We start from the raw sequence: 103,362 nt of genomic DNA on the forward strand, positions 1-103,362 counted from the left end.
AAATCAACTCTGAGTCTGTAGCCACAAATACATCATCAAAAAGCCCTGTTGCTAATGTTGCTTCATAAGTACGACGGATAATAGTTTTCCCTGCTAAATCTTCCATTAACTTTGCAGGAAAACGGGTAGATGCATATCGAGCTGGTATTACTGCTATAACTTTCATTTTAATCTTTTTTAGTATTCAAATATACTATCTTGTTATTAATAATAATTGGGTAATGTTAAACTATTTTATCTATCAGTCTTGAAGAAAATATTCATCTTGAAAACCGATTAGATACAATTTATCTTTAGCACGAGTCATTGCTGTATATAACCATTTTACGTAATCTTCTGTTATTCCATCAGGTAAATAAGGTTGTTCAATAAATACCGTCTCCCACTGACCACCTTGTGACTTATGACACGTAATGGCGTATGCAAACTTAACCTGCAAAGCATTAAAATATTCATTCTCTTTTAATTTCTGCATTTTTCGATATTTGGTTATCTCATCTTCATAATCTAACAACACTTCATTATACAGTTTGTTCATCTGATCATACGTAAGAGCAGGCGACTCACTAGTCAGAGTATCCAAAAATATCATAGTATCAAAAGGAGTCATATCAGGATAATCAATCATTCTAATTCGTACAGAAGCAAATCTAAACCCATACAGCTCTACTGTTCTATAGATCTGAAGTACCTCTATGATATCTCCATTTGCTATAAAGTCAGTTACAGTTGAGTCTTTAAGCCAAAAGTAATTATTCTTCACAACCATCAATAAATCACCTGCTGATATCTCGCTATCCTTATCTAGAATACGAGCTCTGATCTGCTGATTATATGCATTCGCACGTTTATTAGAACGCACAATGAAAGTAGTCTCTTCTGGCCCACTGTTTGAATATGATGAATAAATAGCATCCTGAATATCATAACCATCTATTAGGCGAATAATATCTTTAAATCCTTGTAATTGAAACTGAAAAGTATCTGCAAAATAAGACCCGATTGCCAGACGTAGTTCTGTTGCATTATATAGAATTCCTGAATCAACTTCTTGTCGCATTACTTCATCTAATTCTATATGCTGAATATCCATATCATAATTAAATCGAAGCTGGTCTATATCTAATGCTGGACTAATATTCATGCCTACTGGAGGTAACTGAGCTGTATCCCCTATTAAAATCAACTTACAATTAAAACCAGAATACACATAATAAACTAAGTCGTCCAATAAAGATCCATGTGGATACATAGAGGTATCTCCTGCACTAGCATCTCCAATCATAGAAGCCTCATCTACTATAAATATCGTATTTCGATTTCTATTATGACGCATGGTATATTGAAAAGTACCTCCTGTCTTACTAGGCTTAGGATAATAAATATTCTTATGAATGGTAAAAGCAGATCGATTAGAATAATTACTGATCACCTTAGCTGCGCGTCCTGTAGGAGCAAGCATCACAGAGAACTTATTAACGCTTCTCAATTCATTAACTACTGTAGATAACAATGTAGTTTTACCAGTACCCGCATATCCTTTTAATACAAACAATTCATCTTGTGTATCATTTGTAACAAAATCAGCAATCTTCTGAAGAAAAATGTCTTGCTTTAAAGTTAAATCATAAGGAAATTTCTGACGGAGTAGTTTATAAAACTGTTGACCTATCATAGTTGTATATTCTTTTTTATCTATTGTATGCCAAAGATACTAAGCTTTTTATCCCTTGACTAGAAGATTGCAATAAAAAAGTGTAATTTTGCCTATATTCGAAATTCATATTTTAAACTCACGATGTCAAAGAATTACCATAAACTTTTAATACAAGTTTCTTTAAATAAATTCTCTTTTGCTATTAAAGACAAATTAGCACATGAGATTATTCACTTTGCATCTGAAGCTATTTCTCAAACTAAATCTATAGAGGAACAATTAGACAAAATTTTTCAAAAGCATATAGAATTAACAGAAAGATACGATGAAGTAATTGTACTACATGATAATACACTTAATACATTTATCCCAAGAAAACTATTCAATGAAGATTCTATGGGGTATTATCTACAGTATTCAACAAAAGTGTTTTCTACAGACTTCTTTGCTTTTGATGAATTAGAAAGTAGTGCTATTAATAATGTTTATATTCCTTATGTCAATATCAATAATTATTTAATTGATAAATTTGGAAGCTTTACTTACCACAACATTAATACATTACTAGTAGAGATTTTACTAAAAAAGTCAAGTAAAAATACTGAAAAAGAAGTTTATGCTTTTTTACAAAAAGATCACTTTGAATTAGTAGTAGTCAGTAATGGAGAATTACTTTTTTTTAATTCATTTCAATGCCAGACTGCACAAGACTTTATTTATTACATCTTGTTTACTTATGAACAATTAGAATTAAATACAGAGTCAAACCCACTTTACTTGATTGGAAGAGTAGATACGGACGACTCTTATTATGAACAAGCATATACCTACATTCGAGAAGTCAGTGTAGTAGATAATAATTTTTTTATTAGCGATGATCTTTTATTACATCATCAAGTACCTAAACAATATTACATTTTATTCCATTCATGAGAATTATATCAGGAAAACTAAAAGGAAGACGTATTTCGCCCCCTAAAAACCTACCTGTCCGTCCTACAACGGATATGAGTAAAGAATCTCTATTTAATATTCTAAATAATCACTTTAATTTTAGTGAACTAACCATATTAGACTTGTTCGCAGGTACAGGAAACATCAGTTACGAATTTGCTTCTAGAGGAGCAGAATCTATCGTTAGTGTAGATGGTGATATGGGGTGCATTAACTTTATAAAGAAAACAGCAAAAGAACTAGACCTTAATATTATTCCACTAAAGTCTGACGTATTTAAATTTATAGAGAAGCATCAGGCTTCTTATGATATCGTTTTTGCTGATCCTCCTTATGATTTTACCCAAGAACAATTTGAAAAAATACTAAAGGATATTTTTGAGAAAGGACTTGTTGATGAGCAAGGTATGGTTGTTATAGAACACTCTAAGTTTACTAAAATGGATCATTTAGAACATTTCTCTTTCGAAAAAAACTATGGTGGTTCTGTATTTACCTTCTTTGAATACGAGCTAGAAGATGAGGAAGATGATGATGATGATGAATAAATATCATACTAACATATAAAAAAAGGACTATTATCTTAGATAATAGTCCTTTTTTAGTACCTAATAGATACTAAAAATAAAGAGTAAACCTATAAGCCGGATTCTGTAAGTACCGAAGTACCCCCTTATCATTTATCCCGGCTATCAATTACTCGATAGCTCTATCTGCCTACCCCTAAAGCATCGGGCGGGCACCCTCAAACGCTAAATATACATGACATTTCACCGCATAGAGTTTACCTGGTTTCACTACAGCATTACCTGTACATACTTTCTGTTGCACTTGTCCTCTTGGCAAGCCAAGGATGGGCGTTACCCATTATGCCTCCCTATGGTGTCCAGACTTTCCTCTATTTTCATTACTGAAAGTAGCGATAAGGCAGTTTACTCTCTGCAAAAGTAATTCATTTCTCACAACACAAAAAATTATTTACTAGTATTATTTTACCATTTTAGAACTAATGACATTAAATAACTCCTTATTCTTTAGTAAAGAAATACTTACCTAGCTTAATAAAAGAATAAATATAATTTTAAAGAAAATTTCTCTTCTTAATAATCTGCTTTTTTGGCATAAAATTATATCGTTCCTCTACTACATAAATAAGGGTTAGTAAACTATTTTGCTTACTTTTGTGTTCATACTTTTTTAAAAACTATTCAAAAGTGAGTTTTATAAAAATTACAGAACAATCTTCTAATTATGATAATCTAGACAAGATGTCTATCCAAGAATTATTGTCTAATATCAATCAAGAAGATCTTTCTGTTCCCTTAGCTGTAGAAAAAGCAATTCCTCAAATAGAAAGGACAGTAACACAAGTTGTTTCTAAATTAAACAATGGAGGAAGACTATTCTACATTGGAGCAGGTACTTCAGGACGATTAGGAATCCTAGATGCTTCAGAATGCCCTCCTACTTATGGAGTATCACCTGATTTAGTTATTGGGATCATTGCCGGAGGAGATCACGCCATTAGACATGCTGTAGAAAATGCAGAAGACAATCCTTTACAAGGTTGGTTAGATTTACAACAGTATAATGTCAATTCAAAAGATATTGTCATTGGTATCGCTGCATCTGGTACTACTCCCTATGTTATTAAAGCATTAGAACAATGCCAAAAAAATAAAATCACAACAAGTTGTATAACTTGTAATCCTCAAAGTCCTCTTGCTGAAGTAGCTGATTATCCTATAGAGGTGGTCGTAGGACCTGAGTTTGTAACAGGTAGCTCTCGTATGAAAGCTGGTACTGCGCAGAAACTCGTTCTTAATATGATCTCAACTAGTAGTATGATACAAATTGGTCGAGTAAAAGGCAATAAAATGGTCGATATGAAAATGACTAATGCTAAACTACAAGAAAGAGGAATACAAATGATTATAAATGAATTAAATATAGACTACACTATCGCTAAAGGGCTTTTAGACCAATATCAGAATGTCCGCTTAGCAATAGAAAGTTTTAAATCAACTAAATAATGGAAGAACCACAAACTGATCGAAAACTGTTGAGCAAAGGTGTAAAATACTTAATGATTACTTTACCCCTTATGTTTTTAGGCCCTATCGTTATCCATAGTTCTTTAAAAAATCAAGCTCACCCTTTTTTCTATCCTATACTTATTTTAGGATGTTTAATATGCTTAACTTCTATGCTATTATTTTTTAAAGGATTACAAACTATTATAAAATCACTTTTTGGAAATTAAAAACATGAAAACTAAACTACTTTACTTTTTACCTTTTTTATTTTTATTAGTCTCTTGTTATAATCAAGAAAGAAATTGTGCTAAATTTAAAACAGGTAAATTCGAATTTACTGCCGAAATTAATGGAGAAAAGAAAGTTTCTACTTTCATTAGAACTGAAGAATTAGAAATAGAAACATTCGAAGGTAAAACAGATAGTGCTGCTATACGTTGGGTAAACGATTGCGAGTTTATCTTAGAGAAACTTAATCCTAAAACTATGGCTGATAAAAAGCCTGTTAGCATTAAGATAATTACTACAGACGGAGATCTATGTACTTTCGAATATGGGTATGTAGGAGATGCAAGAAGAGAAAGAGGAACTATTAAAAAAATAGCTGATTTATAATCTAATCCACAACTAAATACTATGGAAGTATTTTTAACTGCAGATGCTATAGTAGCATTTATTACATTGACATTCTTAGAAATTGTATTAGGAATAGACAATGTTATCTTCATCTCAATCGTCACAGGTAAACTACCTGAAGAACAACGCAAAAAAGCAACAAAAATAGGGCTGTTTTTAGCCATGTTTATGCGTATTGCATTATTATTTGGTGTTACATGGCTTATCGCTATGAAAAAACCTTTATTTAGTATCAATTGGAGTTGGTTTAGCGCAGACTTCAATGGACAAGCATTAATCTTATTAGGTGGAGGTATCTTCTTGATTTATAAATCGACCAAAGAGATACATGAAAAAGTAGCTCATGTGCATGATCATCACCCTATAGATGAAGCTCCTAATGCAAAAAAAATAGCTACTAAATCATTTAGCAACATTATCATGCAGATTTTAATGATTGATATTATATTCTCTGTTGATAGTATTCTAACAGCTGTAGGTATGACTAATGGCTTACAAGGAGCTCTATATATTATGATTGCTGCAGTTATTGTTTCTGTTGGAGTGATGATGTTGTTTGCTATACCTGTAGGTAACTTTGTGAATAAGAACCCTTCTATTCAAATTCTTGCACTTTCCTTCTTAATATTGATTGGATTTATGCTTACTACAGAAAGTATGCACATCTCACATGCTGTATTAGCTGGACAAGAAATAGGAGCTGTACCGAAAGGTTATTTATATTTCGCTATTGCATTCTCGTTAGCTGTAGAGTTTATCAATATGAAACTACGCAAAAAGAGCAATCCTAGTACTTAAATAACATCACTTATATAAAACAAAAAACTCCTTCAATTGAAGGAGTTTTTTGTTTTATATTATTGCTTAGATTCTAAATAACGTTCAGTTACAAAATCAATATCTTTAATAGACTTTCTAGCCCAATCAATTCTTTTTGCAAGTATTTCTTCTTCCTTTAACCTCCACTCAACATCTGAGTTCCTTACTCTTGTAGTTAGATTCTGAATAATAATCGCAGCTGACACTGATATATTCAAACTTTCTGTAAAACCAACCATTGGTATTTTAATATAAGCATCTGCCTGTTCTATAATTTCAGGAGACAGTCCATTTTTTTCTGTACCAAAGAATATAGCAGAAGGCTTACTAATATCAAAGTCTTCTAAATGATTTGCTTCTACATGAGGAGTAGTTGCCACAATCTGATAGCCCTTCTTCCTGATATCTTCAATGGCTGTAGGTATAGATGCATAACGGTGAATATCTACCCACTTCTCAGCACCTAAAGCTATTTCTTTATCTATACGCTTTCCAAATTTTTGTTCTATAACATGTAAGTCTTGTACACCAAAAACCTCACAACTACGCATTACAGCACTCGTATTATGCAATTGATATACATCTTCAGCTACAACAGTAAAATGATTTGTACGATCCTTTAAAACTTCTTTAAAACGCTCTACTCTATTTTCAGTCAAGAAAGTCTCTAAGTATTCTAAATAATCAACGTCCTGAAATAGCTTATTTGAAATATTCATTATATATTTATTTTTAAGACAATTGCAAAGGTAAGAATATTATGGAAAAAAAATTAGTCGTCCTTTCAGGCGCAGGAATGAGTGCTGAAAGTGGTATTAAAACATTCCGAGATGCTGATGGATTATGGGAAGGTCATGACGTTATGCAGGTAGCTTCACCTGAAGGGTGGCAACAAAACAAAGAACTAGTCTTGCAATTTTATAATGATCGCAGACGCCAACTATTAAGTTGTCAACCGAATAAAGCTCACAACATTCTAGCTCAATTAGAACAACACTACAATGTAAGTATCATCACTCAGAATGTAGATGATCTTCACGAGCGTGCAGGATCTAATAATATTATTCATTTACATGGAGAACTATTGAAAGTGCGTAGTGAACAGAATGAAAAACTAATATACCCTTGGACAAAAGATCTCTTAGCAAATGACTCTAATGAACTCGGTCATTCACTTAGACCACATATAGTTTGGTTTGGAGAAATGGTTCCTGAACTAGAGAAAGCTATTCCATTAGTAGAAGAAGCAGATATCATCATCATCATAGGAACCTCTATGCAAGTATATCCTGCAGCCTCACTAATATCTTATGCTAGATCAGATGCTCAAGCCTATTATATAGACACGAACCCAGCGTTAGTTCAGCATACACCTTGCTCACTAACCGTTATTAAAAATACTGCTTCAGAAGGGCTAAATTCGATACTAAATGAACTAATAAAAAAGACACAATAATTTGTTAGAATTAAAAAAGGTACTACTTTAGAGTTCTAAACAATTAACTAATCAATTTTATGAAAAAACTTTTTTTATTCCTTATTACCTCAATCTCTTTGAGCGTTGTAAGCTGTTCTAGTGATGACAATAGTAAGAATGACCCAAAACCTACAGGATACCCTGAGCAAATAAACAATGTTGATTTCTCAAATAAACAACCTGGGGATACAGCTATTTTAAAAGGAAAAGGTTTTGATGAAAGTAAAGCTGGAGAATACACAATCAATTTTACTAAAAAATTACCAAGTAAAAAAACAAATGCTGAAAAAGGAACTCGTGCATTACAACCTGGAGCATCAGACACACCAACTCCTGCATATATTTTCAAAGTAACACCAACAGAAGTACACTTTGAAATCCCTAAAGATGCAGGTAATGGAAGAGTAGACTTCATCTATAAAAACTACATAACACCGATAGGTACTTACCAAGTTAAATAACATAAAAAAGGTCTCAAAAAATATTTTTGAGACCTTTTTTATTTAAAAGAGAAAGCCTTTAGACAATGTCTAGAGGCTTTTTACTACTCTTTGTTATAAGTTTTACTTTGTAAACTGAACAACTACCTTGTATGAACCAGCAGTAATTGGTGTATATAACCCTCCACTACCTAAAGAAAAATCTAGTAACCCTCTATCATACTTAATATCTGTAATACCTACAGTTATCAATTTTCCTTCTAAACTATACAATTTGATATCAAAAATGTTAAGTGCTTTAATACCTACTTCATCAGGAAATTCTACACCAACAACCTCAGCGTCTAGAGAGTTAACAGTTGCTGTGCTTGAAAACACATTAACTACTTTACCTTCATACTTAATATTTGTTTGTGTAATGGCACTACTAATATTATAACTAACAGCTTCTTTAAGTTCTTTTATAAAGTTTTCATTCTTTAATATTTCACGAAGCGTTTCTGTTATATTAATAATCTTTTTTTCTCTCTTACCTGTCGTATTATTGATTACATAAGAATATAAAACATCTTCAGTAACAGCATTTCCATCTTCATCATGATCACCATAAAATACATTACCTCCTTCTGTCAAAAACTTATTTACTGTTTCTTCAAAAATTTGTTGTACCTCTTGATTATTAGTAATGGTTTTCTTAACATCTCCAGTTATATCAAGATAAAAAGGAATTTGCTTTCCATCTTTATCTCTCTCTTCTCCTAAATACTCATAAAAAATCTGACCTTTCTTCAACTTTGTCTGGTCATAATTTAAAGATTTAACTAATTCTGGTTTTTGCCCATCAGCAATAACTTCTCCTCTATTAATTAAAGATTTTGTTTCTGCCTTTTGGATTACATTCGTTAAGTCAACAACCTCAGAACTAACAACGTTATCTTTATCATCTTTAACTAATGTATAAAATTGCTCTTTATCAAAATCATACAACACGACAGAAGTTCCTTTCAAAGATTCTCGAGGTTTAGTTTGATTAATAAGTTGATTAATGACCGCCCAAATTTCTTCTAGAGATTGATTACTATTGTTATCTCCAATTAGCTTTAAAATTTCACTTCGTGTTGTTAATCTATCCCAAGATGTACCAGACCACACATAAAACCCTTCAGATTTTCCAGCAAGATCTTTATCTTGTAAATTAGGATTAATATTAAATACAACTAATCCTTTAATCTTTAAGTCTCCTTTTTTTCCAATAACAGGATCTAATTCATTCAAATCTTTTAAATGAACTCTTGGAAAAAGCACCCCTCTATCCTTAGCGTGTATGTCTAAGACAGTGCTCTCAGAAGGACTTAGTGTACCAACCCCTACTTGGGCATGTCCTATATAGGACATACCAAATAGAGCAGCACATGCTATTAAATACTTTCTCATAGTGCTTAACTTTTTTTATTATTGTTTTGTTGCCCCAAGATATTCAAAAACAACCTCATATTTATCATTAGGTAATGGATAATAACTGTTTCCAACACCAAAAGCAAATCTAAATTGATTATCACCAGGTGAAGTTACATCTGTAACTGTAGTGAATAATACTTGTCCATTTTTATCTAATACTGATGCTTTAAGTAATCTACCAAATTTATCAGCTTTATTCTCAACCCAAGAACCTTTCTTAGTTGCGTCATCTACTACAAATTTCATTGGTTTAGTAACTACATAAGTATTAGCAGCTAATTCAGAATCATAACCATCCGCATGGTTAACAAGTATCTCTGCAGTACCTTTATATACAGTATATCCATTGATAACTTCCCCAGTAGGTACATTAGTTTCTGTAGTCACTACAACTTTTGTTTTCTCATTGATTAATTCTGTTACTTTATCATTAGTTTTAATCGTTTCGATTATGTTTTCACTAATATCAATTGGTTTTTTTGTAAATGTTCCATCACCATTATCAATTAAATGATATAACACGAATTTACCATCACCTGTAGTGATTTCACCATAGTAAACATTACCTCCTTGAGTCAAATATCTATTTAACTCGTCTTTGATATCTTGATGATTAAATGAATTTTTAACCTCTTCTGTAATATTTAAATAATAATTTACAGGCTGCTGATTAGCATCTAATTCTTCAGATTTGTATTTAAATAGTATTTGACCTTCTTTAAGAGTTCCTAATGTAGCATCTGTATAAGTTCCCTCTTTTCCAGAAGCGTCAACAATCGTTTTCTGAATATTAGTTTTTGTTTCAAAAGTATTGAAATTCACTTCAGTTTTACCATTAGTTTTGTTAATATAGTATAACTTAACTTCATTATTAACTACTTCAGCAAAAACATTCCCTTCAGATTTAGTAATAAATTTATTAATAAACTTACGATTATCATTAAATACTTGTTCTAAGTTAGAACTTACAGTACCTACTACGTCGATTTTAAATCCTGAAGTAAAAGGAATCCCCTTAACTGGGTCATTAATATCTTTAATATCATTTCCAGCAATTAACCAGGCGTTAACTGCATCTTCATTGAAATAGTAATAAGCTTTTACTACTTCAACTTCAGTTTTACCAGTTTCATCATTTGGATCTTTTATTTTATGCATCTCTGCTTTCATAAAAGTTTTAGTCTCAGATAAGGCGATTAACTCAGCAAATGTAATTGCTTTTTGAGTATACCCTCCGCTACCATCAGGAACTAAATAAGAAAACTCTCCTTTACCATTTGCTCCTCCAGTAGGATTAAAAGCAACTAAATAACTTAGGTTAGCACCATCTACTATATTAGTTATCTTTTTTATTTCTGTATCAACATAATTCTTAAGTTCATCTATTTTTTGATTTAATACAGATTCAGAAGTAATAAGTTCCCATTTACTTTCTGCAGGAGTCGTAGTATTATTAGTCCAATAATAGAATCCTTTTGCAGCAGTACCTTTATCATTAAAGACCAACATACTTTCAGTTTTAGAATCCCCTTCTAAACCAAATACTTTAACATCATTTAAAGCAACTCTAGGAATCAAGACCCCTTTCTTACTCGCAGCAATATCTAATATTGCACTTTTATTAGGTACTAATGCAGTACCAACCCCCATACCAATAGGATCAGGAGTCTGTGCATACATACCAGCTCCTAGAGCTAACAAAAACAGAGTAGTAATTTTCTTTTTCATGTTTAAAAAAATTTATTTAAAATATTTTACTAATTAATCTGAAGTGATCACATTTTCCCCAAATCGTTAATCAAATCATAACATCCTATATAGACAATAAGCTTTAACCTAAAATCTTAAACAGTTTGTACTACAAAGTTATAAAAAAAACGACTTAACAAACATAAAATGTTAAAATTTAATTATTACCCATACAATTTAACCTTATTTAAAAAATATACTATAACAAGAGCAGTTTTTGTACATATATTTAAATTTTACTCAAAAAAGATGTATATAAAACACAAAACAAAATTAAAGATTTCAAAGATTTCACCTTTAAAAACTATATTAAACAGAAAATTATATTTTTTAAGAAAATTAAAACACTAATTTTTCTAAAATAAAGAAACTAATCATAATATAGTTAATTATACCTATATAATATGTAATACATATCGTAGTTTCTCCTTCTATATCACAATTCTATTCTTGAATCAGATATAAAAACAAAAAAAGCCCAGCTTCTAAAAGAAGCTGGGCTTTAGATTATATTCTACTTAGAGAATACTATTTCTTCAAGTACTTTTTATATTTAATATAAGAGAAGACACTTAATACTATCACAAATCCTAATGACCACCATACAGCAGTAGGTGTGATCACTTTATCTCCTGATGCATAAGAGTGTAATCCACTTAAGTAGAAGTTAACACCGAAGTAAGTCATCATAATCGAGTAATACGCTACTACACTGAATACATTATATAACCATGTACCTCGCATAGCAGGCACTAATCTGGCATGGATCACAAAAGCATAAATCATAATACTAATTAATGCCCATGTCTCTTTAGGATCCCATCCCCAGTAGCGTCCCCAGCTCTCATTAGCCCATTGACCTCCTAAGAAGTTACCAATAGTTAATAGAACTAGACCTACCGTTAATGTCATCTCATTAATATAAGTCAACTCCTTAATATTAAGATCCATTTTCTTCTTATTCTTATCATTGGTAAGAATCATTAAGAATAGAGTCACTATTCCTAATATCATACCTAATGTGAATGGACCATAACTACCTACGATAACTGCTACGTGGATAATCAGCCAATATGAATTCAATACTGGTTGTAAATTACCAATCGCAGGATCCATAAAGTTTAGATGTGCTCCCCATAATACTATAGCGGCCACGAATGCTGTTGAAGCAATTGTTAACTCAGACTTACGCCCAAAAATCAACCCAAATAATGTAGTTGCCCATGCCACGTAGATAACTGACTCATACGCATCACTCCATGGAGCGTGCCCTGATACATACCATCTCACAGCTAATCCTAATGTATGGATACCGAATAATAAGACTGTAGCCCAGCTACCAATTTTTATCATCGTCTTATTAATACGTCTTGGTTTTAATATCTCTGATATAATGAAGATGAATAAGAACACAGCAGCTAACATATAGTAACTATATAGTGTCTTAAATATATCGTACTTATTATATTGGATTTCGAAATGAATCTTTTTCTCAGAAGGTATTACAGTTTTACCATAAGCATTCTGATACGTTTTAATACTCTGTAAGAACTCATCTGCCTTCGCATAGTCCCCTGATTGTTTTGCCTCAAATAAAGCTGGAACATACATTCTAGGCAATATGCTCTTCGTGAATGTAGAATCCATTCCTTTAAGACCAGCCTCGTTTAATTCTAATGGAGATACCCATTTATCATTATCGTGACCAGGTATAGGGAATATCGTAAGGCTACGTGTAGTGAATGCTGCATTCAATAAAGCCATCTTAGAATCTAAGTCTAAATAGTCTTTCTCAAACTGATTTTTAACAGCAGAGTGATTAGCATCTTCTACTACTTTTGCTAATCTATAATTACCATCTTCATCAAAGAAATCAATAAACGCAGCATACTTTGCGTTTTTAGGTAACTTTAATGCCTCTAATATCTTATCATTCCCTCTAGGTAGTTTTATCAATTCTGCATAATACCAGTAGTTAGGTGCTCCTTGTAATTGTTGAGCTACTGTGAACTGAGTCATCGATAGAAACACCTGATCAGGATTTAATCCTTTATAGTTTTCTCCTTTATATACTTTACGCAATAATTCTGAAGCAAAAGTATTCACTGGTTTCATACGACCACCAAAGTCCTGAATAACCAATTCTCCGAATCTTGCTGCATGTTCTTTATCTACAGCAGTACTCTTAATCAGCGAGTCTATCACTACCTGATTAGGACGTGTAGGTGTCTCATGATTATGTTGTGCGAATGCTCCTACTGATAAGAACAAGAACAACATCGTAAGTATAGAAGCTTTCTTCTCTCTAACTTTATCTAATTTTCGTTTCAAATCACCAAATCTTGTATTCTTATTGAATAAGATTACTATTAATCCTACATATAGTAAGAAGTACCCTATATAAGTAATCCACGTTCCCCAGAAGTCATGGTTCACAGATAGGATAGTTCCTTTCTCATCTCTATCGAACTCTGCCTGGAAGAATCGGTATCCTTTATAATCTAGAATATTGTTCATATAGATACGTGCATCGAAGTTCTCTGCTCCGTCTAATACAGTCACCTGACTTTCGAATGAAGCATAGCTACTCTCTGTACCAGGATATTTCTCAGCGATGAATTTATTTAACTTGATTTGGAACGGTGTAGTATACACTTTACTACCATACATCATCGTAAACTCTAAGTCACCTAGTTTAAATGACTGAGGTTCTCCCATTCTTCCTGCTTTACCCATTAGCGTTACTTCCTCCTCTTTTCCTTGAGAACGAACAGTAAGAACTAAAGCATCCGTATTTCTTTTATTCTTAAAGTCACCATCAGACTCTAGAACCATCTTTCCTTTAATAGGCATTTCTGGAATAACGAACTGTGTTCCTGCCATATTATATAATGATCTAAAGTTCAGAGGAGCTTTTGTACCAGCTACTACATCACCTGTCGCCTGTGTTGCCATCACCATATACGTTCCTCCAAAAGGTGTATCTAAAAAGAACTCATCCCCTTCTTTTGTGATATTGATTGCTCCATCAGTAGGCTTATTCAATGAGAATAATACATTGTGGATACTCACAACTTTTCCTTCTTCTAAGAAATGTTCATGACGATCTCCATCACCAGACTCTACTAATTTTAAGAACATTTTTCCATTAGGATCTTCTGCTATTGCCTCAGTAGCTCCCATGATAAAATCTTTATACTCTATCTCGTAATCGATACCATTAAAGTCTTCTCTTACTTTAAAGTGATTATTCGTCACAGGAGAGAATAATATTGGTCTCTCATACGTACGTCTACGTTGTTCCCCTTCATACTCACCATCTGTCATAACAGTAAGGAAAGTTTTATCAGAAAAAATACTATCTGCCGTCTCCCCTTCTCTAATAGGCATCATTCCCTCGAAACTAATATAACGAGTAATGAAAGCTCCTAATAAAATCAAAATAAAAGCCGCATGCAGTAGTAATGTCGCCCACTTCTCCTTGCTCAGTAGTCTGTATTTCTTAATATTTCCTATAAAGTTAATCAAGAAAACAAACATAATAAACTCGAACCATTTAGTATTATATATTAAAATACGGGCAGTAGTTGTGTTATAACGATCTTCGATGAAGGTTCCTAGAGCTAATGCTACAGCATAAACTATAAAAAGAACCGCCATTAACCGTGTCGAAGAAAAAAAAGATATTATTTTTTTATCCATGAGTTGTTAATATGTTGTTTTAATAGTGCAACAAAAATAACCAAAAAGCCCAGTAATTCAGTATATTTAACTTAATATTTAGTAATCAATTTGTTGCAAATTTTTGCATAAAATAAGTTACATTTGCGATAGTAATATTCTAGAGGATTATTGATTTCTAATCCAATATTGATTTAGAGAGTTACTATGTTTATTTAAATTTCAAAACTATGCCAAAGATTTCAAACAAAGGGCTTCAAATGCCTGAATCACCTATCAGAAAATTAGTCCCTTTTGCAGAGGTAGCAAAGCAAAAAGGACACCATGTATACCACTTAAATATAGGACAACCTGATATTAAAACACCTGAAGGAGCTCTTAAAGCTGTAAAAGAAGCTAACTTCGAAGTATTAGAATATAGCCACTCTGCAGGAATCGAAAGTTATAGAATAAAGTTAGCTAAACACTATCAAGACCAAAATCTTAATGTAGATGTAGCAGATATTATCGTTACTACTGGTGGATCTGAAGCATTATTATTCGCTTTGGGAAGTACAATGGACCAAGGTGATGAAATCATCATCCCTGAGCCATTCTATGCTAACTATAATGGATTCTCTACTTCTAATGGAGTAAACATCGTACCTGTAATGTCTTCTATCAATGACGGATTTGCATTACCTGCTATCTCTGAATTCGAAAAACTAATCACTCCTAAGACGAAAGCGATCTTAATCTGTAATCCTGGTAATCCTACTGGTTATTTATATTCAGAACAAGAGATGAAACAGTTAACAGATCTAGTGGTTAAACACGACCTATTCTTAATCGCCGATGAAGTATATAGAGAATTCGCTTATGATGGATATAAACATATCTCTGTGATGAGCATTCCAGAATTAGCGAATCACGCGATCATGATTGACTCTGTATCTAAGCGTTACAGCATGTGTGGTGCTCGTATAGGATGTATCGTTTCTAAAAACAAAGAGCTTATGGCTGCAGCAATGAAGTTTGCTCAGGCGCGTCTATCTCCTCCTACTTTTGAACAAATCGCTGCTGAGGCTGCTCTAGATACTCCTAAATCTTACTTCGATGAAGTAATCACGGAGTACAAAGAGAGAAGAGATGTATTCATCACTGCGCTTCAACAGATAGAAGGTGTACAAGTGACTATGCCACATGGTTCTTTCTACTGTGTAGCTAAGTTCCCTATTAAGAATGCTGATAACTTCGCTAAATGGTTATTAGAAGAGTATGACCTAAATGGAGAGACTGTAATGATCGCTCCTGCTGCAGGATTCTACTCTACACCAGGTGTAGGATTAAACGAAGCTCGTATGGCTTATGTTCTTAAAAAAGAAGACTTAATCCGCTCAGCTGAGATCTTAAAACAAGCTCTTAAAATATACCAAACAATAGAAAAGTAATCAATCTATTATCTATATGAAAACCACCTCTAAACAGGTGGTTTTTTTGTTGAAATAGTATATGAGATAATCATCACCCTATCTTCGAATCCTATTTCATTCTGTTGTGAATAATTCTTATCTCTTTTTTTCATTTTATGAGTTAATGACGTATTTACCTACTGTAAAATACGTTTTATAACCTATTTTATTGATATTTATCCTTCATATCATCCATTTACACTTCTTTTTGAAAAAAAGTATAGTGTTTTTTTCCTATAAAAAAAGCCTTAAATAAACATAAACACTTTATTACAAACACATTAACCCAAAAATACTTCAAAAAACAGAAAATACACGAATACCTCTCCAGCTTAGCCTATATATATTTTTGTCTTAATTCCTTCAACACTTCTTCAACAATACTCCAAGATTGCTCTAGTTCAAGCCCATTTTCTTGAAGAAGTCTTGAAGAGATCTTGTAGCGGTATTGAAGGGAGAGTACTGAAGAATGGAATTACAAAACAACCTCACTCTAATAGGGCTATAGAATCATTCCTTTCTGTCCGTTCTATGACATTTGACTAAAAAAGTAAAAAGCCAGTCTGTCATCACAAACTGGCTTTTTTAAAATTACTAACCGAAACAGTGTTATTCTATATTCAGAATAATAAACTCACTTCTTCTATTTTCTTGATGCTCTTTAATAGTACATGGTACTTTATTAGCACATTTATTAACTAACTGTGATTCTCCATACCCTTTACCCTTGATACGATCTTCTTCTATTCCTTGTTTTACCATCCAAGCTATCGTTGATTTAGCTCTTCGGTCAGACAACTTCATATTATAAGCATCATTACCTCTACTATCTGTATGCGAACGCACATCTATCTTCAGTTTAGGATACATATTAAGCACTTCTACTACCTTCGCTAGCTCTACTGCTGCATCAGGACGAATAGTCGCTTTATCAAAGTCAAAATAGATAGGATCTAACTTCAATTTCTTAAATAAATCATCGTCTTTCTCTATTTTTTCAACTATAGGATCTAGTCCTATATCTACCGTCTTAGATACATTAAACTCTCTTCCTAATACCGTAGATACCTCTGCTGTCAAAAATTTATCTGCACTAGCCTTTAATCTAAACTTATAATTACAGTCTAAAGCTTCTGTGATATAATACCCCTGTGCATCTGTAGTGATCGTAGCTAGTTCTTTATACGCATTATCATATAATACTACTGTGGCATTCGCTATAGGTTCTTTTGTACTCGTATTGAACACCTTTCCTTCTATCTGCTGCTTACAGTCTACTACTTGAAAGAAATAAATATCATCACTTCCTACTCCTCCCTCACGATTAGAACTGATAAATCCTTTTCTGTTTTTATCATTGATATAGAATGCAAAGTCATCTGAAGGACTGTTAATAGGAGCTCCTACGCTCACTACCTTACCGAAGGTATTATCCACATTTAGCTTAGCCATATATACGTCTAACCCTCCTAGACCTGGACGTCCATCTGATGAGAAATATAGATAGTTATCCTTAGAGATAAAAGGGAATGTCTCACGCCCTTCTGTATTAATTCTAGCCCCTAAGTTCTCAGGTGTACCATAGCTTCCGTCTTCTTCTATAAAGACTCTATAGATATCAGACTCTCCTAGAGTACCACTTCTATCAGAAGCAAAGTATAACCATCTCTCGTCTGGGGATAAAGCAGGATGAGCAGTATTAAAATTATCTGAGTTAAATGGTAACTCTACAGCTTCTGTCCATACACCATCTTCGTCTAGAGTAGATTTATATAACTTCAGTAAGATGTAATAGTCTTCATTGTGAACTTTCTTTTTCTTCTTAAAGTTATTACTCGTGAAGTACATCGTCTTACCATCTTTAGTAAAGATAGCTGATGCTACATTGACCTTTGCATTTCCAAACTTATCCAAAGGTTCAGGCTCGCTAAAACTACCGTCTTTACTAATCACCGTACTGTATAGAGTAGTGAATGCTTCATTAGTCCACTTATGTACTCTACCTCCATGTTCTGTTTCTCTAGCAGAAGCAAAGACTAATTGGTCTCCTAGGATACTCGATCCATAGTCAGAATACACACTATTAATAGGCAATACTTTCAGATCATAACGCTGTATCATCGCGTTAATCTCCTTTAAGTAAGTATCCTTCTTTTCTTCGAATAATATACCTCTACTGTCGCTCTTCTCTAATTCAGCAAAGCGACTTACATACTCATCTGCCTTTTTATAATCCTCTATAGAACGCAGCGTCTGCGCATATCTATAGTAGTACTCTGATGGTAGTTTATGTCCTTCTTGTTCTGCAAAAATAAATAACTCTTCGTACCACTTATGAGCAGTCTTTAGCTCTCCTTTAAAGTAATAAGCATCTGCTAACTTAGTAAGTGTATTAACACTTTTGTACCCTTTATTTATAATTTTCTCATAGATTTCGATTGCATTGACATACTCATAGTAGTCAAAGCTCTTATCCGCTTTTTTCTCCTTACTAGTCTGAGCTACTGCCCCTACCGTTATTAAGAAAAAAGAGGCTATTGAGAAAAACTTAATAACCTTCTTTTTCATACTTTATAGTTTTCGTTAAAAGAATCTTGGTGTATTCATACGAGTGCGATTATTAAACAAATCGAATCTTAGGAATATCTCATGAGATCCAGAGTTATAATTCGCTAACTTAGTCGTATCAGCATCATAAGAATATCCTACGAATAAGTTATCATTCACTTGGAATCCTGCTAATGCACTAACTGATGCATCCCAACGATATGCTGCTCCTACAGTAAACTTGTCTATAATTAAGAAGTTAGCTGTCAGATCCATCTGTAATGGTGCCCCTGAAACTGCCTTCGCTAAGAAAGCTGGTTTAAACTTCAAACTAGGGTTTAGTTCAAACACATATCCTCCCATTAAGTAGAAGTGCGCTTTCTGACGCATCGTCGTCACCTCGTTATCATCGTAGCGATCTGTAGTCAAAAAGTTAGGTACAGACAATCCTAAATATGACTTCTCAGAATATAGATACAGACCTGCCCCTATATTAGGTGAGAATTGATTATCTATATTCGTCATCGCTACAGGGTCTTTTCCACTATAGATATTAAGACGAGTATAATCTACATTCAGTAAGTTAGCCGTAGCTTTTAAACCAAATGCTAATTTATAGTCTTGATTAACATCGATAGCATACGATAGGTCTACAGAGATATTATTCTCATCCATCGCTCCTATACGATCATTCATATAGTTCACCCCTAATCCTAATCCTGAATCTCCTAGAGGTGTACTCACCGACAGATTAGCTGTCTTAGGCGCTCCATCTAAACCAACCCACTGTGTACGGTAGTTACCGAAAATACTTAGGTTACCTCTAGTACCTGCATAAGCAGGGTTAATATTAGAGGTATTATACATATACTGTGTGTACTGTGGGTCTTGTTGTGCTTGCATTTGTTGTGCTCCTAACAAGGTTAACATACACACACTTATATTTCTTATTGTTCTATTAATTGTCATTCGTAAAATCTTAGTTGTTGTCTAAATGTAGATACCCTGATTTTCTAATTGTATGTGCTTCGCTAGCATTTCTGTATTCATAGCTAATCACATAATAATAAGTTCCTGTAGGTAGTTTCTCTCCAGAGTTAACTGTAACACGTCCATCAGAATACCCTCTGAATACGTTATTATTACTGTCATAATTAGAAGTCTCATAAACCTTCACTCCCCAACGGTTATAGATCTCAACTTTATTATTAGGGAAACGATTAATATTATCAATTAAGAAGAAATCATTCTCTCCATCTCCATTAGGCGTTACTAGATTATAGATCACTACGTCTCCATCTAATATCAAATCTGTATTCACAGTACCTAATGTAAAGAATCCGTATCCACGTACAGATGTAGGTGTAGTCACTGTCTTATTATCGACATCTACGATACCTCCCTCATCTACCCAAAGCTGATCCTTAGCATCCCAACGAAGAATGCGTAAGTTCTTCTCTGGAGTCTTTAATAACTCTGCTGGAGTAGTATCTGCATGCCAACCTAATGTCAAGATAACATCGCTCTTCGCATTAGAGTTACGGTCTACTAGCCAATACTCTCTTTCGTTTACTAACTCTACTATACCAGACTTATGCTTATGAGAAGTAAAGAAGTTCTTATCATCTAAATTATACCTCCCTACGAAAATGTCTTTTTCTTCTTTAGGCGCTGTAATCGTAGCGTTTCGATAATACTTCTTATCTCCAATAGGGAACACAAACTCGTTGTTTCCTTCCTTGTCTACAGTTCCTTGGATATAGCTATTATCACTTGCATTAACTGCCGTTGCGTCTTTTAAGAATGTAAATGACCCGTCTTTCTCATCTACATTGACAATACCGTCTTGGAAGTCTACTTTACCCTGTACTACCACATCATTAATAACATTAAATGCAATATTATCCGCTGTGTTATTTAGTACTACATTGTTAAACTTACTGATACTGTTACCTGATACAGTCTGTTGTTTATCACTTTTAAAAATAGTAGTTCCTTGTGCTAGTTTCCCTTTATAATCAAAGAAAGCACCGTTGTTTATAATATCATTATAGACATATAGCGTACCGTTATTTTTAAAGTCCGCCTCATCTGTATTCTCTAAGGCATAATGTGTAGACATTATCCCTTCTGGGCTTACATATAGCCCTCCCTTGTTTACTGTCTGTGCCATAGTAGCTATAGAGCACAAGCCAGAAACTACTAAGAGTGTTCTTTTCTTAACCATAGTGAATCACTTTTACTAGTTAGTTATTTTACCACGAATACGATATTCATGATAGAAGTAGGAGTACCATTACCAATAATCTTGTAAGTCATTACTCCATTATCATCTATAACGATATCTGAAAACACAGCAGAATCAAAGTCTGTAACATAGTAGTATAAATCACTAGCTGCTGGAAAATGAGGAATAACAGCAGGTGCGCTAGTACTCTTTACTGCATTTCCGCTCTGCATAGTGAACTGCTTTTTATACTCTTCGTATAGTTCTTTTGTACCATCTCCAAGAACACTCGTATCAAAAGTGATCGTAGGCATATAGAAGAACTTCACAGCTTTATTGTCTGTTGTTACCATCTGTTGCCATTTCGAACCATCGTTATAATAAAACCCCGGCACAACATCCGCTACAGTAGCTGTATTATACACCGTCATCCCGCTTACGTGAGCACTTAGAGGATTTGCTTTCGTAGTTTCAGTTAACGCAACACGAGGTAAAAGAAGACCTTTATTCTCTGCTTCTAATTCTAAGATAGCATTCGTGTTTACATCTGGGTTAGATTTACCAACAACACCGATCTTAGTCTGAGCAAAACCAGCTGTTGCAAGAAATGATATGGCTATACTTAAATATATTTTTTTCATAATGTGAGTTTGATTTAATAAAAGGGAGAGGCCGTTATTGTGAGTTGGCTTTAGCCTCTCCCTTTCTGAAAAGAATTAATTGTTGTTTGTTGTTTTTTAAATTATGGTTGAGTTGTAGGCTTTACCTCTTTACCTAGGTACTCTACTACAACTTCGTAAGTATCTTTTGGTAAAGCTGTATAGATATTTCCTACACCGATATTAAAGTCGATCTTAGTACCTGATACCACAACATCTTTTGTTGATTCTGTAACTACTACACCTGCTTTTAGTACTTTGATAGATAACACACCATTGATAGCGTTATCACCTGTAGCATTCTCTAATGTTACTCCTTCAGTTCTAGCAGATTCTCCATTTGCTTTAGTACTTCCTTTAGCTAATAATACTTGACGTCCATTATAGATATTCCCTGTGAATACGATATCTCCTTCGTTTGTGATATTATCTCCTAAAGCTTGTTTAATTACCTCTTTATAATCGTTGATAATCTTTAATAAAAATGAAGCTGGTAATTCAATAGGAGTCTTCACTTCTTTACCATTTACAATTTTCATTGTATAGAATACATTATCTGTAGCTGCATCATTATCATGATCACCGAAGTACACGTTACCACCTTGGTTTAAGATATTAGTCAATGCATTCTTCACTTCTTCATTGTTGTTAATAGAAGAGATAATATCTGCCGTCATATTGATGAATTGCTCCCCTTTATCTTCATTATTATACTTATAGAAGATTTCTCCTTTCTTAACATTATCTTGTACTGGTGCTACTACAGCTTCATAGATAGATAATGTCTTATCTGCTGTAGCTTCTGCTCTAAGGATATTAGTCTTAGTTTCTACTGAAGCAACAAGATCTGTTAGGTTGATAGTTTTGTACTCATTTGCAGTATTGTCCCAGTACTGTAGTACCCAATTTGGTTTTGTTGAATCAGTACTGATATTCTTATAGATAACATTACCTTCTGAGAACTGAGTGATGTACTGCAAGTACTCTTCTACAGATGTAAAGTTCATATCTTTTCCTCCTACTTGGATAGTGATATTTCCTTTAGTCGTTAAGATCTCTTCGATATTATTAATCACTCCACCTACTACATCTACAGGAATAGCTCCAGCTGGAACTGCAGTCCATTTAGTCACATCTAATTCTCCTCCTCCTACAATATATGCTTCTGATAAATAGTATTGTTTATTTTTATAAGTAACAATAGTAGTTTTAGACTCCGTTTCTGCTACTAAATCACGTAAAACAATAGTCTCATATTTTCCTGTAGCTTTATCATAGTATTGGAATACCCAGTTAGGGTTAGTAGTATCTCCTAAATTTTTATAGATTACATTACCATCAGCAGACTGAGAGATATACTGTAAATACTCTTCTACAGTTGTGAAAGTTTTATCTCCATCTTTTGTAGTTACAGTGATTGTAGTAGGTGCTTCTAAGATTTCTTTGAAGTTGTTTACTACAGTTCCTTTAACGTCAATCTTGATAGCTCCTTTTGTATTTCCATCTAACTTATCAAGTATATCTTTAATCTTAGCTGGATCGGTTTCTTTATCAATAGCTTCTACAATCGTTTTTTCGTTGAAATATACATAGCCAGTTGTTTTACCATTTGCGTCTTTGATGTCTTTAAAGAAAGTATTAGTTTCTACTCCTTGTACCATCTTAGTAATGTCAATCTGCTTAGTCGTATACTTTCCATTATCATAAGTCACATAGAACATTTCTTTAGTCTCAGGATTATAAACAATCGTAGTATGCTTTTCAGTAACTACTGGATTTCCTTTATCATCCTTATTATCAGGGTTAGACGGTAATATGTAGTTCACTACTGCTTGAAGATTCTTAACGTCACTTTCTAATTTAGTAGTGATATTCGTAATATTATCACCTAAATTCTTAATTACAGTATCTAACTCTTCTTTCCCTACTATTCTATTCCATTTAGCACCATCCCAGTAGTAAAAACCTGTAGGTACTTGATTCTTTACTTCTGTTTTATTAAATACTAATAAGCTAGTACTCTCAGCAACCTTACCAGCCATTTGGAATTCTGTTGTATTTTTTAATGCAACACGAGGAATCAAAATACCTTTATTTCCTGCCTTAGCTACGATGTCTAATTCTGCAGAAGTAGCAGGGTCCGGCGTACCGATCCCTACTTGTGCGTTTGCGAAATATGTTGTTCCTAATAATACCGCTAATAATGTGATTTTTTTCATATCTTTTTATATATAAATATTGTTGTTTCTAATTATTTGATTTTGTGTGTGATATTCAAGTTTGTCTTGACAGAACAATTCTTCACATTCACTTTAACTGGGATACGTGGCCCTAATGGACAACCACTTCTAACATTCTGAATCCAGATGGTTTGTTCACCTTGTGACAATCCTTTTAAGTAGAATTCGAACGGAGTTACTTCTGTTAATTGGTCTGATCCTGTTTCTGAAGTATATATCTCATATGTAGTACAAGCATCTATCATAGATAACTTTAACATCCCATAATTACATACATCAATGACTTCATCTTCTTTTACTCCTGTACCAATCGTAGGTACAATATTCACATCATAGATACGTGTAAAATCTCCTAATACTCCTACAACACTACCATAAGAGATTTTTACTCTGTCATATGGTTGTTCATCATATGGAGCAACAATAACTTTATGCTTATTACCATATCCTAAACCTAATAACTTAAGTCCTAATACGTCCAATCCTCCTTCTAATTTAGGCCCTACTTTTTTATCACCCAAATAACGTTGGATACTATATCCCTTAATCAATTCTAAACTTAAAATAGGGTTACCTGGAATCTCTGTAATGATATGTAATTCATCACCAGGCATAGCTTGTTGCTTAAATACAACAGTCAATGAAGCTTCATTTAATACTGCTACTCCACGAGATATTAATGCATAAGTATCAGGTTTATTATCAACCGCATTCCAAGGGTTAGTAACTGAGGCAGTAGCACTTGCTACACCTAAACCAAGATCTTGTACCCCATGAAGTACATCTAATACACCTGAGTTTATGTTAGTCGCTACAGGTGCACAACTAATATTACCTGATTTAGAATAATATACTCCATATACTTTTGAGATTTGAGCAAGACCTAATAAAGAACCTTGAGAAACTCTAACTCCCTTAAATGCTTTTGGTTTACCAGAAGAAGTAGGAACAAATGTATACTCGATCACATTATCTGCTGCTAATAAATCAAGTAGTCCACCTTGTACCGATTTTAACGTTCCAATAGGTTTGTCATTTTCATCTAATCCCTGTACAGATAATCCTCCAGCTAACATTAAACCACTGTATTGTTTTCCTAACTTAATAGTCACAGGTGTTCCTGCAGGCACTACTTCATCAAAATATATGTTTTGCCATGTAGTACCTATTCCTAATAAACCTAACCCTGTTACTATTTCAGAATAAGTAGTAGGATTACCATCTATTGCGTTGGTTTTATTCGCAATTCCCCCAGTTATTATAGATCCCCAAGTTGTCTTGTCCTTTGCATAAACTCTTTCTATCTGAGGAGGACAATTGTTAGAATCTAATACAGTGATAATAATATTCTCCGCTGTAGAACATCCATTTAAGTCTGCTACTACAGTGTAAGTATAAATACCAGGTACAGCAAAAGTGATTTCTGTTTCATTAAATAACTCACCTTTTTCGTTATACCATGTTACTGTTCCATTCTTACTAGTCACTTTAGGTAACTTAATAGCGACATTTACTTTAGTGATAATTCTTTGATCACCTTCGATAGATAATTCAGCTGCTTCTTTTACCTTAACAGTGAAAGCGTCTGACTCTTGAGAATAGCAAATTCCATTAGAAACTATAACACTATAATCCCCTCCAGTATTAACTTCTATCGAATGGCCGAAACGAACTGGTTGTCCTTTTTCATCCTCAGCTTCGATTAATACACCATTAAGGAACCATTGATATTCAGTTGCTCCTTCTATAGTTGATAATGTAGTTAAAGTACCTTCACATATATCAGCTTGAGTACTTGACACAACAGGTTTCGCTGGACTTACTAAAGTTTTAACTTCTACTTCAGCTGGTGTTCCATTAAAACAATACCCAAGTCCCTCTACAGTCACATAAAACTTAGTAGTACTCGCTATAGTTGTTTTGACTTCCTGACCTACTAATGGCATATCTGATAAATCAGCATTCTTATACCATTTAAATATTGGGTTCTTTAAATCTTTAGGGGCTAGATTTGTTAATGCTGCTTTTAATACAAATTCTGTATACGCACATACATCTGCTACCTGTTCTACAACAATGCTATTTTCAAAAATATCGTTACAATTACTAGCTAACTCAAATACAACTTCTTTTGTTTTAATTGTATTATCTGGTAATGTATAGATAGAAATGACCTTATTTGAAATTTTATTTGTTGTAGGTAATCCGATTACTTTAGTTCTAACTACGTAAGTTTCTTTTTGACCTACATTTAACTGAGCGATAACATAACTAATAGTACTGTTCTGAATCACACCTGATCCTACCTCTACAATTTCTATTTCTGAACCTAGAACATTACCTAGAACATCGTTAAGTAAAACATTTCTTAATGCTTTATTCCCTTTATTCTCTACTGAGATAGTATATGTTATCTCATCACCAAGCTGTGCTTGATTACTAATCTTTCCATTACTTGATCCTACTTTAGATAATTCGATATCATAAAGAGGGTCAACAACTAATACAGTACCCGGTTTTTCGCTTGTATTTGGGGCTTTAGGGTCTTTATTGTCAATAGCTGGATAAGTATTTACTCCTTTATCTGTCTCATCAACTTTTACTACCGCAATATTTCTAATTTGAGAAATCCCTTCTAAATCTGTATTTACTCTAGCTTTAAAACTAAATGTAACTACACCATCTACTACTAAAACATCTTCTTTTTTGAATGTAACTACACCATTACTGTGAGTCCCACCAGAAGTCCATGTTAACCCAGCAGGTAATCTGTCTTCTATTAATAAAGTCGGTACATCAGCAGCACCTACATTTTTAACATGAATAATATACTCTACTTCTTCTCCACCAGTAACTTTTTGAACTGTTGAATCACCATTCACTTTATAAGACTTCCAACTAACAAGATCTTGATTTAAAGATTGACAGCTTCTTTCTACGCTGTATAAATTAATTGGAGGAAACACAGATACATTTAACACACTCTTAAGTCCGATAGATATACGATCGTACTCAACACCAGGTGTGTATGGTAAATTAACTATATCTCCTTTATTAATTAAGTCTAAAACATTAATACCATTAATTAAACCACTAGATAAATCAAGCGTATTAACTACTTTATCTCCTAAATATGCTTTAATCTCTAATCTACCTAACACATTAAGATCTACTCCTCCTGACTCTGTTCTAAATTTGATATTAGTAACATCATCTTTATCAGAAACTGAGTTAAAGAATACCCACTGTTTTACACTTCCTGCCACATTAAGCGTTCCTAAACTAATACGTGAATAGTTAGTCGTATTAGAGTCTATAGCACGCTCTGGATACTCAACACCTGCTCCAGATAAATCATTAACTGTTAAGGCTAATCCAGTAAAGTCAAATGATGTAGCAAAAGCATCAACACAAGAATCAGCATTACCTTCATAACACATATTATACACATTCATAGAAGTAGCTGGGGCTAATATGCCTAATAAACTCTCGTTTCTATCTGTGATCTTAACTGATTTATAATCTTTAGTCGGTGTTATAGCTAAATAAGTGCGTCCTAGCTTATCACTTACCACTCTTATTTCTCCATTTTTGAATGTTGTTGCTATACCTCTACTGTTACCTTCTAACACAACACCATTCTCATCTTTCACTTCTATTTCGAAAAAATGATCACCTAAAACAATATTATTTAATAGTCCACTTACAATGTTACCTAAACTACCTCCTAATAAACCTTTTAATATCCCCTTATCATAATCAAAACGAATATAAGAGGTCGTACCAGCCTTCACAATGTGGTCATAACCAACTTCAACAAAACCAGCTCTTTTATTTCCTCCTAATAAAATTCCCGCATCAGAGTTAATCGTCGCGAATGAATCAAAATTCCCATTAAAAATATTAGAGATATCATCTACATACTTACTTCCTAACAACTCAGTAGCACATATAGAAGAAACAAAAGGGCTTTCGGTCATTGGATCAATACATACATCATTAATACGTTTCACATTATACAAACGAATAGCAGGTGTTACTCCAAGATTAAGTAATGTAACTGTAGAAATCTCAACTCTGTCAAAAGCTTCTACACTTGTATCAAAAACTAAAGACTGAACTCCACCAGACTGCAATAGACCTAATAAATCAAGGTTATTTAATAATCCCTGTTTCAAAGTAAACTCTTGTTTCTTAGTACTACCTAAGTAAGTAGTCACTTTATAAGAACCTAATAAATCTAATGAAAGTACACTATTAGGGTTAAACTGTACTCTCACTTCTAATTTATCACCATTAGAAGATGGTTTAGGAAAGTAAATAACTTGTTTTACTCCTGTACCTACAGCTAGAGTACCAGAACTAATCTCTGAATAATTAGATGAATTACCACTTATAGCATGATAAGGATTCTTAACACCTGCTTCATTTAAACTAGCAATACTCAAATTTAACCCTGCTTGATTATATGAAGTAAACTGAGCAGGATAACATGGATCTGAACCAATCTCACGACACATATTATATACCTTTAACATACGTTGTTCTCCTGTTGGTAATCCTGTTACTTTATTGGTTATACGTATACTATTATATTCAGTTGTTGGTGTAACTGCTAAATAATAGCGACCTATCTTATCCTGTACTAGTGATACTACTCCATTAGTAGTTCCTTCAAAACCACTTATACTTGAGCTTTTCGATACAGATACACCATTACTAAAGGCTTCTACTTCAAAATAGTGATCTCCTAACAATAAACCTGCAACACCATCAACTAGCTTGCCTAAAGTTCCTCCTAATAAAGCTTCTAATACATCTTTATCAGAATCAATTCGAATATAGGAAGTTGTATGCGCAGCTACTTTTTGGTTATATGCTAATTCTATCATTCCTGAAGAAGGTAAAGCAGACAATAAAGAACCATTATTAGCATATAAAGTAGCAAATGTTTCATTATTACCATCTATAGCATTTGTAACAAAATCAACATTTTTAAAATCCTTTAAAACTGTAGCACAAGCTGCTATATCAAAAGGAGATTCTGTCGGAGCAGGAACTATAATATTAGGATTAGGGCATTTAGCTGTATCAAAGCGTTCAATATCATAAATACGCAGTCCATCGCTTAACAACCCAACATTTAATGTATTGTTTGCTCTTAGTTCTATTCTGTCAAACGCTTTTCCCGGTGCAAATGTCAAAGTCTTTTTTCCAGGTGTCTTTAATAATCCTAAGAGATTTACACCATTAAGCAACCCTCCTTCTAGAGACTTAGTATATACTTCCTTATCTCCATTATATGCTCTTAATTCGATAGCGCTTAACAAATCTAAACTAAGTAATCCCTTTGGTGACTCTATGGTTAAATTAACAGTAGTAGCTTCATTAGAACTAGTAGGAAAATAAAAAAACTGAGAGATATACCCCCCAACTCCAACATTTACTGCACCATCCCTTTTTAACAAAGAATAAGTATTTTCTTTTCCATCTATAGCTTCATAGAATTTATTTTGTAATAAACCTCCTAATAAATCTATTTCAATACCTGCTGAATCAAATGAAGTTCCTATAGGTCTACTACAGCTCCCTCCATCTTCTTTTACATAATAAGTATCGTAAACATCTAATAACTTATCACCTGTTAAACCCAATAAAGCTGTACTACTATTACCTACAGTCATACGATCAAATGATTGATCTAACTGAAATGCAATCATGTACTCTCCATCCTTATCTTGGATTAATTTAGCCTGTTTAGTTCCAAAACCATCTACTGATTTTACTTCAAGAACTTTATTATTGCCATTATAAGCACTAACATCAAATCTGTGACTTCCTAACAATAGTTCATTCAAAAGGCCTGATAATAATTTACCTACTGAACCACCTAATAAACCATTAAGTAATTCATTGTTTTCCATCCCTATTTTTATATAGGTTTGTTTACCTTTTGGCACTGCATTAGGGAATTTGTACTCTAAGAATCCGCTCTTCTTACCTAGCATTAATGCACCTGGATGTGCATGTAGTGTACCTTTACTTGCCAAATTCCCATCAGTTGCATACCTAGGATTATCAACATTCTTATCACTTATAAGATCTGTTGCATAAATCTTAGTCTGCCCCAAGGACTGTACTAAAGGAACGAACAGGACGAGCAAAAGCAGTAACCTCTTCCATAGAGAAAAAGTAGTTTTTTGTTTCATTTGTTGTTTGTTAATTGTGTTTTATAAAATATTATTATGACCAGACTCCTATTGTGAGTTTAGAGCACAGATCATAATCATTACATTGAAGAGGATGTAAGATTAAAATTACGGGAGTAAAAACATCATACATGACTATTGTGAGTTATCATGTAATGTATTCCAGCTATTGTGAGTTGTGGAATAACAATTAAACGAAGAACTGAATTCGCGAAGAACAATTACTATCGAATAAAAGATTTACTTACTCTATAAGTCTCATCTTAACACCACTCCGTGACGAAGTTTTCAAAACCTAGTTTCAAAACCTTTTATACTTACTTCTTTCTTATTCCCATACTTACTTTTTCCATAAATGATAAAGATTAATTTATTAAGCTCCACTTCCACTCCACAGTGAAACTTAGAACTTATCTACTCGATAATTACTAATTCCTATGTACTACAACGAAACACAGTTCTCTGCTTGTTGCATTCACAGGCACAAAACGACTAGCTAGATATTAGGCTACAATTAATAAAATCTACAACTAGTAAATCACTATCTCACTCTCTACTACTTTCGCAGTACTAAATGTGAGTTTTTAATTAGAGCGAAATAACCGATGCTACTTATGCTATCTATTTTTATCAACCAATACCAAGTATTCAAATCGTTTTTGCTAATAAACTTCTTCTGTCATCCATAGGAAAACCTAAGGAATCAGATTTATAATAATTCGTTAGTAAGGGAATTTGTTTAGACATATAGCACTATCTCCACTCCTCTAAAAAAACTCCCTCAACTAAATGTACTATTAAAACATATTGAGGGAGCGTAACAGTTCTCCATTGTCCCCACAAAATCAGAACTGCTAATATTATCTAGATTCATTGGAACTATATCTCTTCCCAAATTCAAAAACAAAATTAGTCACTGCACGAGAGGTAGTGCCTATACTTAAGCATGGTTTTTATCATAAATAGAAGCCCAATACGGTTGTTAATAATCTTAAATTGATACTTTTAAAAAGTTTAAAAAGACGCCCTTAAAAACAATAAACAGCTAAAAAACAGATATTTAAAAACTTAAAATAGTACTAGTACCTAACTAATTTCAACGATTCTAAAAAACAGTATTTACCCATTATTTGCTACACCAAAAAATGTGAAACATCAACAATTCGAATGATACAATGTGATTTTAAAAAATGTAAAATAGTGTCAAAATAGTCTAGGTTACGCTATATATAAAAGATTCTTAAAACCTAAAAAGTCTTAAAATAGAATCGATAATACGATATATGATTTTTATAATAATCTAGATAAATAGTGCAATCAACGTACCTTCAGTAGTTAGAAGTTGACTATTACTTTAATATATTTTACAGAATAATATGTTATAAAACTAAAAGGAAACAGATCACTAAAACACTCTAAAAATTAATACTTTCCTAGCCTAGTCTATATTTAAGATATCATAACTTAAGCTCACTTTTAACAACAGCCTTAGTCTAACTGTTAATAAATGTCATTAGTCTTATAAAACCTTCCTCTATTCGCATAACACACTAATTCACAAATGTCTTAAACAGATAAATAGGGTAATTATTTAACAAAGAACTATACTTTGTTATAGTACATATTACAGCTTTTCACTCTATATTGCTTAGTCAAAACAAAACAACAATAAACATGAGAAAAGAACAACAACAACCTAAAAACAAAGAGGTTACACTAAAATCAATTCTCTTAGATGTATTCAAAATCAAATACATAACACCACCTATTAGAAGCTATACTTCTAAAATATTTAACAATTACAGAAAAGAAAATTTAGAGATCAATATATCTTTTAAGTACTAAAAAACACTTAGTATATCACATATAGTTTGTTTTACGCTAGTATTATTCACCACTCTATCCTTAACTAATACTAACAGTACACTAACTATATAGACTTTCTCACTATCAAAGTCAAAAATTGCTATTATAGAAAAGTACAGATGTCTACTGTTTTGGGCTAAGACAGCAGCTATCCCCTCGTACTCTATTCTATGGTATTGATTATTTATTGTTAAAAAATTAAAATGGATTCGAAAAAAAAACAACAATATACCCATATAGGATTGATTCCTATATCGGTAATACTGAGTTATGTCCTTATAACTTGGCTACTTACTTTATTCATTAATATAAAGGATATAGTACTCACCTACACCTCATATACCCTATTTGATATAGCTCCAAAAATGCTTCAGAATATTGGATTGGGTCAGCTATCTATCTTTCAAAGCACTATAAGCATTAATAACTTCAGCGGTGTACAACTACACCATGAAATGACATCCTATATAGATCTACCTATCAACTATTTTGTATCAGGTATATTCTATGGTATGGCTTTCTTAGGATTAATAGCTAGTTTTATTATCTACCAAATCTTTAAAGAACGTAAGTGGATTAGTTATTTATCTATACAGTTACTTATTACACTTTGTTTTATAACAGGTGATATCCTAAACCTATTTCATATTCATTTACAAGCAGTTGAATCTTTTTTAAAAGCAACTATTCTTTCTTCCTCTATCATTTTTACAGGTATGTTACTATCTACATACTACCCATTCGGAACGAAGAGATTTATGTATAAAAATGAATTAAAATTATATTCTCTTACCTCTATCATAGCCATTGTATTATACTTCTCTAGCTATCTATATGGAGGCAAACATTCAGTAGTATTGGACATTACTGTTTTAGTATTCTTTATTTTTGTACAATTAACTAAAAGGAATTTAAAACACAGAAAGCAATACTATCTTTATGTAGCTTTTTTAATATCATTGTGTATTCTGTTAGGACTGAGCTTTATCAATCTAGAAATAGATGACCCTATCACTATTCAGAATCACGCTATGCCAAACTTAAAGCTATATGTATCAGCGATTATCGTATTGAGTATTATTAATAACTATGTGCTAGTCAGAAAAAACCAAAAACACAATGTACGCAACCGTGTTTTTATGTTTCAATATGTATTAATGCTGAAGAATTACCATAAACTGCTAGTTCATGAAAAGAATACACAAACTCTAAAACAACCTGATACTATTACACTTAAGGATCATCAAGGAGACTTGTCTTATCATTTAAAGAACAATTATAAACTAACGGAGAGAGAAGTAGATGTACTCTACCTCATCTGGGATGGACTGACTAATAAAGAGATAGCACATGAATTGAGTATAACGATAAGTACGACTAAATATCATATTAGTAATATATATCTGAAGTTAAATGTAAACTCGCGTTCACAGGTATTTGCATTAAAAGATTGGTAGCATACTTCAGTTACTTTTCTATTACTAATGTAGCACTTAAAGTAGGGATGAGTCCGTAGTGAGTCCGTTATGAGTCCATACTGACTCCGTTAATTCATACAAAATAACGGACTGAACACGAACTTATTGACCTCTTACTAGTTGTCATCCAAAAGGAAACAGCTAGTCAATATAAATTAAACAAAAACAGACTTGATCATAAATGACAAGTCTGTTTTGTTTTGACATATAGCTTATCAAAATTCGCATATTTAGAAAATATTTTTTTCTAAACCGAAATATTAGAATTTTAAAACAAGACTATATATCACTACATATAGGGATAGTTATTTAAGGTGTCTTTCTTTTAAAACAGATTCTATATCACTTAGAGTAAATCCTTTTGCTTTTAATAAAATAAGGTAGTGATATAATAAGTCTGCTGCTTCATTCTTAAAAAGAGTATCATTATCGTCTTTGGCTTCGATAACTAACTCCACTGCTTCTTCTCCTACTTTTTGAGCAACTTTATTGATTCCTCTCTTAAATAGTTGATTGGTATAAGATGATTCTACATTGTTATCAATACGCTCACTGATGATATTCTCTAAGATGTAAACAAAACCTTTATCACAAATCTCTCCAAAGCACGAAGTACTTCCTGTATGGCAAGTAGCTCCAATAGCTTCTACTTTTATCAATAGACAGTCTCTATCACAGTCAGTCAAAATCTCTTTTACTAGTAAATAATTACCTGAAGTTTCTCCTTTAGTCCAGAGTCTATTTTTAGTACGGCTATAGAACGTTACTTTACCTTCTGTAATCGTCTGTTGATAGGCTTCTTCATTCATATAGCCTTGCATCAATACCTGCATGGAATCCTTATCTTGAATAATCACAGGTACTAACCCGTTGCCTTTATTAAAATCTATATCTAGTTTCATCTTACACTTATATTATTTGTTTTTAATATTTGCTTTAACTCTGGTATACTTATTTCTCCATAGTGAAATATACTAGCCGCTAACGCACCTGTCGCTTGCGTCTGAGTAAACACTTGTGCAAAGTGATCTATACTCCCAGCACCACCAGATGCTATCACGGGTATATTTACCGTTTTAGCTACCTCAGCTGTAATATCCAGTGCAAAGCCCGCTTTCGTACCGTCATTATTCATTGAGGTTAACAGTATCTCACCTGCTCCTAAACTAGCTACTTGCTTTGCCCAGTCTATAGTCTTTAACTTAGTCTTGATACGCCCTCCTGCACTGTATACCCACCATTCACCCTCTTCGTACTTCGTGTCTATCGCTACTACTGCACATTGACTCCCCAATGCCTGAGCGATCTCCTGTATTAGCTCAGGTCTCTTGATAGCAGCTGAATTGACACTTACTTTATCTGCGCCTGCTCTCACTAAATCTATTGCTTGTTCTCTAGTACTAATCCCACCACCTACGGTAAAAGGGATATTAATCTGACTCGCAATCTCATTGACTAAACTGATCAGCGTCTTCCTATTCTCTATCGTAGCTGTAATATCCAGAAAGACTAATTCGTCTGCGCCCTCTACCACATAGCGTTTTGCCAACGCTATAGGATCACCAGCTCGCTGTATATCAACGAAGTTAACCCCTTTGACTACCTCACCATTCTGAATATCCATACACGCTATTACTCTCTTCTTTAGCATAATTCACTCAACTCTTTTAATGTTATTCTTCCTTCATAGATCGCTTTTCCGATGATCACTCCTTCACAACCTATCTCTTTTAGCTTGTATAATTCTGCTACCGTAGTTAATCCTCCACTAGCGATCAGTTTCACCTCAGTATTCGTTATAATCTCTTTATACAACTCAATAGCAGGTCCGTTTAGCATTCCATCTTTTTCTATATCAGTGACTATGGTATAGGATACTCCTCTCTGCTCATACGATTGGATAAACTCTAGCACATCTGTATCCGCAGAGTCTAACCACCCTTGGGTCATAATCTTGCGCTGTTTACAGTCTGCTCCTAATATAATCTGCTCACTTCCGTATCGCTCTAACCATGTTAAGAATAGCTCAGGCTTAGTCGCCGCTATACTTCCTACAGTCACTTGCTTAGCTCCACTGTTAAAGGCAGTGATGATATCCGAGTCATTCTTAATACCTCCACCAAAATCTATCTGTAGATTGGTCTGAGTAGCTATCTCTTCTAATACCTTAGCATTCATTATTTGGCTTGACTTAGCGCCGTCTAGATCCACTACGTGTAAATACTTAATTCCTGCATCTTCAAACTGCTTCGCTACCTCTACTGGACTTGTATTATACACTTTAGAGGTATTATAATCTCCTTTTGATAGTCGAACACACTGTCCGTCTATTATATCTATCGCTGGTATGATTCTCATAATTCTAAAAAATTCTTCAATAATAGTTCTCCTACTTTACCTGACTTCTCAGGGTGAAACTGTACTGCATAAAAATTACCTTTAGCTAAAGCAGCCGAAAAGGGCACGATATAATTATTAACAGCAATAGTATCCTTAGATAAAGTAGCATAATAACTGTGTACAAAGTAGAAATCATCTAGCTCTTCAATCCCTTTAAACAAGGTCTCTTCTTCTATCATATCACAATTATTCCATCCCATATGAGGAACAATATCTGTGGCAGGAAAAAGCTTTACTTCATTGTCAAAGACACCTAATCCTACTACATTCCCTTCTTCACTAGAATTGCACAACAATTGCATTCCTAAACATATCCCTAGTATAGGCTGTTTTAAACTTACGATAACCTTATCCAATCCTTTATCTACTAAATACCTCATCGCAGAAGAAGCCTCTCCTACTCCTGGAAAAATCACTTTATCCGCAGAGGTAAGTATCGCTACATCATCTGTGACTATGGTCTGATACCCTAGTCGTTCTATAGCATTCTGTACAGACTGTACATTTCCTGCATTGTATTTTAAGATTGCGATCATAGTATGCCTTTAGTACTTGGTATATTATAGTTCTCCGTTTTACTTACTGCCATCTTTATTGCTTTAGCAAAGGCTTTAAAGATCGACTCTATCTTGTGGTGCTCATTGTCACCTTCTACCTTTATATTCAGGTTGCAACTCGCTGCATCAGCAAAAGATTTAAAGAAGTGATAGAACATCTCTGTTGGCATATCTCCTACTTTCTCTCTCTTAAACTCTGCGTCCCACATCAGCCATGCTCTCCCTCCAAAGTCTATAGCTACCTGAGCTAAACACTCATCCATCGGTAGTAAAAAGCCATATCTCTCTATGCCTTTCTTATTGCCTAAGGCACGCTTAAACGCAGAACCTAGTGCAATAGCTGTATCTTCTATTGTGTGGTGCTCATCTACTTGTAAGTCACCTTTGACTTTTATCTTTAAACCTATATTACCATGTCTATTGACTTGTTCTAACATATGATCAAAGAATCCTAAACCTGTCTCGATAACACAGTCTTTAGCGCTGTCTAGATTCACTTCTATATCAATCGTAGTCTCATTCGTCTTTCTGTATTCTTTACCTATACGGGGTTGTTGCTTTAAGAACTGATAGATCTCCTGCCAATCTATTGTGCTCAATGTGGCACGCTCATCTGCAACTTCATTGATATAAATAACTTTGCTTCCTAAGTTCTCTGCTAACTGTATATCTGTCAACCTATCGCCTAAGACATAAGAGTTCGTTAAATCATAATCTCCATAGACATACTTACCTAACATTCCTAATCCAGGTTTACGCGTAGGTTTATTTTCATAGTCAAAAGAGTTATCTACATAAATATCTGTAAATGTCACTCCCTCTCCTGCTAGTGTATCCAATATAAAGTTCTGCACAGGCCAAAAGGTATCTTCTGGAAATGAAGCAGTTCCTAGCCCATCTTGATTACTAACTAAAACTAAAGTGTAATCTAACTCTCTCGCTATCTTAGACAAACTAGAAATAGCCTTAGGTAAGAATACCAACTTCTCAAAACTATCAATCTGAAAGTCTTCAGGTTCTTTAATAATAGTTCCGTCTCTATCAATAAATAATACTTTCTTACTCACGATCTATTGTTTTTAATGCAGTTATTAATTGGTTATTTTCCTCTGGTGTACCTATCGAAATACGCAAAGTATTCTCTACGACCTTACTTCTATTTCTCACGATAATTTGCTTATTAATCAAGGCTTCATATACCTTATCCGCATTACCAAATTCAACTAATAGATAATTAGTCTGTGAGGGACATACTCTCTTCACAATAGAAAGTTGCTTCAACTCTTGGATGAGTTTCTCTCTTTCCTCGATAAGTAGCTTTATCCTTTGTTGAAATCCCTCTGTATCTTGTAGTTGCTTTATAGCTTCTTCTTGTGTTACACTACTTAGATTATAAGGAGATTTTACCTTGTTAAAATAAGAGATTAACTCCTCACTCATCCATGCCATACCGATGCGAAGTCCTGCCATTCCCCATCCCTTAGAAAGAGTCTGTAGAACAATAAGATTGTTATACTTCACTAACTCCTCTAACCAAGAAGGCTCATTGCTAAAGTCTATATAAGCTTCGTCTATAATGACTATCCCTTTAAATCTCGTTAATAATGCTGTGATACTGTTTCTATCTAATAGATTACCCGTAGGATTATTAGGCGAACAGATAAACATCAGCTTCACAGTAGGGTCTTCTAAATAAGGTTCTACTACTGCTAGTTCTAAATCAAATGCATCATCTAGAGGAAGTGTGATTAACTCAACAGCGTTAATATTAGCATATACTTCATACATCCCATAAGTAGGGGTAAATACGATAGCTTTATCCTTACTAGGTTCACAGAATATTCGATAGGCTAAATCAATCGCTTCATCACTTCCGTTACCTAAAAATAATTGGTCTGGGTTTCCTCCTTTTATCTGACTAATGGTTTTCTTTAACTCTACTTGATATGGATCAGGATAGCGATTCACTATACCATACGGATTCTCATTTGCATCTAAGAATATTCCTATATCACCTTTGTACTCATCCCGTGCACTTGTATAAGGGGATAAAACCTTAATATTAGGGCGAACTAATTCGTTTATACTTATTTTATTATTACTCATTGCTTAGTTTTTTAAGGCGAATACTAACAGCATTTTTATGAGCGATTAACTCTTCTGCCTCTGCCATTACTTCAATTGTTTTACCTATGTTCTTTAGTCCTTGTTTCGTTAACTTTTGAAAAGTAACCTTCTTTACAAAGCTGTCTACCGATACGCCACTATAGCTCTTAGCATAGCCATTAGTAGGTAGGGTGTGATTCGTACCACTCGCATAATCACCAGCACTCTCACAAGAATAAGCACCTAAGAATACAGAACCTGCATTGATCACTAAGTCTATATACTTCTCAGCATTCTCTATATTTAAGATTAAGTGTTCAGGCGCATAAGCATTGCTAAAAGCAATACATTCTTCTATAGTCGATAATTCTATCATCAAGCTATTATTAAGCGTCTGTTTCGCTAAGTCTCTTCGAGGTAGTTCCTCAAGCTGTTTCTCCAATGCCTCAGCTACTTCACTTATCTTCTGCTTCGTTGTGGTCACAAAGACTACTTGACTATCTGTTCCGTGCTCCGCCTGTGATAATAGATCTGCTGCTATATAATCTGCATCAGCCTCTTGATCTGCAACGACTAAGACCTCACTTGGCCCTGCTGGCATATCGATAGCTATGCCTTGTGCCTGTACTAACTCTTTAGCCTTAGTTACATATTGATTACCAGGGCCAAATATCTTATAGACTTGAGGCACTGTCTCTGTACCATACGCCATGGCAGCAATAGCTTGTGCTCCACCAATCTTAAAGATAGTCTCTATACCTAGGTACTGCGCAGCATAAAGAACTACCTCATTTACTTTGCCTTGTTTATTACACGGTGTACACAATACTAATTCTTTACAACCTGCTAGTTGAGCAGGAATAGTTAACATTAATAATGTGGAGAATAACGGAGCTGTACCACCCGGTATATAAAGCCCTACCTTCTCTATTCCTACACTCTTTCTCCAGCAAGTCACTCCTTCTGTCGTCTCTACTTTATCTTCTGTAGATAACTGAGACTGGTGAAACGTTCTGATATTCGATGCAGCTATAGCTATAGCATCTTTGATATCCTGATTAACTAAAGTAGCGGCTTCTTCTATCTCCTGTCTACTTACTCTGAAGTCTGTTAACTGTACTCCATCAAATAATGAAGTATAATTCTGAATAGCCTGATCTCCTCTTTCTTTAACTTGTTTGAGTACTGTACTGATACTCTCATTTAGACTTTCTGTTGTGATAATAGGACGCTTTGTTAACCCTATCCATTCTTCTCTTGCAGGTTTATATACTGTTATCATAGCTTCTTATTTTAGTAAATCATTTTTTCTATCGGAGCTACTAGAATTCCCTCTGCTCCTAAGGCTTTTAACTCGTCGATGATATCCCAGAATTGGTCTTCTTGGATAACAGAGTGTAGACTACTCCAACCTTCATCTGCTAAGGGTAAAACAGTAGGACTCTTCATCCCTGGTAGTATAGAGATGATCTGTTCTAACTTATCATTAGGAGCATTTAATAAAATATACTTGCGTTCCTTAGCATTTAAAACAGACTTAATTCTAAACAAGAGTTTGTCTAATAAGACTTGTTTCTCCTCTCCTAAAGCTTGGTTGCTAATTAAGACTGCTTGGCTGTCTAGCACCTTGTCTACTTCTTTAAGTCCATTAGACATTAGCGTAGATCCACTACTCACGATATCGCATACCCCATTAGCTAGCCCTATGCTAGGTGCTATTTCCACACTTCCTGAGATAAACTCTATAGAAGCATTCACGCCTTGTTGTTTTAAGTATTTTTCTAGGATAAAGGGATAAGAAGTTGCAATCTTTTTGCCTTCAAAGTAAGTAATACCAGTATAGTCAACTTCTTTAGATACAGCTAAACTCAATCTACAACTACCAAAGCCTAGGTATTCTAATACCTTAACAGGTAGATTAGCCTCTAAGTACACATTCTCTCCTACAATACCGATATCAGCTACTTGTTGTTCTACATATTTCGTTACATCATCATCACGCAAGAACAGTACTTCGATAGGGAAGTTCTTACTTTCGGCAATTAGTTTACCACCACCATTAGGAAACTTAATGCCACATTCTTTTAATAATTCTAGGGATTTCTCACTAAGACGTCCACTTTTTTGGATTGCAATTTTTAATTTACTCATATTATTTTTTGATTAAAATGTTCGAGTAAACCGATAGGAAGTATCAAATAGCAATACGCTTAAAAACAAAAAATCCCGTCTGATTTACTCAAACGGGATAATTAGATATTTTGGATTCAAATACACCATATCATTACCAGCTCGTAAGAGTACAAGTAGAATGATGATGATGATGTAATTGACTTGGATACATGTCTTTTTTGTTTATTTGATAAGTCAAATGTATATATAATTTTAATACACTTGGTTAATTATTTTTATTTATTTCTTATACTTTTCAAATATCGCCTATTTAAAACAGCTTTCAAACTCAATGAGAGCAAGCCTTTTAACCTATTAATAACTACAGATAAAAATTAGCCATTTTAGCCATTGTTAGATTAAAATGAGTATCCACTTCTTCTGCATTCTTGATTGTTAAAGGGAAAGGAACCATATGACTATAGGAGAAAGGATAGTCTAAAATATCCACTCCAATAGGCACATCTCTATACGGTCCTTTTAGCATATTTAAAGCTTCTACAGCAGGAGCTACCTCATCATTTTTAAGGTTGACAGAGTAGATTTGATTCTCTAATTCTTTTAAGCGTTCTTCTCTTTCTTCTTGGTGATGATTGTAACGAAGCATTGTTTTAAACCAACTCTCCCCTGGGTGTAATTCTTTGGATTGATAGTGATTTAGACGAGGTTCTGCTATAAACTTAGTTGTCAGTAATTGAGCAAAGACTTTTTGCATCATAATAGTTGCTTTTCCATCCATAATATACTTCGATACTGGGAACATACGATCAATAGTCATTCCTCCACAGAAGCAAACTAACTTAGCATTATTCAATATGCCATTAGGATTCGCCATCAGAATAATAATAGATAAAAACGAGCCTATAGAATATCCAAACAAATCAATAGAAGCTGTTTTAGAAAGACTCGGGAACTTACCTTCTCTTAGTTGAGTCTCCCATTGTATAAAATCGTAATATGTCTGTAATCCAGACCAAAACATACGTTGTGGATTAGCCTCCATACGTGTACTCAATGCTGCATTAACATAACTCGTATCTGAATTCTCTTGCCAATGCATCGCTCTCTTCTGAGCCACCTCAAACATCAGTTTTCGATCAGACCATTCAAGAGGTGCTCTATCCATGTGAAAGCTTATAGGAAACAAGACTACAGCCTTTTTAGTACGTTTTGCTAACTCATATGCCCAAGGTAGATACTTATCCCACTTCTTCTCATTTAAGCCGTGAAACATGACTATAGTCTCTTCTGAAACCTCTTGCTCTAATGTCTTTAAAACAATAATCTTAAACTTCTTATTCTCCTCTACACTATAATCAGAAATATCTAATAGATGATCTGTGTCTGTAATCAGCTTACAAAAAGTATCTTCAAAACTCTCGTGATGTTCATCACAATACAATTTATCTGAACCACATAGTACATTAGCTGCTTGTGTAGATTCAAAATCGTATTTAAAGAATTCAATACCTAGTTCTTCACTTTTTATATAGTCATCTTCTGTATTAAAAAGCTTTTTGAGTTGATCGTGTAATTGGTAGTAATGCATGGCGTTAGGATTAGGTTGATTTAAAATACTATGTATGCATAGTATTAACGCAATAACCATTGACATTATTACACAAATCAGACATTATTAATATATAATTATTTTGAACTACTACTTGTATTTATTATATCACCAATCGTTATTTCAATTAATTATAGAAAATATAATCTACTTTTTATAAGACAGACCTGATATACTACTTGCACTTCTAGGATCATATACAGACCATAAAGTTCCCCACTCAAAAGCGATACTCCACTGAGGATAAGGTGAATTCTTTTTCTTTCCTTTCTCCCCTGACAGTTTACGCATAAAAGAATTATTGCGTTCAAAGACTTCCATCTCCTTCTTTTCTGACCAATCATCCCAAGTCTTAGCATCTCTGTCATCGCTAGTGTATATATACATACTCTCTAAGCTATCTCCAAAGAAGCAAATACTAATCCGAACTTGATACCCTTCCCAATCAAAATGATTAAAACCATACCAGAAATATCCTGTATTAACATCTCTAAAGCTATCATATTTAGCCTTGTAATAGTCTGTTTGTTTTAATTCTTCTAACTGCATTCCCTTATACAGTCTACAATTAAATTCTTCTAAAAATATACTGCCATTTGTTTTATCTAACATCCCCATGTGTACACTTATTAAACATTTATACTTCTATATAAAAAGCCGATAAGTTCATTAGTACTTATCGGCTTCATATTAAATATAAAAATAGCTTCTTAGTAATTAGATTTATAATCTTCTATCTCCGCAACAGTTCTGATTAACTCTGGCCCTAAATATTGATAACCATTGTCTTTAATCAAGAAGTTGTCCTCAATACGGATACCTCCAAAGTGAGCGAACTGTTTTACCTTGTCATAATTAATAAACTCTGCATATTTTTTCTCTGCCTCCCACATCTCGATTAGCTCTGGAATAAAGTAAATACCTGGCTCTACAGTTAGTACATGTCCTGCTTTTAGCTCTTTTCCTAAACGCAATGATTTAATACCAAACTGCTTCGTATCCTTAGGGTCTTCTGCTGTATATCCTACATACTGTTCTCCTAAATCTTCCATATCATGTACATCAAGTCCCATCATATGCCCTAATCCACACTGGAAGAACATCGTATGCGCATGATTAGCTACAGCATCTTGTGCATTTCCTTTCATAAATCCTAAGTCGATTAACCCTTCTGCTAATATCTCACAGGCTTTTAGGTGTACATTTTTATACTTCACGCCTGCTTTTAACTCTGCCTTAGCTCCTTCAAAAGAATTAAGAACTACATTGTAAAGATCACGTTGTTCTGGTGTGAAAGTCTTATCTACAGGATATGTACGCGTCAAGTCAGATGCGTACCCCATTGGCGTCTCACAACCAGAGTCATTTAACAATAACTTACCCGACTGTAAAGTATTCATCTTATAATGATTGTGTAAAATACCTCCGTTGATTGTCACAATAGAGTTATAAGCTAACTCACAGTTATGACTCCCTGCCACATTTTGAATAGCACTCACGATCTCATACTCCTTCACTCCAGGCTTAGCCATACGCATAGCCAATAAGTGCATCTGATTAGATACTTTTAGTGCTTCTTCTATCTGTACTATTTCTTGTGCTTCTTTGATTTCTCGTTGTGCTACGATAGCTTGAATCATCGGCACAGATGGTTTAAAGTCTACTATAGAAATATGTAGTAACTCACTTAATAAAATCTTGTTGAATGATTGGTAAGGAGGTAGGTAGTGAATATTTCTTTTCACGCTCATAGCAGTCGCTAAATAAATAGCTAATTCTGCATAAGGTCTTGTCTCTACTACACCTGCTTTCTCACATTTTTCTTTTAAAGTCTCTTGACGTCCCATCCATACAATAGCATCCATAGACATCTCATCTCCAAATACGATTGTCTTATGCTCATCTAAATCAATGATAGCAGCTAAGTGTGGTTGTTGGATACCAAAGTAGTACAAAAACGTACTATCCTGTCTGAAATGTGAAGCATTGTCAGCAAAGTTGATTGGATTCTCTATATTTCCTAAAAACAATAAGATTCCCTTTGCTTGAATATTTTGTTGAAGAACTTCTCTTCTTCTCTTATAAGTTTCTGTATTAAACATGGTATTGTTGGTTTGATCCTCCCAAGGTAACAACTTTGTCTGATATATACTCACAAATTGAGTAGTTTTTATCCAGTTGTTAGAGCAGGTGCTAATTCTTATAAATATCTATTGAGAAGAACTGTTGTACTTTATCATATACATCTTGGTCTAGTGCCACCTCTTTTAAGAAAAGTACATATTCAAAGTCCATCAATTGACGTTTGACAGGCATAGAAAGTATGTGTACTACTAGCTCATCTGCGATATACTTTTGTTGTTCTTTATTAGCAGAGTGATAGACCTCTTTTACTAAGAAATTATAATAGGTCTTACCTTCTATTTTCTTGTTTACAAAGTGTTCGAAGGTCTTATAAACAATATTCTTAATCACCTCTTCCCACACTGATTTAACTTGTACATTATTAATGGTCAATGCCAACCAATGTATATACTCATCATAGAACAAATCAATCTTCTTACTATACGTTCTAATGCGATTCTGAAAGTCTGTCATGGTTTCGATCACAGTCGAAAAGATATCCAATGTGATTGGTTTATTAATACTGACAGTTACATATTGATTCACAGGCTCTAAAGCAATATTCATCAAGTCCATCAGCTTCTTCACATTCGCCCCTTCTAATGTTTTTCGACGTCCCGCAACCGACTTTATCGTCTGTTCCATAATCTCTCTTACCTGATCTGTGGTGTATTGTGTTTCATCAGTCGAAAAAGTAAGTAAAAAGAGCTGTTCTAAAGGTTTATTCTTTTTAAAGACTTCTGACAGCCATCCTGTGATAGCTTCCTTATCTACACGAAGCATTACTTCTTCTGTCTCAGTTAGCTTTTTCTTTTTAGTCTTCACTCCTGTAGTAGTGGATTTCTTTTTCGTTCCTCCCTTACTATCTTCCATAGCTAGCAATACCGCTGCTTTATGGAGGCAAAGTGTTTCTCCATTCGGACAATCACAAGTAAGCGCAGTAATCTTAGCAGCCTGAATAAACAACTGTACATCATAGCTCTGTTCTCCATCATCTACAAAAGCTACATAGTGCCCCTTACTCTCTTGTTCTAGCTCACGAACAGGCAATTGCATTGCTCTATTTTTATCTTTTGTAGTTATTGATTTGATTACTTCTGCTACTTTCATAATACTTTTATTGTCAGAAGACAAAGTAACATATTTATCTCCACTATAACACTATTTCAAAGATCGTTTTGAGTATATACTCCTTTTCTACTCATCAGCAAATCTAGTATACTTCTATTCATCTTATTTTAATTGTGATTATAATGACCTCAGTTGAACTTATATACTCACTTATGGTCGTATAAAGTAGGACACTACGATATAAAAAAGGCTTGAGAATTAATTCTCAAGCCTTACATATCTAATTTAATACTTACTTATCCATTCATCGCTACATGAGATTCAAACTCTCCATCAACCATCTCAATAGATAAAATATGATCTCCGAAATATGCTCCGCCTTCATAATTAAACTCTACTTCACCATCTCCAGTAAAATATAACGACAACAGTCCTAACTCATCTCTAAACTGCTCTTCAGACAATCCTTCGTTCTTTTCACTATACACATCATACAGCTCATCTACAATAATATCTTTTCCTTCAGCATTGTATTTCTCTAACTGAACTACTACCTTATTGACATCTTTTAGAATCTCTTCTAACTCATCATCGTCATTATAAATAGAAAGATTAATTACTTCTTCTCCTAAAGTATAATCCATCTCTAATGTTTCTTCATCATATTCTGATATTTTAAAATCTTGTGCTGTTAATATCATATCTATTGTTTGTTTAATGCTTTATCTACTATACTAATCAATTCCTGTGGAGTCATAAACGTATTCATGAATGCTTCTAAACTTCCTTCATTAGTCACTTCACTAAAGAAAACCTCGTGATCAGTACCAAATAATGTAGGATTCTCTTGATTAGGATCGTCTATACAAATATAATAATGATCAGGAAAACCATAACTATAGAATAGCTGTATCATGCTTGGATATTTTGTACCTACTACTCTCTCTATCTCGCTTAGATTAACAAAATCCTCATCCATAAAATCTGTATTCCACTCTTCATAATCATCAGTTCCTTCCTTATAGGGTGTAAAAGGAGTTGCTGTCCAAAACACCTGCCCTCTCCCTTCTTCTGTATGTACATAGTAATGAGCTATCATCTTATCCATAAATGCCTGTCTATCTGACTGAATCAACTCTTGATGCTCATCTATATACTCTCCTAAACCATAGATAGGCTCTTGATCCTCTTCATCTGCCCAAGGTGTATCCTCTGGCTTCGGATATAATACCGTATAAAAAGTGATGGACATGATATCCTCTGCTAATGACTTCCCTTTTACTTGACTAATATCTCCTCCTAGAACTTGTATTCTATCTAAAATTGTTTGTTTCATTACTATCTACTTTTGTTTTTTCTCGACAAGTGTCTTGATTTTTTTATTCAAACTTCCATCTGTATACCTATACTTCATCAATTTCTGTACTATATCTTTCGCAGAGAATTTCTCTACAATATACTTAGCCAATCTTTCATCAGTATATATAGGATAAACAGGAATTTGTCCAATGCTCATAACCTTGTCTAAGTACAATGCAGCATTAAACTTACACATCTGTTCACCATAAGCCCACATTACATCTTGAGGAATATCTCGGCTCAGTACTTCTAGCATTTTCTTATAATTATGCTCTGTTTCCAGAATAGCAAAATACAACATAGAGGCTGATTTTGCATGATGAAAGTTATTTCTTAAACTACTTAAAACTTTAGTTCTAAATTTCTTAACCTCTTCTGGATCCTCTAAATACTTAATTACATAACTATAATCTTCAAGGTCATAGGTCTCAAAGAAAAGTTGCTTTTTTATATTTGCTAAACCTCTTTTATCCCCATTATTCTCATAAATCTCTTCTAGTATCTCTAGATAAGGTTCGTTATACTCTGTCTGAATATTACTCTCTATTATTTTTAAACAATACTCCTCTACTAGTTTAAGATCTATATCCATTAACCCTTTTAATAATAGCAAATTGTATTCATTCTGAAACCTAACTGGTTTAAACAATTTATAACAATCTTTTAAAACTTGTTGTTCAACAGCTATTATCAAAAAGAACAAATACATCTCTATCTCAACAACATAATTATTATCTTGATAATGCTTCATTATTTTCACTACCTCATCCCCAAAAAGAGAAGTATATCTCTCATCTTTACTTTCGTATAGTTCTATAACTAAAGCTGAAACTAGACTGTAGTGTAAACTATTCTTAGGCTCATACAGTTGTTTCAATAAGTTTACTATCGTATTCTTGACAACATCTTGATCTTTGACATTTAATAATGCTAATACGTATCTTTCAACAAACTTATTCATATAGGTATCAACTCGTTTGCTAGTATAATTCACACTATACTTTAACGTAAATAGAGAAGACATTATCTTTAAATAAAGTTCTAAAGCAATAGGTTTTGTAATATTAACTACGATATATTTATCCACTGGCTCTAATGCAAGTGAAACCAAATCTACCAGCTTCTTAATATCTTTAGCATCAGCATTCTTTCTTTTTCCAAAAACAGAAGTATAAATATCTTTCAATATTTTATCAACGATATCAACACTATATTCGGCACTATCTTGTTTTTTAAAAGTTAATATAAACTCCTGCTCTACCTCCTTATTTTTCTTAAACAATTCAGTCAGCCATGTATACACCTCCTCTTGATTAACATCTTGAAGTAATGCTACACTTTCGCTTATTTTCTTTTTACTCAAAGCTTTTTTCACAACGGGTTTCGTAGCAATTTTCTTCCCTTTTAAGGCATCATTTATTGCCATCAGTAGCTTAGTCTGGTGTGAACACATGACTATATTGTCAATCTCACATTCACAACTTCTACTGACTACAGTACGGCCATCTATTACGATTTGTACATCATAGCTACTTTCTTCGTCATCTACATAAGCTACCCAATGTCCTTTACTCTCTTCCTCTACTTCTCTTAGAGATAGCCTTTCTGTTTTCCTTAATGTCGATTTTTCTACTAATTTTAATATCTGTCCTATTGTCATTACCTTCTTTTTTCTATTGTCAAATATACTTACTCTCCACTAAAGAACTATATCATATATATAAAGATTTTCTACTCTATCTGCCTTAAGATACCCGTATCTCTAATACTCCCATCCCTAGCTAAAATTAAAGCCTTAGACACAATCTCTGTGGTCTTAGGGTCATCATCTACAAAGGGTAGGAACAACTTCCCTCTATCCTGTGTATGTACAGGCTCGATATAGAGATGCGTACCAGATATCAAGTGAATCACACCACTACCGACATGTAAGCTATAGATTCCCTTAGTCCCTGTGATCACAAGGTGGCGTTCTTTGTACTCGATATTTGTTAACTTCAATAATCGTGCTGTTTCTCTCACAACAGCCATACGCATCTGTACCGTAGACAGACTTGTCTCTGGATCTACTCCTCCTACATAAGCGACACTTACCACCAAGTCAAGGTCTCTCATCACCTCACTGAAGACAATAGGATTAACCTCTGTTAGGGCAATCACGTCATCTGAAGAAGCTTTAGTGAACAAGACATGCTCTAAGCTAACATAGTCACCATACTCTGCATTACTACCTCCTAAATAGTCAATATAAACCTCAACTCGAATATCCTCCTCAAAATACAGTTTGCTGTAATTCGCATAGTATTCATACTGCCAGTTTCTTGTCTTAAACAGTCCTAAAGTCTGTTTGTCTTTGACCTGATATCCCGTATAGCGATTAGAGCTACCGATATTTGTTTCCTCTGCTTCGTTGTGTAAATACAACTCTCTAAACACTTGTTTAAAGGGTTGTTCTATCTGTTTGTCAAACAAATAAGCTTGTATATTGACCCATTGTCCACTTTGATATAAACCATAACAGTGTACTATCACGAACTCTTCCTCTCCTTGTACATCCATTACCACGCCATCTATAGTGGTAAATACTCCCTCTACAAACAAACCGTAAACCTCACCACATTTAAAAACCAACTTAGCCAAATGGTGCTTAATAATCGGATGCAGTAACAACTTCTGCATCTCTGCATAAGAGAACGCATCTTGTCTAAGCATTGCCTGCTCTAAATTCAGACGAGAGCGACTATACTGTTCTTTCAGTGCCTTCTGACGTTCTACTAGATCTATGATTTGCTCATTTTTCTTTAGTTTAGCAGGTATCGCTTTTAAGGGCTTATCCCCTTTACTCTTCACTGTCAACTCTACTTTTCCTTCATCAGATACAGTCAAAGAGAATGTATACTCATCCAATACCAATTCCTTATAGTTCTCTAGAATAGACTGCACTTGTACACTCTCCATAGACCATTGAAAACGCACTGCATCAGTATACCCTGCCGCTCTAGCGATGTTCTGCATCGCTACATTATATATCTTTAAGTCATTCACTTGGCGCATAGCTCCATACTTCTTAGAACCTTTCTTAAACTGTTCTAATAACTCATATCGATCCATCAAATCTCCTTCTCTATCTGTCTCAGATAAGGGGAATAACCCACATGCACGTACATAGTTTCTATCGCGTTTAGAGATAACCCTCGTTTTCAAGTCTTTCATAGAGACTTTACCTAACAGCACATCTGCATATAGCTTCACACGAGTATGCCCCTCTACTGCCATAAACTTAGTTGAATCATAAAGCATCTGCCAACGCTCTTCTCCTAGTACGTGATAAAAACTAAAGAACCAATCTATATCTACTACACCTCCTTCAAACTCCTCTAACGCTATAGCAGAGTAGCGTTGTATCTGTTTTTGTATCTTGTTTCTCTCCTCTTCTTGTTCGTTATCCAGCAGATGAGCGAACAGCCACCATATCGCTGACTCTAATCCTTGCCAGTCTAAGTAAGTCGTGATGTACTTTATCCACTGCGGACATGCTACAGCCACTTCGATCCATTGTGCTGCACTGAAGTTTATCTCTGCTACTTGAGCATTAAACATCTCTTGAGTATCAGCACTTAGAGGTGTTGTTCTACGAATAAGTTTACTATAGATTTGTCCTAATTCCTTAATCGTGATTTGCATCTCTGCATAATAGTAAATACCTTCTTTAGATATCCCTGTATGCTTGATTTTATGCAATAACCCAAAGAAATACTGCATTCCTTCTATCTCCTGAAAGTCAAAAGCAATATCAAATACTTTAGTCGTAGGGTTATCCCTATCCATAACCTGTTGTAAATAATACGCTTTAAACTCAACTAAGACTTGCTGTACTTTATCGGTTATAAATCGCTTTGTCAAAGGAGATAACATTGAACTGAAATAAGACTTTCTATTATCTATGTTAACTAGATACTGTATAAACTCGTCTCGCGTGATTTCATTCTTTTCATAGGCAAAAGCCATCAATTCAAAAGGTAACAGATAATAACTATCATCTACTTTATTACAATTCAATTGACGCCAACGCAATAGTCTGAAATATGCTAAACACTGCTCTTCTGTTAAATCCTCTATAGGTATAAACTCAGCATACCAAGATAAATCTGTATAATCTACCCATGTATAGCTATACTCCTCTCCATAAACAGAAGTGCGTATCTCTAAATCTAATACTTCTTGAGTAATACTGTTGTATATTGCTTTTAGACCATCTAAGCAATAGGTCGTTTTTTCTTTAAATGGATATTGATAGGTTAAACAAGAAAAGACTGTTCCCATCGCATACCAATAGTTATCATATTTAGCTGAGAGTTTATTATAGAAATAAGGCAACTTCCCATCTAATAATGGTTTTATCAATTCAGGAACGTCTGTTTCTGAAGTAGCACAATGCAATAGGAATAAGTCTAATGCATCCAACTTACTATCCATAAACCACTGATTCCATACTTCATACAGTGGGTAATCTTGGAAGTGTTGTTCCGCTGTCCATTCATCATCACCTGAATAACCATGCATCTTCGTGAAATGTGTTCCTAAGAGTACCTTCTCTGCTTTTCCATAATTAAAATGTTCATATTCATACGTAGCATATTGTTTCATCAGGTGCTCTAGACTATCTAACTCTCGTACTACCTCTTCCCATTTCTTAGAAAGTCCCCAATTATGTGCAATGCGCTGGCTAAATAAAGTATTCTCTTCCACTGAAGGCAATACGACAGCACTCACCACAGTAGCATCGTATAATGCCATATCTGTATCTTGTCCTTCTTTTCCTTGACGCCCAAAGTCACGCAAGAGTACTAAGTATTCTTCTTCCTCTTTAGCATACTGAATACCTAGCTCATCTAACTGTGCAAGCCAAATACCTAGTTGATGGTGTATTTCATCTCTCTGAGCTAGTACCACTAACCCTTCCATTGCTGTTAAACGTTGATTTACATCCTCACTTAATATTAATTGTTCTAACAGTCTATCCTTAAAATCATCTTGTCTAGATATTAATAGGCGGATAAAGTGCTGTTGTGTCTTTTTAAACTTCCCTTTAAAGTATGCTACTATCTCTTCTTCATCTCTACTTGATAAGGTCGCTATTGTTAAGAATCGCATACAACCAAAAGCTATTGTCTCTTTGCGCTCTTTCAAATAAGCGAAAGCTAACTCATTTTGCACCTCATAGGTAGGTTGTATCTCTCCTTTAAAACTATATCCATACCCCTGAAGTCCATATTCTTTACCTCCAAACAACAATACGTTTAATAACTCTTCTTTAAAATCAACAGTAAAGGTATTTCGCTTGTCTATAAACAGCCTCGCCTTCTCTGATGACTCCTCTGTCAAATACAACAGTGAAGTCAATAACTCTTCTTTATTTAATTCAAAGCTTCTGTAATAATCTGGTATTACACTACTCTTCAAGATAAGTGTCTTTCCACTTTTATATTGTTCATATAAGTCATAAAACACTTGGTATATGTCTTCATAGTTTTCTTGTTGGATAAAATACCTCGAAGCTCTACTCCCTTCCAAATATTGGTTTATTCTATTTAGAAGCATAGCGATAAACTCTTGATCTCTACTTTCTAATATTTTATTAAATAGGACAGACTCTACCGTATATTCATTAAAGTTTGGTAAGAACTCTAATATTACAAGCTGAAACTTGCGCTCTACTTCCTCAAATGCACTCTCAACAAAGCCAAACGCCATCTCTCTGTGTATCCATAGATAACAGTGCATCAATGCGTAAAACTCTTTTTCATTAAACGTAGATAATTCTTTCTCGTCAAAATAGTCATAGTGATTTATAGCATAGAGCATCAACTCACATAGTCGCTTTACATTATCTTGTTTGTCATCCTCTACATGACTTCTAAAGTGGTATGCTAATTCTGTACGCACTGCTTCATAACGCACTAAATTATGAGAGAGAATAACTTCTAAAAAATACTTTAAGTTAGCTACTTGTACGTGTGATAATAGCCTCGTAATATCTTGTCTAATCCCCTCCTCACGTCCTGCATCTACTAGAATATCTTTTACCTTCTCCCAATATATTGATTGCTTTGAAGCCATTAGCATCAATAAAAAAGAAGGTGTCCATCGTCCATGTTCATTATCCCCATCACAGATAGTATCGACTACCTCGATTAACTGCTCTTCTCCACTATCTAAAGCTACTGCCCATACATAAGGAAGATAATTAGGTAGCGAGAGGTGCATACTATACTCTACCTGCTTATGAAGTGGTAACTCTATGCTATAGGAATCATAGTTATGATTATCATAGAACGATATACCATATAACAGTCCTGAAATAACATTACACTGTTTTAAGAATGTATGTTCTGCATTGTGCCACGTCGCTTCTTTTATATCATATTGTCCTCCTAAGATATATTCATCCACTCGATCTAATAATTTCTGTACCCAAGGCGCTAGCTTCTCTCCAAAAAAGTATACCAATAAAGCGTAATACTCCGCTTCTCTCCACATCCCAACAGAATTATTTGCTAACATCTCTACAAAAGTCTCATCATAACGCGTAAATACCTTAGGGCTATAAATAGAATCTTCTGGATCATTGCTATTGCCTGTAAAGTGTAGTCCTAACATAGCGATATGTGGCTCTAATTTCACACCTACGTACTCTTCGTTATACACCATCGCATAAAGCTCCTCATGCATCTCTGCGTAAGTACGGTTCTCTACTTGATAATCTCTTAGTATAGTTACAATATTATTATTCATTGGGATCTGTTTAAAAACTAGCTTTTAAAAAATTAAGGGGAATAAATACAAAGGCATCTGCATCATTCAACACAATGGCCTCTTCTAATGACAGCAACTCTCGCTCTCCATAAAACAGTAAGAATAACTGATCCTCATACGCCTGTATCACACGCTGTACCTCTTCTGCTATATCGATATCTCTGTACTTCTCGGGAGAAGTAAAACGGAGTTTACTAGTGAATAGAATATGATCTAAAGCTTCTTGTGTAATGGTTAACTGCTCTATGGTATTGCGCTGTTTGAACTTCTGTATATGTTGTTCTACCTGCTGTGTCACTACAGCTCCAAGGAACTCTCTTACCGTGACTTCAGCTGTGGATACTACTATCGCTATCGTCAGTCCCTCTACCTCAGCACTTAATCTATTCAATTGTTTGATCTGTATATTCACTTGCTTTACAGTCATAATCTCTTTCTTTTTCAAAGAGGAAAGATAAGACTTTTAACAAAAAGGTAAGTAGCTATAACTGGCTATATTCTATAGCAAATCATACATCTTAACACCTCAATAATACTTACACAGCGTTCTTCAACTTGCCGTTATCGGCAAAAAAACCATCTAAACAGATAAATTATTTTAAAAACTTGCCGATAGTTATAAAAGATAAATACGAATAACCTATTCTCTAGAAATAGTAATTAGCGACATCGCATTTAATCTAGTTATTTCGTATCTTAATACTCTATTTCACACCTGTCATACTCATGGAAAAAGCTATCAAAATCACTATTGCAGTTTTACTCTTAATGTGTCTTTTAAAGTTGCCTTATGGGTTCTATCAATTCGTTCGCTTTGTGGCCTGTATAGGATTTAGTTACTTTGCATACAAATCTTATTATAGAGAAGAAAAAACGGAGATGTTTATCTATATCGTACTAGTGCTACTGTTTCAGCCTTTTTTAAAAGTCGCTCTTGGTCGTAGTATTTGGAATATAGTGGATGTCATAGTTGCTATTGGTCTATTTATCAATATCCCTAACAGCAATAAAAAAATAAACCGCGAATAGAATTAATCCATCCGCGGTTATAAATTATTTTAATGACTAAAACTCATATACATCTAACTTCTGCTCTTGATCGAAGACTACCTCAGCGTGCCCACTCGGTGCATCATACTTCGCTTTCTCTACTACAGAAGGATTAGAAGGATATGTACCATTAGCATATACTAGTGATTTCCATTCTCCATCTGATTTTACAGTTAAGACTTTCCAATCATTCTCTACAGTAGGTTCTACAAAAATAGCTCCTTGCATCACTGTAAACTTCGTGATTAACTTATAATCAGACCCAAGCAACAAAGTAGTACACCCACCTGATCCACAGAAATAAGTACCTGTAAGACTTACAAAGATTTCTTTCTTCCCATCTCCATTTAGATCAATAGTATACAGCTTAAACTGACGGTCTGTATCTGTCATCACCTTCAAGTCTGCTTCTGTCAGAAACTCATTCTTTAAAAAGTTACTTACTCCTAATACAATATCTGATCCTACAGCATCAGCTTTAGGCTCCTGAAATTCTATTACCTCTTCTAAAGGTTCTATAGCCTCTACTTTCTTCTCTTTCTTACAAGAGACAAATGCTATTCCAACTAATAATACTGCAACAATACTTATTCTTCTCATCTTATTTTATTCTTTTTAATAGTATACAAAGGTGGCTAATTAATTCAATTATAAAGTCTTTTTAACAACAATTTGATGTTCTTTTCTACAAAAAAACAGTGTTACTTTTTTACTATTTCAATAATTATTCAATTGATAAAGTTATTATTTTAAACTTCTACTCAACTTTTTTTCTCTAAAAACAGTAATTATCCGTTTTTTGAGCACAAAAATAAAAAAAAACAACCTCTTTTTTTTATTCCTAAAAAACAACAACACACTTAATAACAGCGTGTTACTAAAAAAACTAGTCTATACATTAAAATACAATCATGCTATAACCCTAGTAAAATAGGGGCTTCAATGCAAATCCTTCGACAATACATGGACAATAACCCAAGAATGGTGGAGCTAAGGCAAGCTTTGTCCAACAATGCTCCTTTTATACTCCATGTATTCTCCTTTGATGAAAGACTCATACTTCATAATCATTAGATCATCATACTATTGCTATTTTGCTGATTAGAGATTGAAAAAACACTTTTCATTTTTCGTTTACCTCTGTATCACCCTATCTATATTCACTATCCTGTTGCAACAAAAAAAGCCTTGAAACTAGTGCTTCAAGGCTTATATATATTCTTTTATGTCTTATTTCTTCTTCGCTATCCCTCTGATTACTTTTGCTATTCCTCTGTGATATAGACCTTCTGACAGCTCTATATCTACCTCTTCTAGATTGATAAATTCGAAATCGCAGAAATCCTCTTTTAATTCTTCTACGCTATACAGCATCGTAGGGTTACTAGGTCCTCCTACATCGGGATTCTCTTTTTGTTTATAGATATGCTCTTTAGCAAAGGCTTCTAGTATCAATGTTCCACCTGCTTTGACATAACTTCCTAACTGTCTGTGATAGGCCCTCCTTACACTCTCTGGAAAATGAGCATAAATCAACGCTATTGCATCCACTGATGCTAATTCGTAAGATAACGATTCAACATCACTGACAAGATAGTCAATCTCTACATGGTGTTGTTTAGCTAATTGAAGTGCTTTATTCCTAGCTTCTATACTTTGATCAAAGGCTTTTACACTCCATCCTTTTTGCGCTGCATATACCGCATTTCTCCCCTCTCCCTCAGCTGCCATTAATATAACCTCCTTGTCACGACTAGACTTGAGTACTTCTTCTAGATAGGCATTAGGCGCTATCCCATAAGCATATTCTTGTTCTTTATATCGCTCATTCCAAAACTCTTTCATGCTTATCTTCCTTTTACATTAGCGACTTTAGTCCACGTTCCACCATTTATCACTTGTGTATATCCTTTCTGCTCTAGCATACGCTTCGCCTGACCACTGCGCATTCCACTTCTACAGAATACGACAATCTTGCTTTCTTTAGGTAATTTATGCAACTGTGATTCTAATGTATCTAATGGGATATTCAGAGCGCCTGGTACAGAACCACTTTTAAACTCTCCCACTGTACGTACATCTACCAGCATAGCTCCTTCCTGAATATAAGCGAATAGTAACTCTGCCTTATCTAATCCTAATAACTTATTTATAAAACCAAACATAGTCCATTGTTGTTTAAAAGAGTAAAGGTATGACTTCCCTTGTAGGTTAACTGTAACTTAGGTTACTGTACTCAAAGAAGCCTTTTATTTAACATTCCTGCAGCCTTCCACCTCAAAAAGGCAATTCTCTGACAGTCTCAACCATTAACACTTTACACCTATTTTACGCTAATTACTTACACTAAACAAACATTTATACATCAAAACATGAAAAGTATCTAAAAAGCATATACCTAAGATTTGGAGGTATCAGATATTTTTATACTTTTGCTATACATAAGAATCTTAAGTATGAAAAAGCAACAACAACTTTATAAAGGAAGTCTCAATGCCATCATCATGAAACTACTCGATCAGAATGGGAGAATGTATGGGTATGAAATCACGCAAAAGGTAAAGGAAGTAACCGAAGGAGAAATGAGCTTGACAGAAGGTGCTCTCTATCCTGCCCTTCACAAGCTAGAAGCTGATGGATACTTAGATGTAGAACTAGAGCGTGTAGATGGACGAGTACGTAAGTACTATAAGCTCACAGAATCTGGAGTAAAAGAAACTACTTCTAAAATGGAAGAGCTAGAAAGCTTTATCCGCAATATGCAGAACATTGTCAATCTAAAATTGACATAATTGGCAACCACCAAAGACAAAACACAATGAAAAAACTTACTATAAACCAACAACAACTAATTATCGCTGAGATAGCAAGATATAATGTGCGCTATGCCAATCTTAAAGAAGAATTGACAGACCATATCTTCTGTGAAATAGAAGAGCTATATCATACAGGATACGAGTTTGAACAAGCTTTTATACAAGTATTTGATAAATGGCATCCTATGCTGACTCCTAGAAAAGACTTTAAGTATAGACATGTCCCTTCTTTTATCTCTAATACGTGGTATCGCAGAGATGATAACAGATGGAGAATAGCAGGTGTTATCACTTCTCTATTTGCTGTAATAAACCTATTCATTCTAAAATTGGATAATATTACATACACTACTAGCTTTTTTACAATTAGTTTGATAGGTCTTGTATTATCTGTTTTTCTACTTATTAAGAATAGAAAGAGACAGCACTATAGAGCTTCTTATTTGATTCTAAAAGCGATGGTATCTGGAGGAATACTACTAGTATCCACTTTTTTATTAAGAATAAAAATTGAGTCTTTTAGGGTTAATGACTTTCATGTAGAGAATTTTAACTTACTCTCATTAATTGTTCTATACCACTGTATCAATATTATACTGTTATCTATGGAGAATAGTAAACAACAACGTACACAGATTGTTTAAAAAAAGAAAATGCTATGAAAACAGTAAGTAACCTAGAAATAAAACAAATAGAATGTGAGATAAATGAATATAATATTCAATATGAAGACATTATAGCAGAAGTAACAGATCATATTATATGCGAAATAGAATATGAAATGAATCAACATAACCTTGATTTTGATAATGCATTCATATTAGTATTTAATAAATGGCGACCTATGCTAAGGCCTAATCTAAGTTCTAAATACAATGATATTCCTTCTTTTATCTCTAATTCGTGGACAGAAAAAGAGAGTGCTAGATGGAAAATAGCTGGAACCTTGACTGTGTTATTTGGTGTATTCTACTTCGGTATCTCATATTGGACTAGGTATGATTTACTTCTATTTGCTGTGGTGCTATTAGGAATTACTGTCTTGTTATCTTTTAATATGTTTAGATTCTTAAAAAAGACACAGAATTATAGAAGCTTTTATTTAAAAACCTTATCTAAAAAACAAAGTATAAATGTCTTAGTATTTATGGGGCTAACTATATATGAGTTATCTAGATACATTAGAAAACCTAACACCGACTTTGCTACTCTGATAATAGGATTAATAGCGATCTATACGTTCACAAATACAGTATTGATCTACAGAGAAAGCTTGAAGCTGATAAAAGACTAAAAAAGAAAATGCTATGAAAACACTACAACCACTAGAACTAGATAAAATTAGACAAGAACTAATCAACCACAAGATTGAATACATAGAGGTAATAGAAGAACTGACAGACCATATCGCTAATGGTATTGAGCAACAATGGAGTGAATCTAATACTCAAATAACTTTTGAAGAGGCTTTAACTATAGAGATTAATAAATTCGGGATTAAAGGATTAAGCAAAGTACAAACTCAGATGAATAAAGCTCAAATATATGAGTACTTGCGTATCATCGGTTTAGGTATAAAAGAGTACTTTGTAACTTATAAAGTGTTCTATCTACTAGCTATTTTTATTGGTTCGCTTCTACTGTTTAATATTTCAAGTAAATGGTATTTTATAGACAGAATATTTAATGTTGGTTATTTAGCTACGATTGTAACTTTTAATCTAGTTATCATGATAGAAAGTGATAGTAGTTGTAAATTACCTTATCTAGGAAATACAAAAAGATATATTTCTAATGCGTACTATTTACTAGTAAAGCAGCTAACCTATTTCTCTTTAATACCTATGATAATTCTTTGTTTTAGTAAAACTTTTCAACAGTTTATCTATTCAAACAGCGCTTTTATCTGGGTACCTAAAAGTATTCTATTTACACTCTTGTTGATTATCCCTTTCATCATTCTCAATAAACTGAGACCTATGATACTTAAAAAAAAGAATGAACTATCGCAATCTAAAGTGATCTAATTAATTGTCTATACCATGAAAACACTATCTACTAACCAAATAAAAGAAATAGAAGAGTTCTTAATCACTCAATACAATATCAAGTATCAAGATACTCGTGATGAGGTACTAGATCACATTGCTTGTGAGATAGAAGAACTGATGAATGAGGATTTTGGCTATGAGATTGCTTTTAAAAAGACATTTAATAAATGGCATAATGACTTAAAACCACACCCGTTTATAAGATACAATAATGTACCTTCTTATTTAGGTCGTCAATGGGTAAAAAGAGATGTGTTCAATATCATCCTAGCCATGCTAATAGGTATAGGAGTACCCTATATCTTTAAAAATATAATAGAAGATTATCATTTAGCGAATACAATAGGAATATTTATATCCTTGACTAGTATAATGACAGCATTATTTATAACTATTAAGTACTATGGAGTCAAAGGGTATAGAATAAGTCAACTAAAAAAAGATATATTGGGTTATAGTGGTATTTCTTTATTCTATCTTGTGTTTTTTTGGGGAGGTTTTACGTATAAATTGATTCCTCTACTATTCATTATATCCTTATATCAACTATATTACATATTAGAAATAAGCAAGTTAAACATTCGAACTATTAACTAGGTACTTATGACAACACTATCTACTAACCAAATAACACAGATAGAAGATACTCTAATCTCTAAATACAATATCAAGTATCAAGATACTCGTTATGAGGTACTAGATCATATTGCCTGTGAGATAGAAGAACTGATGAATGAAGGATATGAACATAGAGAGGCATACAATATTGTATTTAATAAATGGCATTCAAAACTACTACTAGAGCATTTTGGAGTCTATAAAGGTATCCCAAAGTTTATATCTCGTCCAATAGTTAAGCTTGTAACACAGCCTAATTGGACTGTATATCTCTTAACTTTCTTTGTATCAATTGGACTTACTGTTTTTTTTAGCATACAGAAAATAAGTGCTGTTACAGCTTTTGTGTCAATACTCACAATTACAATAACAGTAGCTACAATCTCTCTATACAACACTAAAAGACTAAAGGGGTACTACTTAGATATATACAAACGATTATTGGTTATGGAGATCAGTGTAAGTGTTCTATTATTTGTTCTAATGACCTTTTTAGATAACTTACTACAATTAAATTATAGTAGTATAGATTCTGTTGTTATGTATCACTTTACAATTACTTGGTATCATATCTATTTATTCAGAAACTTGATAAAAAAAGGTCAAGTAAGCACCTCTTAACTATTAACTCAACACTATTATGACAACACTTACTACTGACCAAATAAAACATATAGAAGAGACCTTAATCACTCAATACAATATCAAGTATCAAGATACTCGTGATGAAGTATTGGATCATATTGCCTGTGAGATAGAAGAGCTGATGAATGAAGGTGCTTATTTTCACGAAGCTAGTAAAATAACAATAGCTAAATGGAATAGTCAACTAAAGCCTTCTAATTGGGTGATCAACAAAACGCCTAGATTTATAGTCAGTCCATTAATTGTAAAAGATATGCAGAGTATTGGGCTACTATTTGTTTTGGCTGTATTCACTACTTCTATAATCCATGTCTTTATCAAAGATCAATTATTCATCTTAGGCCTAGCTTTAGCTATCACAGCTTTTCCTATGTTAATAATGGGGTACCTCAAGTATAAAAAGAATCGTTACGCGAACTTTAAACTGGATTACTACACCGAACATATCAAAGGTGTTGCTTGGTTTAGTTTATTTGTTTTAGATGGCATGGTAGCTTTATATTACAGTTTCACGAGTACTTTTTCGATAGTTTACTTAAACCTAATATTCTTACTACTAGCTATATTCTTATCGAGTATAGCCATGTATTTGACCTTAAAACACAACCAAGAATACAACAGTGTTTCATCTAAAATATTGTAATTATGAAAACACTTACTATTGATCAAATAAAAGAGATAAAAGATTTTATCATCAGTAAAGATGTGAAGTATTACGAAATAATAGAAGAACTTACTGATCATCTAGCTTCTTCTATAGAAGAGAAATGGTCTGAAGGTAACAATAATAACTTAGAATATCTTTTAGCTAAAGAATATGAAAACTTTGGTTCTTATAAATTCTTATCTATTCAAGAAAGTAGAGAGAAACAAAAGTTCAGAGAATATAAACATATGTTTTTTAAATCTTTAAAAGAGTTTTTCACATTTCCTTTAATAGTTACAGTTATAGCTATAATATTACTAATTGCCGCATTACTTCATTGGATAGGTCAAGAATTTAAATTCTTAACAATGATATTTATAATGAGCCCAGTTATTGTATTCTTTTATAGCTATGCAAAAGATTTAGTGTTACGCAAAAAAGTAAAGACAAAACTACTATTAGACAGAACTTATTCATCTGTTATGAGTTTTTCGTTACTCTCGAATACAATCTTCTTTAATATCATTATGCAGGGTAAAAGGCTCTTTAACCTACCTACTACTTATGACTCTATAGGGGATTGTTTATTAATGGCTTCGGGTATTACCTTAACTATACTTAGTATCTATGTAGGTCTTAATATCATCAAACCAACCTACCAAAATGAAAGAGATAGAATATTAAAAACTATTAACTAGGCACTTATGAAAACACTATCTACTGGCCAAATAAAACATATAGAAGAGACCTTAATCACTCAATACAATATCAAGTATCAAGATACTCGTGATGAAGTATTGGATCATATTGCCTGTGAAATAGAAGAATTGATGAATGAAGGGTATGAATATGAAGATGCTTTTAGACAGACTTTTATAAACTGGAAGGATTTATTAAAAACAGATCCTTATCATTTCTATAAAAACACACCCTACTTTATCTCTAAAAACTGGATTGAAAAAGATAGTAGAATAAAGAACAACTCTATCTTATTGGGGATAATTATTGCTGTTTGTCAAATGACAGTTCTAGTGTTTTCAGATAGTTTATACTTTATAGTTTCAATGTTATTAGCTCTAGTTTCATTGAATATAGTATTTATACTTAGACACTATATCAAAACGATAGTAAGTGAACACGCTGTTTATCTAAAGAAGAGAATTAAGAAGATAACTTCTTATAATGCATTAATAGTAGTGCTATTCATAAGTATCCTACTCTTTCAACATTTACTTAAAAAAGGAGATTTGCTAGGCTTCACTCAAAGTTTTATAATTGGAAGGGCTTTATTTATTCCTTTTTCATTAACCTGGACACTACTTACTTATAAATCTTACAAACAACAACTAAGCAAAACTGAAGTGTGATGAAAAAAACAATTAACCTTATAATCCTATTATTATTCACTGGTATATCTTACTGTCAAGTATCAGAAGATATAAATAAGATACTGGTAGATGTATTATACAAAGACCAACACTATAGAACTCTGTATGATAAAGAACAAAATAGCATTGCTAAAAATGAGTTAAACTCTACTATCTACTCTTATGATAAGGAGAACCAAGAGATAGTACTTCCTATAATAGAAAGATTAATTAATGGAGAAGATTTAAAATTAGATGAGGCTAGTTGGCATACTTGTTTCTTAGTATTACAACACGCTGATTTAGAAACTCAATTAAAGTACAAAGACTTTGTTCTACATTACTATAAAGCAGGTAAAATAAAGAACTACGAATATCTTATATTTATAGATAGGATAAATGTAAACACTAATAGATCACAGACTTTCGGTAGTCAAGTAATAGAACTCCCTAATGACAAATTATTAGTATATCCATATGCTTCTTATGATACTAGAGCGAAGGCTTTTAACAGTATAGACATGAATATTCTTAATTTCTCAATGATTAATGGCTCTATGAGATACAGCACTAATCTAAACAAAAAGAAAAAAGAAGATATGGGTCAGCAATATCCTATTGTAGCACTTAAAGAAAATGACTTTGTTTTTTTAGGAGCAGTTATAGATAAACAAGATAACAAAGGTGTGGCTGGCATACAGATTCTAAATAACAATACAATAGTCACTACTACTGATAATACAGGTTATTTTCAATTTATAGTCAACAAGAATGAAGTTCCGAAAACTATTCGTTTTAAATACAATAACCTAGAATACACATATGAAACTGATACTCCTATAGAAGGGACTGATTTCAGATTAATAGTGAAAGCTACTGAAGCCTTTAAATAAGCGTAAAATCATGATGAAAACACTTACTACTGACCAAATACAAGCTCTACACACTTTTGTAAAGAAGCACTATGTAGAATACTATGATATCGAACTGGAGCTAGTCGATCACTTAGCCAATGGAATAGAGTCTCAATGGAGAGAGGATGGCTCACTTACTTTTGAAACAGCGTTAGACAGAGAGTTTAAGAAGTTTGGGGTGTTTGGGTTTAGTACAATCATTGAGAAAAAGGAGAATACTCTATCGCATTTTTATCTTGGCATTATTCTAAAAGAAGTTCTGCGCTTCCTGCATTGGCCTAAATTACTCTTAACGAGTGCGCTCTTTTATATCATATATACATCACTTAATTATCTATCAACGATATTTGAGAATAGAGATATAATCTCTGTGATTATATGGAGTCTAATGCCTCTAGTTTTCATTTATTATATCATAGAGGCGACTCTAGTTAAAAAACTTCATAAAGCAACTCAAAAGAAGTGGTTTATGGATAGAATAAGATTATCCGTAATAGCATTTCCTTTATCTGCTCTATACATCACGTATTATTTTGCAAGATTTATAGCTGATAAGTCTATTGTGTTATCAAGTGTACTTATCTTATTCGTAGGACTCTGGATATACATTACATACAATGTTATATCTCCTAAGCTCAAACTAGAAAAAGAAGCTACTATAAAGAAGTTTAACACCCTATAACTACTATTATGAAAACTCTAACTACTGACCAAATACAAGCTCTACACACTTTCGTAAAGAAGCACTATGTAGAATATTATGATATCGAACTGGAGCTAGTCGATCACTTAGCTAATGGAATAGAGTCTCAATGGAGAGAGGATGGTTCACTTCCTTTTGAAACAGCACTAGACAGAGAGTTTAAGAAGTTTGGGGTATTGGGGTTTAGTGACGTAGTGGACTCTAAAATAATAATGACAATGAATAGTTACTTAAAACAGATGTATAAGGTCTTATTAAGTTTCTTCACTATTCCTAAAATAATTGTTTCACTAGCTATATTTTTATTGAGTTTCGCTATTGGTTTAACTCTGCCTAATTACTATTTAGAGATATTTATAATTACCTCTTTTATACTTCTTTTAGGCTTTATCGGTATGGGGATCAGATGGCAGATAGAACTCAAAAAGATCAATAAAGAAAGCAATAAGAAGTGGTATTTGACTAGAGTGGCTACTATGGCTCTCGGAGGCCCTATAATACTATTTATAGCTCCTTCTTTTAATCTGATTAATCTCTTACAAAACTATATTTCATCGATTAGCTTTCTCATTCTAACCTCCTTTTTGATAACCTTATTAATACTGTGGGTTTATATCTCTCTTTTTGTATTTATACCCTTTATGCGCAAAGAGATACACCATTCTATTCAACGACACCAACTAACTTAAACACATCTTATTATGATCGCATTAATCACTAAAATTGCGTTGTACATCTGCAACCTAGTATTACATTGGCTATAAATACACCTTAGACAGTGTGCTATTTTCTATAAAAAAACTACTTTTGCAAAAAATAAATCAGACAGATGAATATCAAATTACTTGCAATAGGAAAGACAGACAGTAAACCATTACAAACGTTAATGGATGAATATATGAAGAGATTGTCTTTTTATGTAAAGTTTGACCTAGAGGTAATTCCTGATATCAAGAATGCGAAGAATATGTCTGAAGATCAGCAGAAACAAAAAGAAGGGGAACTAATCTTATCTAAGATAGGCCCTACTGATCAGCTAATCTTACTAGATGATAAAGGAAAGGAGTTTACGAGCATCGGCTTCGCTGATGAGCTACAAAAGAAGATGAACTCTGGTATCAAGACCTTAGTATTCGTTATCGGAGGGCCTTATGGTTTCTCAGAGGACGTGTATAAAAATGCAAAAGGGAAAATATCACTTTCTAGAATGACATTTTCCCATCAGATGATTCGTTTATTTATTATCGAACAGACTTATAGAGGATTCACTATCCTGCGCAATGAACCTTATCATCACGAATAGGTTTTTAGTTAACGGTGAACGGTGAACAGTTTACAGTAATCAGTGAACAGTTTACGGTTAACATTTTCAGTTAATCGGTTTACAGTGGACAGTTTCACAAAAAAACGGTTTCACGGTTTCACAAACTAACGATTTCACAGTTTCACGATTCGACTAATAAATTAAATCTGTCTTTAAAAACTGGTCTACTACTTCTTTTTCTACAAAGAAAATACGAGTCTGTAAATAAGTTTCGTATGTTACGTCTTTATTCACTCCTAGTTGTAGACTATCTTTATCTTTTATAGCCTCTATTAATTGGTCTTTAGTTACTGACTTACCTTCTACTAAGAAGTTATTAGCATCTTTTAGATATACTACTTTATCTAGAGAAGTAGGTCCTACGAAACCAAAGTCTAAGTCTTTAATTGGAAAAAGAGAAAGATGCTTGTGTAGTGTATCAGCATAACTTAGATATACTCCCTTCTCATCTCTATGCATATTGTCTTCTGCATATTTGTGATCTTTAATTCTCTTTATCTCTTGTAATACTTCTTTAGCATTCAAATCGCGTTGAACAGAAACAATATAGTTCGTACCAGCAATTCTGTTGGCATCATTTAAATTAAAGCTCTTCCCTTCTTCTCCTGTTTCAAAGTAAATAGGTGAATGATCGTCTATTCCTTCTTCAACAATAAAAGAAGCTCTACTTAATTGCATTTCTTTCTTATTACAGCTCACTAATAATAGTAAAGCAGGTATTAATAGTAGCACTTTTTTCATATACTCAATTGTTTTATTATTTCTCTTGTTTGTACAGCCTCTTTCACATCGTGAACTCTTAAGATATGAGCTCCTTTTTGTAAAGCCACTGTATTTAATACTGTCGTTCCATTTAATGCCTCTTGAGGAGTAATATCAAATAACTTATAGATCATAGACTTCCTAGATATACCTACTAAAATAGGCAATTCAAAAGAAGATAACAACTCCATTTTACTCATCAGCTCATAATTTTGTTCTAATGTTTTAGCAAAGCCAAAGCCTGGGTCTAGTATGATATCATTAATCTTATATTCTCTTGCTTTTGCTACTCGTTCTGAGAAGTATATTTTCACTTCTTTTACTAAGTCATTATATGTAGTCATCGTCTGCATCGTCTGAGGAGTTCCTCTCATGTGCATCATAATATAAGGTACTTGTAACTCCCCTACAGTGAGCAACATCTGCTCGTCTAAATGCCCTGCGGCAATATCATTTATAATAGAAGCTCCAGCAGCTATTGTAGCTCTAGCAACACCTGCTCTAAAGGTATCTATAGAAAGGTGCATAGTCGGGAACTCTTTTTGAAGTAACTTTACAATAGGTACGATACGTTCTATCTCTTCTTCTTCACTGACATACTCTGCACTAGGTTTACTAGAATACGCTCCTACATCGATAAAGTCAGCCCCTTGCATTATCATCTGCTCTGCATGGTTTAAAAAAGCTAGATCAGACTTATACTTTCCTCCATCAAAAAAAGAATTAGGAGTGATATTTAATATTCCCATTATTTTTGGAGAACTTAAATCAATCAATTCTCCTTTACAATTTATTGTCATTGTGTGTAATGCGTTACTTTTTTATGTAGTTTTATATAATTAAAAACAGCTAAAATACTTCTACCTCTTTCAAAGGGTTAGTATTATTAGTATTTTTGAAAAAATATTACACAAATATAATCCAAATGAATACGACTTCTACTCAATTTGATCAAGTAATTGCGATATGCAGAGATTTATATACCAAGAAAATGAAAGACTATGGATGCGCATGGAGAATCCTTAGAATGCCTTCGTTGACTGATCAAATATTTATAAAAGCACAACGCCTTAGAAGTATTCAAGAGAATGAAGTTAGAAAAGTAGATGAAGGAGAAATCCCTGAGTTCATTGGTATTATCAATTATTGTGTGATGGCGCTTATCAATTTAGAGATAGGAGTTGCGAACCAACCTGACTTATCTACTGAAGAAGCAATTGCTTTATACGATCAAAAAGTAGCTGAGACAAAGCAATTAATGGAAGATAAAAACCATGACTATGGAGAAGCTTGGCGTGATTTAAGAGTTAGTTCATTAACAGATCTTATCTTACAGAAACTATTGCGTGTAAAGCAAATTGAAGATAACAAAGGAAAAACCATTGTATCAGAAGGAATAGCTGCTAACTATCAAGATATGCTAAACTATTCTGTATTCGCATTGATACACTTAGATTTACCAAACCAATAAATCACTGTTCTAATACAATCAAATAACTATGAAAATAATTGCTCAATTATCTCGAATATTTGTAGGAATACTATTTATCCTTTCTGGATTAGTGAAACTAAATGACCCTATGGGGTTTTCATATAAGCTAGAAGAATACTTCTCTGAAGCTGTATTAAATATTCCTTTCCTAACTCCTTATGCTGTAGGATTGGCAGTGACTCTTGTGATTGCTGAGGTACTATTAGGAGTTGCTCTGTTAATAGGGTATATGCGAAAGTTGACAATTCTTTTACTGTTCTTAATGATTGTATTCTTCACATTCCTTACATTCTACTCTGCATTCTTTAACAAAGTAACAGATTGTGGATGTTTTGGGGATGCTGTTCCATTAACACCTTGGGGATCTTTCACAAAGGATATTGTATTACTTATCTTGATTCTTATTATCATGAAATATAATCAAGTAATAAAACCTATCTTCTCTGGTAAGATTAACAATATTATAATGATTCTGTCTTTAGTACTATGTAGTTTTATGGGATACTGGGTATTGAACCATTTACCTTTAAAAGACTTCAGAGTTTATAAAGTAGGTACTGATATCGTAAAAGGAATGGAGATTCCTGAAGACGCTCCAAAAGCAGTTTATGAGATTACGTTCTACTATGATGTAAATGGTGAAGAGCGCAAGTTCTCTGATAAAGAGTTAACTAAATTACCTGAAGGTGCTAAATACCTAAGAAGAGAAGAGAAACTTATCTCTGAAGGATACCAACCTCCTATTCATGATTTGACTATGGATAAAGACGGTATTGACCACCTATCTATGATGATGGCAGAACCGAAATTAGTAATGCTTATCTCTTATGACCTAACTAGAGCTGATGAAAAAGGCCTAGAAGCAATGAAAGACTTTGCTAATAAAGCTATTGTTAAAGGATATGTAGTAGCTGGTATGACTGCTTCGAATCAAGACTTAATAGAATCTGTAGTTAGTAAATACAAACTTCCTTTTGACTACTATACATGTGATGGGACTACACTAAAAACAATAGAGCGTGGTAACCCAAGTATAGTAGTAATAGAAAATGGTGTTATTGTAGAGAAGAAACATTGGAATGACAGAGAATCTGTAAACTTAAAATAAGCCTACACGACCTTGTTAAGTTATTTTTTAAAGAAATTATTATACGCATTCTTCACCTTGTTTGGTGTAGTTACTGTTGTCTTCTTTCTATTTAATATTCTTCCTGGAGATCCAGCTAGGATGATGCTTGACCAGAATGAAAACTCAGAACAACTATTAGCTATCAAAAAAAAGTATGGTTTTGATCAACCTAAAGGAAAGCAATATCTGCTTTACTTAAATGACTTATCTCCTATCTCTGTACATAGTGAAACAGAAGGAGATTACAGTTTTAATACCGATCAAAAGTACAATGGAACAGTCCTATTTAGCACAGGGCAATACAACTTGATGCTGAAGACACCATACTTAAGAGAAAGCTTCCAAAAAAGTGGTAAGAAAGTAAGTACTATACTTGGAGAAACCTTGCCAAACACTATTCTATTAGCAACATTAGCTATTAGTATCGCGCTTGGTATTGGTGTACTACTAGGTGTTGTTTCAGCTCTATTTAAAAACACATGGCTAGACAAAACAATAGCCATTATAAGTACTTTTGGGATGAGTATTCCTTCGTTCTTCAGTGCTATTTTATTTGCTTGGATATTCGGGTACGTACTGCATAGTTATACAGGACTACCGATGACAGGAAGTCTCTATGAGGTTGATGATTTCGGAGAAGGAAGACATTTAGTGCTAAAGAATGCTATATTACCTTCGATAGTACTTGGAATAAGACCATTAGCTGTAGTAATTCAGTTAATGAGAAACACACTATTAGAAGTACTTAATCAAGATTATATACGCACAGCCAAAGCTAAAGGACTAAGTACTACGCAGATTATCTATAAACACGCTTTAAAAAACTCTCTGAATCCTGTAGTTACAGCACTATCAGGATGGTTTGCTTCTATGCTTGCAGGAGCTGTTTTCGTAGAATATATCTTCGGGTGGAATGGCTTAGGTAAAGAAATAGTAGATGCACTGAATACACTAGACTTACCTGTGATTATGGGTGCAGTACTTATTATCTCTTCTTCTTTCGTAATCATTACTATTTTAGTAGATTTGATATATGCTTATTTAGACCCTAGAATCAAGTTAAATTAAAACAATAAAACAGAAATAGAATCAATGAAAAAAATATTCATAACATTAGCACTAGCTGCTGCAGTATTTACTTCTTGTAAAGAAAAAGCAGAAACAACTACAGAAGAGATCTCAACTACATTACAAGAGGAGACTTCTGCAACTCCAGAAGTAGAACAAGTAAAAGATACAACTGCATTTGCTTCTAGAGCATTAGAACAAGACTTTGCTGAATTAGATGGGAAGTCAATTACACTTCAACAAATCCTTGATCAACAAAAAGGAAAAGCTATCCTTATAGATGTATGGGCTGCTTGGTGTCCTGATTGTATCAAAGCGGTTCCTACTATGAAAGAGATTAAAGCAGAATTTACAAATGTAGCATTCGTTAATCTTTCTCTTGATAAAACAGAAGAATCTTGGAAAGAAGCAATTGAAAAATATGGTATTGAAGGACTTCACTACTACTCTAAAGAAGGAAAAGGAATGAAAGGAGACTTTGGTAAATCACTAGATTTAAACTGGATCCCTCGTTATATCGTAGTAGATAAAGAAGGAAAAATAGCACTATACAATGCTACTGAAAAGAACTTCGATCAAATAAAAGACTTACTTAAAAAAATTCAATAATATGAGACATTCAATCGTTGCTGGTAACTGGAAGATGCATAAGACATATTCTGAAACGCATACTCTATTAGACGAGTTAATTGAAAAATTACCTTCAGGGAAAGAAGTTGAAGTAATTGTAGCTCCTACTTTTGTAAACCTTGCTAGTGCTGTAGCACATTTAGAAGGAACTAATGTACAAGTAGCTGCACAAAATATGCATCAAGCTGAAGGTGGAGCATTCACAGGTGAAATATCTGCTCAAATGCTTACAAGCATTGGTGTAGAGACTGTGATCATTGGACACTCTGAAAGAAGACATTACTTTAATGAAACTGATGCTGTACTAGCTGATAAAGTAAATACTGCATTACGCCATAATATGCGTGTTATCTACTGTATAGGAGAAGAGCTAAAAGATAGAGAGAATAAACAGTTCTTAAACGTTATCTTTAACCAATTAAGAGATGGGTTATTCCACCTTACTAAAGAGCAATGGAGCAATATCGTTATTGCTTACGAACCTGTTTGGGCTATTGGTACAGGAATGACAGCTACTCCAGAACAAGCTCAAGAAATACATGCTTTTATCCGTCAAGAAATTGATAGAAAGTATGATAAATCTGTTGCTGAGAATACTTCTATTCTTTATGGAGGAAGTGTTAAACCTAGTAATGCTCAAGAAATCTTCTCTAAACCTGATGTAGATGGTGGTCTTATCGGTGGAGCTGCTCTTGTAGCTGATGACTTTGTCGCTATCGTAAATGCTGCTAATTAATAGTATTTCATAATATTAAAGGGCATAAACTTTTGACAGTTTATGCCCTTTTTGCATAACATAACTTATACATATTGCCTTATTTCACACCCCTTTACGAAAGTATTTATTCTCTATTTAAATAGATTCTAAATAATTACAGTATATTTGTAGTCTATTAAATAACAATATAATGACTCATACTAATGATATTATCACTTATAGCCAGTCTCCTAAAGCATTAGGAGGTATTTATATAAAGGATCATACACATATAGAACAAAAAAAGTCTATCATTAACCACACACATAGAGATGATTACTATGTAATTTCTATTGTAACTAATGGAGAGATGAGAATGGACTGTGAAATGGAAACATTCACTGCCTTACGCAATAACATACTTATTGTCAAACCTTACCAAATACACAACGTTAGACACATTAGTGATGACTTCACGGGTTATCTTTTAGGCATACAAGAGTATAGGATACCTAATGACATCAATGACTTGTTATACACTCTACCAGAGAGCCAACAACTTCTAAACATAAAAGAAGAAGAGATGCAAATGCTCGCTACTACTTTTGAGTTAATGAAGAAGCACACTGCTACCAATAGCCAACATAAGATGCAGATCATTAATGGGCTATTCTCAACTGCACTATATAGCATTTGTTCTCAAACAACACATAATTTACAAAACAAAGAGTTAGGGACTCAGTCACAACCAACAGTGATTACAAGCAACTTTAAACGCCTAATCACACACCAGACACATCTAAACCTACCTTCTTATTTTGCAAATGAATTAAGCATTACAACAGCGCATCTGAATGACTGTGTAAAGAAAACCACAGGACAAACAGTTAGTTATTGGTTAAAGAAATCAATACTAGATGAAGCGAAACGCTTACTGTATTATACAAACAAACCTGTTAAAGAAATTGCCTTTAACCTGGGCTTTGAAGACCATACGTATTTTTCTCGTATGTTTAAAAAACTAACCTATCAGACTCCTCTACAATTTAGAGATACTGTAAGAGCTTAATTCTATACTGTGAATTAAGCTCTTTTTTTATAAGAAAAAAGAGAACAGAAAACAGGGAGCAGTCAACTAAATTTAGGGATGTACATAACTCCTAATTCCCCATTGCTAATTCCTTATTCTACACTTCCCCCTTTTTTATCCAATCATCTCCTATTTTAGTTTTACATCGCATTCCTTCTTTTTAATGAATTTTGCTTAAAACTAAAAAAGAAGAAAATGCCAAAGATTCCAAAACTAATAGGTACAATAGTAAAGACTGCATGGAGTAAGATGTTTGTTACTGTAGTAGTTACACAAAAAGAACAGCTAGCTAATGGCTTATTGAGAATACGCTTTGAAGCTGACCTTTCTAATGCTAAATACGAAATAGGACAAGCCATATTAATGCAAATATCAGATACAGAATATCGCAATTACACTCCTAGCATTTTTAATAAAGAAGAAGGGTACTTTGATGTAATATTTCATCAAAAAGCGAAAGGTCCTGGCACTACTTTTTTCAAGAATATCACAGTAGGTACTGAACTCACTTCTAGTTTACCTAGAGGTCTAAATATCTATGATGAGAACACCTATTATCACTTCTTCTATGGAGACGATACCTGTATTGGCTTCTGTCAGGCATTACAAGAAGAAATGAAAAAGAATAACCACAAACTTGAAGGTCTACTTGAGTTAAGTGATCATTCTATCCCTTATGCCAATGACCATCTTCCCCATATGGAATATATTGAGAAATCAGATGATAAGGAAGTGTACCCTGCAGTAGATTATTTAGAATCTATAGATACTTACCGTTGGAATAAACTAGTTCATGGGCAGTTCTATTTAATGGGTAATGGAAAGAGTATTCAGAAGTTTAGAAAGGCACTACGAGCAAAAGGAGTCTCTTCTAACAATATCATTACGCAGCCTTTTTGGGTAGAAGGAAAAATAGGCTTATAAAATGACAAATCTAACTAACTCAATAAACAACTGCTACGGAGAATAAATCAGATTAACTTATTCTCCGTAGCTATTTTTACAAGTTCAAACATATTCTTTGCTTTAAATTTCTGTAACAGATTTCGCCTATGAGTCTCCACTGTAATTACTGATATGAACAGTTTATCTGCTATTTCTGCAGAAGTCAATCCATTAGATATAGCTTGTAGTACCTGCTGCTCTCTTTTAGTCAGTCGTGGCAACTCTACAGGATTAGATAATTGAGTCAACATAATCTCTTGTACTTTCTTACTCAATGCTAACTCTCCATTAATAGCTCTTTCTACACATTCGACTATTTCTTTAGCGTCAGCATTCTTCAGAATATATCCATTACCTCCATTCTCTAAAAATCGAAAGATAATACTTCTCTCTTCCTGATTGCTTATTCCTATCACAACAATATTAGGGGATTTCTGTTTAATCATCTTACAGAAATCTAATCCACTGCCATCATTGAGTACTATATCTAGTAATACCACATCTACTTTATTCTTCTGTACAAAATCTACTATTGCTTCTCCACTACTGAAAAAGAATAATTGATATTTCTCATCTACTTGGAACAATGATTTTAAGCCTTCTAATATCATTGGATGATCATCTACTATCGCTAACGTGATTATATCCTTATTACACATTACATTCTACATTTATCGTTGTTCCTTGCCCTTTTTGAGAGTCTATACTTAATGTTCCATTAATTAACTGTACTCTGCTTTCCATATTTTTAATCCCTAACCCATATACTACCTTAGTAGTGTCAAATCCTACTCCATCATCCTCTATTGTCAGAGTCAATAAGTCTTCATTTTGACTAATCTGTACAATCACATTATCTGCTTGAGCATATTTAATTATATTACTCAATCCTTCCTGTGCTATGCGATACAAAGCTAATTGAGTCTGAAAAGGAATAGTCGTACTTATAGTAAATGCTTCGAACTGAATACTCATTTTTTCATACGTCATAGATTCACACAATTCTTTTAGAGCAATTTCTAATCCTAAATTCTTTAGTGTCTCAGGCATTAGGTTTCTAGATATCCTCCTCATTTCTATGATAGACTTATCTATTTTAGCTAATAGCCCACTAGACTCACTCGTCTCTGTAGAAGAAATAGACATCCTTATATTCGCTAACATTCCTCCCATGCTGTCGTGCAGATCTTGAGCAATGCGTTGTCTTTCTTGTTCCTCCCCTTTTAATACAGCCTGAGAAGCTTCATATTTTCGCTTATTCTCTAAGTTTATCAATTCTTGTTGATGGCTTATGTTAATCTGTTGATTTAGCTTTTGTTGATTTTTATAATTTCTAAAAGCTAATATGGCTATGATTACACTTAGTACTAGGCCTATTGCTAAAAACAGCATACGCATATTTCTATTTTTAGCCATCAAAGCATCTTCCTTTTTCTCTTGTATTAATTGATTAATTGTCTGCTCCTTATCATGAGTATCGTGTATAATCTCTAATTCGTTCATCTTTTCCAACAGCTTTTGTTGTTGGAGGCTATCGCCTAATACACTTGATTTTTTCATCCATTGATAAGCTTCTTTATAATCGCCTAACACCTCATTAACGGCTGCTAACTGTGTAAAAGTTATTTTGCGATTAACAGCTTCTTTACTCAAGATATTATCCTTTAAGATCTGCTCTAAGATAAGTTTAGCTCCCTCGTAATCACTTTGCATCAAATACACATTATAAACGCGGAAATAAAGCATTTGAGTAAGCTTAGGTTGCTTCATTTGCTTAGAGAGTTCTATTCCTTTATTTAAACTCACTAGAGCAGGTTTATACTCCTGTCTAGTGGTGTGATACATTGCTAATTGATAATAATAATTGGGATACTGTCTTGAATTAGGGTAGTGTTCTAACAGTTGAGTCGCTTTATCTAAATAGACCTTAGCTACAGTGCTATTAGCTTGATAACAATAATTACTCACTAAATTAAAATAAGTAATCAAGTGAATAGTTCCCTCTTCTGGCAAGTCCTTTAATACCTCTAAAGCTTTAAAGTGGTACTCTTCTGCTTTATCAAATTGTCCCACTGACATAAAGGTCAACCCTACTTGCGTATTAGCATAAGCTAGATATAACTTATTTCCTGCCTTTTCACTTAATGGAATACACTTCTCTGTCAGCATTTTTAGTAAGACTTCATACCCTTTATCCTCTACTTGCACATATGCGTAGTTATACCAACTTCGAATTAAAACATCTACATTTTCCTTATCCTTCTTCAGCTCTTTAATCGCCTCTTCATAATATTGTTTCGCTTTGCTTTTACTCCCTTGATTAGTCTCATAAATCCCTTGATAATACGCTATCACGCCTTTAGATAACAAATGCTTATGAGGCGAAGACAATACCTTAGTCAGCGCTTCCTTACTTTTCACACTATCTGTAGGAGCATAAAACTCTGCTAAAAGTAAATAGTGTTCTAAACGAATCTTTTCACTCTTACTAGTCTTGATTTGTTCATTTATTTCTCTGAAGTAACCTTCTTCATCTAAAGGTAATAGCTGCTGACCATAACTAAAAGAAATGAATAAAGTAAAAGAAATAAGTAGATAAAGATTTTTCAACATAGAATCATGTATTAAAGTACAAATATCACAATAAAAACACATTCATCATTTACTAATCAAAAATTAATGGTAAACCATTAGAAACAGATTCATGGTATTCTGTGATTGTCATAAAAAGCCAATCTACTGATATTTGTAACTCACATATAAAACAAAACAAAAAACATGAAAAACTCAAAATTAAGAACTGCTTTTTTAAGTGTATTAGCCGTTTTAACATTAGGCTTAACTACTACAGCTTGTAGTAGTGATGATAATAGCACTGACAGTCCAGCTTTAGAAAAGAATACTTACAAAGTCACAGTATCCTTAACTAATGTAGGTGAGAATGATTTTGTTTCTCTAACTTATGCAGGAGGAACACTTAGCGGAAAGACAGATGTATGGAAAGTAAATGGTAAAGTTAGAACAGGTGAGTCTGCTATTAGTCTAGCGAAGAACGACTTCGGTGCTGGTACTAAAACGTATGTAATCGAAACTACTGAGCCAATCAACGCTTTTGCTAATAGTGTACAGATTATTAACTATGGAGAGAGTTTGCCAATCAACTATAAAATAGAAAAAGAAGGAAAAGTATTGGTTAATGAAGAACTAACTTTATCAGGAGATGGTAAAGACTTCTCTAAACAATACGCTTTCTAACACATTCTTATTACTTTCTCAAGTATTGTTTAGTTACTAGAACATCTTTATTATTAGTTGTCTAAGATGTTTACATGAGATGTTTGTTAACGATTACCCACTATAAGTGTTAGTACCTATAGTGGGTAATTTTATGTTTAAAAAGGTACTATACACTAATACATCAACCCCACAATTCCTCTATTTAACCCTATCTTACTCCTTATTGCCATAAGCTAATAAACTATCATAAGGATTGCCAATTAATCCTAATAACTGTGCAAAAGCAGGCTCTGTTTTTACCCCTGCTTTTTTCAGCTTTATTACTTCTTGCTTGAAGCTATCACCTTTCTCGTTTAAGATAGCATATTCGATGAGCATATGTCGATAACCATTTTGTTCTTCTACAGGTCTAGGTTGAGCAAATAACTCTACAGAAAATTCTTCTAACGTAAAGTTGACTACTACAGTAGGTATACCTCCTATCTCTACTTCTGTCAAAGTATAATCTTCTATAAACGAAAACGAAAGTTGTACTGTTTGTATAAACTCCTCTTTATTCTGATAACAACAAGCAATATCTAAATCACTCCCTTCAACGGCAATATCTATCGGAAAAGTACCGATTAATACTGGATCAAACTTACGTAACTTATCCATTACTAATCCTTGTTCTAGTACCTCAGCTATTCGCTGTTGTACCTTATTTCCTTCTCTTAGATAACTCAGCTCTTTAAAATTAATATCACTCATTCTTCTATCTGTTATTTAATGCGCACTCATCTTAGAGAACACATTGATTACAACTACCCCCGCTATAATCAATCCCAGCCCTAATACAGCAGGAACATCTGGTTTTTGGTTATACAGTACTATCGCTATCAAAGTTACTAAAACGATACCTACTCCTGACCATATCGCATACGCTATCCCTACGGGAATAGTGCGAAGAGTCTGACTTAAACAATAAAATGCAGCCGCATACATCAATACAGTCAATACACTAGCTCCTAATTTAGAAAATTGTTCTGATGCTTTTAAAGCACTTGTACCTATTACTTCACACACAATAGCTACTGCTAAAAAGATAAAATTCTTCATATATCATTTATTTACGCCACAAAAATAGCCCTCAACAGAGGGCTACTTTTTTGATATATGTCAAATTCTTCTGATTCTACTAAGTGTTTCTTGGGAGATCCCTAGATAAGATGCGATATTTCCTAAAGGGATTCTATTCACATCACTCCCTAGATCTTTTAATAATCTGTGGTATCGCTCTGTAGCAGACATGGTCTGAAGTTGAAAAGCTCTATCTTCTAACTGTAAACAATAGTCTTCTGTAGAGCGTCTTAAAATCAAGTTTAACTCAGGATACTCTTTAAAAAAACGAAATATAACTTGGTTTGGAATCGCATGTACCACACAGTCTTCCATACATTGTATAAACTCAAGAGAAGCTTTGCTCTTATACATCTGATAAGTAGACCCCATGATGGTTTGTTCAAAAGCAAACCATACATCTATCTCTTGATCATTATGCATATAGAATCCACGCACAAAGCCTTCTTCTAAAACATAAAGACTACCTGATAGTTGTCCTTTTTTTAGTAGGTACTCCCCTTTTCTCTTATAAAATATCTGAGTATTTTTCTCCAAAGCCTCTTTACACATTGGTGATAAATACCCGTATTGCTCGAATAATCTAATTAACATATTCATAGCGTTCCTTCGTTATAGCCTTTTTATTTCTTAAGTCTAATATACCAAAAATTTGGCACACCTTCATCTAAAAATGTATCGACTACTTTAAAACCTACTTTTTCTAACACATGTCTAGAGCCATCATTACCTACTTCAGAACTAGCATGTATCGGTAACGTTGTCAAATGTTTGTCTGCATATACTAAGCATGCTTTCGCAGTCTCAGTAGCATATCCCTTACCCCATGCCTCGTAGATAAAGCGGTATCCTAAATCTAAGTATTCTGCGACTCCACTAGGACCGTCTTTTAAATACTTAAAGCCTGTCCACCCGATAAAAGTATTCGTTTCTTTCTCTATCACAGCCCATCTTCCGATACCGAAGTCTTCGTATTGCTGACGAATAAATCTGATTACGCCGAGCGCCTCTTCTTTACTCCCTATCGGTTTCTTACCTAAGAACTCTAACACTCGGATATCTCCGTCTAAAGCCAATATCCCCTCTACATCTCCTTCTTCTAAAGGGCGAATTATTACTCTATCAGTCTCTATTATTTCTTTCATTTTCTTCTTTCTTTAATTGATTCATTACGAAGGTTACGCGTTCATCTACTGTCCCTTTAGGCACCTCTATTAGAGTATAACCATATCGTTGATACGTTGTTTTCATTGTCTCATAAGTTGCCCTAGCTACCTCCATATCCTGTTTGCGTTCTTTGTCTTGCGTATAGATTTCTCCCCACGGAGGTAAGATAAAGACAGTTGGCATATAGGGAAGACTGGAGGCGATACTATGCTGTGCCTCACTTATATCTAATCCTTCTAATACGGCATAGCCTATGCTATCGAGTATCCCTCTGTCCCATAATATAACCTCATCCGTTATACAATGTTCGTAATCATAAACAGACTGAGATAGCATCGCTTCATAAAATAATTGTTTATTCTCCCAAGGCAGTACATCGCTACCCAATGCTTGTTCGCGCTGGATAATAGCCCTCCCCACTTCAGGCATTACGGTATATCCTTGAGCTTCTAAGGCATGAAGTAACGTCGTTTTTCCGCTACCTGGGCCTCCTGTAAATATATAGAATGGTGGTATGTTCATGTATAAAATATGGTATTACTCACTCTTATTGATAATCTCAACAAGAGCAAAACTGTTGTTACTGATACTTGTATTCTTAGGAAAAACGAAAAGCAATCACTGTAGTAGTACCTACACACTTTTCTAAAAATGAAGTCATTAAGATAGAAGATAAACTTAATGTAGTAAGGCAAATTTACTCAAAATATCCTAATCCCAAAAAACAAACGCATTACCGCCTCACTATGGATATAGATATACACCTCATATTCTATTCACTCTATACTATAATATACGCTATATATAGACTCAACTATAGGCACGGATTATACTCTGTTATCTCATATATATAAGCCGCGTCATGCTTACTTTCCTGCTACGATAGCATATACTAAAGGAGCTTTATCTCCAAAAGGTTTAATCTGATACTTCTTAGGTGCTATCTCTACCACCTGATTAAAACAAGGATAAGGAGAATAATTATGTTCTTCGAAGGCCTTTATTTGCAATTGATTATTAACCAATCCCTGCACAACATCAGCAATACTGTGATTCCAACTTACACTACCAAACTCGGCATCAGCAGTCTTATCTGCGTAGGTACCTGTCTCTGTCTCTACAATAGGCTCTATATTAAAATAAGAGTACTCAATCTTAGTAAAATCGTAGTCATACATCCAAATGAAAGGATGAAACTCTACGAATACAAATTTACCTCCTGGTTTGACAAACTTAGATACTACTTCAGCCCATTTATTCATATCAGGTAACCAACCTATCACTCCATAACTGGTATATACGATATCAAACTGCTCTTCTAACACCTCTGGCAGTTGATACACATCACTGCAAATAAAACGAACATCTAGTCCTAACTGCTGAGCTAGTTCACTCCCTTTTTCTACAGCTTTATCAGACAGATCTACACCTGTTACATCTGCCCCCATTCTAGCTAACGAAAGCGTATCTTGTCCAAAGTGACATTGTAAATGAAGAACCTTTTTCCCTCTAACATCTCCTAACAAGTTTAACTCTATCTCATTTAGAGAAGTCTCCCCTGCCAAAAAATCTTTCATATTATAGAACTCAGAATCTACATGCAAAGCCACCTTCTCATTCCAAGTTTTTTTATTGATCTCTATATAGTTATTATTTGTGTCCATGATTAGTTTACTCTTTCTATTTTAAGAAAGCTAAAAATAATAATTCCCATTTATAAATCATCTACAGAGATGGTGTATTTTAAGGAGATACAGAGACCATTAGTATAATTTTAAAATTAGAACTCTTTTTTTACTAATTCAACAGCATCATTTATAGAGTTTTTTCCTTCAAAATACTTTGTTTTTATTTCTTCAAACTTCTTATCATCCTTAATTGTCTCCTTTAACGTAGAACATAGAAAATCATAGTTTGTAAAATCAGTTTTTGTCATAAGAATATTTCTTAACCAACTCCACATCTGTTTATCTCCGATTTCTTTTCGTATCGCCTCGAATAACAAAGGTGCATAGTAATACACATATAACTCTCTATCCAAATACTCTTCTTGAGACTTTATTTTACCAAACGGAATAACGTATCCGCCCGAGCAACTACATGTTTCATAACATGATGTAAGATAGTAAGTTTGCTTGAAATAATAAAGAGATGAGCAAACAAGAAATTATGTACTCTCATGTAGAGGATTGGAAAGCAAGTGGATTAACACAATCAAAGTATTGTGAAAGTGCAGGAATTAACCTGGCGACATTTAGCTATTGGGTAGTAAAATATAAGAATAAGACAGTTGAAGATGGAGCAAGTAACTTTATAGCAATAGGTAAAACATCGAAAACAGAAGGTACAGAATACGAAATCGTGTATCCTAATGGAGTGAAGCTTCGTGTAAAAACGAAAGACTTAAGTGATCTTTATTCATTAGTAAACCTTGTGTAATGTTTAGTCTGAGTAGTAGCCACCAATTCTATTTATATAAATCAGCATGCGATATGCGCAAGAGTTTCGATAGTCTTTGTGGTCTTGTTCAAAACGAATTGAATCAAGTAGCTCACAATGGAAGTGTCTATGTCTTTATCAATCGTCGCTGTAACCAAATGAAGCTTTTGCATTGGGAAACAGGCAGATTTGTGTTATATCACAAGCGATTAGAACAAGGAACTTTTGCCTTTCCTTCTCATAACAAGTCACAAATAAGTTGGAGTGATTTGGTGCTTATGATTGAAGGAATCCAAGTAATAAAAAGTAGTCAAAAAAGACGGTTTTCTATGAAGTAAATACTCTTGAATCCTTGTGTAAATGTGGCTTTTGTCGTATATTTACTTCATGGAAATAGACCTTGAAAACTTATCAAAACAAGAACTTTTGACGCTTATAAAACAGCAGTCAAAAACTATTTCTAAACAAGAACAAGAGAACATTAAGTTAGAGGAAAAAGCTACTAAGTATGAATATTTGTTCAAACAACTTCAACGCATGAAGTTTGGTCAAAGCAGAGAGCGCTTTGAAGATCCTAATCAGACTCAATTACCTTTAGATGTTGAGCCAGAAGTTATGCAAGAACAAGAAGAGGTAATCAAACAAGAGATCACTTATTCTCGCCAGAAGAAAAAACATCCAGGAAGAGCTAAACTACCCGATCATTTACCTGTAGAAGAAATAGAAATCTACCCAGAGGGAGATTTTTCTGATAAGATTTGTATTGGCAAAGAAACTACAGATGTCTTAGATTATGTTCCAGGTTACTTTAAAATAAAACGTTACATCCGATATAAATACGCCACGAAAGACAAAGACAATACGCAAATCAGTATTGCACTGCTTCCAGAGCGAATTATAGATAAAGGAATACCTTCTGAAGGATTATTATCTACAATACTTGTTGACAAGTATGTAGATCATCTTCCACTACACCGTCAGAAGCAACGCTTTTCAAGAGAAAATATCGATATAGCTTCTTCTACTATAGATGGCTGGGCAGCTCAATGTATGGATGCTTTAAAACCACTATATGAAAAGCTTGTGATGGACATCAAAAATGAAGGTTATCTTCAAGTTGATGAAACCACCATCAAAGTCTTAGATGAGAAAAAGAAAGACAAATCTCATTTAGGCTATTACTGGGTATATCACGCACCTATATCCAAACTCGTGATGTTTAATTACAGTCCTACTCGTGCCAGTAGTGCTGCATTACCTATATTAGAAAACTTCAAAGGATATCTGCAAACCGATGGTTACGCGGGATATAAAGCCTATGGGAATAAGTCAGGTGTCACACATCTTGGCTGTTGGGCACACGCTCGTCGTGAATTTGAAAGAGCTTTAGACAATGATAAAACAAGAGCTCAACATGTACTTGTAGAAATACAGAAGCTATATGCTGTGGAACGACAGGTTAAAGAACAAAACTTAACTCCTGATCAAATCAAAGAGCTTCGTCTGAAAGAGAGTTTACCAATCATCAATGAACTTGGTAAATATATGTTTACTCAGATGAAATTAACTTTACCTAAAAGTCAAATAGGTAAAGCTTTTGCTTACTCACAAACTAGATGGGATAACCTAAGTGCATATTTATACAATGGGAACTTACAGATAGATAACAACCTTGTAGAAAACGCAATCAGACCTGTAGCACTTGGGCGTAAAAACTATCTCTTTGCTGGTTCTCATGATGCTGCACAAAGAGCTGCTATGGCCTATACGTTTTTTGCTAACTGTAAAAAGCACGACGTTAATCCATACCAATGGTTAAAATATGTTCTTGAAAATATTCAATCCATCAACCACAAGAACATTACAGACCTATATCCTCATAATTACAAAGACCTTATAGGATAATTTTCATACACTACAAGATGTACTTGCTCGGGTGGATACGAATAACAGCTTCTTTAAACTTATCTAATGCCTCTATCTTTCTAGATACTATCCCTTTATAAATATCCTTACCTAAGACATCCTTAGTTAATTGCCAAGATAGATATTCTGCAAATCCTTCACTCATCATATCTCCTAACTCTGAATTAAACACCTTATAAGTCCCAAAGTAATAATGTCCTAATTCATGTGCTATAAAAGGTCTAAACCAATTCTGTGTCTTAGGCTTAAAAATACTTTTCAATCCATTATTTCCCCAACCAATAGTATATATACTAGGATAAGATACAAACATCCAAGAATTATTCTTAGAAGTAGGTGTAGTATTTATAAATACTGTTTCTTGTTCAAATGGAATACCGATATTAGTAGTATAATATTTTTTAAATGATTCTATCAAATGGCCGAATTCTTTTATTTGACTTTCTTCAATATCTGGATTTAATAAATAGGTATTATCAACTTTTGAATATTTGTAATCTCCACTAAAAATAGCTAGTTCTTGAGGTACATCACTGTTAAATCGATGAGTTTGGCTCTTCACTGGTATATTCCCATTGATATAAAGCGTAGTACAGTCCTTACATGTTAATTCAATATCATATTTTACCCTATCATAAGCCTTATCCTTATCTATATCGTATAAAACAGGATACCAACCTGATTGATTCCCATCTGCTCTAACAGAATAATTATTAAAAGCTATATTCCCTTTCCAATCCTCTCTACTATAATTCTCAATAGTATCAGTAGCTACAGGAAATTTACCTACATATCTTATCTGCAAAGATTTAGGTAGAAACTTGCCACTCTTAGTATTATCTGCAAAATAGTAAGCTAATGTTTCTCCTGTTGAAGTTGAATCTGTAACTGATTTATCTGCATAGATTAAAAAGTCATTTGGTTCCTTACTTCTAAAGTGTAAAGGGTTCATGCCTGAGTTTAAACGAATATAATAGTTCTTTAACTGCGGAATATCTGATAAAGTCAAGTCACATTCAAAGGTTCCCTCTTTAATAGAAATATTAACTTTTCCCGTGATTAAAGGTGCATTTTCTTGAGCAAACAAATACATTGATGTAAGGAAGATCAGTACTAGCAAATATGCTTTTTTCATAATATAGTATAGGTATGTTTAATAAGTTACAAGATAATAAAAAACAACCCCTTAATAATCAAAAAGTTATACTATTAATCAAACAAATAGCTTATTCTAAAGAATTATAAAATCTGAATAACATAATTAAACCTATAGTTCATTATAAGCACACATTCAATAGTTCTAGTATTATTCTATTCTCCTAAAAATACCCTGACACATCTTAATAACTTTTTCTCTATACAATTCTCTTCCACCTCAATAGAATCACAAGAGCTAATCCTAGAACAATAGCTGGATAATAAAAGGAGCATCCTTCGACAAACCATCGCTTTCCTCCACCATTCTCTAGGTATTGTCCATGAATTGTCCAAGGATTTTGCTGTATGCCTCGTATTTACTAGGGTTAAAGCAGGTATGAGTAAAGTATAAAAAACAGTCAAAAACAAACAAAACACTAACAATCAACAACTTAAGATAAAATATCCTTCAAAAAAATGATAGCTTTTTTTAATATATTGGTTGTATAAAGGTCAAAACAACTGCTTTAACTAAAAAAATAAGAGTAAAAAAAGCTATTTACCATTAAAAAACAGTAAAAAGAAGAGAGAAAACAAAAAAAGTACAGGTAGTTTTCTCGAATAGATACAGTAACAAAAAGACGCAGTTCTGTGGTGAACTACGTCTCTATCTATATTTATTTTTGATAATATTTCTTTTGCCAATACAAGCTTAATCTCACAAGAGCAATTAAAACAGGTACTTCTACCAAAGGCCCGATTACTCCAACAAAAGCTTGGGGAGAATGTATTCCAAAGACTGCAATAGCAATGGCAATAGCTAATTCAAAGTTGTTTCCTGAAGCAGTGAAAGCGATAGCAGCATTGTGATCATAAGGTAATTTCATACGATAATTCAGCCAAAAACTGATGGCAAACATCAATACAAAATAAATGACTAAAGGAATACCTACTTGTATCACTTCCATCGGTAATTCTACTACTTGCTGTCCTTTAAAAGAGAACATCAACAGTATCGTAAACAATAAAGCATACAAGGTAAAAGGTGATATGCGTGGAATAAACCTGTGATTATACCACTGCTCTCCTTTGTATTTCACCAAGTATTTTCGGCTTAAGAAGCCTGCTAAAAAGGGAATTCCTAAGTAGATCAAGACACTTTGTATCACATCACTTATCTCTATATGTACATCATAAGTAGCCAAACCTAATTTGGCAGGTAGTACATTGATAAAAAGCCATACATATACACTGTAAAAAAGTACTTGAAACACACTATTCAGAGCTACTAACATAGCAGCATATTCTTTATTTCCTTTTGCCAAATCATTCCATACTAGCACCATCGCTATACACCTAGCCAATCCGATTAGAATCACTCCTATCATATAGTCAGGCTGATCCCTCAAAAAAATAATAGCCAACACAAACATAAGAACAGGACCAATCACCCAATTCAGTAGTAAGGATGAAGTCAATGCCTTTTTATCTTCAAACACTTTTGGTAATAAGTTATAATCCACCTTAGCTAATGGAGGATACATCATCACAATCAACCCTATCGCTAGAGGGATATTCGTACTCCCAATAGACACCGATGCCATAAGATCTTGAATGCGGGGAAAGAAATAACCGACGCCAACACCTAATATCATGGCCAAAAATATCCAAAGGGTAAGGTAGCGATCTAAAAATTTCATCCTTTTATTTCTCATCCGAACAACACTCGCTACTAGGTGAACAACAAGATTCTGCTTTTAAAGAAGACAGAGCTACTTTAGGTTTAGATACAGGTATACCACATGCATCTTCTGCTAAACACGCTGTCAAGGTATTTTGTAATACAAAGTGCTTATTAGTTGTATCAAAACCAAGATTATACTTACCTATAGTAGCCTGTTGATACTCTACCTCTACTTCAGCATCTTGGATCTGTAATAAACGCTCAGACAAATTAATAATGTGCAATAGCTTCTCAGCTTTCAGTTGATGATCGTAATCATCTGCTAACCACAACTGGAAACTCACTTTCTGCTCTTTTCGTACAGTACCTCCACAGTCAATAAAGTTTTTATCAATCTGACCTACTTCTGTAATATGAAAATGCGAGGGTACACTATTACCGTCTTCTAATTTAAATACCACGTCTTGCATGGTTGCTAACACTTGTTTTACTTCTGATAATTTCATATTTCTAAATTTTAATGCTCATTAATACATCGTAATATTACGATACGTTGGTTTAAAAAAATGCTTTAGCAGCATTCGTTGTTTTGAATAGATTGTGCAAAGAATAACCCAAATTCTTGAGCAAATTCATTCCATACAGTATCATCTATACAATAACAGACAGACTTCCCTTCTATACTTCCCTTAATAAGACCACTTTTTTTTAACTCTTTCAGATGTTGAGATATAGTTGCTTGTGCAAGACCTAATTCTTCTACTAAGTCATTACAGATACAGGCTTTCTGATTAATGATGTATTGAAGAATAGCTAATCTAGCAGGATGCGCTAGTACTTTAAACATACTCGCTAACCGATTCTTTTTCTCGCTAAACAATTCTGCTTTTGTAATTCCCATAATCTCTTCATTTAATACATCGCAATATTACGATACATTATTTAAATAGCAAAGGAAATGAGGGATAATTACACGAATGATATAAGGAGAGACGCAATACTTTGCGCCTAACAGAATAATACACACAATCAAGGTCATGTAGAGACGCAACACTTTGCGTCTAACACCCAGTATTTAAATGCATTAAAAAAAACAGGAATACTTTTTGTAGATATTACTTAAACCAAAAACAATGAATCAAAACAATAAAATATATAGAAGTCCTACTAACAGGGCTCAATGGTGGGATTATAGTAATAATGGTACTTACTTTATTACAATATGTACAAAAGATAGAATCAATTACTTTGGTACAATTCAACAAGAAGAAATAATCTTGAGCCCATTAGGACATAGCGTATTAAAATGTTGGAATAATATTCCTTCATATCATCCTTATGTCATCTTTGATGCTTTTATCATAATGCCTAATCATATACATGGTATTTTACATATTAACAACAGTAACACATTTAATGACAACAGCACATTAAAAAAGGAATGCAAAGTTACTTCTGGTAGTTTAGGCTCTATAATAAGAGGATTTAAAGTAGGAGTAAAGAAAGATGCTTACACACTAAATATTCCTTTTTTCTGGCAACCAAGATATCATGATCATATCATACGAACTGCAGAATCTTATATTAAGATTGCTAATTATATTATAATGAATCCTATTACATGGAAACAAGACAAATTCTATAATAACCTATAAATCATATTGATGGACATACTATACGGTAGACGCAATGTATTGCGTCTCTACAGAACATTACTGGTAGACACACTACACGTTAGATACAATGTATTGTGCCTCTACAGAACATTCTTTGTCATATAAAATTCATTAACCAATGAATATAAAAAAAAGAGGATGTTCTATAAAGAACACCCTCCACTTAAACAATTAAAAGTACTTATTACTACTAATAAGCTTTATCTATATCAGTTACTCTGATCAGTTTTTCATTGACGAATTCATGGATACCGTATTTCGCTTGTTCTCTACCATACCCTGACTTCTTCGTACCACCAAAAGGTAATTCTGGTGAGATACCTGTCACATGGTTGATATACACCATTCCGGTAGCGATCTGACGAGCGACCTTCACTCCTCTTTCTTTATTCTCTGTGAATACACTACCACCTAATCCATAATCTGTATCATTAGCTAATGCGATAGCCTCTGCCTCGTTCTCTACTTCATAAATCATAAATACAGGCCCGAAGATCTCTTCACTATAGGCATCCATCCCTTTCTTGATACCAGTTAGAATAGTTGGTTCCATAAACCATCCCTCTCTATCTAATTTATTTCCACCATAGACTAACTTAGCGCCTTGTTCTACAGCTTTCTTCACTTGTTTTAATACATCTTCTCTAGCTTTCTCACTACTTAGAGGTGCTAACTGAGTATCGGCTGACATAGGATCTCCTACTTTTGTTTGCTTTACTTGTTCAGTCACTCCTTCAATAAACGCCTTAGCTAATTTCTTATCTATTATAAGACGTTTAGGCGATACACATACTTGACCAGCATTCCATAGTCGACCTTCCACGGCTCCTTTGATAGCTTTATTAAGATCTGCATCATCTAGTACCACGAAAGCATCACTACCTCCTAACTCTAATGTCGTTTTCTTAATGTGCTTACCTGCAGCAGCAGCTACACTCGATCCTGCTGGCTCACTTCCTGTGAATGCTACAGCTTTCACTCTAGGATCACCGATAATCGCTTCTATAGATGCTCCTGGCACAAATAAGTTAGTGTATACCCCATCAGGTAGACCACATTCTTTAAAGATTATCTCCATAATCTCTGCACATTGAGGAATATTAGAAGCGTGTTTTAACACCATTGTATTCCCTGCCATAAGATTAGGAGCAGCAGAACGTGTAATCTGATAGAATGGGAAGTTCCACGGCTGTACACTAAGGATAGTACCTATGGGTTCTTTACTAATAAATGCTTCTCCGTGAGGTGTTTTTATCTTTTCATCTGCTAATAAGGTTTCTGCATTAGTAGCATAGAAGTCAAAGATATCCGCACATAATAGCACTTCTCCTATCCCTTCACTGTGTAGTTTACCCATCTCACGAGTGATTAAGGCTCCTAGCTCTTCCTTACGTGCTCTGAAAGCTTCTGCTACTTTATGAATAATAGCTGCTCTTTCTTTTATCGTTGTCTTTCCCCATGTCAGAAAGGTCTTATCTGCTTTAGCTAAGATCTTATCTATTTCTTCAGGTGACATCACTGGATACACTTTTTCTTCTTTTCCCGTAGTTGGGTTAATTGTTTTAATACTTGATTTTATCTGTGTACTCATAATTATATTTTTTTAAGTTCCCACTAATTTACTTAATTGAAAATGAAACACTTAAAAACTTATGTTAAATCCCTATAAGCGAAGAAAATATAACAAATGTGAGTCTGAATAACACAAGGATCTCATAAGAACAAGAACTGTTGTACTATAATAAACAGTAGTATGAGTCTATTGTATTCCATATTTAGCTATGCAACACTGTTGCAAAGACATAGTCTATGTTTTATCATCTCATCTCTTTCTACTATATTTGCCTTATGAAACAATTCAACAACATATTAAACTTATTTCTTTCGTTAGTTTTTCTAGCGATAAGTTTCTATCCTTGTGCGGATAGTTATGTTGATTTGAATATTACTCAAAGTACAGAATCTATACACTTAACTTCTTTACAACAGGCTGACTCTGATATAGACCACTTAGATGTGTGTTCTCCATTGTGTAGCTGTTCTTGTTGTGCAGTTTCTTTAACTGTGGCAGAAGTTATTAATGTAATAGACCTTTCTTCTGTAAAACACAATCACAAAATCCCTTCATATCACAAAGATGCTGTGATTAGAATGGAGTATCCTATTTGGCAACCACCTAAGATAGTTGCTTAATACCCTTTTAACTTTTTATTTCTATCTATTCATTGAGCTATAATATTGTTCAATGAACCTTTAGAGCTACTTATTTCTGTAGACATATTCTAACAGAGAACAAGATTGTAGTTATCCTATACAGGCTTATAGAATCATAAAGTTAACTCTTGTTATGGCGTATTACTTAGCCCATACAACACATCACAAATCATTTTTAAGACTATTACTACTATGTTAGATAAAATCATACATTTTAGTATCCGCAACAAGTTTATTATTGGACTATTTGTTCTAGGGTTAATCACGCTTGGGACTTATTCTCTCCTTAATTTACCAATGGATACTCAACCTGATATAACCAATAATCAAGTTCAAATTATCACTAGTTCTCCTACACTAGCAACACAAGAAGTGGAACAATTCATCACCTATCCTATCGAGCAGGCTGTAAAGCCCATTCCTAATATAACGGAACTTCGCTCTATCAGTAGGTTTGGACTAAGTGTGATCACTGTAGTATTTACAGAAGACACGGATATATACTGGGCTCGTAATCAAATATCAGAAAAACTAAAAACTGCTGAAGAAGTCATTCCTAAAGGAGTAGGAACACCTGAGTTAGCTCCTGTGAGTACAGGGCTAGGCGAAATATACCAATATGTAGTCTACCCTAAAGATGGCTACGAAGAAAGATACAATAGTATGGATCTACGTACTATACAAGACTGGATTATCAAACCGCAACTGGTAGGTGTAAAAGGAGTGGCTGAAGTAAACACCCTAGGAGGTGAATTAAAACAATACGAAATAGCAGTAAAACCTGACTTGCTTAACAGTATGAACACCTCTATCCTGGAGATATTTAACGCACTAGAAGCCAATAATGAGAATACTGGAGGAGCTTATATTGACAAAAAACCTTATGCTTACTTCATCCGAAGTGTGGGAATGGTAAAAAGCATAGAAGATATAGAGCGAATCGTAGTAAAGTCTAACAACGGTACACCTGTATTAGTACGCGATGTGGCAGAAGTACGCATCGGGAGCAGTATTCGATATGGTGCTGTGACTAAAGATGGAAAAGGTGAAGATGTGAGTGGTATGGTGATGATGCTAAAAGATGCCAATACACAAGAAGTGGTCAAAGCGGTAAAAGAAAGAATCACTCAAATAGAAAAAACACTACCTGAAGGGGTAGCAATAGAACCTTTTATAGATAGAACTAAGTTAATAGATAAAACAGTTAGTACAATACAAACAAACCTTATCGAAGGAGCATTGATTGTCGTATTTGTACTAGTATTGCTTTTAGGAAACTGGAGAGCAGGGCTAATCGTAGCCTCTGTGATACCTCTAGCCTTATTATTCGCTATCTCTATGATGAAGTTATTCGGTGTAAGTGGTAACTTAATGAGTTTAGGAGCAATTGATTTCGGATTAATAGTCGATGGAGCTGTTATTATTGTAGAAGCCATAGTACATCGACTCCACGCAGGTAAAAATAGGGTGCTCACCCAAGACGAAATGAACACTGAAGTATATACTGCTTCGTCTAAAATAAGAACAAGTGCTTCGTTTGGAGAAATTATTATTCTAATCGTGTACTTGCCTATATTAGCTTTAACAGGTATCGAAGGAAAAATGTTTGGCCCTATGGCGATGACTGTGTCATTTGCTATTCTAGGAGCTTTCATTCTTTCGCTTACTTATGTACCTATGGCTTCTTCGTTATTCTTATCGAAGAAAGCAGGCAAAGAAAAACCAAACTTTAGTGATAAGATTATTGACAAGTTATACAGTTGGTATAAGCCTGTATTAGAAGGTGCTTTTAAAATAAAAAGAATCGTTCTAGCTATTGCTTTTGGATTATTTGCTATTGCTTTATTTGTCTTCGGTCGTATGGGAGGTGAGTTTATTCCTACTCTAGACGAAGGAGATTTAGCTACACATATTATTATCTCTTCTGGTAGTTCACTATCTCAAGAAATAGAGACTACAACTAAGGCAGAACAGATTCTAATGGAGCGCTTCCCTGAAGTGAAAATGGTCATCTCAAAAATAGGTAGTGCAGAGATTCCAACAGATCCTATGCCTATGGAAGCTGCCGATATGATTATTATTTTAAAAGAGAAAAAAGAATGGACATCAGCTAAAACCAAAGAGGAACTTATCTCTCTAATGGAAGAAGCACTAGAAGAAATACCGGGAGTAACGACAGAATTCTCTCAGCCTATCCAAATGCGTTTTAACGAACTAATGACCGGAGTAAGAAGTGATGTAGCGATTAAAGTATTTGGAGACGATCTAGATCGCCTAGCGAGTATAGGAGATGAAATAAGTGGTCTAATCTCAGGTGTACCTGGTGTAGCTAGTCCTAAACTAGAAAGAGTAAGCGGATTGCCACAGATATCGATTAAGTATAATCAAGATAAACTTGCGCTATATGGGCTTACCATATCTGAAATCAGTCAAGTCGTAAGAGCTGGTTTTGCAGGAGAAACTGCAGGAGTAGTTTATGAAGGAGAAAAGAGATTTGACCTAGTCGTGCGCTTAGAAAGCAATTCTAGACAAGATATTGAAAACCTAAGAAATATGTTTATCCCATTAGCGAATGGGCAACAAATTCCCTTAGGGCAAATCGCTAATATCGACTATGAAGACGGTCCTCAACAGATCAGTAGAGAAGATGGTAAAAGACGTATTGTATTAGGATTTAATGTCCGCGAACGAGATGTAAAAAGTGTGGTGAATGACATTCAAGCCATCTTAGATAAAAAACTAGATATGCCTGATGGATACTTTATCACTTATGGAGGACAATTTGAAAACTTAGTGGAAGCAACAAACCGATTAATGGTAGCTGTACCAGTAGCTCTAGCATTAATATTTGTGTTGTTATACTTTACTTTTAAATCAGGAAAACAGTCCTTGATGATCTTTACTGCTATTCCTCTTTCTGCTATCGGTGGAGTAGCTGCATTATGGCTTAGAGATATGCCATTTAGTATCTCAGCAGGAGTTGGATTTATCGCACTTTTCGGAGTCGCTGTATTAAATGGTATCGTACTAATCGGTCAGTTTAACTCACTTAAAAAAGAAGGTATGGATTTATACGAAAGAATTATAGAAGGAACTAAAATACGTCTACGCCCTGTATTACTTACAGCAGCTGTAGCTTCTCTAGGTTTCTTACCAATGGCACTGAGCACTAGTGCTGGAGCAGAAGTACAAAAACCCCTAGCTACAGTAGTTATCGGAGGGTTAATATCTGCTACTATCTTAACGTTAATCGTCTTGCCTATTATCTATTACTATGAAGAAAAAGGATTGGGTATAGGCAAAAAAAATAAAACTATAGTAGCCTCTACTCTATTATTACTAATGGGGATAGGTACACAAGCACAAGAAGTCAAAAAGCTTACATTACAAGAGGCTTTAGAACTAAGCGTAGCAAATAATAAAGGAATAAAAGCGGCAGAGTATAATACAATTGCTCAAAAGCAAATGATAGGAACATACTTTGACCTAGCTAAAACAGATATCTCAACAGGTTTTGGGTATTTAGACACTAAAGAGAAAAAGGACATTACCTTGTCTATTTCTCAATCTTTCTCACCGTTTACCTATGGAAAGAAAAAGTCTGTTCTAAATAAGGCTTACGAGACCGCTGTTATCCAACAGCAAGGAGCTGTTAATGTTACAGAATATGCAGTAAGACAAGCTTGGGAAAACTTATTGTATGCACTTTCAAAAGAAGTACTACTTAAAGAACAAGCAGACTTGTTAAAGGATTTTTCTAAATCAGCTAAGCTTCGCTATGAAACAGGTGAAACTACACTGATGGAAAGTAATGTAGCTTCTGCTAAAGAACAAGAGTTAAGAGTACTTATCACACAAAATAAAACAGGGATAGACAACGAAACTTCTAAGCTAAAAGCTCTATTAAACTTAGAGGAAGATTTCATCCCTATGAACACTGATATTGTGTATGACAAACACGAGGCGGATGTTGACTTTGATTTGAGTTTAAACAACACTATTCAGCTAGCAGAAAAAGAGATCGAAACAATAGAAGCAAATAGAAGACTAGAGAAGGCAAACTTCTTACCTGACTTCTCATTAGGTTATAATATAAAATCAGATTCAGGAACTGTAACAGGGAGTAATGGACTACCTATCACTTATGGTAAAGAATTGCGTGTACCAAGTTATACTGTTGGGATTTCTATACCTATCTTCTTTGGTAGTCAAAACGCTAAGGTAAAAGCGATGAAGTATGAAATACAACAAGCTACAGTGCAAAAAGAATACCTGCACAAACAGTTAGAAGAAAATGTCCAACAACAATTTGACATTATCAAAGCACAAGAAAAAGTAATCGATTACTATCAAGAAAACGCTTTAAAAAATGCTGCGCTTATCAAAGATCACGCTAAGAAATCTTATAATAATGGGGATATCTCTTATGTAGAATACATTCAATCTGTAGAAACAGCACTAGCGATTCAGATGAATTACTTAGATGCTATTCTACAGTATAACCTAAGTCACAATACCCTACATTATTTAGTAAACCAATAATATCAGAGAAATGAAAAAGTCGATTATATTTTTATCAATAGCTACAAGTATTCTATTCTTTAGCTGTAAAAATGCTGAAGAAGACCATTCTGGTCATGATCACGAAAACGAAAAAACAGAGAGTACTACAAAAACAGAAGCGAAAGAAGAATCTGCTAATAAAGAGGTAGAGCTCAACCAAGCTCAATACACTGCTTCTAACATTCAACTAGGACAAATACAGCAAAAAAACTTAAGTGATGTCATTAGAGTAAATGGTAATACTGAGCTTCCTGCTCAAAGTCAGGCTGATGTATCTTCTTTTTTAAGTGGTACAATCACAAATATCAATGTGAATCTAGGAGACTATGTAAAAAAAGGGCAAACAATAGCAACTATAGATAGTCCTAAATATATTCAGCTACAAGAGGAATACCTCGTTTCTAAAAACACATTAGAATATTTAGAGCTAGAGTATAAACGTCAACAAACTCTAAGAGCAGAGAATGTCAACTCTGAAAAGACATATCAGAAGACTAAATCAGACTTAAATATAGAACGCGCGAGATACCAATCTTTAAGCAATAGACTAAGCTTAGTTAATACAGCTCCTGGGTCTATTTCTAAATCGCTGAGAATAGTATCTCCTATATCTGGTAATATAGCTACTATACCAGTCAAAATAGGTACTAATGTTATGGCGGGGCAGTCTCTATTTACTATTGTAGATAACTCTAGAATTCACTTAGATTTATTAGTGTATGAAAAAGACATGCCTTTTATCAAAATAGGACAAAAGGTCTCTTTTAACTTTACTAATATCAATAATTCAGAGGTAACTGCTACTATTTTTAGTATCAATAAATCTTTTGAACCTGGTACTAAAACCGTAATCGTACATGCTAATATTGACAATGTACCTGAGACTCTGATACCGGGACTTTATGTTAATGCATTAGTACATATCGGAGAGAGAACAGTAGATGCTCTGCCTAATGACGCGATTGTCAAAGCAGATGGACGTGAGTTTATTTTCATTCTAGAAGATGCTCATAAAGAAGAAAGCGGTATGTCATATCACTTCCAAAGAATAGAAGTCAAAGCAGGAGTATCAGAATTAGGATACTCACAGGTAACAGTCTTACAAGACATTCCTAAAGATAGTGAGATTGTACTATCTGGCGCTTACTATATTCAAAGTCACTTGATCAAAAACGAAGGAGGCGGAGGACACGCTCATTAATCTAATTATAACTAATAAAGGGGCTGTCTCATAAAGACAGCCTCTTTTTTATTCAATATTTGGTATATCTATACTTTTAAAATTTGTTTATTTCGTTGATTATCAGTATTTTTAAATCTTAAATCAATGTGTTTATGGCAAAACAATCCCCTAGATTTAAATACTACGCTCAGAATCAAATGAGCTTGATTCCTCATTCCTTAGATGATTTTATTCCTAAATTACATCCTGTACGTATTATTAATACAGTAATAGATAAGTTAGACTTAGAAAGCTTATATGATAGCTACTCTAAATGTGGTGGTATCAGTTATCATCCTAAGATGTTGCTAAAAGTTTTAATCTATGGTTACCTAAACAATGTATACAGTAGTCGCAAGCTTGAGCAGGCTTGCTTAGAGAATGTTCATTATATGTGGCTGAGTGGTATGTCTTACCCAGACCACAATACAATTAATCGTTTTCGCTCTTCAAAACTTAAGGGTTATATAGAGCAGATCTTTACTCAGATTGTTGAATTATTTATAGCCGAAGGTTTTATCAGTATTGAAGAGGCTTATATTGATGGAACTAAAATCGAAGCCAATGCTAATAAATTCACCTTTGTTTGGAAGAAAGCTATTTCAAATTATAAAGAAAAGATGGTTCAACAAATCCTAGAGATATGGGGGTATGCAGACTCTATTGCTAGACAAGAAAGTGAACTTCCACCTCCTCCAGATTTTAAGAAAATAGATACAGAAGCTATCTCTCAAGCCATTGATACATTAAATGCAGCGCTAAAAGACAATCCAGATGTTGATCAGAAAGTAAAGAATAAACTGAAGTATATTACTAAAGAGTATCCTACAAAAATTCAAGAGTACCAAGAGCATGAAGCTATATTAGAAGATCGTAATTCTTATTCTAAAACAGATAAGGATGCTACTTTTATGCGTATGAAGGAAGATCATATGAATAGTGGTTTTCTAAAAGCAGGCTACAATGTTCAAATATCAACCAACAATCAATATATCCTAGCCTATAGTATACATTCAAACCCAACTGATACAACTACATTAATACCTCACTTAGAAAAATTCAAAGAGAATTATGGAGTATATCCAAAGTCTGTTATAGCAGATGCAGGGTATGGTAGTCAAGAAAATTACACCTATTTAGAGGGGGAAGAAATTAAAGCTTTTGTGAAGTATAACACTTTTGATCAAGAGCAGGAACAAGTAGAAAAAAAACCAAGAAAGAATGCTAAGCAAAGTACAAAGCCTTTTACAACAGATAAATTGTTTTACCAACACAAAGGTGATTATTTTGTATGTCCTATGGGACAAAAAATGCACTATATTGGAGATACAACAAAAACTACAACTACAGGCTTTATCCAAACATTAAGGCAGTATCAAGCTAAAAATTGTCAAGGTTGTCCTTTAAATGGTGTGTGTCATAAAGCAAAAGGCAATCGGACTATAGAGATAAACTTTGAATTACAACGACACCGAAAACAAGCAAGTAAATTACTCACTACAAAAGAAGGTATTGACAAGCGTAAACAAAGGTGTCACGATGTAGAAACAGTTTTCGGAAATATTAAACAGAACCATGGGTTCCGCCGATTTATGCTTCGTGGTAAGGAAAAAGTCGCAATAGAATGGGGATTATTGGCAATTGCACAAAATATCAGAAAGAGAGCTGCCTAAAAAGACTCTTTTTACCCTTTTTTTTCCGAAATGTTTTTTTCAATCCTCTAAGGTTGCAATATTTCAAAAAAAATCCCCTAAAACAATATCTAAAATATCAGAACAAAGAGGGCTGTCTCTTTTTGCAATGAGACAGCCCCTTTATTAGTTTATATGTCCTTATTCAATAAATTCTTAATTATAAGTTCATGAGAATTGCTTACAATACTTGTGAGGTGTTACTACTAGAAATAGAATATTCCATAAATTCAGCTACTACAGCAGGAAAAAGCTTTTATCTCTATGACGTTAATTACTCTACTCACTTATCGTTTAACAGCTTTAATCATTCTATCATTTCCTACCATATCTTTTCTTAACTCTACACCTGTGAAATCAAGAGATTCAAACAATGTTTTAGTCTCCTCTCCTAAATACTGGTTAATTTCATAGAACAACATACCTCCTATTTGTAAGTTGTTATTGGCTAGAAGAGCTATCTTTCTATAAAATATCAGTGGATCATTATCTTCTACGAATAGAGCTAGATGAGGCTCATAATCTAATACATTCTTTTTTATTTCTACTTTTTCTAAGTTGCGTACATAAGGAGGATTAGACACTATAATATCGTACTGACTCTTCAACTTTTCTAGTTGTAATACATCTTGTAAAATCGTTTCCACAGCCACTCCATTACTTACTGCATTCTGTTTCGCTACTTCTAAAGCCTTATCAGAAACATCCATTAAAGTAACTCTAGCTAGAGGTAATTCATTCGCTAATGTTATTCCTATACAGCCACTTCCTGTTCCTATATCTAATATTCTAATAGGTTTAGATGGGTTGACACTATTTATTATCCACTCTACTAATTCTTCTGTTTCTGCTCTTGGAATAAGAGTAAACTCATTCACCTTAAAAGTCAATCCGTAAAAATAGGCTCGTCCAAAGATATATTGAATTGGCTTTTCTTGTTTTAATTCTTCTAATACAGATTCCCATACATCCACCTTATCTGTCTGCATCGTTGGATTCATGACTAGATCAATTCTAGTCTTCCCTTCTATTTCTTCCAAAGCAAGCAAAAATAATTGCTCCGCTTCCACAGCATCATAAATAGGAGTTAAACTCTCTTTAAAACAGGATTGGTAGTACTTTATCTGCATAGTATTCTTTAAAAACAAATGTTTTAGTTTAATTTTGTTCAAAGATACATTATTATCAATTTTGGAAAGACACGAATTATATATTTCTCGCTGTATTCAATTAGCACTACAAGGAACTTATGCTGCTATGCCTAATCCTTCTGTAGGAGCTGTGGTAGTACACAACAATCGCATTATCGGAGAAGGCTTTACATCTCCTTATGGAGGTCCTCATGCTGAACCTAATGCAATAGCATCTGTTCAGAATCAAGAGCTCCTTAAAGAAAGTACTTTATACGTCAGTCTAGAACCGTGTAGTCACTTCGGTAAGACTCCTCCGTGCTGTGACTTAGTGATCGAAAAAAAGATACCTAAGGTGGTTATCGGTACTGTAGATCCCTTTGCAAAAGTATGTGGTAGAGGAATTCAAAAAATGCGTGATGCAGGAATAGAAGTAATAGTAGGTGTGTTAGAAAAAGAATGCCAAGATAGTAACAAGCGCTTTTTTACATTTCACAATCAAAAACGCCCTTATATTATCCTAAAATGGGCTGAGTCTATAGATCACTTTATCGCTCCTATACAAAGAACTACTAATAGACCTTTCTGGATATCGAATGCCTATTCTAAACAATTAGTACATCAATGGAGAAGTGAAGAAATGGCTTTCTTAGTAGGTACACAAACAGTTCTTAGTGATAATCCTTCTCTTACTACAAGAGATTGGTACGGCAAAAGCCCTATCCGTGTATTTATTGATAGAATTGGCAAAATAGACAATTCCTTTAGCATTAAAGATAATAATGTCAAAACAATCTGTATCACGGCTAATCAAGACTTAGTCTCTACTGATAATCTAATCTATGAGCATGCAGATTTTAGTCAATCTCTAGTACCACAGATTCTAGATATTTTATACAGACATCAGATTATGTCTGTTGTAGTAGAAGGTGGTACGCATACACTTCAGCATTTTATTGATGCAGAGTTATGGGATGAAGCAAGAGTATTTATTGGAAGTACTCCAATAACAGAAGGTATCCCTTCTCCACATCTTTCAGGATTTGATAAAGTAGTAAAACATCGTATTTTAGACAACGAATTAAGAATAGTATATCGCAAATAATGGCAGAAGCATTAGATTCATATAAAACAATAAGTAGACCAACAGAAGAAGTATTGTATAAAGAAAAGAATAGTAAGTTTTTTGGCTATGCTTTTCCTATTCAACGCGAAGAAGAAGTAAAAGAAATCATCGATCGCATCAAGAAAGAGCATTATAATGCCCGTCATTGGTGCTATGCTTTTCAGCTCGGAGCAGAACAAGTATACTATCGTGCTAATGATGATGGAGAGCCTAGTAATACAGCTGGTGCCCCTATTTATGGTCAGATACAATCCTATGAGGTCACAGATATTTTAATTGTGGTAGTGCGTTATTTTGGCGGTATAAAGCTGGGCGTAGGAGGACTAATCACTGCCTATCGTGCAGCAGCTCAGATGGCCATGGAAGAAGCGAATATTATAGAAAAAACAATTGATAAGAAGTTTAAAGTTCGCTTTGAATACAAAGACATGAACAATGTCATGCGTGTAATCAAAGAAAAAGACTTAAACATTCTAAGTCAAAAAATGGAAATGAGCTGTGAAATAGAGTTATCTATACGCAAAAATGAATATGAACAAGCGCTAGCTGCTTTTGTTCCATTTTATGAAGTAAAAGTTGTCGAAGAAACGGACGAAGCATATTAGTTTCGTTCTTTACTTTCACTCAATAGTCTATTTTAGATACAATTAGCTTTTTCTCCTTTATTTGTAGTTTCAGTACTGAAAAAATACTGTTGAGTTAAATATATTATTTTTCTATTCGCGTACCTACTTATATTTGGCTAAAAATACAGCTATGCTTTGGAAAATACTTGCAGCAATCTTTACTACCTTTCTCATTATTTTTCTTTATTTTTTCTTCTTAGGAAGTCAAGATTTTGATGACACGACGATTACACAAAAGGAAGTAATCTTTACTTCACAAGGAGAGGAATTGTCTGCCACTTTATTTCTACCTAAAAAAGAGTTTTTTAAAACTGCTCCTATCGCTATTTTTATTCATGGAGATGGCCCACAAAACAAGACCTCTAACTCAGGCTACCTTCCTTTAATACATCATCTAGTAGATCAAGGAATTGCTGTATTTACTTGGGACAAGAAAGGTATAGATAAAAGCAAAGGAAATTGGTTAAACCAATCCATCACGGACAGAGCTGTAGAAGCTAAAGATGCTTTTGACTTACTAGTACATGACAAAGGAATTGCTCCGAATAGAATTGGATATCTAGGTTTCTCTCAAGGAGGCTGGGTCATTCCGAAAGCAGCTATCCTTACTAAGCCTGCTTTCTCTGTTATCATCGGAGGAGCCGTTAATTGGATGGATCAAGGTTATTACTATACAACGAAACGCTTAGAGGAAGAAGGATACTCAGAACAAGAAATAAAACGAAAAGCAGACTCTATACAGCAAGCAGATTATAAACTATTCACTGATTTTAATGATTGTACAATTAAAAAATCAGAAATAGAAAAAGATAGATTCTTATTCATTGCTAGAAATCTCAAAGCTGATTCTTCTGTTGATTTACAAAATATGCAAGGTCCTCTATTAGCCTTATGGGGAAGTGATGATCTTAATGTCCCTGCTGGTACCAATGCTCAACTTTATCAACAATATACTTCTAATAGAGAATCAGACACTACCACTATCAAAGTATATCCAAGAAGTACACATGGTCTACTAAATGCAAAGTTATTCAACTATCAATTAGATGCGCAATGGCCTGAATGGAAAAAGTGGTTATTTGTCTTCCAAGGTCGTAAAGCTTATAGTAAAGATGCTTTATTTGATATCTCTACTTTTATACTTAAGACCGATAAAAAAACTGAATAATAGCGTACTATTACTCAGTTTCTATAATAATATCATGATATGATTCTACATTAAAATCATTATTCTTCTAAATCCATAAACCCTAAGAAATCAATATATTCTTGAGCTAAATAAAGTTTAAAACCTTCTGTGCGTTCTACTTTTATTTTTTCAAAACTAGGCTGAGCTACTACGTAGTAAAGAAATGCCTCTAAACGTTCTTCAGGAATTTTAAAATCCTCTAACAGTTCTTCTCTAGTGTAGTCATCTAAGAACTGCTGCACTTTTATATCTAATTTTTCATAAAGAATCGCCTGTTTATCTCTTTTCTTTTGACCAGATATCATATTAACTAAGGCATCTAAACTAATTCCCATTCCATAGTTAGATGTTGAGGAAAAAACAGTATTATTCTTTTTATAACGTTTCTCTGCTGCTGTAAGGTTTTTATTAGGAACACCTTCAAAGAAGTCATCACCAAAATCTTTGCGAACAATGATAATCTCATCTAAGGACTGCCCTTTTTTAGTCATTAGTACATTAAATCTACTGGCATTCAAATCTTCTTTGCCAATGATATAATTAACAGAAGCTAACTTCTTATCAGAAAAACGAATAGTATCCCCTACAGCTGCATCCATGATAAAATACCCACGTCCATCAGCTTTAGTCACTTCTTTACTTCTTTTATTTTCAATAGTAACAGGAACTACATTTCCATCATATAAACGTACACGACCATCTAACAACTTTGGTTCTTGTGCATACGTCCCTATTGATAAAAGTGTACCTAGGCTCATCAGCCAATATATTGGTTTCATAATTTATAATCTTTTGTGTAAATATAAATATTTGTTTTAAGTAATGCTGTACCTAATTTGTCTTTTTTACCATTAAAAGACAACTAACAAAAACAATTGTTCAACTAGATTATTTTTATTCACTCTAAAATGACTGCTATTTTTCTAACATTTGTATTTTATCAACAACATAATCTGGTGCAGCCATTGGTCTTCCTGTTTCCATATTCACAAACACTAAAACGGAATTACCTGTTGTTAATAAATCGCCTTTTTCGTTATATAGTTCATAATCAAATTCTATCTTCACAGAACTAAGTTTTTTAAAGATTGTACGTATGGTTAAATCGTCATCGTAGAAGGCTGATTTCTTATAATTCATAGTTAACGATACCACAGGTAACATAACACCAAGTTCCTCCATTTTCTTATACGATATACCTAAGTTCCTCAACCACTCAACTCTCCCAATTTCAAAGTATTGCGCATAGTTACCGTGATATACAACGCCCATTTTATCTGTCTCCGCATAACGTACGCGAACCTTATAATCAAAATATTTCATAATCTTTCTAATAAACTTGTGAGTTATTTTTTTTCTTATACTTAACAAATTATTTTATACTTTGCAATGACAAAAAGGTTTTTTTATCCCAAAAATTGTTCACATATTTGCCACTGAAATAAGAGGTCATTTTCTCCCCTTGAAAATCCCTCAAAAGTAGTAACTGTTTTTATAATTCTAACCTAAA

The 103,362-nt window shown here is 33.8% G+C and carries 94 protein-coding genes and 1 other RNA gene (1 of these 95 cut by a window edge); 43 read left to right on the forward strand and 52 right to left on the reverse strand.

Features of this window, described 5'->3' with window-relative positions; genetic code table 11:
- Positions 1-166: the beginning of a 3-deoxy-manno-octulosonate cytidylyltransferase gene (gene kdsB, locus MYRA21_RS18155; protein WP_006265783.1), read on the reverse strand. It extends 581 nt beyond the left edge of the window; only the first 166 of its 747 coding nucleotides appear in the window; the start codon lies at positions 164-166; the stop codon falls past the left edge of the window.
- Between the two features lie 75 nt (positions 167-241).
- Positions 242-1,675 carry an ATP-dependent RecD-like DNA helicase gene (locus MYRA21_RS18160; RefSeq protein ID WP_039330229.1) on the reverse strand — a complete coding sequence of 478 codons (1,434 nt, stop codon included), beginning with the start codon at positions 1,673-1,675 and terminating at the stop codon, positions 242-244.
- 123 nt (positions 1,676-1,798) lie between these two features.
- Here MYRA21_RS18160 and MYRA21_RS18165 point away from each other — a divergent pair, with 123 nt between their 5' ends.
- A complete protein-coding gene (locus MYRA21_RS18165) occupies positions 1,799-2,590 on the forward strand; it encodes a DUF3822 family protein (protein ID WP_006258488.1) in 792 nt (263 codons plus the stop codon).
- Positions 2,587-3,159 carry an RsmD family RNA methyltransferase gene (locus tag MYRA21_RS18170; RefSeq protein WP_039330231.1) on the forward strand — a complete coding sequence of 191 codons (573 nt, stop codon included), beginning with the start codon at positions 2,587-2,589 and terminating at the stop codon, positions 3,157-3,159. The genes MYRA21_RS18165 and MYRA21_RS18170 overlap by 4 nt, the downstream gene beginning before the upstream one ends.
- Positions 3,160-3,235: 76 nt before the next feature.
- Here the strand turns inward: MYRA21_RS18170 and rnpB are convergent.
- Positions 3,236-3,550, reverse strand: an RNA gene (rnpB, locus tag MYRA21_RS18705) — RNase P RNA component class A.
- A 275-nt stretch (positions 3,551-3,825) separates the two neighbouring features.
- On the opposite strand from rnpB, the gene murQ reads away from it, so the two are divergent.
- The 4 genes from murQ to MYRA21_RS18190 are packed head-to-tail and all read left to right on the forward strand — an operon-like array spanning position 3,826 to position 6,081.
- Positions 3,826-4,644, forward strand: coding sequence for an N-acetylmuramic acid 6-phosphate etherase (gene murQ, locus MYRA21_RS18175; protein WP_006258490.1), 819 nt, complete (start codon positions 3,826-3,828; stop codon positions 4,642-4,644).
- The gene (locus tag MYRA21_RS18180; protein ID WP_006258491.1) at positions 4,644-4,874 is read left to right on the forward strand and encodes a DUF6095 family protein; all 231 of its coding nucleotides are present in this window, start codon (positions 4,644-4,646) and stop codon (positions 4,872-4,874) included. Before murQ ends, MYRA21_RS18180 begins: the two co-directional genes overlap by 1 nt.
- Positions 4,875-4,878: 4 nt before the next feature.
- Positions 4,879-5,262, forward strand: coding sequence for a hypothetical protein (locus tag MYRA21_RS18185; protein ID WP_006258492.1), 384 nt, complete (start codon positions 4,879-4,881; stop codon positions 5,260-5,262).
- Between the two features lie 21 nt (positions 5,263-5,283).
- The gene (locus tag MYRA21_RS18190; RefSeq protein ID WP_006258493.1) at positions 5,284-6,081 is read left to right on the forward strand and encodes a TerC family protein; all 798 of its coding nucleotides are present in this window, start codon (positions 5,284-5,286) and stop codon (positions 6,079-6,081) included.
- Positions 6,082-6,140: 59 nt separating this feature from the next.
- Here MYRA21_RS18190 and MYRA21_RS18195 read toward each other — a convergent pair whose 3' ends face one another.
- Positions 6,141-6,821 (reverse strand): RNA methyltransferase, encoded by a 681-nt coding sequence (locus tag MYRA21_RS18195; protein ID WP_006258494.1) that lies wholly within the window; start codon positions 6,819-6,821, stop codon positions 6,141-6,143.
- Between the two features lie 41 nt (positions 6,822-6,862).
- On the opposite strand from MYRA21_RS18195, the gene MYRA21_RS18200 reads away from it, so the two are divergent.
- Together MYRA21_RS18200 and MYRA21_RS18205 are read left to right on the forward strand one after the other, a co-directional pair.
- A complete protein-coding gene (locus tag MYRA21_RS18200) occupies positions 6,863-7,558 on the forward strand; it encodes a Sir2 family NAD-dependent protein deacetylase (RefSeq protein ID WP_006258495.1) in 696 nt (231 codons plus the stop codon).
- Between the two features lie 59 nt (positions 7,559-7,617).
- Entirely contained in the window at positions 7,618-8,040 is a 423-nt protein-coding gene (locus tag MYRA21_RS18205) for a hypothetical protein (RefSeq protein WP_006258496.1), read from the forward strand.
- A gap of 102 nt (positions 8,041-8,142) precedes the next feature.
- Here MYRA21_RS18205 and MYRA21_RS18210 read toward each other — a convergent pair whose 3' ends face one another.
- The 3 genes from MYRA21_RS18210 to ccsA form a co-directional block, all read right to left on the reverse strand.
- Positions 8,143-9,453 carry a hypothetical protein gene (locus MYRA21_RS18210; RefSeq protein ID WP_039330234.1) on the reverse strand — a complete coding sequence of 437 codons (1,311 nt, stop codon included), beginning with the start codon at positions 9,451-9,453 and terminating at the stop codon, positions 8,143-8,145.
- An 18-nt stretch (positions 9,454-9,471) separates the two neighbouring features.
- Complete coding sequence (locus tag MYRA21_RS18215; RefSeq protein ID WP_039330237.1) at positions 9,472-11,205, reverse strand: hypothetical protein; 1,734 nt, start codon at positions 11,203-11,205, stop codon at positions 9,472-9,474.
- 549 nt (positions 11,206-11,754) lie between these two features.
- On the reverse strand, positions 11,755-14,928 hold the full coding sequence (gene ccsA / locus MYRA21_RS18220; protein ID WP_039330239.1) for a cytochrome c biogenesis protein CcsA: 3,174 nt from the start codon (positions 14,926-14,928) through the stop codon (positions 11,755-11,757).
- Between the two features lie 209 nt (positions 14,929-15,137).
- Between ccsA and MYRA21_RS18225 the strand changes: the two genes are divergently transcribed.
- Positions 15,138-16,337 carry a pyridoxal phosphate-dependent aminotransferase gene (locus MYRA21_RS18225; RefSeq protein ID WP_039330241.1) on the forward strand — a complete coding sequence of 400 codons (1,200 nt, stop codon included), beginning with the start codon at positions 15,138-15,140 and terminating at the stop codon, positions 16,335-16,337.
- Between the two features lie 630 nt (positions 16,338-16,967).
- Here MYRA21_RS18225 and MYRA21_RS18230 read toward each other — a convergent pair.
- The 6 genes from MYRA21_RS18230 to MYRA21_RS18255 all read right to left on the reverse strand — a co-directional run bounded on the left by MYRA21_RS18230 (position 16,968) and on the right by MYRA21_RS18255 (position 30,240).
- Positions 16,968-18,926, reverse strand: a complete 1,959-nt coding sequence (locus MYRA21_RS18230; RefSeq protein WP_039330243.1) for an OmpA family protein — start codon at positions 18,924-18,926, stop codon at positions 16,968-16,970.
- A gap of 15 nt (positions 18,927-18,941) precedes the next feature.
- Complete coding sequence (locus tag MYRA21_RS18235; RefSeq protein ID WP_006265791.1) at positions 18,942-19,874, reverse strand: type IX secretion system membrane protein PorP/SprF; 933 nt, start codon at positions 19,872-19,874, stop codon at positions 18,942-18,944.
- 10 nt (positions 19,875-19,884) lie between these two features.
- On the reverse strand, positions 19,885-21,132 hold the full coding sequence (locus MYRA21_RS18240) for a gliding motility-associated C-terminal domain-containing protein (RefSeq protein ID WP_039330246.1): 1,248 nt from the start codon (positions 21,130-21,132) through the stop codon (positions 19,885-19,887).
- Positions 21,133-21,155: 23 nt separating this feature from the next.
- Positions 21,156-21,773, reverse strand: a complete 618-nt coding sequence (locus tag MYRA21_RS18245) for a hypothetical protein (RefSeq protein WP_039330248.1) — start codon at positions 21,771-21,773, stop codon at positions 21,156-21,158.
- 101 nt (positions 21,774-21,874) lie between these two features.
- On the reverse strand, positions 21,875-24,010 hold the full coding sequence (locus tag MYRA21_RS18250) for a hypothetical protein (RefSeq protein ID WP_039330250.1): 2,136 nt from the start codon (positions 24,008-24,010) through the stop codon (positions 21,875-21,877).
- A gap of 32 nt (positions 24,011-24,042) precedes the next feature.
- Entirely contained in the window at positions 24,043-30,240 is a 6,198-nt protein-coding gene (locus tag MYRA21_RS18255; protein ID WP_039330252.1) for a DUF11 domain-containing protein, read from the reverse strand.
- A gap of 2,069 nt (positions 30,241-32,309) precedes the next feature.
- On the opposite strand from MYRA21_RS18255, the gene MYRA21_RS18260 reads away from it, so the two are divergent.
- On the forward strand, positions 32,310-33,563 hold the full coding sequence (locus MYRA21_RS18260) for a LuxR C-terminal-related transcriptional regulator (protein ID WP_006258512.1): 1,254 nt from the start codon (positions 32,310-32,312) through the stop codon (positions 33,561-33,563).
- Between the two features lie 326 nt (positions 33,564-33,889).
- On the opposite strand, the gene hisIE is transcribed toward MYRA21_RS18260, so the two are convergent.
- From hisIE to MYRA21_RS18345, 17 genes are all read right to left on the reverse strand, one after another.
- Positions 33,890-34,486, reverse strand: coding sequence for a bifunctional phosphoribosyl-AMP cyclohydrolase/phosphoribosyl-ATP diphosphatase HisIE (gene hisIE / locus MYRA21_RS18265; RefSeq protein WP_006258513.1), 597 nt, complete (start codon positions 34,484-34,486; stop codon positions 33,890-33,892).
- Positions 34,483-35,235 (reverse strand): imidazole glycerol phosphate synthase subunit HisF, encoded by a 753-nt coding sequence (gene hisF, locus MYRA21_RS18270; protein ID WP_039330255.1) that lies wholly within the window; start codon positions 35,233-35,235, stop codon positions 34,483-34,485. Before hisF ends, hisIE begins: the two co-directional genes overlap by 4 nt.
- Positions 35,229-35,942, reverse strand: a complete 714-nt coding sequence (hisA, locus tag MYRA21_RS18275; protein ID WP_006258515.1) for a 1-(5-phosphoribosyl)-5-[(5-phosphoribosylamino)methylideneamino]imidazole-4-carboxamide isomerase — start codon at positions 35,940-35,942, stop codon at positions 35,229-35,231. Before hisA ends, hisF begins: the two co-directional genes overlap by 7 nt.
- Positions 35,939-36,520, reverse strand: a complete 582-nt coding sequence (gene hisH, locus MYRA21_RS18280; protein ID WP_006258516.1) for an imidazole glycerol phosphate synthase subunit HisH — start codon at positions 36,518-36,520, stop codon at positions 35,939-35,941. Before hisH ends, hisA begins: the two co-directional genes overlap by 4 nt.
- Positions 36,517-37,608 (reverse strand): bifunctional histidinol-phosphatase/imidazoleglycerol-phosphate dehydratase HisB, encoded by a 1,092-nt coding sequence (gene hisB, locus MYRA21_RS18285; RefSeq protein ID WP_039330257.1) that lies wholly within the window; start codon positions 37,606-37,608, stop codon positions 36,517-36,519. Before hisB ends, hisH begins: the two co-directional genes overlap by 4 nt.
- Positions 37,601-38,647, reverse strand: a complete 1,047-nt coding sequence (gene hisC, locus MYRA21_RS18290; protein ID WP_039330259.1) for a histidinol-phosphate transaminase — start codon at positions 38,645-38,647, stop codon at positions 37,601-37,603. Before hisC ends, hisB begins: the two co-directional genes overlap by 8 nt.
- Positions 38,640-39,929, reverse strand: coding sequence for a histidinol dehydrogenase (hisD, locus tag MYRA21_RS18295; RefSeq protein ID WP_039330261.1), 1,290 nt, complete (start codon positions 39,927-39,929; stop codon positions 38,640-38,642). Before hisD ends, hisC begins: the two co-directional genes overlap by 8 nt.
- 11 nt (positions 39,930-39,940) lie before the next feature.
- On the reverse strand, positions 39,941-40,798 hold the full coding sequence (gene hisG, locus MYRA21_RS18300; RefSeq protein ID WP_006258520.1) for an ATP phosphoribosyltransferase: 858 nt from the start codon (positions 40,796-40,798) through the stop codon (positions 39,941-39,943).
- Positions 40,799-41,141: 343 nt separating this feature from the next.
- The gene (locus MYRA21_RS18305; RefSeq protein ID WP_016648965.1) at positions 41,142-42,428 is read right to left on the reverse strand and encodes a DUF6051 family protein; all 1,287 of its coding nucleotides are present in this window, start codon (positions 42,426-42,428) and stop codon (positions 41,142-41,144) included.
- Between the two features lie 108 nt (positions 42,429-42,536).
- Entirely contained in the window at positions 42,537-43,007 is a 471-nt protein-coding gene (locus MYRA21_RS18310) for a hypothetical protein (RefSeq protein ID WP_016648964.1), read from the reverse strand.
- Between the two features lie 92 nt (positions 43,008-43,099).
- Positions 43,100-44,545, reverse strand: a complete 1,446-nt coding sequence (locus MYRA21_RS18315; protein WP_016648963.1) for an aminopeptidase P family protein — start codon at positions 44,543-44,545, stop codon at positions 43,100-43,102.
- Between the two features lie 37 nt (positions 44,546-44,582).
- Positions 44,583-45,623 carry a hypothetical protein gene (locus tag MYRA21_RS18320; protein ID WP_039330265.1) on the reverse strand — a complete coding sequence of 347 codons (1,041 nt, stop codon included), beginning with the start codon at positions 45,621-45,623 and terminating at the stop codon, positions 44,583-44,585.
- A 257-nt stretch (positions 45,624-45,880) separates the two neighbouring features.
- Positions 45,881-46,285: a DUF2262 domain-containing protein gene (locus tag MYRA21_RS18325; protein ID WP_039330266.1), complete on the reverse strand. Its 405-nt coding sequence runs from the start codon at positions 46,283-46,285 to the stop codon at positions 45,881-45,883.
- A gap of 2 nt (positions 46,286-46,287) precedes the next feature.
- A complete protein-coding gene (locus MYRA21_RS18330) occupies positions 46,288-46,920 on the reverse strand; it encodes a hypothetical protein (protein ID WP_039330268.1) in 633 nt (210 codons plus the stop codon).
- Positions 46,921-46,926: 6 nt separating this feature from the next.
- A complete protein-coding gene (locus tag MYRA21_RS18335) occupies positions 46,927-48,603 on the reverse strand; it encodes a hypothetical protein (RefSeq protein WP_039330270.1) in 1,677 nt (558 codons plus the stop codon).
- A gap of 71 nt (positions 48,604-48,674) precedes the next feature.
- Entirely contained in the window at positions 48,675-53,738 is a 5,064-nt protein-coding gene (locus MYRA21_RS18340) for a DUF4132 domain-containing protein (protein ID WP_039330273.1), read from the reverse strand.
- 10 nt (positions 53,739-53,748) lie between these two features.
- Positions 53,749-54,186: a hypothetical protein gene (locus MYRA21_RS18345; RefSeq protein ID WP_039330525.1), complete on the reverse strand. Its 438-nt coding sequence runs from the start codon at positions 54,184-54,186 to the stop codon at positions 53,749-53,751.
- A 299-nt stretch (positions 54,187-54,485) separates the two neighbouring features.
- On the opposite strand from MYRA21_RS18345, the gene MYRA21_RS18350 reads away from it, so the two are divergent.
- On the forward strand, positions 54,486-54,788 hold the full coding sequence (locus tag MYRA21_RS18350) for a DUF6804 family protein (protein WP_006258530.1): 303 nt from the start codon (positions 54,486-54,488) through the stop codon (positions 54,786-54,788).
- A 36-nt stretch (positions 54,789-54,824) separates the two neighbouring features.
- On the opposite strand, the gene MYRA21_RS18355 is transcribed toward MYRA21_RS18350, so the two are convergent.
- The 3 genes from MYRA21_RS18355 to MYRA21_RS18365 all read right to left on the reverse strand — a co-directional run bounded on the left by MYRA21_RS18355 (position 54,825) and on the right by MYRA21_RS18365 (position 56,974).
- Positions 54,825-55,409, reverse strand: coding sequence for a hypothetical protein (locus MYRA21_RS18355; RefSeq protein ID WP_039330275.1), 585 nt, complete (start codon positions 55,407-55,409; stop codon positions 54,825-54,827).
- Positions 55,410-56,039: 630 nt separating this feature from the next.
- On the reverse strand, positions 56,040-56,654 hold the full coding sequence (locus tag MYRA21_RS18360; protein ID WP_006258532.1) for a bifunctional 2-polyprenyl-6-hydroxyphenol methylase/3-demethylubiquinol 3-O-methyltransferase UbiG: 615 nt from the start codon (positions 56,652-56,654) through the stop codon (positions 56,040-56,042).
- 2 nt (positions 56,655-56,656) lie between these two features.
- Complete coding sequence (locus tag MYRA21_RS18365) at positions 56,657-56,974, reverse strand: rhodanese-like domain-containing protein (RefSeq protein ID WP_006258533.1); 318 nt, start codon at positions 56,972-56,974, stop codon at positions 56,657-56,659.
- Between the two features lie 291 nt (positions 56,975-57,265).
- On the opposite strand from MYRA21_RS18365, the gene MYRA21_RS18370 reads away from it, so the two are divergent.
- The 13 genes from MYRA21_RS18370 (at position 57,266) to rlmH (ending at position 65,872) form a co-directional block, all read left to right on the forward strand.
- Positions 57,266-57,601, forward strand: coding sequence for a PadR family transcriptional regulator (locus MYRA21_RS18370; protein WP_006258534.1), 336 nt, complete (start codon positions 57,266-57,268; stop codon positions 57,599-57,601).
- 26 nt (positions 57,602-57,627) lie between these two features.
- A complete protein-coding gene (locus tag MYRA21_RS18375; protein ID WP_006264221.1) occupies positions 57,628-58,269 on the forward strand; it encodes a hypothetical protein in 642 nt (213 codons plus the stop codon).
- Between the two features lie 14 nt (positions 58,270-58,283).
- Entirely contained in the window at positions 58,284-58,919 is a 636-nt protein-coding gene (locus tag MYRA21_RS18380; RefSeq protein ID WP_039330278.1) for a hypothetical protein, read from the forward strand.
- Positions 58,920-58,932: 13 nt separating this feature from the next.
- Complete coding sequence (locus tag MYRA21_RS18385; RefSeq protein ID WP_006264223.1) at positions 58,933-59,652, forward strand: hypothetical protein; 720 nt, start codon at positions 58,933-58,935, stop codon at positions 59,650-59,652.
- 15 nt (positions 59,653-59,667) lie between these two features.
- Positions 59,668-60,273, forward strand: coding sequence for a hypothetical protein (locus MYRA21_RS18390; RefSeq protein ID WP_016648953.1), 606 nt, complete (start codon positions 59,668-59,670; stop codon positions 60,271-60,273).
- A 6-nt stretch (positions 60,274-60,279) separates the two neighbouring features.
- Positions 60,280-60,915, forward strand: coding sequence for a hypothetical protein (locus MYRA21_RS18395; RefSeq protein ID WP_006264225.1), 636 nt, complete (start codon positions 60,280-60,282; stop codon positions 60,913-60,915).
- Positions 60,916-60,934: 19 nt separating this feature from the next.
- Positions 60,935-61,582 (forward strand): hypothetical protein, encoded by a 648-nt coding sequence (locus tag MYRA21_RS18400; RefSeq protein ID WP_016648952.1) that lies wholly within the window; start codon positions 60,935-60,937, stop codon positions 61,580-61,582.
- Positions 61,583-61,584: 2 nt separating this feature from the next.
- Positions 61,585-62,283, forward strand: a complete 699-nt coding sequence (locus MYRA21_RS18405; protein WP_006265820.1) for a hypothetical protein — start codon at positions 61,585-61,587, stop codon at positions 62,281-62,283.
- Positions 62,284-62,289: 6 nt separating this feature from the next.
- Positions 62,290-62,952 carry a hypothetical protein gene (locus tag MYRA21_RS18410; RefSeq protein WP_006264230.1) on the forward strand — a complete coding sequence of 221 codons (663 nt, stop codon included), beginning with the start codon at positions 62,290-62,292 and terminating at the stop codon, positions 62,950-62,952.
- Entirely contained in the window at positions 62,952-63,845 is an 894-nt protein-coding gene (locus tag MYRA21_RS18415) for a hypothetical protein (RefSeq protein WP_006264231.1), read from the forward strand. The genes MYRA21_RS18410 and MYRA21_RS18415 overlap by 1 nt, the downstream gene beginning before the upstream one ends.
- 10 nt (positions 63,846-63,855) lie before the next feature.
- Positions 63,856-64,548, forward strand: a complete 693-nt coding sequence (locus MYRA21_RS18420; protein WP_235280010.1) for a hypothetical protein — start codon at positions 63,856-63,858, stop codon at positions 64,546-64,548.
- Positions 64,549-64,556: 8 nt separating this feature from the next.
- Entirely contained in the window at positions 64,557-65,258 is a 702-nt protein-coding gene (locus MYRA21_RS18425; protein ID WP_039330282.1) for a hypothetical protein, read from the forward strand.
- A gap of 140 nt (positions 65,259-65,398) precedes the next feature.
- Positions 65,399-65,872: a 23S rRNA (pseudouridine(1915)-N(3))-methyltransferase RlmH gene (gene rlmH / locus MYRA21_RS18430; RefSeq protein WP_039330284.1), complete on the forward strand. Its 474-nt coding sequence runs from the start codon at positions 65,399-65,401 to the stop codon at positions 65,870-65,872.
- A 153-nt stretch (positions 65,873-66,025) separates the two neighbouring features.
- Here rlmH and MYRA21_RS18435 read toward each other — a convergent pair whose 3' ends face one another.
- Both MYRA21_RS18435 and folP read right to left on the reverse strand, forming a co-directional pair.
- The gene (locus tag MYRA21_RS18435) at positions 66,026-66,634 is read right to left on the reverse strand and encodes a hypothetical protein (RefSeq protein ID WP_006258547.1); all 609 of its coding nucleotides are present in this window, start codon (positions 66,632-66,634) and stop codon (positions 66,026-66,028) included.
- Positions 66,631-67,455 (reverse strand): dihydropteroate synthase, encoded by an 825-nt coding sequence (gene folP, locus MYRA21_RS18440; protein ID WP_039330286.1) that lies wholly within the window; start codon positions 67,453-67,455, stop codon positions 66,631-66,633. The genes MYRA21_RS18435 and folP overlap by 4 nt, the downstream gene beginning before the upstream one ends.
- Positions 67,456-67,580: 125 nt before the next feature.
- On the opposite strand from folP, the gene MYRA21_RS18445 reads away from it, so the two are divergent.
- The 7 genes from MYRA21_RS18445 (at position 67,581) to MYRA21_RS18475 (ending at position 73,685) form a co-directional block, all read left to right on the forward strand.
- Entirely contained in the window at positions 67,581-68,126 is a 546-nt protein-coding gene (locus tag MYRA21_RS18445) for a DUF1599 domain-containing protein (protein ID WP_006258549.1), read from the forward strand.
- A 28-nt stretch (positions 68,127-68,154) separates the two neighbouring features.
- Complete coding sequence (locus MYRA21_RS18450) at positions 68,155-69,255, forward strand: BT_3928 family protein (protein WP_039330289.1); 1,101 nt, start codon at positions 68,155-68,157, stop codon at positions 69,253-69,255.
- A 12-nt stretch (positions 69,256-69,267) separates the two neighbouring features.
- A complete protein-coding gene (locus tag MYRA21_RS18455; protein ID WP_039330292.1) occupies positions 69,268-70,344 on the forward strand; it encodes an ABC transporter permease in 1,077 nt (358 codons plus the stop codon).
- 24 nt (positions 70,345-70,368) lie between these two features.
- The gene (locus tag MYRA21_RS18460; RefSeq protein ID WP_006258552.1) at positions 70,369-70,953 is read left to right on the forward strand and encodes a TlpA disulfide reductase family protein; all 585 of its coding nucleotides are present in this window, start codon (positions 70,369-70,371) and stop codon (positions 70,951-70,953) included.
- A 1-nt stretch (position 70,954) separates the two neighbouring features.
- Positions 70,955-71,710 (forward strand): triose-phosphate isomerase, encoded by a 756-nt coding sequence (tpiA, locus tag MYRA21_RS18465; protein ID WP_006258553.1) that lies wholly within the window; start codon positions 70,955-70,957, stop codon positions 71,708-71,710.
- 172 nt (positions 71,711-71,882) lie between these two features.
- Complete coding sequence (locus MYRA21_RS18470) at positions 71,883-72,740, forward strand: AraC family transcriptional regulator (protein ID WP_016648944.1); 858 nt, start codon at positions 71,883-71,885, stop codon at positions 72,738-72,740.
- A gap of 216 nt (positions 72,741-72,956) precedes the next feature.
- Positions 72,957-73,685 carry an FAD-binding oxidoreductase gene (locus tag MYRA21_RS18475; RefSeq protein WP_025126152.1) on the forward strand — a complete coding sequence of 243 codons (729 nt, stop codon included), beginning with the start codon at positions 72,957-72,959 and terminating at the stop codon, positions 73,683-73,685.
- Positions 73,686-73,732: 47 nt separating this feature from the next.
- Here the strand turns inward: MYRA21_RS18475 and MYRA21_RS18480 are convergent, their stop codons facing one another.
- Together MYRA21_RS18480 and MYRA21_RS18485 are read right to left on the reverse strand one after the other, a co-directional pair.
- Positions 73,733-74,365 (reverse strand): response regulator transcription factor, encoded by a 633-nt coding sequence (locus MYRA21_RS18480; protein WP_039330297.1) that lies wholly within the window; start codon positions 74,363-74,365, stop codon positions 73,733-73,735.
- A complete protein-coding gene (locus MYRA21_RS18485; RefSeq protein WP_039330299.1) occupies positions 74,358-76,319 on the reverse strand; it encodes an ATP-binding protein in 1,962 nt (653 codons plus the stop codon). The genes MYRA21_RS18480 and MYRA21_RS18485 overlap by 8 nt, the downstream gene beginning before the upstream one ends.
- A gap of 165 nt (positions 76,320-76,484) precedes the next feature.
- On the opposite strand from MYRA21_RS18485, the gene MYRA21_RS18490 reads away from it, so the two are divergent.
- Positions 76,485-76,961 carry a hypothetical protein gene (locus tag MYRA21_RS18490; protein ID WP_006264240.1) on the forward strand — a complete coding sequence of 159 codons (477 nt, stop codon included), beginning with the start codon at positions 76,485-76,487 and terminating at the stop codon, positions 76,959-76,961.
- Positions 76,962-77,156: 195 nt separating this feature from the next.
- Here MYRA21_RS18490 and MYRA21_RS18495 read toward each other — a convergent pair whose 3' ends face one another.
- From MYRA21_RS18495 to MYRA21_RS18525, 7 genes are all read right to left on the reverse strand, one after another.
- Positions 77,157-77,693, reverse strand: a complete 537-nt coding sequence (locus tag MYRA21_RS18495; protein WP_039330301.1) for a DUF4269 domain-containing protein — start codon at positions 77,691-77,693, stop codon at positions 77,157-77,159.
- Between the two features lie 15 nt (positions 77,694-77,708).
- Entirely contained in the window at positions 77,709-78,041 is a 333-nt protein-coding gene (locus tag MYRA21_RS18500) for a multidrug efflux SMR transporter (RefSeq protein ID WP_006258563.1), read from the reverse strand.
- A 60-nt stretch (positions 78,042-78,101) separates the two neighbouring features.
- Entirely contained in the window at positions 78,102-78,662 is a 561-nt protein-coding gene (locus MYRA21_RS18505) for a Crp/Fnr family transcriptional regulator (protein ID WP_006258565.1), read from the reverse strand.
- A gap of 23 nt (positions 78,663-78,685) precedes the next feature.
- Positions 78,686-79,207 (reverse strand): GNAT family N-acetyltransferase, encoded by a 522-nt coding sequence (locus MYRA21_RS18510; RefSeq protein WP_006258566.1) that lies wholly within the window; start codon positions 79,205-79,207, stop codon positions 78,686-78,688.
- Positions 79,185-79,751: an AAA family ATPase gene (locus tag MYRA21_RS18515; RefSeq protein ID WP_039330304.1), complete on the reverse strand. Its 567-nt coding sequence runs from the start codon at positions 79,749-79,751 to the stop codon at positions 79,185-79,187. Before MYRA21_RS18515 ends, MYRA21_RS18510 begins: the two co-directional genes overlap by 23 nt.
- Before the next feature lie 344 nt (positions 79,752-80,095).
- A complete protein-coding gene (locus MYRA21_RS18520) occupies positions 80,096-80,893 on the reverse strand; it encodes a bifunctional 2-polyprenyl-6-hydroxyphenol methylase/3-demethylubiquinol 3-O-methyltransferase UbiG (RefSeq protein ID WP_039330306.1) in 798 nt (265 codons plus the stop codon).
- Positions 80,894-81,009: 116 nt separating this feature from the next.
- A complete protein-coding gene (locus MYRA21_RS18525) occupies positions 81,010-81,270 on the reverse strand; it encodes a hypothetical protein (protein WP_039330308.1) in 261 nt (86 codons plus the stop codon).
- 110 nt (positions 81,271-81,380) lie between these two features.
- Between MYRA21_RS18525 and MYRA21_RS18530 the strand changes: the two genes are divergently transcribed.
- From MYRA21_RS18530 to MYRA21_RS18540, 3 genes are read left to right on the forward strand one after another with little or no spacing between them, the layout of a single operon-like run.
- Positions 81,381-81,668, forward strand: a complete 288-nt coding sequence (locus tag MYRA21_RS18530) for a hypothetical protein (protein ID WP_039328445.1) — start codon at positions 81,381-81,383, stop codon at positions 81,666-81,668.
- Entirely contained in the window at positions 81,668-82,006 is a 339-nt protein-coding gene (gene tnpB, locus MYRA21_RS18535) for an IS66 family insertion sequence element accessory protein TnpB (protein WP_082013829.1), read from the forward strand. Before MYRA21_RS18530 ends, tnpB begins: the two co-directional genes overlap by 1 nt.
- 49 nt (positions 82,007-82,055) lie before the next feature.
- A complete protein-coding gene (locus tag MYRA21_RS18540; protein ID WP_039328444.1) occupies positions 82,056-83,573 on the forward strand; it encodes an IS66 family transposase in 1,518 nt (505 codons plus the stop codon).
- A 10-nt stretch (positions 83,574-83,583) separates the two neighbouring features.
- Here MYRA21_RS18540 and MYRA21_RS18545 read toward each other — a convergent pair whose 3' ends face one another.
- From MYRA21_RS18545 to MYRA21_RS18560, 4 genes are all read right to left on the reverse strand, one after another.
- Positions 83,584-84,729 (reverse strand): hypothetical protein, encoded by a 1,146-nt coding sequence (locus MYRA21_RS18545; RefSeq protein ID WP_235280012.1) that lies wholly within the window; start codon positions 84,727-84,729, stop codon positions 83,584-83,586.
- 679 nt (positions 84,730-85,408) lie between these two features.
- Positions 85,409-86,431 carry an ACR3 family arsenite efflux transporter gene (gene arsB / locus MYRA21_RS18550; RefSeq protein WP_006258570.1) on the reverse strand — a complete coding sequence of 341 codons (1,023 nt, stop codon included), beginning with the start codon at positions 86,429-86,431 and terminating at the stop codon, positions 85,409-85,411.
- A gap of 4 nt (positions 86,432-86,435) precedes the next feature.
- Positions 86,436-86,921, reverse strand: coding sequence for a DUF6428 family protein (locus tag MYRA21_RS18555; RefSeq protein WP_039330310.1), 486 nt, complete (start codon positions 86,919-86,921; stop codon positions 86,436-86,438).
- A 65-nt stretch (positions 86,922-86,986) separates the two neighbouring features.
- Positions 86,987-87,316, reverse strand: coding sequence for a helix-turn-helix transcriptional regulator (locus MYRA21_RS18560; RefSeq protein ID WP_039330312.1), 330 nt, complete (start codon positions 87,314-87,316; stop codon positions 86,987-86,989).
- 232 nt (positions 87,317-87,548) lie between these two features.
- Here MYRA21_RS18560 and MYRA21_RS18565 point away from each other — a divergent pair, with 232 nt between their 5' ends.
- The gene (locus tag MYRA21_RS18565) at positions 87,549-88,070 is read left to right on the forward strand and encodes a transposase (RefSeq protein WP_039330314.1); all 522 of its coding nucleotides are present in this window, start codon (positions 87,549-87,551) and stop codon (positions 88,068-88,070) included.
- A gap of 211 nt (positions 88,071-88,281) precedes the next feature.
- Here MYRA21_RS18565 and MYRA21_RS18570 read toward each other — a convergent pair whose 3' ends face one another.
- Entirely contained in the window at positions 88,282-89,682 is a 1,401-nt protein-coding gene (locus MYRA21_RS18570) for an NAD-dependent succinate-semialdehyde dehydrogenase (RefSeq protein WP_039330316.1), read from the reverse strand.
- Between the two features lie 257 nt (positions 89,683-89,939).
- Between MYRA21_RS18570 and MYRA21_RS18575 the strand changes: the two genes are divergently transcribed.
- From MYRA21_RS18575 to MYRA21_RS18590, 4 genes are all read left to right on the forward strand, one after another.
- Complete coding sequence (locus tag MYRA21_RS18575) at positions 89,940-90,284, forward strand: DUF6660 family protein (RefSeq protein WP_006258575.1); 345 nt, start codon at positions 89,940-89,942, stop codon at positions 90,282-90,284.
- 213 nt (positions 90,285-90,497) lie between these two features.
- Positions 90,498-94,847, forward strand: coding sequence for a CusA/CzcA family heavy metal efflux RND transporter (locus MYRA21_RS18580; RefSeq protein ID WP_039330319.1), 4,350 nt, complete (start codon positions 90,498-90,500; stop codon positions 94,845-94,847).
- A gap of 10 nt (positions 94,848-94,857) precedes the next feature.
- The gene (locus MYRA21_RS18585; protein ID WP_039330321.1) at positions 94,858-96,069 is read left to right on the forward strand and encodes an efflux RND transporter periplasmic adaptor subunit; all 1,212 of its coding nucleotides are present in this window, start codon (positions 94,858-94,860) and stop codon (positions 96,067-96,069) included.
- A gap of 134 nt (positions 96,070-96,203) precedes the next feature.
- Positions 96,204-97,763, forward strand: a complete 1,560-nt coding sequence (locus MYRA21_RS18590) for an IS1182 family transposase (protein ID WP_006261699.1) — start codon at positions 96,204-96,206, stop codon at positions 97,761-97,763.
- A 305-nt stretch (positions 97,764-98,068) separates the two neighbouring features.
- Here the strand turns inward: MYRA21_RS18590 and prmC are convergent, their stop codons facing one another.
- On the reverse strand, positions 98,069-98,911 hold the full coding sequence (gene prmC / locus MYRA21_RS18595; protein ID WP_039330323.1) for a peptide chain release factor N(5)-glutamine methyltransferase: 843 nt from the start codon (positions 98,909-98,911) through the stop codon (positions 98,069-98,071).
- A gap of 34 nt (positions 98,912-98,945) precedes the next feature.
- Here prmC and ribD point away from each other — a divergent pair, with 34 nt between their 5' ends.
- The 3 genes from ribD to MYRA21_RS18610 all read left to right on the forward strand — a co-directional run bounded on the left by ribD (position 98,946) and on the right by MYRA21_RS18610 (position 101,831).
- The gene (gene ribD / locus MYRA21_RS18600; protein WP_006258580.1) at positions 98,946-100,016 is read left to right on the forward strand and encodes a bifunctional diaminohydroxyphosphoribosylaminopyrimidine deaminase/5-amino-6-(5-phosphoribosylamino)uracil reductase RibD; all 1,071 of its coding nucleotides are present in this window, start codon (positions 98,946-98,948) and stop codon (positions 100,014-100,016) included.
- Positions 100,016-100,642 (forward strand): YigZ family protein, encoded by a 627-nt coding sequence (locus tag MYRA21_RS18605; protein ID WP_006261777.1) that lies wholly within the window; start codon positions 100,016-100,018, stop codon positions 100,640-100,642. The genes ribD and MYRA21_RS18605 overlap by 1 nt, the downstream gene beginning before the upstream one ends.
- Before the next feature lie 151 nt (positions 100,643-100,793).
- Positions 100,794-101,831, forward strand: coding sequence for a S9 family peptidase (locus tag MYRA21_RS18610; RefSeq protein ID WP_039330530.1), 1,038 nt, complete (start codon positions 100,794-100,796; stop codon positions 101,829-101,831).
- A 59-nt stretch (positions 101,832-101,890) separates the two neighbouring features.
- Here the strand turns inward: MYRA21_RS18610 and MYRA21_RS18615 are convergent, their stop codons facing one another.
- Entirely contained in the window at positions 101,891-102,631 is a 741-nt protein-coding gene (locus MYRA21_RS18615) for a hypothetical protein (RefSeq protein ID WP_039330326.1), read from the reverse strand.
- A gap of 136 nt (positions 102,632-102,767) precedes the next feature.
- Complete coding sequence (locus tag MYRA21_RS18620) at positions 102,768-103,175, reverse strand: thioesterase family protein (RefSeq protein ID WP_006258585.1); 408 nt, start codon at positions 103,173-103,175, stop codon at positions 102,768-102,770.
- Positions 103,176-103,362: the final 187 nt, after the last annotated feature.

It is taken from the genome of Myroides sp. A21 (assembly GCF_000807225.1).
Classification (GTDB): Bacteria; Bacteroidota; Bacteroidia; order Flavobacteriales; family Flavobacteriaceae; genus Flavobacterium; species Flavobacterium odoratimimum.

Bases quoted from the DNA above. Each gene is read 5' to 3' on its own strand.
- MYRA21_RS18160 (WP_039330229.1), bottom strand. From the start codon at position 1,675: ATGATAGGTCAACAGTTTTATAAACTACTCCGTCAGAAATTTCCTTAT.
- MYRA21_RS18165 (WP_006258488.1), top strand. From the start codon at position 1,799: ATGTCAAAGAATTACCATAAACTTTTAATACAAGTTTCTTTAAATAAA.
- MYRA21_RS18170 (WP_039330231.1), top strand. From the start codon at position 2,587: ATGAGAATTATATCAGGAAAACTAAAAGGAAGACGTATTTCGCCCCCT.
- MYRA21_RS18180 (WP_006258491.1), top strand. From the start codon at position 4,644: ATGGAAGAACCACAAACTGATCGAAAACTGTTGAGCAAAGGTGTAAAA.
- MYRA21_RS18185 (WP_006258492.1), top strand. From the start codon at position 4,879: ATGAAAACTAAACTACTTTACTTTTTACCTTTTTTATTTTTATTAGTC.
- MYRA21_RS18190 (WP_006258493.1), top strand. From the start codon at position 5,284: ATGGAAGTATTTTTAACTGCAGATGCTATAGTAGCATTTATTACATTG.
- MYRA21_RS18195 (WP_006258494.1), bottom strand. From the start codon at position 6,821: ATGAATATTTCAAATAAGCTATTTCAGGACGTTGATTATTTAGAATAC.
- MYRA21_RS18200 (WP_006258495.1), top strand. From the start codon at position 6,863: ATGGAAAAAAAATTAGTCGTCCTTTCAGGCGCAGGAATGAGTGCTGAA.
- MYRA21_RS18205 (WP_006258496.1), top strand. From the start codon at position 7,618: ATGAAAAAACTTTTTTTATTCCTTATTACCTCAATCTCTTTGAGCGTT.
- MYRA21_RS18210 (WP_039330234.1), bottom strand. From the start codon at position 9,453: ATGAGAAAGTATTTAATAGCATGTGCTGCTCTATTTGGTATGTCCTAT.
- MYRA21_RS18215 (WP_039330237.1), bottom strand. From the start codon at position 11,205: ATGAAAAAGAAAATTACTACTCTGTTTTTGTTAGCTCTAGGAGCTGGT.
- ccsA (WP_039330239.1), bottom strand. From the start codon at position 14,928: ATGGATAAAAAAATAATATCTTTTTTTTCTTCGACACGGTTAATGGCG.
- MYRA21_RS18225 (WP_039330241.1), top strand. From the start codon at position 15,138: ATGCCAAAGATTTCAAACAAAGGGCTTCAAATGCCTGAATCACCTATC.
- MYRA21_RS18230 (WP_039330243.1), bottom strand. From the start codon at position 18,926: ATGAAAAAGAAGGTTATTAAGTTTTTCTCAATAGCCTCTTTTTTCTTA.
- MYRA21_RS18235 (WP_006265791.1), bottom strand. From the start codon at position 19,874: ATGACAATTAATAGAACAATAAGAAATATAAGTGTGTGTATGTTAACC.
- MYRA21_RS18240 (WP_039330246.1), bottom strand. From the start codon at position 21,132: ATGGTTAAGAAAAGAACACTCTTAGTAGTTTCTGGCTTGTGCTCTATA.
- MYRA21_RS18245 (WP_039330248.1), bottom strand. From the start codon at position 21,773: ATGAAAAAAATATATTTAAGTATAGCCATATCATTTCTTGCAACAGCT.
- MYRA21_RS18250 (WP_039330250.1), bottom strand. From the start codon at position 24,010: ATGAAAAAAATCACATTATTAGCGGTATTATTAGGAACAACATATTTC.
- MYRA21_RS18255 (WP_039330252.1), bottom strand. From the start codon at position 30,240: ATGAAACAAAAAACTACTTTTTCTCTATGGAAGAGGTTACTGCTTTTG.
- MYRA21_RS18260 (WP_006258512.1), top strand. From the start codon at position 32,310: ATGGATTCGAAAAAAAAACAACAATATACCCATATAGGATTGATTCCT.
- hisIE (WP_006258513.1), bottom strand. From the start codon at position 34,486: ATGAAACTAGATATAGATTTTAATAAAGGCAACGGGTTAGTACCTGTG.
- hisF (WP_039330255.1), bottom strand. From the start codon at position 35,235: ATGCTAAAGAAGAGAGTAATAGCGTGTATGGATATTCAGAATGGTGAG.
- hisA (WP_006258515.1), bottom strand. From the start codon at position 35,942: ATGAGAATCATACCAGCGATAGATATAATAGACGGACAGTGTGTTCGA.
- hisH (WP_006258516.1), bottom strand. From the start codon at position 36,520: ATGATCGCAATCTTAAAATACAATGCAGGAAATGTACAGTCTGTACAG.
- hisC (WP_039330259.1), bottom strand. From the start codon at position 38,647: ATGAGTAATAATAAAATAAGTATAAACGAATTAGTTCGCCCTAATATT.
- hisD (WP_039330261.1), bottom strand. From the start codon at position 39,929: ATGATAACAGTATATAAACCTGCAAGAGAAGAATGGATAGGGTTAACA.
- hisG (WP_006258520.1), bottom strand. From the start codon at position 40,798: ATGAGTAAATTAAAAATTGCAATCCAAAAAAGTGGACGTCTTAGTGAG.
- MYRA21_RS18305 (WP_016648965.1), bottom strand. From the start codon at position 42,428: ATGGTTATTGCGTTAATACTATGCATACATAGTATTTTAAATCAACCT.
- MYRA21_RS18310 (WP_016648964.1), bottom strand. From the start codon at position 43,007: ATGGGGATGTTAGATAAAACAAATGGCAGTATATTTTTAGAAGAATTT.
- MYRA21_RS18320 (WP_039330265.1), bottom strand. From the start codon at position 45,623: ATGAAAGTAGCAGAAGTAATCAAATCAATAACTACAAAAGATAAAAAT.
- MYRA21_RS18325 (WP_039330266.1), bottom strand. From the start codon at position 46,285: ATGATATTAACAGCACAAGATTTTAAAATATCAGAATATGATGAAGAA.
- MYRA21_RS18330 (WP_039330268.1), bottom strand. From the start codon at position 46,920: ATGAAACAAACAATTTTAGATAGAATACAAGTTCTAGGAGGAGATATT.
- MYRA21_RS18335 (WP_039330270.1), bottom strand. From the start codon at position 48,603: ATGACAATAGGACAGATATTAAAATTAGTAGAAAAATCGACATTAAGG.
- MYRA21_RS18340 (WP_039330273.1), bottom strand. From the start codon at position 53,738: ATGAATAATAATATTGTAACTATACTAAGAGATTATCAAGTAGAGAAC.
- MYRA21_RS18345 (WP_039330525.1), bottom strand. From the start codon at position 54,186: ATGACTGTAAAGCAAGTGAATATACAGATCAAACAATTGAATAGATTA.
- MYRA21_RS18350 (WP_006258530.1), top strand. From the start codon at position 54,486: ATGGAAAAAGCTATCAAAATCACTATTGCAGTTTTACTCTTAATGTGT.
- MYRA21_RS18355 (WP_039330275.1), bottom strand. From the start codon at position 55,409: ATGAGAAGAATAAGTATTGTTGCAGTATTATTAGTTGGAATAGCATTT.
- MYRA21_RS18360 (WP_006258532.1), bottom strand. From the start codon at position 56,654: ATGAAAGAGTTTTGGAATGAGCGATATAAAGAACAAGAATATGCTTAT.
- MYRA21_RS18365 (WP_006258533.1), bottom strand. From the start codon at position 56,974: ATGTTTGGTTTTATAAATAAGTTATTAGGATTAGATAAGGCAGAGTTA.
- MYRA21_RS18370 (WP_006258534.1), top strand. From the start codon at position 57,266: ATGAAAAAGCAACAACAACTTTATAAAGGAAGTCTCAATGCCATCATC.
- MYRA21_RS18375 (WP_006264221.1), top strand. From the start codon at position 57,628: ATGAAAAAACTTACTATAAACCAACAACAACTAATTATCGCTGAGATA.
- MYRA21_RS18380 (WP_039330278.1), top strand. From the start codon at position 58,284: ATGAAAACAGTAAGTAACCTAGAAATAAAACAAATAGAATGTGAGATA.
- MYRA21_RS18385 (WP_006264223.1), top strand. From the start codon at position 58,933: ATGAAAACACTACAACCACTAGAACTAGATAAAATTAGACAAGAACTA.
- MYRA21_RS18390 (WP_016648953.1), top strand. From the start codon at position 59,668: ATGAAAACACTATCTACTAACCAAATAAAAGAAATAGAAGAGTTCTTA.
- MYRA21_RS18395 (WP_006264225.1), top strand. From the start codon at position 60,280: ATGACAACACTATCTACTAACCAAATAACACAGATAGAAGATACTCTA.
- MYRA21_RS18400 (WP_016648952.1), top strand. From the start codon at position 60,935: ATGACAACACTTACTACTGACCAAATAAAACATATAGAAGAGACCTTA.
- MYRA21_RS18405 (WP_006265820.1), top strand. From the start codon at position 61,585: ATGAAAACACTTACTATTGATCAAATAAAAGAGATAAAAGATTTTATC.
- MYRA21_RS18410 (WP_006264230.1), top strand. From the start codon at position 62,290: ATGAAAACACTATCTACTGGCCAAATAAAACATATAGAAGAGACCTTA.
- MYRA21_RS18415 (WP_006264231.1), top strand. From the start codon at position 62,952: ATGAAAAAAACAATTAACCTTATAATCCTATTATTATTCACTGGTATA.
- MYRA21_RS18420 (WP_235280010.1), top strand. From the start codon at position 63,856: ATGATGAAAACACTTACTACTGACCAAATACAAGCTCTACACACTTTT.
- MYRA21_RS18425 (WP_039330282.1), top strand. From the start codon at position 64,557: ATGAAAACTCTAACTACTGACCAAATACAAGCTCTACACACTTTCGTA.
- rlmH (WP_039330284.1), top strand. From the start codon at position 65,399: ATGAATATCAAATTACTTGCAATAGGAAAGACAGACAGTAAACCATTA.
- MYRA21_RS18435 (WP_006258547.1), bottom strand. From the start codon at position 66,634: ATGAAAAAAGTGCTACTATTAATACCTGCTTTACTATTATTAGTGAGC.
- folP (WP_039330286.1), bottom strand. From the start codon at position 67,455: ATGACAATAAATTGTAAAGGAGAATTGATTGATTTAAGTTCTCCAAAA.
- MYRA21_RS18445 (WP_006258549.1), top strand. From the start codon at position 67,581: ATGAATACGACTTCTACTCAATTTGATCAAGTAATTGCGATATGCAGA.
- MYRA21_RS18450 (WP_039330289.1), top strand. From the start codon at position 68,155: ATGAAAATAATTGCTCAATTATCTCGAATATTTGTAGGAATACTATTT.
- MYRA21_RS18460 (WP_006258552.1), top strand. From the start codon at position 70,369: ATGAAAAAAATATTCATAACATTAGCACTAGCTGCTGCAGTATTTACT.
- tpiA (WP_006258553.1), top strand. From the start codon at position 70,955: ATGAGACATTCAATCGTTGCTGGTAACTGGAAGATGCATAAGACATAT.
- MYRA21_RS18470 (WP_016648944.1), top strand. From the start codon at position 71,883: ATGACTCATACTAATGATATTATCACTTATAGCCAGTCTCCTAAAGCA.
- MYRA21_RS18475 (WP_025126152.1), top strand. From the start codon at position 72,957: ATGCCAAAGATTCCAAAACTAATAGGTACAATAGTAAAGACTGCATGG.
- MYRA21_RS18480 (WP_039330297.1), bottom strand. From the start codon at position 74,365: ATGTGTAATAAGGATATAATCACGTTAGCGATAGTAGATGATCATCCA.
- MYRA21_RS18485 (WP_039330299.1), bottom strand. From the start codon at position 76,319: ATGTTGAAAAATCTTTATCTACTTATTTCTTTTACTTTATTCATTTCT.
- MYRA21_RS18490 (WP_006264240.1), top strand. From the start codon at position 76,485: ATGAAAAACTCAAAATTAAGAACTGCTTTTTTAAGTGTATTAGCCGTT.
- MYRA21_RS18495 (WP_039330301.1), bottom strand. From the start codon at position 77,693: ATGAGTGATATTAATTTTAAAGAGCTGAGTTATCTAAGAGAAGGAAAT.
- MYRA21_RS18500 (WP_006258563.1), bottom strand. From the start codon at position 78,041: ATGAAGAATTTTATCTTTTTAGCAGTAGCTATTGTGTGTGAAGTAATA.
- MYRA21_RS18505 (WP_006258565.1), bottom strand. From the start codon at position 78,662: ATGAATATGTTAATTAGATTATTCGAGCAATACGGGTATTTATCACCA.
- MYRA21_RS18510 (WP_006258566.1), bottom strand. From the start codon at position 79,207: ATGAAAGAAATAATAGAGACTGATAGAGTAATAATTCGCCCTTTAGAA.
- MYRA21_RS18515 (WP_039330304.1), bottom strand. From the start codon at position 79,751: ATGAACATACCACCATTCTATATATTTACAGGAGGCCCAGGTAGCGGA.
- MYRA21_RS18520 (WP_039330306.1), bottom strand. From the start codon at position 80,893: ATGGACACAAATAATAACTATATAGAGATCAATAAAAAAACTTGGAAT.
- MYRA21_RS18530 (WP_039328445.1), top strand. From the start codon at position 81,381: ATGAGCAAACAAGAAATTATGTACTCTCATGTAGAGGATTGGAAAGCA.
- tnpB (WP_082013829.1), top strand. From the start codon at position 81,668: ATGTTTAGTCTGAGTAGTAGCCACCAATTCTATTTATATAAATCAGCA.
- MYRA21_RS18540 (WP_039328444.1), top strand. From the start codon at position 82,056: ATGGAAATAGACCTTGAAAACTTATCAAAACAAGAACTTTTGACGCTT.
- MYRA21_RS18545 (WP_235280012.1), bottom strand. From the start codon at position 84,729: ATGAAAAAAGCATATTTGCTAGTACTGATCTTCCTTACATCAATGTAT.
- arsB (WP_006258570.1), bottom strand. From the start codon at position 86,431: ATGAAATTTTTAGATCGCTACCTTACCCTTTGGATATTTTTGGCCATG.
- MYRA21_RS18555 (WP_039330310.1), bottom strand. From the start codon at position 86,921: ATGAAATTATCAGAAGTAAAACAAGTGTTAGCAACCATGCAAGACGTG.
- MYRA21_RS18560 (WP_039330312.1), bottom strand. From the start codon at position 87,316: ATGGGAATTACAAAAGCAGAATTGTTTAGCGAGAAAAAGAATCGGTTA.
- MYRA21_RS18565 (WP_039330314.1), top strand. From the start codon at position 87,549: ATGAATCAAAACAATAAAATATATAGAAGTCCTACTAACAGGGCTCAA.
- MYRA21_RS18570 (WP_039330316.1), bottom strand. From the start codon at position 89,682: ATGAGTACACAGATAAAATCAAGTATTAAAACAATTAACCCAACTACG.
- MYRA21_RS18575 (WP_006258575.1), top strand. From the start codon at position 89,940: ATGAAACAATTCAACAACATATTAAACTTATTTCTTTCGTTAGTTTTT.
- MYRA21_RS18580 (WP_039330319.1), top strand. From the start codon at position 90,498: ATGTTAGATAAAATCATACATTTTAGTATCCGCAACAAGTTTATTATT.
- MYRA21_RS18585 (WP_039330321.1), top strand. From the start codon at position 94,858: ATGAAAAAGTCGATTATATTTTTATCAATAGCTACAAGTATTCTATTC.
- MYRA21_RS18590 (WP_006261699.1), top strand. From the start codon at position 96,204: ATGGCAAAACAATCCCCTAGATTTAAATACTACGCTCAGAATCAAATG.
- prmC (WP_039330323.1), bottom strand. From the start codon at position 98,911: ATGCAGATAAAGTACTACCAATCCTGTTTTAAAGAGAGTTTAACTCCT.
- MYRA21_RS18605 (WP_006261777.1), top strand. From the start codon at position 100,016: ATGGCAGAAGCATTAGATTCATATAAAACAATAAGTAGACCAACAGAA.
- MYRA21_RS18610 (WP_039330530.1), top strand. From the start codon at position 100,794: ATGCTTTGGAAAATACTTGCAGCAATCTTTACTACCTTTCTCATTATT.
- MYRA21_RS18615 (WP_039330326.1), bottom strand. From the start codon at position 102,631: ATGAAACCAATATATTGGCTGATGAGCCTAGGTACACTTTTATCAATA.
- MYRA21_RS18620 (WP_006258585.1), bottom strand. From the start codon at position 103,175: ATGAAATATTTTGATTATAAGGTTCGCGTACGTTATGCGGAGACAGAT.